Origin of the sequence: Pedobacter sp. (genome assembly GCF_041645105.1) — a bacterium.
In the GTDB taxonomy this organism is placed as follows: Bacteria; Bacteroidota; Bacteroidia; order Sphingobacteriales; family Sphingobacteriaceae; genus Pedobacter.
Genome location: NZ_JBAZQQ010000001.1, coordinates 1,152,407 through 1,267,749, shown reverse-complemented (window position 1 = coordinate 1,267,749; position 115,343 = coordinate 1,152,407). Strand labels below are relative to the sequence as shown.

101 protein-coding genes and 5 tRNA genes (2 of these 106 running past the window's edge) are annotated in these 115,343 nt (G+C 37.5%); 35 read left to right on the top strand and 71 right to left on the bottom strand.

Annotated elements, in window-relative coordinates:
- From WC623_RS05415 to WC623_RS05395, 5 genes are all read right to left on the bottom strand, one after another.
- A protein-coding gene (locus WC623_RS05415; RefSeq protein ID WP_372848716.1) for an RNA polymerase sigma-70 factor crosses the window boundary here: on the bottom strand, positions 1 to 13 show its start. The gene continues 611 nt to the left of window position 1, outside the view; the window shows 13 of its 624 coding nt (coding positions 1-13); it begins with the start codon at positions 11 to 13; its stop codon lies off the left edge, out of view.
- A 144-nt stretch (positions 14 to 157) separates the two neighbouring features.
- Positions 158 to 231 (bottom strand) — tRNA-Asp (locus tag WC623_RS05410).
- A 78-nt stretch (positions 232 to 309) separates the two neighbouring features.
- Positions 310 to 383: transfer RNA gene (locus WC623_RS05405), tRNA-Asp, on the bottom strand.
- A gap of 96 nt (positions 384 to 479) precedes the next feature.
- On the bottom strand, positions 480 to 1,553 hold the full coding sequence (prfA, locus tag WC623_RS05400) for a peptide chain release factor 1 (RefSeq protein ID WP_372848714.1): 1,074 nt from the start codon (positions 1,551 to 1,553) through the stop codon (positions 480 to 482).
- A gap of 123 nt (positions 1,554 to 1,676) precedes the next feature.
- Positions 1,677 to 2,423: a UDP-2,3-diacylglucosamine diphosphatase gene (locus tag WC623_RS05395; RefSeq protein ID WP_372848712.1), complete on the bottom strand. Its 747-nt coding sequence runs from the start codon at positions 2,421 to 2,423 to the stop codon at positions 1,677 to 1,679.
- 128 nt (positions 2,424 to 2,551) lie between these two features.
- Here WC623_RS05395 and WC623_RS05390 point away from each other — a divergent pair, with 128 nt between their 5' ends.
- Both WC623_RS05390 and WC623_RS05385 read left to right on the top strand, forming a co-directional pair.
- Positions 2,552 to 3,562 carry an NAD(P)/FAD-dependent oxidoreductase gene (locus WC623_RS05390; protein WP_372848710.1) on the top strand — a complete coding sequence of 337 codons (1,011 nt, stop codon included), beginning with the start codon at positions 2,552 to 2,554 and terminating at the stop codon, positions 3,560 to 3,562.
- A gap of 2 nt (positions 3,563 to 3,564) precedes the next feature.
- Complete coding sequence (locus WC623_RS05385; protein WP_084290761.1) at positions 3,565 to 3,894, top strand: 2Fe-2S iron-sulfur cluster-binding protein; 330 nt, start codon at positions 3,565 to 3,567, stop codon at positions 3,892 to 3,894.
- A 7-nt stretch (positions 3,895 to 3,901) separates the two neighbouring features.
- Here WC623_RS05385 and WC623_RS05380 read toward each other — a convergent pair whose 3' ends face one another.
- The 8 genes from WC623_RS05380 to WC623_RS05345 all read right to left on the bottom strand — a co-directional run bounded on the left by WC623_RS05380 (position 3,902) and on the right by WC623_RS05345 (position 14,655).
- Positions 3,902 to 5,605 (bottom strand): S41 family peptidase, encoded by a 1,704-nt coding sequence (locus tag WC623_RS05380; RefSeq protein WP_372848708.1) that lies wholly within the window; start codon positions 5,603 to 5,605, stop codon positions 3,902 to 3,904.
- 63 nt (positions 5,606 to 5,668) lie between these two features.
- Positions 5,669 to 5,884 (bottom strand): hypothetical protein, encoded by a 216-nt coding sequence (locus WC623_RS05375; protein WP_372848706.1) that lies wholly within the window; start codon positions 5,882 to 5,884, stop codon positions 5,669 to 5,671.
- A 36-nt stretch (positions 5,885 to 5,920) separates the two neighbouring features.
- Positions 5,921 to 6,598 (bottom strand): N-acetylmuramoyl-L-alanine amidase, encoded by a 678-nt coding sequence (locus tag WC623_RS05370; protein ID WP_372848704.1) that lies wholly within the window; start codon positions 6,596 to 6,598, stop codon positions 5,921 to 5,923.
- A 16-nt stretch (positions 6,599 to 6,614) separates the two neighbouring features.
- Entirely contained in the window at positions 6,615 to 7,652 is a 1,038-nt protein-coding gene (locus WC623_RS05365; protein WP_372848702.1) for a glycosyl hydrolase family 18 protein, read from the bottom strand.
- Positions 7,653 to 7,676: 24 nt separating this feature from the next.
- On the bottom strand, positions 7,677 to 9,236 hold the full coding sequence (locus tag WC623_RS05360; protein ID WP_372848700.1) for a PKD domain-containing protein: 1,560 nt from the start codon (positions 9,234 to 9,236) through the stop codon (positions 7,677 to 7,679).
- A 36-nt stretch (positions 9,237 to 9,272) separates the two neighbouring features.
- Positions 9,273 to 10,058, bottom strand: coding sequence for a hypothetical protein (locus WC623_RS05355; RefSeq protein WP_372848698.1), 786 nt, complete (start codon positions 10,056 to 10,058; stop codon positions 9,273 to 9,275).
- 5 nt (positions 10,059 to 10,063) lie between these two features.
- Positions 10,064 to 11,605: a SusD/RagB family nutrient-binding outer membrane lipoprotein gene (locus tag WC623_RS05350; protein WP_372848696.1), complete on the bottom strand. Its 1,542-nt coding sequence runs from the start codon at positions 11,603 to 11,605 to the stop codon at positions 10,064 to 10,066.
- Positions 11,606 to 11,622: 17 nt separating this feature from the next.
- Positions 11,623 to 14,655 carry a SusC/RagA family TonB-linked outer membrane protein gene (locus WC623_RS05345; protein ID WP_372848694.1) on the bottom strand — a complete coding sequence of 1,011 codons (3,033 nt, stop codon included), beginning with the start codon at positions 14,653 to 14,655 and terminating at the stop codon, positions 11,623 to 11,625.
- 260 nt (positions 14,656 to 14,915) lie between these two features.
- Between WC623_RS05345 and WC623_RS05340 the strand changes: the two genes are divergently transcribed.
- Positions 14,916 to 15,662 (top strand): DeoR/GlpR family DNA-binding transcription regulator, encoded by a 747-nt coding sequence (locus WC623_RS05340; RefSeq protein ID WP_372848692.1) that lies wholly within the window; start codon positions 14,916 to 14,918, stop codon positions 15,660 to 15,662.
- A 115-nt stretch (positions 15,663 to 15,777) separates the two neighbouring features.
- Here WC623_RS05340 and WC623_RS05335 read toward each other — a convergent pair whose 3' ends face one another.
- From WC623_RS05335 to WC623_RS05325, 3 genes are read right to left on the bottom strand one after another with little or no spacing between them, the layout of a single operon-like run.
- Positions 15,778 to 16,566 (bottom strand): DUF4397 domain-containing protein, encoded by a 789-nt coding sequence (locus WC623_RS05335; RefSeq protein ID WP_372848690.1) that lies wholly within the window; start codon positions 16,564 to 16,566, stop codon positions 15,778 to 15,780.
- Position 16,567: 1 nt separating this feature from the next.
- Positions 16,568 to 18,139, bottom strand: coding sequence for a SusD/RagB family nutrient-binding outer membrane lipoprotein (locus WC623_RS05330; protein ID WP_372848688.1), 1,572 nt, complete (start codon positions 18,137 to 18,139; stop codon positions 16,568 to 16,570).
- 12 nt (positions 18,140 to 18,151) lie between these two features.
- Positions 18,152 to 21,247 (bottom strand): SusC/RagA family TonB-linked outer membrane protein, encoded by a 3,096-nt coding sequence (locus WC623_RS05325; RefSeq protein WP_372848686.1) that lies wholly within the window; start codon positions 21,245 to 21,247, stop codon positions 18,152 to 18,154.
- Positions 21,248 to 21,484: 237 nt separating this feature from the next.
- Between WC623_RS05325 and WC623_RS05320 the strand changes: the two genes are divergently transcribed.
- Positions 21,485 to 22,231 carry a DeoR/GlpR family DNA-binding transcription regulator gene (locus WC623_RS05320; RefSeq protein ID WP_372848684.1) on the top strand — a complete coding sequence of 249 codons (747 nt, stop codon included), beginning with the start codon at positions 21,485 to 21,487 and terminating at the stop codon, positions 22,229 to 22,231.
- 9 nt (positions 22,232 to 22,240) lie between these two features.
- On the opposite strand, the gene WC623_RS05315 is transcribed toward WC623_RS05320, so the two are convergent.
- Complete coding sequence (locus WC623_RS05315; protein ID WP_372848983.1) at positions 22,241 to 23,440, bottom strand: anhydro-N-acetylmuramic acid kinase; 1,200 nt, start codon at positions 23,438 to 23,440, stop codon at positions 22,241 to 22,243.
- A 294-nt stretch (positions 23,441 to 23,734) separates the two neighbouring features.
- On the opposite strand from WC623_RS05315, the gene nagB reads away from it, so the two are divergent.
- From nagB to WC623_RS05300, 3 genes are all read left to right on the top strand, one after another.
- The gene (nagB, locus tag WC623_RS05310; protein WP_372848682.1) at positions 23,735 to 25,657 is read left to right on the top strand and encodes a glucosamine-6-phosphate deaminase; all 1,923 of its coding nucleotides are present in this window, start codon (positions 23,735 to 23,737) and stop codon (positions 25,655 to 25,657) included.
- A gap of 73 nt (positions 25,658 to 25,730) precedes the next feature.
- Positions 25,731 to 26,888: an acyltransferase family protein gene (locus WC623_RS05305; protein WP_372848680.1), complete on the top strand. Its 1,158-nt coding sequence runs from the start codon at positions 25,731 to 25,733 to the stop codon at positions 26,886 to 26,888.
- A 96-nt stretch (positions 26,889 to 26,984) separates the two neighbouring features.
- Positions 26,985 to 29,849 carry a M16 family metallopeptidase gene (locus tag WC623_RS05300; protein WP_372848678.1) on the top strand — a complete coding sequence of 955 codons (2,865 nt, stop codon included), beginning with the start codon at positions 26,985 to 26,987 and terminating at the stop codon, positions 29,847 to 29,849.
- Between the two features lie 96 nt (positions 29,850 to 29,945).
- On the opposite strand, the gene WC623_RS05295 is transcribed toward WC623_RS05300, so the two are convergent.
- Positions 29,946 to 31,547, bottom strand: a complete 1,602-nt coding sequence (locus WC623_RS05295) for a glycoside hydrolase family 10 protein (protein ID WP_372848676.1) — start codon at positions 31,545 to 31,547, stop codon at positions 29,946 to 29,948.
- Positions 31,548 to 31,723: 176 nt separating this feature from the next.
- Between WC623_RS05295 and WC623_RS05290 the strand changes: the two genes are divergently transcribed.
- The gene (locus tag WC623_RS05290) at positions 31,724 to 32,632 is read left to right on the top strand and encodes a hypothetical protein (protein ID WP_372848674.1); all 909 of its coding nucleotides are present in this window, start codon (positions 31,724 to 31,726) and stop codon (positions 32,630 to 32,632) included.
- Here WC623_RS05290 and WC623_RS05285 read toward each other — a convergent pair.
- Genes WC623_RS05285 through WC623_RS05270 form a run of 4 tightly spaced genes read right to left on the bottom strand, consistent with a single transcriptional unit; the run spans position 32,624 to position 38,343 of the window.
- Complete coding sequence (locus WC623_RS05285; protein WP_372848672.1) at positions 32,624 to 36,346, bottom strand: ATP-binding protein; 3,723 nt, start codon at positions 36,344 to 36,346, stop codon at positions 32,624 to 32,626. The genes WC623_RS05290 and WC623_RS05285 overlap by 9 nt on opposite strands.
- Before the next feature lie 31 nt (positions 36,347 to 36,377).
- Positions 36,378 to 37,259, bottom strand: a complete 882-nt coding sequence (fabD, locus tag WC623_RS05280; protein ID WP_372848670.1) for an ACP S-malonyltransferase — start codon at positions 37,257 to 37,259, stop codon at positions 36,378 to 36,380.
- Between the two features lie 28 nt (positions 37,260 to 37,287).
- The gene (gene folE, locus WC623_RS05275) at positions 37,288 to 37,920 is read right to left on the bottom strand and encodes a GTP cyclohydrolase I FolE (protein WP_372848668.1); all 633 of its coding nucleotides are present in this window, start codon (positions 37,918 to 37,920) and stop codon (positions 37,288 to 37,290) included.
- 9 nt (positions 37,921 to 37,929) lie between these two features.
- Positions 37,930 to 38,343, bottom strand: a complete 414-nt coding sequence (locus tag WC623_RS05270) for a 6-pyruvoyl tetrahydropterin synthase family protein (protein ID WP_372848666.1) — start codon at positions 38,341 to 38,343, stop codon at positions 37,930 to 37,932.
- 89 nt (positions 38,344 to 38,432) lie between these two features.
- Between WC623_RS05270 and mqnB the strand changes: the two genes are divergently transcribed.
- Both mqnB and WC623_RS05260 read left to right on the top strand, forming a co-directional pair.
- Positions 38,433 to 39,065, top strand: coding sequence for a futalosine hydrolase (gene mqnB / locus WC623_RS05265; protein WP_372848664.1), 633 nt, complete (start codon positions 38,433 to 38,435; stop codon positions 39,063 to 39,065).
- Positions 39,066 to 39,099: 34 nt separating this feature from the next.
- Complete coding sequence (locus tag WC623_RS05260) at positions 39,100 to 39,945, top strand: menaquinone biosynthesis family protein (protein WP_372848662.1); 846 nt, start codon at positions 39,100 to 39,102, stop codon at positions 39,943 to 39,945.
- On the opposite strand, the gene WC623_RS05255 is transcribed toward WC623_RS05260, so the two are convergent.
- The 8 genes from WC623_RS05255 to WC623_RS05220 form a co-directional block, all read right to left on the bottom strand.
- Positions 39,942 to 40,319, bottom strand: a complete 378-nt coding sequence (locus tag WC623_RS05255; RefSeq protein ID WP_372848660.1) for a hypothetical protein — start codon at positions 40,317 to 40,319, stop codon at positions 39,942 to 39,944. The genes WC623_RS05260 and WC623_RS05255 overlap by 4 nt on opposite strands.
- A gap of 4 nt (positions 40,320 to 40,323) precedes the next feature.
- Complete coding sequence (locus WC623_RS05250) at positions 40,324 to 41,559, bottom strand: ABC transporter permease (RefSeq protein WP_372848658.1); 1,236 nt, start codon at positions 41,557 to 41,559, stop codon at positions 40,324 to 40,326.
- Positions 41,560 to 41,577: 18 nt separating this feature from the next.
- On the bottom strand, positions 41,578 to 42,216 hold the full coding sequence (locus WC623_RS05245) for an MBL fold metallo-hydrolase (protein WP_372848656.1): 639 nt from the start codon (positions 42,214 to 42,216) through the stop codon (positions 41,578 to 41,580).
- Between the two features lie 21 nt (positions 42,217 to 42,237).
- Complete coding sequence (gene gldD / locus WC623_RS05240; RefSeq protein ID WP_372848654.1) at positions 42,238 to 42,822, bottom strand: gliding motility lipoprotein GldD; 585 nt, start codon at positions 42,820 to 42,822, stop codon at positions 42,238 to 42,240.
- Between the two features lies 1 nt (position 42,823).
- On the bottom strand, positions 42,824 to 43,567 hold the full coding sequence (locus WC623_RS05235) for a shikimate dehydrogenase (RefSeq protein ID WP_372848652.1): 744 nt from the start codon (positions 43,565 to 43,567) through the stop codon (positions 42,824 to 42,826).
- 17 nt (positions 43,568 to 43,584) lie between these two features.
- A complete protein-coding gene (locus WC623_RS05230; protein WP_372848650.1) occupies positions 43,585 to 44,352 on the bottom strand; it encodes a phosphosulfolactate synthase in 768 nt (255 codons plus the stop codon).
- Between the two features lie 66 nt (positions 44,353 to 44,418).
- Positions 44,419 to 45,822 (bottom strand): tetratricopeptide repeat protein, encoded by a 1,404-nt coding sequence (locus WC623_RS05225; RefSeq protein WP_372848648.1) that lies wholly within the window; start codon positions 45,820 to 45,822, stop codon positions 44,419 to 44,421.
- Positions 45,823 to 46,081: 259 nt separating this feature from the next.
- On the bottom strand, positions 46,082 to 46,720 hold the full coding sequence (locus WC623_RS05220; RefSeq protein WP_372848646.1) for a GIN domain-containing protein: 639 nt from the start codon (positions 46,718 to 46,720) through the stop codon (positions 46,082 to 46,084).
- A gap of 314 nt (positions 46,721 to 47,034) precedes the next feature.
- Here WC623_RS05220 and WC623_RS05215 point away from each other — a divergent pair, with 314 nt between their 5' ends.
- Positions 47,035 to 49,929 (top strand): DEAD/DEAH box helicase, encoded by a 2,895-nt coding sequence (locus WC623_RS05215; protein WP_372848644.1) that lies wholly within the window; start codon positions 47,035 to 47,037, stop codon positions 49,927 to 49,929.
- On the opposite strand, the gene aat is transcribed toward WC623_RS05215, so the two are convergent.
- Together aat and WC623_RS05205 are read right to left on the bottom strand one after the other, a co-directional pair.
- Positions 49,922 to 50,557, bottom strand: coding sequence for a leucyl/phenylalanyl-tRNA--protein transferase (gene aat / locus WC623_RS05210; RefSeq protein ID WP_372848642.1), 636 nt, complete (start codon positions 50,555 to 50,557; stop codon positions 49,922 to 49,924). The two genes, WC623_RS05215 and aat, sit on opposite strands and share 8 nt — an antisense overlap.
- A gap of 37 nt (positions 50,558 to 50,594) precedes the next feature.
- The gene (locus WC623_RS05205) at positions 50,595 to 51,575 is read right to left on the bottom strand and encodes an App1 family protein (RefSeq protein WP_372848640.1); all 981 of its coding nucleotides are present in this window, start codon (positions 51,573 to 51,575) and stop codon (positions 50,595 to 50,597) included.
- Positions 51,576 to 51,620: 45 nt separating this feature from the next.
- On the opposite strand from WC623_RS05205, the gene WC623_RS05200 reads away from it, so the two are divergent.
- The gene (locus tag WC623_RS05200) at positions 51,621 to 52,499 is read left to right on the top strand and encodes a diacylglycerol kinase family protein (protein WP_372848638.1); all 879 of its coding nucleotides are present in this window, start codon (positions 51,621 to 51,623) and stop codon (positions 52,497 to 52,499) included.
- 3 nt (positions 52,500 to 52,502) lie between these two features.
- On the opposite strand, the gene WC623_RS05195 is transcribed toward WC623_RS05200, so the two are convergent.
- The 7 genes from WC623_RS05195 to WC623_RS05165 all read right to left on the bottom strand — a co-directional run bounded on the left by WC623_RS05195 (position 52,503) and on the right by WC623_RS05165 (position 58,310).
- The gene (locus tag WC623_RS05195) at positions 52,503 to 53,153 is read right to left on the bottom strand and encodes a TonB family protein (RefSeq protein WP_372848636.1); all 651 of its coding nucleotides are present in this window, start codon (positions 53,151 to 53,153) and stop codon (positions 52,503 to 52,505) included.
- 41 nt (positions 53,154 to 53,194) lie between these two features.
- Complete coding sequence (gene rbfA, locus WC623_RS05190) at positions 53,195 to 53,572, bottom strand: 30S ribosome-binding factor RbfA (RefSeq protein ID WP_372848634.1); 378 nt, start codon at positions 53,570 to 53,572, stop codon at positions 53,195 to 53,197.
- Positions 53,573 to 53,591: 19 nt separating this feature from the next.
- Positions 53,592 to 54,782: a GTPase HflX gene (gene hflX, locus WC623_RS05185; RefSeq protein ID WP_372848632.1), complete on the bottom strand. Its 1,191-nt coding sequence runs from the start codon at positions 54,780 to 54,782 to the stop codon at positions 53,592 to 53,594.
- Positions 54,783 to 54,804: 22 nt separating this feature from the next.
- A complete protein-coding gene (gene trpC / locus WC623_RS05180; protein ID WP_372848630.1) occupies positions 54,805 to 55,596 on the bottom strand; it encodes an indole-3-glycerol phosphate synthase TrpC in 792 nt (263 codons plus the stop codon).
- 2 nt (positions 55,597 to 55,598) lie between these two features.
- Complete coding sequence (locus tag WC623_RS05175) at positions 55,599 to 56,183, bottom strand: aminodeoxychorismate/anthranilate synthase component II (RefSeq protein WP_372848628.1); 585 nt, start codon at positions 56,181 to 56,183, stop codon at positions 55,599 to 55,601.
- Positions 56,184 to 56,188: 5 nt separating this feature from the next.
- Positions 56,189 to 57,595 carry an anthranilate synthase component I family protein gene (locus WC623_RS05170; RefSeq protein ID WP_372848626.1) on the bottom strand — a complete coding sequence of 469 codons (1,407 nt, stop codon included), beginning with the start codon at positions 57,593 to 57,595 and terminating at the stop codon, positions 56,189 to 56,191.
- A 271-nt stretch (positions 57,596 to 57,866) separates the two neighbouring features.
- The gene (locus tag WC623_RS05165; protein ID WP_372848624.1) at positions 57,867 to 58,310 is read right to left on the bottom strand and encodes a cytochrome B; all 444 of its coding nucleotides are present in this window, start codon (positions 58,308 to 58,310) and stop codon (positions 57,867 to 57,869) included.
- A gap of 159 nt (positions 58,311 to 58,469) precedes the next feature.
- Here WC623_RS05165 and WC623_RS05160 point away from each other — a divergent pair, with 159 nt between their 5' ends.
- Together WC623_RS05160 and WC623_RS05155 are read left to right on the top strand one after the other, a co-directional pair.
- A complete protein-coding gene (locus tag WC623_RS05160; protein WP_372848622.1) occupies positions 58,470 to 58,970 on the top strand; it encodes a hypothetical protein in 501 nt (166 codons plus the stop codon).
- Between the two features lie 50 nt (positions 58,971 to 59,020).
- Entirely contained in the window at positions 59,021 to 60,613 is a 1,593-nt protein-coding gene (locus tag WC623_RS05155) for a TPM domain-containing protein (protein ID WP_372848620.1), read from the top strand.
- An 81-nt stretch (positions 60,614 to 60,694) separates the two neighbouring features.
- Here WC623_RS05155 and WC623_RS05150 read toward each other — a convergent pair.
- A tRNA-Asp gene (locus WC623_RS05150) sits at positions 60,695 to 60,839 on the bottom strand.
- A 79-nt stretch (positions 60,840 to 60,918) separates the two neighbouring features.
- A tRNA-Asp gene (locus tag WC623_RS05145) sits at positions 60,919 to 61,026 on the bottom strand.
- 155 nt (positions 61,027 to 61,181) lie between these two features.
- Between WC623_RS05145 and WC623_RS05140 the strand changes: the two genes are divergently transcribed.
- Complete coding sequence (locus WC623_RS05140; protein ID WP_349788229.1) at positions 61,182 to 61,655, top strand: Lrp/AsnC ligand binding domain-containing protein; 474 nt, start codon at positions 61,182 to 61,184, stop codon at positions 61,653 to 61,655.
- Between the two features lie 21 nt (positions 61,656 to 61,676).
- On the opposite strand, the gene WC623_RS05135 is transcribed toward WC623_RS05140, so the two are convergent.
- Complete coding sequence (locus tag WC623_RS05135; RefSeq protein ID WP_372848618.1) at positions 61,677 to 62,909, bottom strand: ATP-binding protein; 1,233 nt, start codon at positions 62,907 to 62,909, stop codon at positions 61,677 to 61,679.
- Between the two features lie 524 nt (positions 62,910 to 63,433).
- Between WC623_RS05135 and WC623_RS05130 the strand changes: the two genes are divergently transcribed.
- Positions 63,434 to 63,736, top strand: coding sequence for a SymE family type I addiction module toxin (locus WC623_RS05130; RefSeq protein WP_372848616.1), 303 nt, complete (start codon positions 63,434 to 63,436; stop codon positions 63,734 to 63,736).
- A 120-nt stretch (positions 63,737 to 63,856) separates the two neighbouring features.
- On the opposite strand, the gene WC623_RS05125 is transcribed toward WC623_RS05130, so the two are convergent.
- The 4 genes from WC623_RS05125 to WC623_RS05110 all read right to left on the bottom strand — a co-directional run bounded on the left by WC623_RS05125 (position 63,857) and on the right by WC623_RS05110 (position 73,563).
- Entirely contained in the window at positions 63,857 to 66,178 is a 2,322-nt protein-coding gene (locus WC623_RS05125; RefSeq protein WP_372848614.1) for a Tex family protein, read from the bottom strand.
- Positions 66,179 to 66,319: 141 nt separating this feature from the next.
- On the bottom strand, positions 66,320 to 67,306 hold the full coding sequence (locus WC623_RS05120) for a pyruvate dehydrogenase complex E1 component subunit beta (RefSeq protein ID WP_372848612.1): 987 nt from the start codon (positions 67,304 to 67,306) through the stop codon (positions 66,320 to 66,322).
- A 109-nt stretch (positions 67,307 to 67,415) separates the two neighbouring features.
- Positions 67,416 to 70,334, bottom strand: coding sequence for a PD-(D/E)XK nuclease family protein (locus WC623_RS05115; RefSeq protein WP_372848610.1), 2,919 nt, complete (start codon positions 70,332 to 70,334; stop codon positions 67,416 to 67,418).
- Position 70,335: 1 nt separating this feature from the next.
- Positions 70,336 to 73,563: a UvrD-helicase domain-containing protein gene (locus WC623_RS05110; RefSeq protein ID WP_372848608.1), complete on the bottom strand. Its 3,228-nt coding sequence runs from the start codon at positions 73,561 to 73,563 to the stop codon at positions 70,336 to 70,338.
- 83 nt (positions 73,564 to 73,646) lie between these two features.
- Here WC623_RS05110 and WC623_RS05105 point away from each other — a divergent pair, with 83 nt between their 5' ends.
- Positions 73,647 to 74,156 (top strand): thioredoxin family protein, encoded by a 510-nt coding sequence (locus WC623_RS05105; RefSeq protein ID WP_372848606.1) that lies wholly within the window; start codon positions 73,647 to 73,649, stop codon positions 74,154 to 74,156.
- Between the two features lie 6 nt (positions 74,157 to 74,162).
- On the opposite strand, the gene WC623_RS05100 is transcribed toward WC623_RS05105, so the two are convergent.
- Genes WC623_RS05100 through WC623_RS05090 form a run of 3 tightly spaced genes read right to left on the bottom strand, consistent with a single transcriptional unit; the run spans position 74,163 to position 77,316 of the window.
- Positions 74,163 to 74,942: a ThiF family adenylyltransferase gene (locus WC623_RS05100; RefSeq protein WP_372848604.1), complete on the bottom strand. Its 780-nt coding sequence runs from the start codon at positions 74,940 to 74,942 to the stop codon at positions 74,163 to 74,165.
- 1 nt (position 74,943) lies between these two features.
- Positions 74,944 to 75,600, bottom strand: coding sequence for a TatD family hydrolase (locus WC623_RS05095; RefSeq protein ID WP_372848602.1), 657 nt, complete (start codon positions 75,598 to 75,600; stop codon positions 74,944 to 74,946).
- Between the two features lie 9 nt (positions 75,601 to 75,609).
- On the bottom strand, positions 75,610 to 77,316 hold the full coding sequence (locus tag WC623_RS05090) for a glycoside hydrolase family 3 protein (RefSeq protein ID WP_372848600.1): 1,707 nt from the start codon (positions 77,314 to 77,316) through the stop codon (positions 75,610 to 75,612).
- A gap of 290 nt (positions 77,317 to 77,606) precedes the next feature.
- On the opposite strand from WC623_RS05090, the gene WC623_RS05085 reads away from it, so the two are divergent.
- From WC623_RS05085 to WC623_RS05075, 3 genes are all read left to right on the top strand, one after another.
- Positions 77,607 to 78,221, top strand: a complete 615-nt coding sequence (locus tag WC623_RS05085) for a porin family protein (RefSeq protein WP_372848598.1) — start codon at positions 77,607 to 77,609, stop codon at positions 78,219 to 78,221.
- A 152-nt stretch (positions 78,222 to 78,373) separates the two neighbouring features.
- Entirely contained in the window at positions 78,374 to 79,864 is a 1,491-nt protein-coding gene (glpK, locus tag WC623_RS05080; RefSeq protein WP_372848596.1) for a glycerol kinase GlpK, read from the top strand.
- A gap of 29 nt (positions 79,865 to 79,893) precedes the next feature.
- Entirely contained in the window at positions 79,894 to 80,625 is a 732-nt protein-coding gene (locus WC623_RS05075) for an MIP/aquaporin family protein (protein WP_372848594.1), read from the top strand.
- Between the two features lie 66 nt (positions 80,626 to 80,691).
- On the opposite strand, the gene WC623_RS05070 is transcribed toward WC623_RS05075, so the two are convergent.
- From WC623_RS05070 to WC623_RS05050, 5 genes are all read right to left on the bottom strand, one after another.
- Positions 80,692 to 81,387, bottom strand: coding sequence for a LytR/AlgR family response regulator transcription factor (locus tag WC623_RS05070; RefSeq protein WP_372848592.1), 696 nt, complete (start codon positions 81,385 to 81,387; stop codon positions 80,692 to 80,694).
- Positions 81,388 to 81,506: 119 nt separating this feature from the next.
- Positions 81,507 to 81,890 (bottom strand): DoxX family protein, encoded by a 384-nt coding sequence (locus WC623_RS05065; RefSeq protein ID WP_372848590.1) that lies wholly within the window; start codon positions 81,888 to 81,890, stop codon positions 81,507 to 81,509.
- Positions 81,891 to 82,038: 148 nt separating this feature from the next.
- Positions 82,039 to 82,126: transfer RNA gene (locus WC623_RS05060), tRNA-Ser, on the bottom strand.
- Positions 82,127 to 82,173: 47 nt separating this feature from the next.
- Positions 82,174 to 83,604 carry a pyruvate kinase gene (gene pyk / locus WC623_RS05055; RefSeq protein WP_372848588.1) on the bottom strand — a complete coding sequence of 477 codons (1,431 nt, stop codon included), beginning with the start codon at positions 83,602 to 83,604 and terminating at the stop codon, positions 82,174 to 82,176.
- Between the two features lie 142 nt (positions 83,605 to 83,746).
- Positions 83,747 to 84,166 carry an IPExxxVDY family protein gene (locus WC623_RS05050; RefSeq protein WP_372848586.1) on the bottom strand — a complete coding sequence of 140 codons (420 nt, stop codon included), beginning with the start codon at positions 84,164 to 84,166 and terminating at the stop codon, positions 83,747 to 83,749.
- Positions 84,167 to 84,323: 157 nt separating this feature from the next.
- Here WC623_RS05050 and WC623_RS05045 point away from each other — a divergent pair, with 157 nt between their 5' ends.
- From WC623_RS05045 to rnc, 3 genes are read left to right on the top strand one after another with little or no spacing between them, the layout of a single operon-like run.
- On the top strand, positions 84,324 to 84,560 hold the full coding sequence (locus tag WC623_RS05045; RefSeq protein ID WP_008241990.1) for an acyl carrier protein: 237 nt from the start codon (positions 84,324 to 84,326) through the stop codon (positions 84,558 to 84,560).
- A gap of 28 nt (positions 84,561 to 84,588) precedes the next feature.
- Complete coding sequence (fabF, locus tag WC623_RS05040; protein WP_372848584.1) at positions 84,589 to 85,842, top strand: beta-ketoacyl-ACP synthase II; 1,254 nt, start codon at positions 84,589 to 84,591, stop codon at positions 85,840 to 85,842.
- A 55-nt stretch (positions 85,843 to 85,897) separates the two neighbouring features.
- On the top strand, positions 85,898 to 86,626 hold the full coding sequence (rnc, locus tag WC623_RS05035) for a ribonuclease III (RefSeq protein WP_372848582.1): 729 nt from the start codon (positions 85,898 to 85,900) through the stop codon (positions 86,624 to 86,626).
- Here the strand turns inward: rnc and WC623_RS05030 are convergent.
- The gene (locus tag WC623_RS05030; RefSeq protein WP_372848580.1) at positions 86,623 to 87,342 is read right to left on the bottom strand and encodes a hypothetical protein; all 720 of its coding nucleotides are present in this window, start codon (positions 87,340 to 87,342) and stop codon (positions 86,623 to 86,625) included. The genes rnc and WC623_RS05030 overlap by 4 nt on opposite strands.
- A gap of 100 nt (positions 87,343 to 87,442) precedes the next feature.
- Between WC623_RS05030 and WC623_RS05025 the strand changes: the two genes are divergently transcribed.
- From WC623_RS05025 to nadD, 3 genes are read left to right on the top strand one after another with little or no spacing between them, the layout of a single operon-like run.
- Complete coding sequence (locus WC623_RS05025) at positions 87,443 to 88,306, top strand: YicC/YloC family endoribonuclease (RefSeq protein WP_372848981.1); 864 nt, start codon at positions 87,443 to 87,445, stop codon at positions 88,304 to 88,306.
- Positions 88,307 to 88,312: 6 nt separating this feature from the next.
- Positions 88,313 to 88,882, top strand: a complete 570-nt coding sequence (gene gmk, locus WC623_RS05020) for a guanylate kinase (RefSeq protein WP_372848578.1) — start codon at positions 88,313 to 88,315, stop codon at positions 88,880 to 88,882.
- A gap of 15 nt (positions 88,883 to 88,897) precedes the next feature.
- Positions 88,898 to 89,470 (top strand): nicotinate (nicotinamide) nucleotide adenylyltransferase, encoded by a 573-nt coding sequence (gene nadD, locus WC623_RS05015; protein WP_372848576.1) that lies wholly within the window; start codon positions 88,898 to 88,900, stop codon positions 89,468 to 89,470.
- Here nadD and WC623_RS05010 read toward each other — a convergent pair.
- On the bottom strand, positions 89,467 to 90,177 hold the full coding sequence (locus WC623_RS05010) for an SAM-dependent methyltransferase (protein ID WP_372848574.1): 711 nt from the start codon (positions 90,175 to 90,177) through the stop codon (positions 89,467 to 89,469). The two genes, nadD and WC623_RS05010, sit on opposite strands and share 4 nt — an antisense overlap.
- A 304-nt stretch (positions 90,178 to 90,481) precedes the next feature.
- Between WC623_RS05010 and WC623_RS05005 the strand changes: the two genes are divergently transcribed.
- On the top strand, positions 90,482 to 91,837 hold the full coding sequence (locus WC623_RS05005; RefSeq protein WP_372848572.1) for a DUF6600 domain-containing protein: 1,356 nt from the start codon (positions 90,482 to 90,484) through the stop codon (positions 91,835 to 91,837).
- Positions 91,838 to 91,942: 105 nt separating this feature from the next.
- The gene (locus WC623_RS05000; RefSeq protein WP_372848570.1) at positions 91,943 to 93,520 is read left to right on the top strand and encodes a peptide chain release factor 3; all 1,578 of its coding nucleotides are present in this window, start codon (positions 91,943 to 91,945) and stop codon (positions 93,518 to 93,520) included.
- Positions 93,521 to 93,588: 68 nt separating this feature from the next.
- Here WC623_RS05000 and argH read toward each other — a convergent pair whose 3' ends face one another.
- The 10 genes from argH to WC623_RS04950 all read right to left on the bottom strand — a co-directional run bounded on the left by argH (position 93,589) and on the right by WC623_RS04950 (position 104,284).
- A complete protein-coding gene (gene argH, locus WC623_RS04995; protein ID WP_372848568.1) occupies positions 93,589 to 94,920 on the bottom strand; it encodes an argininosuccinate lyase in 1,332 nt (443 codons plus the stop codon).
- 24 nt (positions 94,921 to 94,944) lie between these two features.
- Positions 94,945 to 96,015: a M20 family metallo-hydrolase gene (locus WC623_RS04990; RefSeq protein ID WP_372848566.1), complete on the bottom strand. Its 1,071-nt coding sequence runs from the start codon at positions 96,013 to 96,015 to the stop codon at positions 94,945 to 94,947.
- A 2-nt stretch (positions 96,016 to 96,017) separates the two neighbouring features.
- A complete protein-coding gene (gene proC / locus WC623_RS04985; RefSeq protein ID WP_372848564.1) occupies positions 96,018 to 96,836 on the bottom strand; it encodes a pyrroline-5-carboxylate reductase in 819 nt (272 codons plus the stop codon).
- Between the two features lie 2 nt (positions 96,837 to 96,838).
- On the bottom strand, positions 96,839 to 97,627 hold the full coding sequence (argB, locus tag WC623_RS04980; protein WP_372848562.1) for an acetylglutamate kinase: 789 nt from the start codon (positions 97,625 to 97,627) through the stop codon (positions 96,839 to 96,841).
- Position 97,628: 1 nt separating this feature from the next.
- Positions 97,629 to 98,591: an acetylornithine carbamoyltransferase gene (locus WC623_RS04975; RefSeq protein ID WP_372848560.1), complete on the bottom strand. Its 963-nt coding sequence runs from the start codon at positions 98,589 to 98,591 to the stop codon at positions 97,629 to 97,631.
- Entirely contained in the window at positions 98,588 to 99,721 is a 1,134-nt protein-coding gene (locus WC623_RS04970; RefSeq protein ID WP_372848558.1) for an aspartate aminotransferase family protein, read from the bottom strand. Before WC623_RS04970 ends, WC623_RS04975 begins: the two co-directional genes overlap by 4 nt.
- A gap of 85 nt (positions 99,722 to 99,806) precedes the next feature.
- Positions 99,807 to 100,778, bottom strand: coding sequence for an N-acetyl-gamma-glutamyl-phosphate reductase (argC, locus tag WC623_RS04965; protein ID WP_372848556.1), 972 nt, complete (start codon positions 100,776 to 100,778; stop codon positions 99,807 to 99,809).
- On the bottom strand, positions 100,768 to 101,961 hold the full coding sequence (gene argG, locus WC623_RS04960) for an argininosuccinate synthase (RefSeq protein WP_372848554.1): 1,194 nt from the start codon (positions 101,959 to 101,961) through the stop codon (positions 100,768 to 100,770). The genes argC and argG overlap by 11 nt, the downstream gene beginning before the upstream one ends.
- 12 nt (positions 101,962 to 101,973) lie before the next feature.
- On the bottom strand, positions 101,974 to 102,678 hold the full coding sequence (locus WC623_RS04955) for a GNAT family N-acetyltransferase (RefSeq protein WP_372848552.1): 705 nt from the start codon (positions 102,676 to 102,678) through the stop codon (positions 101,974 to 101,976).
- Positions 102,679 to 103,081: 403 nt separating this feature from the next.
- Positions 103,082 to 104,284: an NAD(P)/FAD-dependent oxidoreductase gene (locus tag WC623_RS04950; protein WP_372848550.1), complete on the bottom strand. Its 1,203-nt coding sequence runs from the start codon at positions 104,282 to 104,284 to the stop codon at positions 103,082 to 103,084.
- A gap of 93 nt (positions 104,285 to 104,377) precedes the next feature.
- Between WC623_RS04950 and WC623_RS04945 the strand changes: the two genes are divergently transcribed.
- From WC623_RS04945 to WC623_RS04935, 3 genes are all read left to right on the top strand, one after another.
- Positions 104,378 to 105,520: a M28 family metallopeptidase gene (locus WC623_RS04945; RefSeq protein WP_372848548.1), complete on the top strand. Its 1,143-nt coding sequence runs from the start codon at positions 104,378 to 104,380 to the stop codon at positions 105,518 to 105,520.
- Between the two features lie 97 nt (positions 105,521 to 105,617).
- Positions 105,618 to 105,923, top strand: a complete 306-nt coding sequence (locus WC623_RS04940; RefSeq protein WP_372848546.1) for a YbaB/EbfC family nucleoid-associated protein — start codon at positions 105,618 to 105,620, stop codon at positions 105,921 to 105,923.
- A gap of 42 nt (positions 105,924 to 105,965) precedes the next feature.
- Entirely contained in the window at positions 105,966 to 106,643 is a 678-nt protein-coding gene (locus WC623_RS04935; protein WP_372848544.1) for a metal-dependent hydrolase, read from the top strand.
- Positions 106,644 to 106,905: 262 nt separating this feature from the next.
- Here the strand turns inward: WC623_RS04935 and polA are convergent, their stop codons facing one another.
- Positions 106,906 to 109,719: a DNA polymerase I gene (gene polA / locus WC623_RS04930; RefSeq protein WP_372848542.1), complete on the bottom strand. Its 2,814-nt coding sequence runs from the start codon at positions 109,717 to 109,719 to the stop codon at positions 106,906 to 106,908.
- Between the two features lie 217 nt (positions 109,720 to 109,936).
- Between polA and WC623_RS04925 the strand changes: the two genes are divergently transcribed.
- Both WC623_RS04925 and WC623_RS04920 read left to right on the top strand, forming a co-directional pair.
- A complete protein-coding gene (locus WC623_RS04925) occupies positions 109,937 to 110,710 on the top strand; it encodes a hypothetical protein (RefSeq protein WP_372848540.1) in 774 nt (257 codons plus the stop codon).
- A gap of 102 nt (positions 110,711 to 110,812) precedes the next feature.
- On the top strand, positions 110,813 to 111,502 hold the full coding sequence (locus WC623_RS04920) for a hypothetical protein (RefSeq protein ID WP_372848539.1): 690 nt from the start codon (positions 110,813 to 110,815) through the stop codon (positions 111,500 to 111,502).
- Positions 111,503 to 111,512: 10 nt separating this feature from the next.
- Here WC623_RS04920 and WC623_RS04915 read toward each other — a convergent pair whose 3' ends face one another.
- From WC623_RS04915 to trmB, 3 genes are read right to left on the bottom strand one after another with little or no spacing between them, the layout of a single operon-like run.
- Positions 111,513 to 112,073, bottom strand: coding sequence for a DNA-3-methyladenine glycosylase I (locus WC623_RS04915; protein WP_372848537.1), 561 nt, complete (start codon positions 112,071 to 112,073; stop codon positions 111,513 to 111,515).
- Between the two features lie 50 nt (positions 112,074 to 112,123).
- Positions 112,124 to 112,450 (bottom strand): MGMT family protein, encoded by a 327-nt coding sequence (locus tag WC623_RS04910; protein ID WP_372848535.1) that lies wholly within the window; start codon positions 112,448 to 112,450, stop codon positions 112,124 to 112,126.
- Positions 112,451 to 112,464: 14 nt separating this feature from the next.
- Complete coding sequence (gene trmB, locus WC623_RS04905) at positions 112,465 to 113,115, bottom strand: tRNA (guanosine(46)-N7)-methyltransferase TrmB (protein ID WP_372848533.1); 651 nt, start codon at positions 113,113 to 113,115, stop codon at positions 112,465 to 112,467.
- Between the two features lie 194 nt (positions 113,116 to 113,309).
- Between trmB and WC623_RS04900 the strand changes: the two genes are divergently transcribed.
- Positions 113,310 to 114,239, top strand: coding sequence for a GDP-L-fucose synthase family protein (locus WC623_RS04900; RefSeq protein WP_372848531.1), 930 nt, complete (start codon positions 113,310 to 113,312; stop codon positions 114,237 to 114,239).
- A 39-nt stretch (positions 114,240 to 114,278) separates the two neighbouring features.
- Positions 114,279 to 115,211 carry a LysR substrate-binding domain-containing protein gene (locus WC623_RS04895; protein ID WP_372848529.1) on the top strand — a complete coding sequence of 311 codons (933 nt, stop codon included), beginning with the start codon at positions 114,279 to 114,281 and terminating at the stop codon, positions 115,209 to 115,211.
- Between the two features lie 72 nt (positions 115,212 to 115,283).
- Here the strand turns inward: WC623_RS04895 and WC623_RS04890 are convergent, their stop codons facing one another.
- Positions 115,284 to 115,343: the end of a superoxide dismutase gene (locus WC623_RS04890; RefSeq protein ID WP_372848527.1), read on the bottom strand. The gene runs 546 nt beyond the window's last position; 60 of the gene's 606 nt are visible here — the last part of the coding sequence; the start codon falls outside the window, past its right edge; the stop codon is at positions 115,284 to 115,286.

Here is a 115,343-nt window from a genome sequence, read left to right as displayed (position 1 = left end):
TCTCTTCCGGCATTAACTTTAGCTTTTATGAACCAAGTATTGTGGTGTTATTGATAATGACACCAAAGCTTGAAGATATACTTATTCTTGGATAAAATTTATGTGGACTATTAAATTCTATGAAATAAAAAAGCCACTTGATGAAGTGGCTTTTTTGCGGACCGGACGGGACTCGAACCCGCGACCTCCGCCGTGACAGGGCGGCATTCTAACCAGCTGAACTACCGGTCCGTTTTCCTTTCGGATAGCCTTTTATAGTAGGGCCTCTACTTTTTAAATTAAAAAGCCACTTGTGTGAGTGGCTTTTTGCGGACCGGACGGGACTCGAACCCGCGACCTCCGCCGTGACAGGGCGGCATTCTAACCAGCTGAACTACCGGTCCGTTTTCCTTTAACATTCAGTTACGTCCGTTTCGGGATTGCAAATATAGAGTCTTTATTTATATTTACAAACTATTTTTTAAAATGTATTTAACTCCTTATATCCCAGAGCCTTCTTTTAGCTTTTCTGCATTCTCAGCAAACTGTAGTGCATCGATTAGCTCTTGAACACCTCCGTCCATAATATTATTTAGGTTATAAAGTGTCAATCCAATACGGTGATCTGTAACCCTACCTTGTGGATAATTATAAGTACGAATCTTCGCAGAACGATCTCCAGTCGACACCATAGTCTTACGTCTTGCTGCAATATCACCATTTTTCTTTTGCAGCTCTATGTCGTACAATTTACTGCGCAACATCTCCATAGCAATAATTCTGTTTCCTAATTGCGAGCGTTCCTGCTGACAAACCACAACAAGACCTGAAGGTCTGTGAGTCAACTGAACTTTAGTCTCTACCTTATTCACATTCTGACCTCCGGCACCTCCTGAACGGGAAGTCTGTAAGTCAATATCAGCTGGATTTATATAAAGGTCAATTTCTTCTGCTTCAGGTAAAACTGCTACAGATGCTGCTGAAGTATGGACACGCCCCTGAGTTTCAGTATCTGGAACCCTTTGTACACGATGAACACCTGATTCATATTTCAACTGCCCATAGACATCTTCGCCACTAACTTTTAAGACAACCTCTTTATAGCCACCTGCTGTACCCTCTGTAACATCAACGGTTTCAACTTTCCAACCTTTCTGTTCAAAGAAACGACTATACATTCTATATAAATCACCAGCAAATAAAGCTGCTTCATCACCACCCGTACCTCCTCTAATCTCAAAAACAGCATTTTTAGCATCTTCAGGATCAACAGGAATCAGCATTAAGCGAACTTTTTCTTCAAGTTCCTCTTGTTCCTTCAATAAAATGTCGAGTTCTTCTTTAGCCATCTCGCGCATTTCAGCATCCTTCTCCGTACTTAAGATCTCTTTATTTGCTTCAATATTACTCATCACATTTTTGTAGATTTTATAGGTATCTACAATCTTGCCTAAGTCTTTATATTCTTTATTTAAAGCCGCAAAACGCTTCATATCCTGAACGGTGTCAGGATTACTTAACTGCTCCTCAACATCTTCCCAACGCAGTTTAATTGCTTCTAATTTATCTAACATATTCTTTTTCGAAACTTATAATATATCGCCTAACCGATTTTTTATTCGGGGAGCAAAAATACAGCTTTTTTTTCTTAACAGCAGGAAAAATTATACAAGCCAGTCTGTTGTCATATATAACTTTTAATCTTTTTCAAAATATTTAAGGCTTAAATCATTGCCATCAAATACAGCGTACGAATTATAATTCATCCATTCCCCAAGGTTTACATACCTACACTTATCATTTAATGTAAGATCTAAAGGGAGGTGCCTATGTCCAAAAACAAAATAATCATAATGGTCCTTTAACAAGATTTGATTGGCATAAACAGCCAGCCACTCATTATCCATTCCTTCAAAAACTTCATCTTTATGATTTGCAGCCCTACTACTCCCAGACCACCAATTAGCAATTCCCAAACCAATTCTGGGTGGAACAATTGAGAACAACCACTGACAAACGGGATTTCTAAATATTTTCCTCAGCATTTTATACTTTCTATCGCCAGGACCTAAACCGTCACCATGATGTAAAAAGAAGCGTTTACCTGATCTCTCTATTACCTTTTCATCACTCACTATCTCTATTCCCATTTCATCGCTGAAATAGTTTTTGACCCACATATCATGATTACCCTTAAAAAAATAAATCTTTATTCCGGCGTCAGTCATAGCGGCTAGTTTACCTTGAAGTCTAATAAATCCTTTAGGGATAACCGTGTCGTATTCAAACCAGAAATCGAAAATATCACCCATCAAAAACAACTCACTACAGTCTGATTCTATGGAACTTAGCCATCTTACAACGCGATCTTCACGTTCCCGGCTCTCCGCATAATTAGGAGAGCCTAGATGGAAGTCAGACGCAAAATATATGTTCTTTTTCATTAATGTAAACAAAGATATAGAAAATATTGACTACCTTAATTTCATAAGTTCTACAGATTATGTAGAATATTAGTAAATAGAATCGTTATTAATTACAAAAGTTCGTAAATTCGCACAAATTTTAAACTATGATTTCTACTGATATAGCCATCATTGGCGCCGGACCTGTAGGTTTATTCGCGATTTTTGAAGCAGGTTTATTAAAAATGCGTTGTCATTTAATAGATTACCTTCCTCAAGTTGGCGGGCAACTTTCTGAGATATATCCTAAAAAACCGATATACGATATCCCTGGCTATCCTACTGTATTGGCTCAGGAGCTGATCGACAACCTGATGGAACAGGCCAAACCTTTTCATCCGGGATTTACCCTAGGTGAACGTATTGAAGGGTTAGAAAAAAGAGGCGAAGGTGACTTTGTACTAACTACCAATATGGGAACCATCATAGAATCTAAAGTCGTAGTTATTGCAGGTGGATTAGGCTGTTTTGAGCCTCGTAAACCAGCCGTAGCTGGACTAGAGCAATTTGAGAATGGACGAGGCGTAAATTATATGATCCTGGACCCTGAAAAATACCGTGGTCAAAAAATGGTAATCGCTGGTGGTGGTGACTCTGCCTTGGACTGGACCATATTTTTAGCGGATATTGTTGATGAACTAACGCTTGTTCACCGTAGCGAAAGCTTCCGTGGAGCACCAGATTCTGTAAATAAGGTTATGGAACTTGCCGAAAGTGGTAAGATTAACCTGGTACTTAACAGTAACCTGAATGCTGTTAATGGTAATGGGAAATTGGAGAGTGTAGAGCTTATTCATAACAAAACACTTGAAACGAATACAGTTGCAGCGGATCACCTGATTCCTTTGTTTGGATTAAGTCCTAAATTAGGCCCTATCGAACAATGGAACCTAAACATCAGCAAAAGCGCAATAGAAGTAAATACAGACGATTATTCAACAAATATACCAGGTATATATGCAATTGGTGACATTAACACTTACACCAATAAACTTAAACTTATACTTTGTGGATTCCACGAAGCGGCTTTAATGAGCCATAGCGCATACCAGTACATGAACCCAGGTGTTAAATACACCATGAAATACACCACAGTAAACGGCGTATCAGAATTTTAAACATGGAAGACAATAACATTACCCTACACGTAGAAAATCCAGACGGAAGTAGAACAACTCTTGAGGCACCTGTAGATATGGGCTTAAGCCTGATGGAATATTTAAAAGCTTGTGAATATGATATTCTTGCAACTTGCGGAGGTATGGCTTTATGTGCCACCTGCTGTGTAGATGTGCTGGAAGGCGAAGATAAATTAAATGAGATGAGTGATGATGAGTATGCAATGCTCGATACGCTTCCTGACGTACTTCCAAATTCCAGACTAGCATGTCAGCTACAATTAAATCCTGCAATGGACGGACTTGTAGTTAAATTACACCACGCAGAATAATATTTTTCTAATCATTTTCAACAGCGGCAGCCATTGTTTTTACAGGGCTGCCGATTGTTTTATATTCGCCATCTCCTTTTAATATAGCCAACATTTTATGATTATCATTAAGCAGGGACTTTGCAGCATTTAATTCTGCATCGTACTGAAATGCCTGGGTTACTTTCCCCTTCTCATAATAGTACCGGCTAACAATTTGCGTTTCTAATATTCTCTTAATTTCAGGTTTATATGCGTTAAGTTCACTTTTCTTTGCGCCAATCATCTTACTCTTCAAGTCATCCAAATCAGCTTTTACAAGGGCTAATTTATTTTCTTTTTCAGCCTCTGTTCGTAAGTCAGACAACAATCGCTCGGTACGAGATAAATAAGAATAATCCTTTCCGGCCAAAGAACTTACAAACTGAGCATACTCATTATCCGTAAGCTGAAAAGCTGCAGCAGGTGCAATCGTCTTGTTACTCTTTTTATAATTATTAGCATAATCAAAAAACAAATACTTATTGGCTAATGAAATTGTAATTGGACTTAGCTTAGCACTCTTAACTATGATGTCTGGATAAATCCCATTTCCATCGTATACATTCCTACCAATCTTGGTATTGAACTTATTCATTAAAGAATCTGCAAACTTTGGCGTTTTACCACTTGCATCTTTATGTGCATAATCCAGGGCCTGTATACATCTTCCTGATGGTGTGAAGTACTTTGCTACAGTAACCTTTACCAAGCTATTATAAGGTAGATTAAACGTTTGTTGTACCAGCCCTTTTCCATAACTCCGCTGTCCCACCACCACTGCTCTATCCAGATCTTGTAAAGCCCCGGCAACAATTTCAGATGCGGAAGCTGATGAACCACTAATCAAAACTACCAACGGAATATTCTGGAATAATGGCGAATTAAGCGTTCTATAAGAAATGGTTTTTTGGGGATTTCTGCCCTTTTGAGTAACAATCAGCACATCCTTTTCTACAAATAGATTTACAATTTTTACAGCTTCTTGTAATATTCCTCCACCATTATACCTTAAATCAAGAATCATTCCTTTTGGATGGAGTTTGTTAAGTGTTACCGCAGCATCCTTAACTTCCTGCGCTGCACTTTCAAGAAATTTATCTAAACGGATATAAGCGATATTATCATCGGTCATGCCTGAATAAGAAACATTAGGTTGTTTTATAGCATCCCTTACTAGGGTCTTAGTCAGTAATGCACCATCTCTAATCATCAATAATTCAACAGGAGTTCCTTTTGGCCCACGCAAAAGTTGACTAACCTGAATTCTCTCCTTCCCCTTAACTTCATTACCATTAATTTTAACCAACTGATCCCCAGGCCTCACCCCTTGTTTATCTGCCGGATATCCCTCATTAACTTCATTTACAAATAGCTTACCCTCAATAAAAATAGTACTAGCTCCAATACCTCCATATTGTGTACTTACATATTTTAATTTATAGTCTTCAACTTCCGACTCAGGAACGTATTCTGTGTAAGGATCAAGATTATCCAGCATTGCATCAATACTGGTACGCATTAAATTTGAGGGATTAGTTTCCTCTACGTAGTTGATATTTATTTCTTTGTAAAGGGAGGCAAAAATATCAAGATTTTTAGACACCTGGAACAAATCTTCTTTAAAAGACCAGGTTAATCCGGCAAAAGAAATGAGGAGGGCGGCGGCTACAATTTTATATGTTTTCATCATAAAGAGGATGTTATCATCAGTCTGTTGATGGTAAATTTACAAAAAAGCGCGCAACAAATGCAATTAAAGTCTGTTGCCTTCAGGATCGGCTAAAGCCTTCTGAATAGTGAATTCTACATAGCTCCGATCTCTTTTTACCAAGTCCATTAATTGAGTAACCAACTGGTCTTCCTGACCAGGAACAAAAGCAAGATCAACCTGTGCCAGATCACGGTATTTTCTCAGAAATTTTATTTTAACCTTTTTCCAGGTTTCAGGAGTTAATGTAAAGTTTGCCATACTGCAAAAATAGAAATAATTATAATACTGTACCGCTTAATTGTAACTAGGTACGCCTTTTAAATTCAAATCCTTTATTTGTGCTCTAAGCCTCTTCATAAAATCGATACCTGGATCTGTTTTGTGTGTAATATAGGCTGGATCTGTCTCTTTCCACAAAGAAGTATTCTTAAATAAAGTGTATTCGTAATGGCCAATCACATATTCAATAGGATACCTACTTTTAAGATATCTTATGAGTTGTTCATTCGCAACAAGCTGTGCTGGCGTTAAAGGATTCTTATCACTACCAATATTCTCAACCCCAATTGCACAGTAATTCAATCCTATTACATGCCGGGCGAAAACAGTATCAGGCAATAACCTAAAAATCGTCCCATCCCTATCTATAAGAAACTGCGAAGAAACGTTTAATGCACTTGCAGTAGCAATTTCTTTACGTGCACCAGGCAATTTTGATTTATTAAACGCATTAAATGTTTGTTCGACTGAAGGGATAACTGTCCAATGTAAAACCACCATAACCGGCTTAATTGTCGGTTGCGTTTGTTTTAATCCATGGCGCTTTTCCAAATATTCCAAAGAAAGTTGTTTCCGCTCTTCATCAAAAATAATCGGCTTATCGAATATTCTAAAAGTAGCCTGCGCCCTTAAATTAAGGGCGGCAGAGCTACATAATATAATCAGCAAAAGTTGTTTTATAGTATATTTCATTATTTCAAATTAATTTCTAATATTTTCTACCAAGAGCATCATTCGCTGCCTTAAGTAGCGAGTTTCCACCATTAGTATCCTGATAAAACTCCCACATCATCATCCCATTAGCTCTTGTTTTAGCAAGAGTTGCTTTACTTTTAACAAGCGGAACACCGTTATAGTAATACAAAACGCCATCCACGGTAAAAGAGTTCTGATCAGAGCTTGCCCCTTTGATCAACAAATTCCTGTAAGTCATAGACTTTGCTGGACTCCCTGTATCTTTACCATATGCAGGGAAACCCAAAACTGCTTTTTCTTTAGGCAAACCTTTTTCATTCAGCCAGACATTCAATACGTCCTCAGCTAATTTATACGACGAATGATTTGAATCGCCCGACCAACCAGCACCATCATAAGCCATTAAATTAACAAAATCAGTCGCATCTATAGCAGCTTTATTTATTCCGTCTTTAACACCCCCTGCATAAACTCCAGCAGTGACAGCAGAACTTAAATATTTATGATATTTATGCAAGCCAACGGACAACTCTTTCATAAAAGCCTCATAGGTAATGTCATTGGATAAGTTAGAACGTGGGTATTCCCAATCGATGTCAATACCATCCAAATCATTTTCTAATGCCATTTTTATGATGTTTTTAACCAACTTAGAACGAAGTATAGGATCCGCTGCTATTGCCGAATAGATTGTCTCAGTCCCAGCAAATGAAACTGCTCTTTTCACTCCATTTTCCTTTGCTTTTTTCATCACCTTAGTAAAATTAGCAGGTTTAGTTAAAGCTTTTATTGTACCATCAGCATTCGGATAGGCAAAAGCATAATGCAAATGAGTGATCATTTTATATTTTTCATCTGCAATTGAATCGGGTTCGTTAGCTTCAGCATAATAGGCTACAATTTTAAAATTGTTATCTGCCACATACGCTCCAGAAGGCACTTCATAACTGACACCCGGGGTTTTATAATCATCAGCCACCCAATTCACACTCTTTTTACAAGACTGTAATCCTGCAATCAGAGTAAGTGACATGTATATAATTTTTTTCATAATGTTTTAATTACAATAATTAATTTATCGTTTTACATGGTCTATCGCAATCCCATAAGGAATAAATCCTTTCAGAAAAAATGTTGGCTGACTGCCACCGCTTATAGCATAACGCTTAATACCTGAATTTGCTCCAGTGCCCGCTAGTACTCCTGTGCTACTAACCTCCGTCATGTCTCTATAACCATAATAAACATAACCTGCAGTACCATCATCTGGTGCGTTGTCTACCACAATGGCAGTCACATAAGTCTGTTCGTTCGGATTTCCCTCTTCGGAGAAACTAGCTAAGGCATCGATCAATTGTGGGTTCGTACCATCAATATTACTCACGTACAAACCCTTAGAAAATCCTGTACTAGCAAAGTTTACTGAAAAATAGATTTTACTGTTTTTAGTATCTACCGCGAAACTTCTGATTTTAACATCTTTTAGCGCTGCAATACTTTCAATAAATACTCCCTTGTCTGTAAGCTTGAACATTCCTTTTCCGGCAGACCCTTGTTTTGTATACCAAATATTTCCATTGACATTTTGAATATCTCCATCAAGCCACCCGTAAACACTGGTAGCTCCTGCCTGGGCAGCTGTTAACACAAACTTAGTTGCTGGATACGCAACATCTTCTGCTGTCAGAGGCAACGTTCTTATTCCCGGCGTATTCGCATTTCTAGACATCCACCATACAGTTCCGCTATTATCTACAGTACTTGCAAAAGGGTCGTCATTACCTGTTCCCACACCACGAGTGATCGTTTTTTCATTTCCTCCGTTCAAATCCACAGAGTAAATTCTACCATCAGCTGCCGCCCCAGTAAAATAGGCATTAGCGCCTGTAGCGGAGATTACTAGACGTTCGCCGGCCACCGTTATAGACCAGGGATGCAAGCCCGTATTTAATGGCAATTGTATTGGATTAGATTGCTGCAACACAGTAAAACGCTTCTTATAAAGCTTACCAGTTTTTGCATCCGTAAAATACAGCGTTTTAACCAGCTCTCCTTTTACAACGACATCAACAGTAGCAGTCAAACTTTCTTGCCCATCATTAATCGTAAGCTTAACCGTATGTATTCCTTCATTTTGAAAAATAACCTTCGGATTTGCTTCTGTTGAAGTTAAGCCTGCCTCTCCAAAATCCCATGAGTAGCTTACATCAACACCAGGATATTTAAACACTTTGGCACTAAATTGAACTTCTCCCATTATACCAATACTAACAGGCGGTACAATCTGCGGTTGCATTTTCACTACAGTAACAGATTTTGTAATTGAATCTACCTTACCCCCCTGCCAAGCAAGTAAAGTAACGTTATATTCTCCCGGCAAGCTATAAAATACTGTATCTGGCACCAAACTCTCGCTAGTAGATCTATCCGTTAACCCTTCTTTGGTTAACGCTACTCCTTTGGGAAATTTCCAAAGATATTTTTCGGAGTATTTCGACCTATTGGTGAGAACAAGTTTCGCCGGGGCTGTAACCACACCTTCTGGTAATGTAAAATTCACGGCAAAATCACCTTCCGGTGCAATCCTGCCAACCTCATCTTCTTTACAACCTGCAAAAAACAGAAGTAAGGACATTATATATAAAAACCTATATTTTTTCATGACTAAAACTTAGTAAATGGATTCAATGCTGTTACTTATAGTGGTTTGGGCAGCGTCTGCGGTAGTTACCTTAACTATTATCAATGCAGTTAGGGCTCCATGCTTCTTAATTTCCTTTAAGCCATTGCTAATTAATAGTTCTCGGGTCAAGTTATCTCTAAGATAAGTTTTACCAATAGCGGAAACTGCTGTTTTTACCCCGCCTGTAATTACAAAATTAGCATCAGGTGCAGTAGGAAATAATTTCACATAATCTGCGACCCCGATTACAAAGGTTAGCTGACTCTTAACAATCTCAAATGCTTCATTAGGAAGCTTGCGCAATAATTCAGGTCCATTAGATGGATACTTGCCATCCGTTTGAATGAAACGATCGTATGTAACAGGCACAACATAGTTGTTCGAAAGCGTAACAAAATAATTATCCAACTCATTATTAGTACTACTTATCGTTTTCCAAACTACATCTCTTACCATGGTATCTCTTACTACCATAATGGGTTTTTCAGCATCCCACGTTTTGATCACTGTATTCGCCAAAGATAACTCCACACCAAAACGCTCTGACAGAGTATGAGAAAATTCTACTTTAGCAATCTTGTCTTTTCGTTGGGAAGTCGTTGCAGTAACCACTGTTACCTCACCAACCAAAGGTGTCTTGTTACTTAAGGAAACGCTTAACTGTGGGTTATAACCTCCACTTTGTTTCCCTAGTAAATCCATTGAACTATTCTTCTTGCAGGAGGCCGAAAAAAGCGATAACCCTGCCATCAAGAACATTATATATCTTTTCATAGCCGTTAATTTTTAAGTGTAGATTTATCTGCCCACCAAACAGGCGTAAATACCCAGTTTCTAGCTGTAGCACCTAGCCTTGCCATTTCTTGAGGATTGTAAATGTATTCTGTTTGATTGTCATACGGCAATCTTTGTATCCATTTACCAGCCCATTCACTTGAAGCTTTAGCAGGATAATATATCCCTGGGTAAGCTTTAGCGTTATAACCATATCTTCTAAGATCTACCCATGTTTCAGCTTGTAGGTACAATGCAATATATTTCTGAACCATAATATCACTAATCTCAAGCGATGCCGCATCTTGTTTTATCTTTGAAGAAGCCAAGTAAGCCGTAATCTCCGACTCTGCTACACCTAACCTTTGCATATTCAGTTTTACCCCTTCTTTATAGGCATCAAAAGCAGTGGCAAAATCGGCTTTATAAAATGCAGCCTCCGCTTTAATAAAATACAACTCTTCTTTTAAAATGTATGGGAATGGTGAGTTATCAGCAGTCCAGTGTCCATTGTATAAATTAGCAAAATCATCCATAACAGGAGGTACGGGCTCTGCTGGAGGTATTGGCACAGGCCAATTAGGCACTACTAATCCTTCTGACGCTTTCGCACCATAATAAGTATTTTTCACACCTGGTGTTGTTAACTTAAATAGCCTTGGATCAAACTTCAAACCAGGCTCTCCTACCGTCATATAATTCATAAACAGATCTGTACTAACAGAATTGTTCAACATATTTACAATCTCAGCAAAATTCCATTCCGGCCTAGCAATAGAAGCCCCCCACATGTTCCGCTCCCAATCCTTTGTAGGTGTAGTCGGATACTTAAAAACCGCATCCGAAAACCCACTTAAAGATGTATTTACAGTCGAAAGCACTGCGTCATATCCATTCTGAAAATTCGCAGTATGCAACAATAACCGGGCTTTCACTGCTTCAGCAAAAGCTTTCCATTTACTCAAATCTCCCTGATAAATCAAATCTGCAGTTCCATTCATGGTAGGATCGGATGCATTTGACTTATTCAAATCAGCAATTCCATCGTTAAGTAACTTAGCTATTTCAGCATATACAACTTCTTGAGTATCGTACTTAGGGTAATAAATACCTTTATACGCTTCTTTATAAGGCATATCACCAAAAGAATCAGTTGCTGTTAAATAAGAAAAGGCTAGCATAATTTTACCTACACCTCTGTAATTATAAGTCCCATCCACCTCAGCACGTTCAATCATACCCAAACAATTACTACCTACGTCGAAATAATGCCAACGCCAAGCACCCAAACGAGTTACATCATTATAATTCCACAACGCCTCAATCTTGCTTGTGTTGTATCGACTGGTTATATAAAAGGAATGATAAGAAGAAAATCTAGCATGGGAATATAAATGATAAGCCATATTACCTAATATCGCAGGCAATCTCAAATTTGGCGCAGTCGTTACCGGTTGCTTTGGATCTATATTGATGTCCAGATTTTTACTGCAGGAAGTCAAAATGACGATAAGCAGTACTGGTATTAATTTAAATATATTTTTCATAATCTTAACTGATAATATTAAAACCCAACGGATATACCTATTGAATAAGATCTTGATAGCGGTATAGCACCATAATCTACCCCCATAGTACTACCTCCGCCACCGCCTGCATTTGGTCCAGCACTATTTACTTCAGGATCACCACCTGAATAGTTTGTAATCAGAATAGGGTTCTGTGCAGATAGTTCAATTCCTACCCTAGCTAGTTTTAACCTATCTGTATATTTTTTTGGAAGCGAATAAGCCAAAGTGATGTATCTTACCCTTGCCCAATTAACTGTTTCGATAAAATTAGTCCCTGTAACAGCATAATTTTCAACGAAGTACTTGTAGTCAAGTGGAACCTGTTTGGTGTTTTTAACATAAGAACCATCATCCTGTAAAACCACTCCATTAAAAGTAAAGGATTGGTCCCTCCAGTCGCCAACCTCCTTAGAAATACCTCTCGAAGTCATTCCTAAACGTGTAGCATTATACACGTCTCCCCCGAAACGGAAGTCCCATAAAAACGAAAGGGAGAAATCCTTATAATTAAATCTATTCAACAAGCCAAAGTTTAGCTTAGGCTCACGATTGCCTATATATTGTGCTGAATTTACACTATTAATTACCGGATATCCATCACTACCAATCACAGTATAACCATCCTCATTCTTCAAGTAATCCGTTCCTACAATGCCCAATACGGGCATATTTAGCATAGATGCGGCTTTTGCAGCATTGTAAGGGTTTCCAAAAGTATAAGGGAACACTTCAATCTGCCCCGGAAATTCTAGCATTTTAGATCTATTGATCCAGGTGTTCAATGTTGCAGACCAAGTAAAGTCTTTAGTTTTCACTGGAACTCCAGTTAAGGATAATTCGAAACCTCTATTTCTTAGTTTACCTGCATTAAAAGTCTGGTTAACAAATCCAGTTGGAAGCGGAACCCTCGCCGTTACGATCTGATCATGACTTTCCTTGTCATAATATGCAGCCTCTATATTTAAACGGCTTTTAAATAACCTAAATTCAACACCAAATTCCTTTTCTCTCGTTGTCTCAGCCACCAGGTTTGTGTTACCACCAATAGTAGGGTTATTCTGATACCCCCCACCAATACCATAATATGGAGATAAGGTTGTATAAGTAGCATAAATTGGCGCATCCTTACCAACTTTAGCATAGCTGGCTCTAAGCTTACCAAACCAACTGTCTTTATTTTCAAACAGTTCAGAAAAAGTAAAACTACCCGAGAATGAAGGCGAATAAAATGATCTGGCATTTATCGGTAGTGTAGACGACCAGTCATTACGACCTGTTATTCCAAAACTCAGCATATTCTTATAGTCTAACTTAAAGTCACCATATATAGCATATCGCTGTCTCTTTCTGAGGCCTTCAGCCGTTATTAAGTTAGTCGCTGGAATATTATTTACACTATAGATATCAGGCACAATAAAACCTGTACCTGTAAAAGAATTTGTGCTTGCTTCAAAATACTCTGAACTGGCCCCTAAAATTAAAGTAGCTCTTAAGTCTTTAATGATATTTCTATCAAAAGTACTGTTAAAAATATTTGTTTGATACTTATAATTTCCTTTGGTTTGATATAAACGACCCTCTTTCATATAACTCCCAGGTGTACCTGGAACAGTAATATTTGAAAACTCCTGATTGTAATAATCCTGTCCTGATCTGAATGACAAATTGATCCACTCATTGGCTTTATAAGCAAGTTCACCATTAACAACAATACGCTGAGTACCTGTATTTCTAGGGTTTCTCATTACCCCCCACATCGGCGAAATCCTAGCCGTTTCTTCAGAGCCACTATTTTCATAGTATTCATAGAAAGGATTTCCATTTTCATACTGGTACCTGTTGATGTCATAACGAAGTGGATACATATAAATACCATTGGCATAACCACCAGAGCTCCCTCCAACAATTCCTTCTTTGATATTATTCTTAATATAGTTAGCGGATGCATTTAACTCAAGGTTTTTAGCCAACTGAGCTGACCCCTTTATCAACATCGAAAACTTATCTGTTTCAGTATTAGGAATAATAGAAGATCCATTATTGTAATTACCAGACATATAGTAATTAAATTTTTCTGCTCCACCAGAGGCATTAAAATTAACATCATGAACCATTCCTGTTTTAAAGAAGCGGTCAATATTATCATAGATTAATTCATCACTTCTATATTTTCTTCCCCACGATGAAATCGAACTTTCATCAAAACCACTTCCTGTACCAGAAGTATACAATCTTTGCTGTTGAGGCGTACGACCAACGGTTTCTATAAAAGATTTATAACCTAGGTTTGCCTGAATATTTCCAGACTTTCCTTTCTTGGTGGTAATGATAATTGCACCAGAAGCTGCATCAATACCATATAGCGCAGCAGCAGCAGCCCCTTTTAATATTGAAATATTTTCGATATCATCTGGATTAAAATCTGATAGTCTGTTAATTGTACCATCTGAAGATGCATTACTAACTCTTATGCCATCTACAATCATTAAAGGCTGATTGTCGCCAGTTAAAGAAGAAACACCTCTTAAGATAATTTCAGAAGGCAAGCCTGGTGAGCCTCCAGAAGAAGTAATCTGGGCACCAGCAATCTGCCCCTGCAAACCGTTTATGATATTGGACTGATTTGCATCACGAAGATCATCACCTTTAACAGTCTGAACAGAATAAGCAAGAGTACGTTTATCCCGTTTTATTCCTAAAGCCGTTACTACTACTTCACTTAATGATTTGGCATCTGGTTTTAAAACAACATCAATGGTTGTAGCAGCACCAATAGTTTTCTCCTGAGTTTCAAAGCCAATGTAAGAGAACTGTAATACATCACCGGCTTTAGTTTTGATGGAGTACACTCCACCCATGTTCGACTGTACTGCTGTAGATGTACCTTTGATTCTGACAGAGGCTCCAGGAACCCCTAGCTTGTCTTCGGCAGATGACACCTTTCCTGTCACTGTAATTTGCTGTGCCATTGCATAAACAGTCAGCAAAAACATACTCAAGAACAGCATGAGTAATTTTTTTTTCATAAAAGCTTATTTGGTTAATAGTTCAAATTCTGTTTTGTTTAGCATCCCTGACAAAAAGGCCAAATCACGCAAATACCTGCACAAAAACTAAACATTAGTAAATATCAATAATATTTTCCAGCTTTTACCTGCAAAACCTAATCTTAGTTTCTTAATTTGTAAAATTAATGTTGCACAAACCTGCATAAATAAACCATAAATTGCTTTGACATTTTTAATTACATTCGCACTCCATTCACCTGGAATTAAGTTTTTTAAACATGCTAAAAAAAGAACGACACGGTTTCATAATGCGCCAGATAAACTTGCACAACCGCGTACTTAGCTCTGATCTTATCGATCTACTTGATGTATCAGAAGATACCATTCGCCGTGACCTGCAAGAATTATCAGAAAAAGGACAGCTATCAAAGGTACATGGTGGTGCGCTTTCAAAATCTTACCAATCTTCTTTTAACAACAGTGAAGTATATGCCAAGGATGCAAAGATCATCATCGGCAAAAAAACCATCCCATTAATTAAAGATGGAATGGTTATTTTAACTGGAGGAGGCACATCAATAATTGAACTTGTAAAACGCCTACCCGAAAGCTTAAATGCCACATTTTTTACGATCAGCCCCTTTGTTGCTATAGAACTGGCTAAATATCCTAAAGTCGAGGTCATACTTATTGGCGGTATTTTCTCTAAGAACTCTTTAGCAACTTATGGCGGACATGTTATTAATCAGCTTGCTGAAATCAATGCAGATCTATGTTTAATAGGAACCAGTGCAATACATCCTCACGATGGGTTAACAGATACAGACTGGGAGATTAACCAACTCAAAAAGGCTATGCTAAACTCTTGTAAGAAAACAGGCATACTTTGTATTTCAGAAAAATTAGATACTTCGTTAAGGTTAAAAGTTGCCTCTTTAGAAAACATTGATTACTTAATCACTGAACTTAATCCTCAAACACCTGAATTAGATGCATACAGAGGAAACAGCCTAAAAATCCTTTAATAGCATATAACAGGGACCGAATCCGGAAGCCATTGTATACAAAAGAGCGACAAATCATGAAATGTGCCGCTCTTAATTTTATAGGTAATTACCATGCTTAGCGCACATAAAAATACTATCGATTCGGTGTATTATCAATGAATCTTCTTTTGGCATCAGTGGTACCCCCAATTGTTATATCACCTCTCAAACTAAAAGTATAAACATTTGATTTAAGTGCAGAAACGTCATCTCTTATAACTACATCACCAGCGGTATTTACATAACGGGCAATCAATGAATAAACACCCTGAGGGACTTTAATAAATGCTGAGCCTGACTTAAAGGCAATATTCTTTGCTACTGAGATTTCCGTACCCGGCGCTTCTTTCAGCCTCATATAAAAATCTATAGGATTTGCATTAGGCGAAACATGCACAAATCTAACATACGCGAAACCAGTATCTATTGGAGGCAAAACATCCTCCATCAAAAACGCATCAGTAGTTTTTGCAGTAGAATTGTAGAAGCCACACATATACAAGGAATAAGTCCTACCCTCCACTACATTTGCCGTAAGTTTATTGAGTACAATATTCCTATCTGCTGCAACGGCAGTTGAAGGACGAGTGGCTTTAAAATCGTACAAACCAGGATCTATTGTTGCATAAGCATTATTAGCTGGGTAAACTGTGCCATAAGTTAAGCCAGCTGTTCCACTTTCCACTCCTGTAGTTGACACAGCTGAGGAAACCTTTATATCGTTTGCGAAATAATTTACTACAGGACTATTGACAGCAAAATTAAAAAATTTGATCCCGGTAGCTTTTACCGGACCATCTATAGTTTGAATATCCGTCTTGTCGCATGAGTAAATTATTGTAGACAGCAGAAGTACTGCTGATATTAGACATTTTCTTTTCATATTACTGAGGTAAAGTGATCCACATTTCTTTTGTATGATAATCTGTTGCCAGTCCACCAATTTTTTCCAACGCCTCCTTATTCCAAACATATTCCGAATTGTAGCGCGGACGAATCCGATAAACCAACTTCCCTCCATTATCAGGGTACAAACTTGTTGGTGGTACAAAGCCAGCAAACACTTGTGCCCCTGTTACAGGATCAAGATCCAAATAATGGTACCTTCTCAAATCCATCCACTGTTCGATATGCCCATAACCCCATTGCGCTATATATTTTTGGAGCATAATGTGGGTAAGTGTTAAATCGTTACCACTAAGTGGCACAACAGCAGTAGAAGCCATGTAAGCATCCTTTTCAGATGATAAAATTTGTGTAGGCGTCTGACCATCATCAGAATTTCGTGCATTTACAAAATTGAAATGAGCAGAAATGCCGTTTTTATAAGCTTGCAATGCAACTGTTTTATCTCCTTTTCTATAAGCCGCTTCTGCCTTTACAAATTGAAGCTGCGAATAAGTAAATGCAGGCATTTTACTTTTATTAGAAAAAATGTATCTGGCAGGCGTCCTTATAGACAAAGCTAACGTAGTATATCCCCAAAAGTTATTAGGTTGCTGAGCCGTTGTCAATGCACCAACACCAGCACCAATGGTCAGCCCTCGATATTGACCGTCAGGAGAAGGAGACAACATCCTACTCATTCTAGGATCTACCACTCCAGAAAAATGGGTACCGTCCATGAGCCTAAGAATAAAACTAGTCTGACGATAATTAGTGAGATTATCTCTGGCACCTGCAAAGAAATTAATATCATCATTTGCAGTACCTGTATAAGCAAGTAAAGGCTGCTCTATATCAGCATCACTGATAGATGCATCTACTGCAGCTATTATTTCGTCGGCTTTGTATAATGTTGGTTTATTTGAATAATGATTAAGCGTAATTGCTTTCAAACCATTTGCAAATTTCACCCACATTAGAGCTTTCCCTTTATAAATGACATCTGTTTTTGCGAGATACCCTTCATTAACAGCGCCATCAGTTCTTTTGAGATTAGCAATCGCTAAATCCAACAAACGAAGAACTTCCTGATAAGCAAACTCCTGCGTATCGTAATCGAATGCAGTTCTATTCTCAAAGGCCTGTTTAATTGGGACTTCACCATGCAGATCTGTTACAGCCAACCATCCCCAGGCTTTTAAAATCTGTCCTACGCCTAATAAATCCCAACGTTGTTGCTTTTCAGCAAGATTATTCATATCCACCAAATTCTGCCCTAGGCTCCAATAAACATCCCTAAATACTTGCCCTCCATTATCAGAAGCAGGATCATAGCCTTGCCGATCCCATGTATTTGCCGTAGTAATAATAGTCCAGTTTTGAGTATAACGCCCTACGAAACGTGCATCATAAGTTGGTGATGTTACCATCCAATGAAGCATGGGCGATAGGTATAAATTTGCTTCCACTACCTGCGGAGCATTTGGATTCTCATTAACATCCAAGAACTTCTTGCAGCCTCCGAGAGCTACAAACGCCATCATTATCAATATTACATATATCTTTTTCATATGAATGTCCTTTTAAAAACCAACCTTGATACCAAAATTAAATCCTTTAGGCATTGGAAAATTACCATAATCAATACCTTGAGCACCTGATCCCCCTACGGCAGCAGAGTTACCATTTACGACAGGATCCAGACCTGTATAATTTGTGATCAAGAACAAATCCGTTCCGGTAAAAAACACGCTTGCATTTTTAACAAAACCTTGCTTTTTTAAGAATGACGCTGGCAGTTTATATTGCAGTGTGACATCTTTTAAACGTATCCAATTAATATCTTTTTCAATGAACAGCTCTTCACTCATTTCCTGATAATATAAATTTTGATAAAATGGTACAATGGAAATATTATTTGGAGTAGGATTTGCTGTATTTTCCAAACCATCCCTCATCACCCCCTTAACAATTCTTGGCTCTAGACGATCCAGCGTCATCGGTGACAATCCTAACTGTGTGAGCAGACTTTGCGTAGCATTTAAAATATCTCCACCTTTTCTGATGTCTAACAGAAAAGATAACGAAAGATCTTTATACCTCAAAGTATTAGTAATCCCTAAGGAAAAATCAGGCTGACGGTCATATCCTCTTTCTATAAAAATAGTAGAGCGAACGGGCAGTCCGGACGAAGGATTAATCAGGATATCCCCCTTATCGTTCCGCAGATAGTAAAGTCCGGTAAGCGACCGGGTAGAATAACCAACAGTCACACCATTCCGCACGTTACCGTACAACCAGGTATCAGAAACATATGACTCAGGCAAACCATTTGGCAAACTCAGCACTTCACTTCTTGCAGCCTCAAAATTGGCCATAATATCCCATGAAAAATTTGTGTTTCTAACAGGTGTCCCTCTCAAGCTTATCTCTAAACCTTCATTCTTTGTTTTGGCTCCATTCAAATTAAATAAAATATAGCCTGTAGCATAACTACCTCTGATGTCATTCACAATCTGATCTTTCGTTTCTTTGCGGTACACTGTTAAATCAAGTCCTAAACGATCATTAAAGAATGCCAATTCTGTACCTAACTCATAAGAACTAGCAAACTCAGGAACAAGATTAGGGTTAGGTCCAGTAAATCCATAGCCATAGCCACCGCCCACTGTTGTTTTACTTTCTAACGCAGGTTTATAAGCATATGGACGAGCGTCTTTACCAACGTTTGCATAAGCAGCCCTCAACTTACCTGAAGTAAATATTTTACTTAAACTTTCTTTAATAGCCGGAATTTCCGTAAACACAAAACTTCCCGAAACTGAAGGATAGAAAAATGAATTCGCTCCTACAGGAATAGTAGATGTCCAGTCATTTCTTCCTGTAAGCGTTACATATAAATAATCTTTGTAACCAAGTGTCGTTCTGGCAAATAAGCTCACTACCCTTTGTCTGCCGATTGAAGATTTTGCATTTCTAAGAGTAGTAGTCGTATTGTTTATTGAAATGAAGTTAGGATCGAGAAAATTCTCACCGTACAAACTTTCAATATTTGAATTCAATGCTTTTATGGCATTACCTACTGTAGCGTCAATGGTGAGGTCTTTAGTAATATTCTGCTTCGTCAAGTTAACTAAGGTCTGAGAATTTATATTTCTGGTATTGTCATTGGCAATATCCATGATTCCCGATTTAAGAACACCTCTTCTACTCTCTGGATGACTTAAAACCAAAGCATTATTATTATAGGCATCAATACCAACATTAGTTTTTATGAACAACCATTTAACTGGTGTAATGACGAATCCCAAATTCGAAATTATACGGTTATTTTTTGTAGTTGATTTATTTTTATTGACATTGAAATAAGGATTCTCAATTTCAAGGGTTTGATTAGCCCCATCAATCAATCTTCTTCTGGTACCTGCAGGCGTTAGGTAATCCTTCGCATTATCATTTTGTGGCCAGGTAAGCAATCCAATCAATGGCCCGCCATCTCCTTTGAATGCCTGATTATTCGTAGCATAGGAATAATTCATGGATAGATCTACATTCAACCATTTATTGATCCTTCCTCCCGTTGAGCCCATCAAAGTAAAACGATTGTAATCTGATCCGGGAACCACTCCCTGTTGCGCAGTATAAGAAGTAGAAACACGATAATTAACGACATCACTGCCACCTTCTACAGCCAAATTATGTTTTTGAGTAAATGCCGTTAGAAAAAAGCCTTCTATGTTATCATAGAATTTAGTCCCTTCCAGATACCTGGGACCAAAATACCTCAATCGATCTGTAGTTGGCGAGCCAAATGACCCTAAGTTAAATTCCCTTTGTAATTCAGGCACTGTAGATGTCTTTTCGACACGAAAACTATTGTTATAAGTAATCGCCCCTGCACCAGCTTTACCTCTCTTGGTTGTAATCACAATTGCCCCGTTGGCAGCATCAATACCATATAACGCCGCAGCCTCGGGGCCCTTTAAGACAACCAAGCTTTCAATATCTTCCGGATTGATATCCGCTGCCCTATTCGTAAAATCCACGCCTCTGTTAGCAAAACTGGTAGTTGAACTGTTTTCAGAATAAAAAGCAGAGGTATTTAAGGTTTTGTTGTCTACCGGTAAACCATCCACGATAAACAGAGGCTGGTTGCTTCCACTTATAGAGCTGATCCCCCTGATTGTAATCGAAGCTGAAGCCCCCGGAACCCCTGAAGTACTTGTTACCTCAACTCCTGCGACACGCCCCTGTAATGCATTAATAAAATTCTCTCTTTGTGTTTCAGCAATAACAGCCCCACTTACCTGTTGTTGGGCAGTACCAATAGAGCGCTTAGTAGATTTTTGACCCAGTGCGGTAACCACAATTTCATTTAGAGACTGATTATCTTCTTGAAGTGTCACATTTAAAATAGAAGAACTTCCTACTGTTTTATCTTGCGAAATCATGCCGATATAAGTAAAAGATAATACATCTCCTGGTTTCGCTTGAATGCTGTAGATACCATTTGAAGCAGTTTGGGTAACAGCGGGAGTAGTTTTAGACTTTACGGAAACACCTGGTATCGGTAATCCATCTGCTGACGAGATGACTTTACCTGTAATTGTCTTTTGCTGCGCAAAAACATGTGCGAAGAACAAAAAGCAACCTAAAGTTAGGAGTAGTTTTTTTTTCATAAACGCCGATTTTAATAAAGGTTTAGAACTATACTTGGCAATAATCCGAGAATTGCAAAAACGCTCTAACCCGCATAAAATGCAACGCTCTTAGTAAATATAAAAAAGAATTTTCATAAAAAACAATAAATTTTTACTAATTTTCTGTTAAATCAAAGCAAACCCAGCAAAAACACGCATAATACTGCACGAACTTAATTGATATAATTTTTTTTACATTCGCTAAAAATTTCATTTATGCTCAAAAAAGAAAGACACGGTTTTATAATGCGGCAGATTAACTTGCACAACCGTGTGCTTAGTTCAGATCTCATTGACTTACTAAATGTATCAGAAGATACTATTCGTCGCGACTTACAGGAATTATCAGAAAAAGGGCAATTATCAAAAGTACATGGTGGTGCTCTTTCAAAATCTTATCAATCTTCTTTTGACGACAGTGAGGTATATGCCAAAGAGGCAAAAATCATTATTGGCAGAAAAACAATCTCCTTAATTAAAGACGGGATGGTTGTTTTGACTGGCGGGGGAACTTCTATTATTGAGCTTGTAAAACAACTTCCTGAAACCTTAAATGCTACTTTTTTTACAATCAGTCCTTTTGTAGCCATAGAACTTGCAAAATATCCCAAAGTAGAAGTTATACTGATAGGAGGTATTTTTTCCAAAAATTCACAAGTTACTTATGGCGGACACGTCATTAATCAGCTTTCTGAAATCAATGCTGACCTATGCTTATTAGGAACAAGTGCAATTCACCCCCAAGATGGCTTAACAGATACTGATTGGGAGATCAACCAGTTAAAAAAGGCTATGCTAAATTCCTGCAAAAAAACAGGCATTCTCTGCATTTCAGAGAAACTAGGAATTTCATTAAGATTAAAGGTAGCAGCTTTAGAAAACATCGATTATCTAATCACAGAGCTTGACCCTCAATCACCTGAACTTAGTGCATATAATGTAAATACACTTCAAATCCTTTAACAAATTCAATTAAGACGGCAAACATATCTTTCCCATTGTAACAGATGGGACACCCTGTCTATTTCCAAAATTTGTATCTCCACCCACGAGAGTTTCGTTAGCTAAAATGGCAAATAATACCGCTTCTTTAGCATCAGGATTAATCTCCAACTGACCCGTTGTATAAAATGAAGCATTATAAAGTCCTTTTTTAAGCTGACCCAAAAGCATCGGATTATGGATTCCACCCCCACTTATATAAATAGAAGGCCGGGCAGTTTTTCCAAAACATTTTTCAATAGCATTAACAATTACAATAGCAGAAAAATGGCACAATGTGGCCATCACATCTTCTTTCTTGATAGCCAGCGTGCCTGATGACTCCTGAGCCTTCTTAAGATATCCCAAATTAAATAGTTCAGGACCCGTTGTTTTAGGAAACCCTGCGCCCAAAAACTCCGATAGCATCAACTCATTTAAAAGTGACTGATTGACTACTCCAGAACCAGCGATAGCAGCATCTTTATCGAAATAAACTCCAATATAATGTTTTTGGATATATTGGTCCATTAATGTATTTCCTGGCCCAACATCAGTTGAGAAAACCTTAGCAGCATCATTATCCGCAGGGAGATAAGTAAAATTGGCAATCCCCCCAATATTGAGCATTATCCGATCTTCACCTTTTTTAGAAAAAAGGAGGTAATCTCCATAAACAGCTAATGGAGCTCCCTCGCCGCCAGCTGCGATATGCTTTTGCCTAAAATCGGCTATAGTTACAATTCCTGTTTTAACAGCAATATGATCACCATCTCCTATTTGCAAAGTCCCGTTTGGATAATCATTCATACCATGCAATGATTTAGGAGCGTGAAAAATAGTTTGTCCGTGACTCGCTATGACATCTATTTCATCAGATTTGTAGCCCCAGGAACCAATTGCCTCTAAAATCATTCCTGCATGTACCAATGCAATCTTTTCATTCATTAGACATACCATTTGCAAATCTGCATCATGCCTGGAAAAAATAGACTTAATTTCTGCTTTAAATTCTTCAGCATAATCAACAGTCTTAAACTCTATTAGTCTAACTTTAGTTTCAGATCCACTTCCAGATATGCCGCACAAAGCAATATCCAATCCGTCCATTGATGTACCTGACATCAATCCTACAATAATCCGTTCTGGTTTTTGAATAATATTGAAGATTTTCTTCCAATTTAAATTCATACCATCGGTACAACTCATTGCTAACTTACTCTCCATAACACTCTTAATCTTATTTCAGGAAACCCTGTTTCCAATAATTCAAATTTAAATATACCTGATTAAAATCTTTTGAATTAAATACTTTTTCCTCAATCTGCCCTTATTCATATTGATCAACCGTTTGCACAAATGCCTAATTCTCATTTCTGATTAAGCTAATGGGAAATTAAGTCAGATATACTTCTTAAAAAATTTGATAAAGTCCAAAGAGTGCCTATATTTACTGCTCCGTACAAAATTTAAGAACAAAATTAAATGGCTAGATTAAATCTTCTAGAAGAAACTCGCTTTGAAAAACTGCCTGTTTCTGTCTTTGAAAACCCCCAAGCAGCTTCACTTAGTGTCGCTCATCGTATCGGGAATCTCATTAGGGAAAAACAAAAAAACAACGCTCCGGCTGTATTAGGTTTAGCAACAGGAGCTACACCGACCGCCGTTTATGCTGAACTTGTTAGAATGCATAAAGAGGAAGGTTTGAGTTTTAAAAATGTGATTACCTTTAACTTGGATGAATATTACCCTATGCAGCCTAATGCGGCACAGAGTTATGTTACTTTCATGAATGAAAACCTGTTCGATCATATCGATATCGACAGAAATAATGTAAACATTCCTGATGGAACCTTGAGTTTAGAGGAAATTCCTGCATTTTGCCTTAATTATGAGAAAAAGATTGGAGACCTGGGAGGATTAGATATTCAAATCCTCGGTATCGGACGTACAGGTCACATCGGATTCAATGAGCCAGGTTCTGCACCAAATTCAGGAACACGTTTGGTTACACTTGATGATCTGACAAGAAGAGATGCTGCCAGAGACTTCGGTGGAAAGTCTTTTGTTCCTACAAAAGCCATTACAATGGGTGTTGGTACTATTTTCAAAGCCAGGGAAATTATCCTTATGGCATGGAATAGAAAAAAAGCATCTATTATCAAGAAAACTGTAGAGGGCGAACTTTCAAGTGAAACTCCTGCTACTTACCTGCAGTTATCAGATAATGTTGAGTTTATTTTAGATCAGGATGCTGCATCTATGCTTACACGCTTTGATACGCCTTGGCTGGTTAAAGATTGCTCATGGGATGATAAAGCATTAACTAAAAAAGCTGTAATCTGGTTAGCCAATACACTAAAAAAACCTATCCTGAAACTTACTGAAGATGATTATAACAATCATGGTATGGCTCAGCTAGCTGTTGAAAAAGGCCCGGTATACAACATCAACATTGATATATTTAACAAATTACAACATACAATTACAGGCTGGCCAGGTGGCAAACCTAATGCAGATGATTCACAAAGACCAGAAAGAGCAGAGCCTGCTAAAAAGCGCTCTATCATTTTCTCTCCGCATCCAGACGATGATGTAATCTCTATGGGCGGTACCTTCCTTCGCCTTGCTGATCAAAAACAAGATGTTCATGTAGCTTACCAAACTTCAGGTAATACTGCTGTTTGGGATGATGACGCCTTGCGTTTTGTTGAATTCAACATAGATTTTTCTGAAAAAATGGGACTTGATACTGCAGAATTGAAAACGCTGTATCAAAACATGCGTTCTTTCATGGCTACGAAGCAACCTAATCAGATTGACACACCTGAAATTCAAACTGTAAAAGGCCTGATCAGAAAAGGAGAGGCAATTGCCGGAGCTAGATATTGCGGATTAGATGATGATCATATTCACTTTATGGCATTACCTTTCTACGAAAGCGGTAAGGTTAAGAAAAACCCTGTAACTGAAGCAGATGTTGTTTTAACAATGGAATTATTGCAAAAAGTAAAACCGCATCAGGTATTTGCTGCAGGCGATTTTGAAGATCCACATGGTACACATATCGTTTGTTTCAACATCATTTTAGAAGCTTTAAAACGCTTAAGGAAAACTGAGGATTGGGTTAAAGATTGCTGGTTATGGATGTACCGTGGTGCATGGCAAGAATTTGAAACTCATGAAATTGAGATGGCTGTACCACTTAGTCCACAAGAAGTGGAACGCAAGAAAATGGCTATCTTCAAACATCAGTCGCAAAAAGACACTGCTGTTTTCCCTGGTGATGACCCAAGAGAATTCTGGCAACGTGCTGAAGACAGAAATAGAGAAACAGCACAGGCCTATGACAGCCTGGGTCTGGCTGAATATGAAGCTATGGAAGCCTTTGTTCGTTATAAATTTTAGTATAGTTTTTTTATTATATTTAATCCCGCTATCGCAGTAAGCAATAGCGGGATTATTTTTTTTAAACCAAACCATGGCTCAACCTCAGCTTATGCAGGAAGCACCTGCAAGACTATTATCACTCGATTTCTTTAGGGGTGCAACTGTTGCCGCTATGATACTTGTTAATAATCCAGGCGACTGGGGTAATATTTACGCCCCATTAAAACACGCTAGCTGGAATGGTTGTACGCCTACAGATCTCATCTTCCCCTTTTTTCTATTCATTGTTGGGGTTTCTATTGCTTATGCGATGGGGAGCAGGAAATCAGATCCCACTACACATCATAAAACCATTGTAAAAGCGCTAAAAAGAACGCTGATCTTATTTGGCCTCGGTTTATTTCTCTCTCTTTATCCCAAAGTTTTCACGAATCCAATTGAGGCTATTCAAAATGTAAGGATACCTGGAGTATTGCAGCGCATTGCTGTAGTTTTCTTTATCTCTGCTATTATTTTTTTAAAAAGCAGTGAGAAAAATATATTCAAAATTCTCATTGGGCTTCTTGCCGTTTATTGGGCACTAATGACTTTTGTACCCGTACCTGGTGTTGGTTATGCGAATCTTGAAAAAGAAACAAACCTTGGCGCATGGTTAGACCGTAGCATACTTAGTGAAGCACATTTATGGAAAGCCTCTAAAACCTGGGATCCTGAGGGTATATTAAGTACCATGCCAGCCATTGCAACAGGACTATTTGGTATTTTGGTGGGAGTTTATCTGAAACGCAAAGACATCGACGCCGCAACAAAAATAGTCTGGCTATTTTGCACAGGATTAGCAGCGGTAGCGCTGGGCTTAATTTGGGATTTACAATTCCCTATTAACAAAGCCTTATGGACAAGTTCATTTGTACTTTACACCGGTGGTCTTGCCACTTTGATTTTAGCATTCTGTTACTGGATTATTGACGTTCAAAACTATAACCGTTTTACCAAACCCTTTGTCGTTTATGGCGTCAACGCGATTACGGTCTTCTTTTTATCGGGCCTGATTCCAAGAACACTTCAAATGTTCTCCGTAAAAGGGGCCGATGGTACTGAAATGAATCTCCAAGCCTGGCTATATTCAGGATTAACGGCACACTTTTCACCCATAAACGCCTCCCTCACATGGGCTGTTTCGGTGATTGTATTCTGGTTGGTGATCCTATGGATTATGTACAATAAAAAAATCTTTATAAAGGTTTAAGGCTAGCAACCCTGATTTGTACAGTACTGTTAAATTATGTTAAATTTTACCTAACTATTTTTCGTCCTTCGTAGGTTTGACTATAAACTTAAATTCATGAAAAAATACCTTAGCGTCCTTAGTATTGGACTCTCAGTACTTTTTGTGGCGCATACAACTGCATATGCCCAAAAAAAGACTGTAACAGTTAAAAAACAAGCTGGAAGCAGTGCGACAAAGATTCCATCAACCCTTATACCAAATGATCCAAATGTTAAAATAGGCAAACTATCAAATGGGCTTACTTATTATATCCGAAAAAATTCTGAACCCAAAAACAGAGCTGAATTATACCTGGCGACGCGTATTGGATCGTTAATGGAAGATGATAATCAGCAAGGATTAGCCCATTTCACTGAGCACATGGCTTTTAATGGGACAAAAGATTTTCCGAAAAATGAGATGATTAACTACCTTCAGAAAGCAGGTGTACGTTTTGGCGCTGACTTAAATGCTTATACCAGTTTTGATCAAACCGTTTATCAATTACCTATCCCGACAGATAGTGCTGCTCTTTTTAAAACCGGATTTAAAATTCTGGCCAACTGGGCGGGTAAAATCATTATGGAAGGTAGTGAAATTGATAAAGAGCGCGGAGTAATTGTTGAGGAAGATCGTCAGCGTGGGAAAAATGCGCAAGATCGCATGAGCAAGCAGTTGCTACCTGTATTATTGAAAGGCTCTCGCTATGCTGATCGTCTGCCTATCGGAAAAGTGGACATCCTTAATAGTTTTACGCACGATAAAATCAGAAACTTTTACAAAGACTGGTACAGACCAAACCTACAGGCTGTAATTGCAGTGGGTGATTTTGATGTAAATGAAGTTGAAAAGTTAATTAAAGAAAATTTCTCTGGCCTTACGAATCCTGCAAATCCACGCCAGCGGCTAAGCTATGATTTACCAGATAACGTTGAACCTCTTGTAAAAATCATTACAGATCCTGAGCAGCAATACAATGTGGCTCAAATCATGTATAAACAACGCGGCAATGTAGTAAAAAGTACTGCAGATTATAAAAAGAGCATGATTCATGGTATGATCAACAGTATGTTAGGAGCAAGAATTCAAGAGATTATGCAAAAAGGCAATGCACCTTTTATACAAGCACAAAGTGCGTTCGGCGCTTATCAAGGTGGCTTAGTTCCAAACCTTAATGCATTTCAATCTGTTGCTGTCTCTTCTTCAGGGGCTACTTTAGAAAAAGCATTCACTGCTGTTCTTGCAGAGAATGAACGTATGAATAAATATGGCTTCACTCAATCTGAATTAGATGTTGCTAAGAAAAACATCGCTGCAGGAAATGAAATGAGACTAAAAGAAAAAGACAAAACTGCTTCAGCTTCCCTGGTTAAAAGATATCTTAGTCACTTCCTTTCCGGAACCAGCATCCCATCAACGGAATATTCTTATGAATTAACAAACAAGTTATTGTCTGAAATCACGCTTAATGAAATAAATGCAATAGCGAAAACATTGATTACGAAAGACAACCAGATCATTCTTGTTCAAGCACCTGAAAAGGAAAAAGCAAATCTCCCAACCGAAGCTCAATTGCTAGCTGCGTTAAAAAATGCGTCGAACAATGTAACAGCTTATGTTGACAATTCTGTTAACAAACCATTGTTAGATAAAAAGCCAACTGCCGGCAAGATTATTTCAGAACAAAAAAATGATAGAGTAGGCGTTACTACCCTTAATTTAAGCAATGGCATTAAGGTTTTACTTAAACCAACTGATTTCAAAAATGATCAGATTATTTTTAACTCATTCTCTAAAGGTGGAACTTCTCTGGCTACAGATGCCAACTTACAGTCAGCAAGTGCAGTCAGCCTGATTCCTGCCAGTGGTGTTGGGGATTTCAATCCTACTCAATTGAATAAACTTCTTGCAGGAAATACTGGAAGAGCCGGAGCTTATGTAAATAGTCTTTACCAGGGTTACAACGGGAGTGCAGCACCTAAAGACATTGAGACAGCCTTTCAAATGGTTTATGCTTATGCAACAAATCCAAGGAAAGATGCGGAACTCTTCAGCAAAAATATTAGTGATTTTAGGGTAACTCTTGAAAACAAAAGCGCTAATCCAGAAAGTGTTTTTAGTGATACCGTACAGGCTGTACTCTCTTCTTATCATAAACGTGCAATGCCTACTACAATTGCAGACTTGAATAAGATCTCTTTGGATGAGGCTTATAGCTTTTACAAAGATCGTTTTGCAGACAATAGTGAGCAAATATTTGTAATTGTAGGCTCTTTCAACATTGAAACTATTAAGCCACTTATAGAAACATATATTGCCAGTTTACCTGCATTAAACAAGAAACAAAATTTTGTTGACAATGGAATATATCCTCCAGAAGGGAAAGTTAGTAAAACAGTTTACAAGGGACTTGAAGACAAGGCTTCTGTGCAACTATACATCCATAACGACTATGACTACAGTGTTGACGCTAATATGCAACTAGACGCCTTAAAATCCGCCTTAGAGAACAAAATCTTGGAACGCTTACGTGAAAAGGAAAGTGGAGTTTACAGCCCTAGTGTTGGATTAAGCGTTAGCAAATATCCAAAAGCGCATTATTACTTTACTATTTCTTTCAGTTGTGCAACAGCGAATGTTGAAAAATTAATTGCAGCAGCTCTTGATGAAGTACAACATATTAAAGACAATGGTGCCACTACCGATGACATTATGAAGTTTAAATCTGAGGAGCAACGTCAGCAAGAACTTAGCTTACGTAACAACAGCTTCTGGTTAAATTACCTTAGCAATCGTGAAAAGCACGGAGATGATATAAACCAAATTTTAAGTACTAAAGAGAGACTGGATAAAGTTACTGTTGAAACATCCAAAGTAGCTGCCCAAAAATTCTTAAGTGATGATAACTACATCAGATTGGTATTAATGCCACAGAAATAAGGGAATTAAATAATAAGGGGATAAAGATTAAGGATTTGTTAGGTGCTGTACCTAACAAATCCTTAATCTTTACCCCTTTTTTCTTGGTTCGATCCCCTACTCCTTGCTCTCTATTTCTTGTTTTAAAATCATCCCAACACCTTCTGTACTGGCTAAATCCTGCGCTTCAATTCCTACAGGCCCAGATGGTTCACTTTCATTTTTAAGTCTATCCAATGCGGTAACCAGATAGTTATAACGCTTCCCTTTCTCCACATTTGTATCAATAAACTGATGAAAATCTTCAAAGCTAATTTTAATAATATTCCTTGCATCTAAAACCTCTATCTTCTCCCCTTCAATAAAACGGTAGATCACATAACCAGAAGCTGTCTCTCCATCAGATGCCTTTAATGGTCTTTCCCATTTCAGATGAACACCATCCTTTTTTGCTTCAGCAGAAAGGTCCTGAGGTTGATTAGGAACAATATCATCTAACCAAGGCATTTGAGGGGGCAAAGCAGGGTATTTATATAAATTATTCCTTAAAGAGTCACTCAACCCTCTTGCAACATTTGTGAAAGACTTAGAACTAAAGAATACACTCCCCTGTATCCGGTTACTGTTCCTGATATATTTGATCTGATTTGGGATCTGATTAGGAAATGCCCATGCAGCTTCTTTTCTGGTAGTTCCATTATGCATCAGATAAGCACCATGTCCAACATATACATGTCTATTAAAACTATTATGACTCCACCAATCAACTAAAGTTCCAAATGGTGCGGCTTTACGCGTAAAACTAAAATAAATCTGCGGGTTGATATAATCTACCCAGCCCTCCTTTACCCACTTTCGGGAGTCGGCATATAACTCTGAGTAATTTGACAAACCATTTGTTGCAGAACCCAAGCTATCTTCAGAAATATTCTTCCAGATACCGAAAGGGCTTATTCCAAACTTTACATGTTTCTTATAATGATGAATACTATCGTCTAATTGTTTAATCAGCAGATCAACATTATTTCTGCGCCAATCTGAAATATCGGTAAAACCATTTGAATATTTTCGAAATGTTGCCGCATCATTAATCGTTTGTCCGGCAATTTTATAAGGATAGAAATAATCATCAAAATGAATACCATCGACATCATAGCCCTTTACCACATCAAGGATCACTTGTACAATGTATTCTCTTACTTCTGGAATTCCAGGATCAAATTGCTTTTTACCTCCATATACGAAAAATAAGTCAGGCCTTTTCCTGGTCATATGATCCGGACTAACGACTGTATTTGCACTCATGGTCGCTCTGTAAGGATTAAACCATGCATGTAGCTCCATACCCCTGGAATGAGCTTCCTTAATAGCAAATGCAAGTGGATCATAACCTGCTGATGGAGCCAAACCTTGCTTACCCATTAGCCATTGACTCCAAGGCTCTCTTGATTTTGAATAAAATGCATCTGCAGCAGGCCTTACCTGAAGTACAATAGCATTCATACCATTGGCCTTATGCATCTCCATTAAACCAATTAACTCCTGTTTTTGCTGATCAACACTAAGTCCTGGCTTTGAGGGCCAGTCAATATTAGCAACCGTTGCCACCCAAACTCCTCTAAATTCTCTTTTTGGAGCAATTTTTGATGGTGTCTGTGCTAATAGGGAAATAGGGGTTATTGTTATTGATAATAGTGCATAGATTATTATTTTAAACATTTTTAATGATTAGATGTGACATAAAATAGGTTTCTTTTTGTTGTGTTCAGTATACAGTTAGATAACTGATCTAAGCAATTAAACGATTTTTTTTTATCTGTCATACAAATTGAGTGTTTTTTTACCTAACTCTGCTTATAAGCTATTCCTTTTTTACTAAGCATTAAAACTAAAGAATGTCAGACAAAAATGATATTGTAAATAAAGGCGACCGTAACAAAATCTATTTTTTGATTATTGTAATTGCAACTTTACTAGGCATCAATGCGTATTTATATATAAAAGATGAGCGGCAAAATGAGCGTTTTGTCTCTATAAATACAGAAAAAGACAGGTTAAAACTTGAAGTAGAAAAAATCGAATTTGAATTAGACAAGTCAAATAATCTGAACATGGTATTGACGGAAAAGCTTCAAAATGAGCAATCCTCTGCAAGGAAAAAAATTGCAGAACTCAAACTTTCACTGGAAAAGGGTTCAATTAACAAAAAAAATTTAGATAATGCACAAAGAGAGATTCGTGAACTGCGGCAATTTGTTAAAATGCATAATGAACAGATTGCTCATTTAAAAAAGGAAAATTTATCGCTTAAAACACAACGCGATAATCTACAGGAATTTGCCAATTCAGAAAGCAGCAAGGCCAATAAACTAGCTAAGAAAAATGCTGAACTCGCAGCCAAAGTTAAAACAAGTGCATCCTTAAAAGCTGGGAACGTACAGATTTTTGCTTACAGAGTAAAAAGTAATGGAAAAAACATTGAAGTAACGCGTGCAAGCACTGCAAAGAAATTAAGTGTTAAATTCAATATTGTTCCGAACCTTCTGGCCGAAAAAAACTACCATAAAATATATCTACGCATTTTTGATCCCGCTGGCAATCTAATAGCAAATGAGAACAACATGTTTGAAGCCGATGGCCAGGAAATGCAGTATACTTCTTCGACTACAATTTTATATAATGAAGATAATTTAACCTATACCATGGACTGGGTAAACCCTAATCCCTTCATAAGTGGCGATTATTCAATTATTCTTTATGCTGATGGGTTTACAATGGGTAAAGCATCAACTACCTTAAGATAAAGGAAAACTAAGGTAAAACGTAGTCCCTTTAGCAGACACAGATCTAAAGTCTACACTACCACCTGCATTTTCAACAGCTTGTTTCACAAAGGCAAGACCCAATCCAGTTCCAGACGACTTGGTTGTAAAATTAGGAACAAATATCTTATCCTGCAGTTGAGGGTCTATACCATTACCGTTGTCTTGAACTTCAATAAAAACATGTGATTCATCATTAAAAACCTGGATTTTTATTACACACTTTCCATTGACAGAACCAGCTTCAATCCCATTTTTAAGAAGATTATTAAAGGTCCTAAGTAGTTGATCTTTATCTCCAAGAACAAACGCATCTACATTAGTATTGTTGGAAACAGTAATTTCAGCATCCTCAGTATTTGTAAAGATATTTCTCGCCTGCTCTATAATAGGTAATAGTCTGAGTTTTTCAAGCTTTGTATCTGGCATCTTTGCGAAGTTTGAAAACTCAGACGCTATTGTTGACAAACTATCAATCTGTTCAATAAATGACTTATTAAACCTTTCAAACTTCTTTTCAAAATTAACATCCTTTTCTTTCCAGGATTTTTCCAACAGTTGAACCCCAAGCTTTAACGGTGTTAATGGATTTTTAATTTCATGGGCTACCTGTTTCGCCATCTCCCGCCATGCACTTTCTCTTTCAGAACGAGCCAGTTTAACTGCACTTTCTTCAAGGGCAGCAATCATTTTGTTGTACTCCTTAATTAAGGAGCCAATTTCATCATGCCTTGACCACTGAATAGGTTTATTTATTTGTCCAAGTTTAGTCTTACGGATACTATCTTGTATAAATGTAAGCGGACTTGTAATCTGATTAGCAAGAAAAACAGCCAATATCCCAATGGCTACAAATACCAATGCATAAATATTAATCAGTGTATTGATAAATAATCCAATTTTAGCATTATAGTCAGCCTCATTACCATAATATGGTAATCCAATATAAGCAATTGTCTTATTTTGAGCATCTCTTATTGGCGCATAAGCAGATGCGTATTTAAAATCTCCAATCTGTTCATTTGGATTAATAAACTCCGAAACTTGCCGTAACTTCAGATAGATGTATGCACTGGCCTCCATTTTTCTTCCAATGATATTAAAATCATATATCTTAGGAAGCGAAGTAAAACGTAAATTCCCATTCGTATCAAACAGATTTAAAAATGTTGCATTTATATTAGCAAACTGATTAAAATCAGCGTTACTCTGGACTGTTACCTCCGGGATTCCTCCTGTACTAAAGACTTGCTTTTCATACGAAAGCTGTACTTTTCTGATCTTTTCCTTAATAAAGTTTTCCTGCTGTCTCCTATACTCATCTCTAATATAGAAATAGGTTGTCCACCCCACAATGAGTAATGTTGCGACCACAGAAAGTACAATAGAGAATTGAATCCTTGTTTTATAAAGAATTTTATTTGCATTGATCATAAGTGACCGGTTGATATTAAACCAACCTCCCCAGCTTTGATCTATATTTTTAACAAGCCATATCAGAGTATATAGTAACACTGAAAAAATAATAAAAACCAGGAAAAAGAAAGATAACGTAGCCAGTCTAACTACATAAGAAACCCGCTCCTTACTAATTACAATAACTTTTGAACTAGCTGGCATATATACCAGATGTGTATAATTCAGTGTATCATAAACAATAATACTTTTACCAACCTGACTATTAAATTCAGTGTTTGTAAGTTTGTAAGTATATTTTCCAGATTGGTTGATCAACTTACCTGAATTATAAAAAGCAAAGGAATAATTACTATAATCTTCTTCAACCTTTACTTTGCCATCGACCAGAATTTCTGGCAGTTGACTATTGTAATTGTATTGCGGGGATTTAAGATCTATAACGAGTGTACCAAGTATACGATTATCAACAAAAATGGGAATCATTCCAAAATAGTTCTGATAACCAAAAGTATAATTGAGTCTATAAAAAGATTTAGATTCAGGAACCTTAACAGAGCCAGATCTTACCAAGCTTTTGTAATAGCTTAATGGAATTGCACCCTTACTAGATATCGCAGAGTCCTGCCCGTTGTATTCATAAAGATTATATTCATATTGAGTCAAATAGCTATCAAGTAGAATTCTATTAACATGCTTTTCTAAGTCAAATGTCCCATTTAATACCGGTCTCTTAAAGTATTCAGCTATAAAAGCATCTGTTGAAACCGCCTTTTCAAGATTCTGAATGGAATTGATAATTTTAGGGTCATCTGCAGAACTTAATTTTTGGGCAATTGTATACCTTTTACTCTTTTCCTTAACCTCAGTAAATCTGAGGTATTTAATCGATGTGATAAAAGCCAGACAGAAAAACAGAGCCGCAAATATCCCTATCGAAAACTTATTATTCCTGATATAGATATTCCAGCCCATTATGAATATAAGCAAAGCGTATGCAATAAAGAAAATACTGAAACCGGTTGTCAGACGGTATACTAAGTATATAAAAAAAGCAGAAAGGAATAATACTAAGCGTTCTTTGTTGGAAACCTTAGTCTGAAGCGTTTGCTCCATCATAATATTTCCGACCAAATAAACATTAAACCATACCAGGCATAAAATTATAATACATACCCAACTGATTAAGCTGAGGTTGATGATATTGGTAATGTTAAAATTAATTTTCGAATTGATAATCAATCCCAAAAACACCTGATCAAATAAAAAGGCTAGTGCTGAAAAAGCAATCAGCAATAACAGATGAAAAGCAAGTCCCGCAATTTTACTTATTGTTAGCCATTTTGGCACCTGATATTTGTCCTTATAGGTATAAACAAATAATACCACCCAGGTTAGGCAAATCACATTAAGTAAAAAATCCCCTAAAGAAGGAAGAAAAAAGCTCTCACCAAAGATCGTCGGACTAAATATCTGAAGATTAAATTGATTGTTAAACCAACCATATTCAAGGTCAGTAATCCTAACCGCCAAAAAGAATATCATCAACAGAAAAGTCCCTGCTACTAAATTCCCTCTTCTTACCAGCCAGGCACAAAGAGAATTGACAAATAAACAGACGCTAAAAAGTCCGACTACCCAAAGCCAGACCTCTATTGTACTGTAAATATTCTTTGTATATCCTTGTTTTAATTTAACCTCAAAAAGAGGCTCCCCCTTAATACTTTTAATGCCATAAACTTCAAGGTCTGAATACGTTGCAAGCAAAAGAGAGTTTGAAGTAGAAAGAAATGGCGAAAAGTTATTTTCGAGATAATGATTCTGAATATCAAACCTTCTTTTTACTTCAATCAGAAAGACAAAGGTATAATTATCAGAAGTTTTCTTAATCAGTTCATAATATCCATTACGTAGTTCAATAAAAGAAGCTCCCTCGTTGACTGATTCCAGATCATTAGGAAATGTATTAAATGAACTCCAAAATTTAAGTTCATCAGCTTTATAAACCAGAATATTTATACCTTGACTGGAATATTTCTTTATGAAATTTGCACTTCCCTGCTCACTCTGGGCAAAATTTTTAGCTTGCTCTACCTGTAGGCTATCTGCAAGGAAATCGTAAATAGCTTGTTCCTTAACATTAAGATTTTTCTGAAGCGTAATCGCATCGTACCTTAGCAGTTCCTTTTTTGTTATGGAGTGTTTTAACGATAATGCTGTAATGATACAACAAGCGCCCAGTACTAATAAAAGAAATCTTATTTTACCTCTTATACTCACGCTTGTTCTATCATTAAATATTTATTATAATTTATACAATTGTTGCAGAACTAGTTTGGATAGCTCTGTTAACTTTCTTCACTAATCCTTGTAATACATTTCCCGGGCCAACTTCAACAAATTCATCAGCACCATCTGCAATCATTTGCTCTATGGTCTGTGTCCACTTCACTGCACCTGTTAACTGGGTAATTAAGTTTGCTTTAATTTTTTCAGGATCAGTATTTGGTATAGGATCAACATTCTGATAAATTGGACATACTGGAGGCAATACTACAACTTTTTCAATCGCTTCTTGTAATTCTAATCTTGCTGGTTCCATTAATGGCGAATGAAAAGCGCCACCTACATTTAATTTCAATGCACGTTTTGCACCTGCTTCAGTTAGTTTCTGACAGGCAATATCTACCCCTTCAATGGTGCCAGAAATTACAATTTGTCCAGGGCAATTATAATTAGCAGCCACGACCACCTCATCAATACCAGCACAAATATTCTCTACCACATCATTAGCAAGTCCAAGAATTGCTGCCATTGTCGATGGCTGCAGTTCACATGCACGTTGCATTGCATTAGCGCGAGTTATTACTAATTTCAATCCATCTTCAAAAGACAAAGCTGAAGCTGCTACTAATGCAGAAAACTCGCCTAAGGAGTGACCAGCAACCATATCAGGATTAAAATCTGCACCCAATGTTTTAGCTAAAATTACTGAATGTAAAAATATAGCAGGTTGTGTAACTTTTGTTTCTTTCAATTCTTCATCGGTACCGGCGAACATGATATCGCTGATGCGAAAACCAATAATCTCATTGGCTTGCTCAAACAAGAGTTTTGCTTCTTCATTTTCATAAAGTTCTTTCCCCATGCCCGAGAATTGCGCACCTTGTCCTGGAAATATATATGCTTTCATTTTATTTATGATTTTATCCTGATTGTTATTAATGCAAGTTTGCTGTTATTAGTCTTAAAAACTCAGCTCTGGTTTTATCTTTTGCAAACTCGCCTGTAAAAGCTGAGGTTGTTGTAACCGAATTTTGTTTTTGTATCCCCCTCATTGCCATGCACAAATGCTTACATTCAATAACGACTGCAACACCAGCGGGCAATAAAGTATCCTGGATACAATCCCTGATCTCATTGGTTAAACGTTCCTGAACCTGTAATCTGCGAGCAAAAGCATCAACAATACGAGGTATTTTACTTAATCCAACGATATGGCCATTCGGAATATAGGCAATATGTGCCTTTCCAAAAAAAGGCAGCATATGATGCTCACACATAGAGAAAACTTCTATATCCTTAACCACTACCATTTGACTATAATCTTCCTTAAACATTGCAGAACGCAATATTTCTGCAGGATTAAGATCATATCCATGTGTAAGATATTGTAATGCTTTAGCAACGCGCTCAGGAGTTTTTATCAAACCTTCACGACTTGGATCTTCTCCCAGTTGCCCTAAAATATCTTTATAATGGTCTGCTACAGCAGCTATTTTACCCTCATTATAACGGTCTATTTTAATGTATCCGTTATCTTCTTCCTCATCTAAATGATTTGTATGATTCATTATGTATAGTTATTGACCGAAATATTCAACAAAATTATTTTCAGTCTCGTAAATCTTTATGCTATGTAATTGTGCTCCCGCAGCTGCAATCAAATCAACCAATTGTTCCCAAATGGCGATAGCCAGGTTTTCTGTTGAGGCCAATTTACCCTGCATAAAATCAACGTCAAGATTCAGGTTTCTATGATCAATCTTATCAACCACATAAGTATTAGTGATATCTTTAAGCCATTTTAAATCAACTAAAAATCCTGTCTCAGGGTTAATTTCACCCTTAACTGTCACATAAAGCTGGTAATTGTGACCATGCCAGTTTGGATTGGCACATTTACCAAAAACCTCCGTGTTCTTATCTTCGGTCCAGTCTGGTCTGGACAATTTATGTGCTGCGTTAAATGATGCTTTTCTGGTTATATAAATCATTGTCTCTTATATTATTGACAAATATACGCAGAAAGGTTAAAGTAGAAAGGTTAATTCTCTAACTTAGCTTTCATGAAATTTGTATCCTAATGAAAATTCTTTTAGTTGCCGCAACAAGGGCAGAAATAGCTTTACTGGCCACACACTTCCAGTTACCCGAACAAGACTTTGTAAGGACAAAAGAGTTCGATCTGTTGATTACAGGAGTTGGGATGACAGCTACCGCATATGCCTTAGGCAAGTATTTATCCACTAGCTACAAACTTGTTCTTAATCTAGGTATTGCAGGTTCTTTTGATACAAAAATGCCATTATCAACTGTTGTAAATGTTACATCTGATGAATTTTCGGAACTAGGTGCAGAAAATGGCGAGACCTTTTTAAGTATCGATCAGCTCGGTTTCGGAAAGGCCAAATTTAATGCAAGAAACAACCTGCTAAATAACGACATAGCTAAACTGCCTAAAGTGCACGGGATAACTATAAACCGTGTACATGGAGATAAAAATAGTATTTCTAAGGTCATTGAGCAATGCAATCCAACCGTTGAAAGCATGGAAGGAGCTGCTGTTCTTTATTGTTGTGAAAAAGAGTCATTGCCCTGCTTACAAGTTCGAAGCATCTCTAATTATGTAGAACCACGAAATAAAGAGCGTTGGCAAATAGGTCCCGCAATAAAAAGTCTTAATGAGTGGGCCATCAGATTTTTGACAAATACATAACCAAGCATCTTTGCTTAGTCCGTAACTTTACAGCATGAAACTTAGTCTCGGCTTTTCTCCCTGCCCTAATGATACTTTTATCTTTGATGCATTAATACATCATAAAATTGATACTGAAGATTTAGAATTTGAGGTTTTCTTCGATGATGTGGAAACACTTAATCAGAAAGCCATGCGGGGAACGCTTGACATCACCAAGCTTAGCTTTCATGCGTTTGCTTATGTATGTGAGCAATATGCACTATTAGATTCAGGAAGTGCATTAGGCTTTGGCGTTGGTCCATTATTAATTTGCCACAACGAAAACTTAGTTAAAAGTAAAGAAAGTTTAGACGCATCTTTAAAAGTTGGAATACCTGGACGTTATACAACAGCCAATTTCTTGATGGGAATAGCATTCCCCCATTTGACTAATAAGCAGGAAATGATTTTCTCGGAAATAGAAAGTGCTTTACTGGAAGACAGGATAGACCTTGGATTAATTATTCATGAAAATAGGTTTACTTATTCGGATAAAGGTCTGCATAAAATCATAGACCTGGGTAATTATTGGGAGCAGGAAACCGGATGTGCTATACCTTTAGGTGGTATCGTGATCAACAGAAGTCTTGATCAAACAACTAAGGAAAAGGTAAACCGACTCATTAAAAAATCTGTAGAATATGCTTTTGCTGATCCGAAATCAAGTCTTGAATTTATCAAACAACATGCTCAGGAAATGAGTGAGGAAGTGATGTATAAACACATAGAACTGTATGTTAATCAATACAGCATCGAATTAGGCCCTGAGGGTAGAAAAGCTATAGATGTAATGTTTAAAATGGCCCAGGAAAAAGGAATAATTTCCCCTATTACACAAAACATTTATCTTATTCCTTAATTACAAGGCCCATCAGGAATCTCCTTTGTAATTTTTAATAATTTGGTCACTACCAGAGTTGAATCAAAATCAGCGGACATACTCAAGCTATCAGATTTCAAGGCATGACATTCCACTTCTATATAAACCGGCTCATACGGTTTCTCAAAATTGAGGTTATTATAAGCAAGCTCAAGTGTCTTGGCACTATCAGCAACCCAATACTCATTACCTTCTTCGCACTCTGTAAAAGACTTAAGTTCCGGTCCGTAACTATATAAGCCTTTCATTATTCTCGTACCCCCGTCTTTTACCTCTGCAGGTTTACGATTACAAGCAAAAACGACAATAAGAATTGCTATTATTAGAAATAATTGACTTTTAAATATATTCATGATTTTAGAGATCTTGATTTAAATGATTTATCTTCTTTACGCTCAAATTAGATGACAAAGCTGATGCCATAAAAGAGAAAATACTTACGGTTAAAAATACGAGTAGGAAATCTTTCCATTTTAGTGCAACAGGATAAGCATTGGTGATGACAAGATTATCTTGTGACATCTTTATCCAACCAAATTTTTGCTGCAACAAACAAAAGATAAAACCTACGATTAAGCCAGATATACATCCGGCCATGGTAATCATCATTCCTTCGAAAAGGAAAATACGCTTAATAAGTGCTTTTCCTGCACCCAAACTACTTAATATAGCAATATCCTTAAGCTTATCAATAACAAGCATTGTAAGAGAGCCTATGATATTAAAAATAGCAATGATAAGAATGAAGGTCAGTATAATATATACAGCCCATTTCTCACTCCCTAAAATATTATAGAGCACTTTATTTTGCTGAATCCTGTCTTTAATTTCAAATTCATTCCCAATCTGCTCTTCAATAGCAGCTTTAAATTTATCCACATCGACCCCTCTATTCAGATTGATCTCGATAGAAGAAATCTTTACCGGCTCTTCTAAAAGCTTACGAGCAAATCTTAGCGGAACTACAGCTACGTTATCAAAGTCTTGCTGAACTTCAAAAACACCCGAAACTGGTATAGACAGGACTGTAAAGTCATCAGCCGGATTAATAGAACCGCCGTGGTTACTCTTCTTTTTGGGAGAGAAAAACTGCAGAGGATTAAAAGGATCAGTAGTATTCACCATTAAAAAAGTTTGAATAGCAGATCCAATCACCACATAGTTCTGACTTCGATTCTCAAGTTTAAATTCACCATCAATAGTGATACTATCCAGACTTGTGTTCTTTAAATAATCGGTGCTTACGCCTTTAACTAACCCAACCGACTGCTTATCATTATACCTTAACAAAGCATTTTCGGAGAGAACTTCCGTAAAAGAATGAACCTCCTTACTCTTTCTCAATTCATTAAAGTAAGCTGTATTGGGATCAAAAGTTTTCCCTTGTATTGGAGATATAGCAATTTCTGGAGTAATGGTATTAAACATTTTTAACACCACTTCCTCAAAGCCATTGAAAACCGACAAAATTATAATTAAAGCAGCGCTACCAACAAATACACCTATTGCAGAAATTGCAGAGATGATATTTATGGCATTGGTAGATTTCTTTGCAAAAAGATACCTGCGTGCTATATAAAATGGTGTATTCAATACTTTGTGATTTATTACTTATTGCAAATAAGGATTGTGCTCTTTTTCAAACCCTATAGTGGTGAACTGACCATGACCGGGATAAACCTTGCAATCATCAGGCAATATAAACAAGTTATTTTTGATACTATTGATTAATTGTGAATAGCTACCTCCAGGAAGGTCTGTGCGCCCTATGCTTCCGTAAAATAAGACATCACCGCCGATTAAGAAATTATCTGCCGCAGCATAGAAACACAAATGCGCAGGTGAATGCCCTGGTGCAAAAATCAACTCAAGTTCGCTATTGCCAAAATGAACCTTACCAGTCTCAGCTAAAAAAACTTCCGGCTCAGGAGAGAGCTCGTAATGAAGCCCCATTTGAGGAACATATCCCGGTATTGCTTGCAACACATACAACTCTCCTTTATGAAACTGCGGTTTTAAGCCCCATTGATCATACACAAACTTATTTCCAAACACATGATCATAATGACAATGTGTATTTAATAGGAGTACAGGCTTTAAGCCATTCTCTTTTATAAAACTGACAACAGCATTCTGCTCATCAGCGTCATACATTCCCGGATCAATAATTACACATTCAGCGGTTTCATCAAACAAGATGTAAGTGTTTTCCCTTACCGGATTAAAAGTGAACTGTTTAATACTTATCATAAAATGTATTGGTATTTAATATTAGTTTTTCCATTTAAAGGTACTGATCATCCGGTCAAGGTCCTTCTTAATAAAGTTTACCACCGGTTGAATCGAATCGTACTGAGGCTTTTCATTAAAATACAATGCAGCTCTAAAATAATGCTTCGTACTATCTGTCAAAAAGAACTGCACTGATGACGCTGTATTCCCTTCAATTGCATAATAAACGCCATATACTTTCTTTTCAGGGTAATTGATCAGCTTTTGATCAATAGCATTTGCTTTCACTGTATGTTTAAAAGCAAATGTTCTGGCATCTTCAATCAAATTCTCATACTCCTTTTTAGAGGATATATCATAATAGGTTAAATGAAGACGTCCGTTAAACTGAGGAAATGCAAGATTATACCAACAAGGCTGTGTATCTAAACTATTGTCGGCAACCAAATTCGCATATTTTGGATATTCAAATGAAAACTCACAATCCTGATCAAAAGTCTGATAGGTCTTGGCCGGAAAATCGATCTTAAAATATCCTCTAGGCTTAGGTGTATAACTATTGTTAGTACAAGCTGACAACACCAATAACTGTGCAAATAAAAAAAGAAAGAAATACTTTTTCATTTTATGCATTCCAAATTTCCCAGGAACGTATGGCTTGTAAATGTAACATCTCCAATCCATTTTTTACTTTCCCGCCCCTATCTTCTATTTGTTTCAAAAAGTACGTTCTGTCAGGATTGTAAACCAAATCATATCCAACATGTTTTTCAGTTAAATATTGATAAGGTATATCTGGGTAAGTATCTATATGGGGTGACATACCCAATGGAGTAGTATTCACCAATATTGTATATTCCAGAAGCAAGGCTTCATCAACAGCATCATACAAAATGCTATCTGATGTTGGTTTTCTGGTTACTACTAAGTAAGAGATTCCCAGCTTATTTAATACATACTTAATCGCTTTTGCCGCACCACCATCACCAAAAATCAAGGCCCTACGATGATGCGTTTCCAACAATGGCTTAAGTGACTCCTCAAATCCATAAGCATCGGTATTATATCCTATAAGTTTCCTTTCGCTACCGTTTTTCTGAATTGAAATACAGTTTACTGCACCTATTTCTTTGGCTGCCTCATCCATTTCATCTAAAAATGGTAATACCTGAACTTTATAGGGTATCGTTACATTGATTCCTCTCAACTTCTGATCATTAGCTAGCAGGTCTGCAAAAAGATCTATATTTTCAATTGGATAAAGCTCATATTCACATCCGTCGATCTGTTCATCTCTGAATTTTTCAGTAAAGAACTTCTTTGAAAAAGAGTGTGATAAAGGATAACCGATTAAGCCGAATTTTCTCATTATTTATAAGAATGCGATTATTTCTCCAGATTCAAAAAGTGATCAAAAGTATCACCTCTTAATCCAAGACGTATAGTTTCCAAAGGAATTACTTCTGCAGGAGCAATATTTCCCATATTTACATTGGCACCTAAAAGTTTTATAAACCACACTTGCTGCTCTTTTTGTGGGGCTTCCCAGATAATTGTCTCTTCAGGGATTTGTGTTAATATCTCATCTACTAAACCTTCACGAACTTCTCCTGAACCTCTGTAAATACCCACATTACCCCCTTCACGTGCTTCGGCAATCACTTTCCAAGAACCTGCTTCAATTTCAGCATTCATCAACTTAATCCATTTATAAGGTGCAAATATTTTCGTTGCATCTTTAGATCCCACTTCAGAAATTACAGTTACCTGCTTAGCGAGTTGTTGAATATATTCACACTTTAAATCATGCTCGATGCTAATAGAACCATCAGACACTTCGGCAAATTCCATTCCGTATTGATCAAGTACCTTGCGGTAGTCGTCAAACTGGTTACGGATTACAAAAGCTTCAAAAAGCGTCCCTCCAAAATAAGTGGGAATTCCTGCATCTCTGTAGATCTGTAGTTTCTCTTTTAAGTTTGGCGTCACAAAAGATGTGGACCAGCCTAATTTTACAATATCAGTATGTATTCCGGCAACTTCTATAAAGTCTTCTGTTTGTCTTAAACTTAATCCTTTATCCATAACCATAGTAATTCCTTTATTACGTGGTTTTACTGGACGTTCCGGTATATTATTCAATGGGTAATTCATATAGGTCACAAAGGTGAAAAAAAATAGACAGTTTTCATCAATACTATCTAATAAAAAGGCACAATACTATTTTATATACCTGCTAATAACCTCAATAATTGAGCTGTTCTCTTGCAATTGAGGTAAATACTCAAACAAAATATAATGCTTTTCCGGATCAGTCACCAATGCAGTTTCAAGATATAAAAGAGCTTCATTTTTCCTGCCAAGAGCAAATAAATAAGCTACCATACGGTAATAAAGTTCGGCAGCATCTGGGTTATTCTTAATAGCTTCAGCCATTGTTTCTGACGCTTCAATTAACTTCCCCTGCTCATATAATACTGTTGAAAAGTCAAGCCAGGCTTCTACATCAACCGGATTATACTCCAACACTTTATTGTAAGCCTCCACAGATTCATCGATCTGCCCTAACTTATAATAAGCGTCTGCCATAGCAAACCAGAAGTCCGGATTTTCTCCATCCAACTCCAAGGCTTTTCTATAAAAATGTAAAGATTCAAAGTAGCGTTCTTCAAAGTTTAAAGTAACGCCAATCCCAAACCAGGCATCAGCCATTTTTGAGTCCATTTTTACCGACTTTTTATAGTAAGAACGGGCTTCGTCCATCTTTTCAAGCTTCTCGTAACATTCTCCTATAGCACAATAAGTATCTGCATTTGGCGGTTCATACTCAAAAGTTTGTTTATAGACTTCAATAGCCTCCATATAACGATCCAGCTGAACCAAAGCATTGCCTTTGTTATAATAAGCTGAAGCAAAATTATCTTTTATCAGGATTGCATAATCATAAGCATCAATAGCTTTTTCAAACAGATCCAATTTATGATAAGAATTAGCCAGGTTATACCAGGCGGCGTAAGAATAAGGATCATTATCTATATACTCCTGGTAAAACTTAATGCTTTCCTCCTGTTTATCTAAAATATCGTAACAAAATGCAAGCTCATACAAGCCGTCTTTATTTTCCATATTCTGCTCCAGACTTTGCTTAATATATACAATAGCATTTTCATAATCCAGCATATTCTGGTACACATAGGCTATCTGCAGCAAAATTTCGTCAGTAGTCTCTGCAAACTCAAGCGCCTTCTGAAAATTATCCAGTGCCTCTGAATATCTTTCGAGACTATTATAGATGTTCCCTCTTAATATATATATTTCAGCTTCAGAGGCTTCCAGCATTTCAGCCTTTTGCAAAGCTAAAAATGCGCGCTCAGTCTGATCAGTTATAAAAAGTAACTGTGCTTGTTTTACCAAAAAAACCGCAGCATAGGGATGTTGATTCACCGCGTATTCTATAACTTGAAGAGCCTTCACCGGATCACTCTTCTCGATATAATAATCAATAATATTTTCAAAAGCCTGGGCATCAAAAAAATACTGATCTTGATTGCGTATCATCTCTTCGTAGCGCTCCACAGATCGTTGCGCATCATCACTAAAATCAAAGTAAAATTCCTCTTCCATGTATCGAATAATTAATGAACAGATCCCCGTTTGTTAAATACATCCTAAGTTTACAAAATTAAGCTTGGTATGCGGTAAATAATTTTCAACATTCACACAACTTATTGGATAAGTAACTGATTTATATTATGAATGTCCCGGGTTCATGATCAGAATTATTTTACAAAGAAATGCAACATTATCTGAAATCACGTAAAATTCAAGTCATGAAAAAGCCGGAACACAAGTATTCCGGCTTTTTCATATTAATATGTAAAATTTACCTGTTCATACTTTTTGCTATAACTGAGTCCTTTGTAACAGTCAGGGCATACTCTTGAACCGTTTCCTCACCATCAACTGTACCTGTTGTTTTTAATGAAGCGAATTGTACCGTATTTAATTTAGCTACTTTACTTTTAACAGATACATGATCTTTTGATGTTCCTTTTAATTTAAGTTGCGAACGATCTTTTACCAATGTATACAAGCTACCAATATCACCACTTACATAAGCTTTTGCATTATCTTGAAGAAACACTTGCAATACATTTGATGCAAAACGGCCTCTTGTTATAACAGACACACGGTTACTTGCATCTATTCTTTGTAAATCTTTAACATAAACAGTAATATGGATCGGCTCATCTTCTTTAGAGTTAATAAATAATTTATCTCCCTTTTGTGTTACTGTAGTTAGATTCTTATTATAAGCTTCATAGATAACAACCCTTTGTTTTTCTGATTGAATAAGCTCCACATTTACATTTCCTGTGATTACTACTTTGTTAAAATCAATAGTAGTAGATAATTCTGAGAAAATTTCACTTTGGTTTGCAGCTACTGAAGTAAATGCTGAAGTTGATAAAACGATTACTGTTAATGCTGAGGCGAATAATGTTTTTACTGAAGTTTTCATATTTTCTAGTTTTTAAGTTTTTTAAATTGTTTACATATAAGTCGTTCAAAAGCCGAAAACGTTACAGCTATTTTTTTCCTTTTAGGCAACATCAATGTAATACCCGACCAACTGCCCAATTTTTTCGACGAACCAGCAACAGAAAAATGTCATCATTTGTAACAGATGTTCTCTTTCATAAAAAACAAGTGTTATTAAAGAACAAATGCCCCTAAAATTTAAAAACAAAACAATTTTATTTGAAAGCATCTCAATTTGGCGTATGTTTAAAGATTTTTAATTGCTTATCCTCTGATTGTTTTAACCTTTTGCCAATGTTACGTGTAGATAGCTCCAAACCCTGCAAAATTGTATACTCAATATGTAAACACGCGTATTTTGGCTATTTAATTGAACCACATATTGTTCAGCTGAACCCACAGGGAGATTTTTCCTTAACATATCAGCGTTTATTTTCACATACAGCCGGAGAATTTGCAAAGCACTTAACAGATAAAGATCTAAAGCTGATCAAAATACTTGATGAAACAGAACAAGATTATATCATCAAGAAATACCATAAAAAGGCAATCAGGCCTGTCGAATTCTTCAGTAAATTTTTCAATGAAAAGTTTTACGAAAATGTACGGCCAAAGATTGAAAAAAAATTATCAGAAGTCCTTGAATCGTTGAAGGAAGAAGGTCGCTTATACCTTATGGATAAAGATGGCTGGCCTGCAGAAAGAAAGATAGAAATAGCCACTGAACCCTCGACTGTTCTGTTTCACTTCAGAAGAAGTGAAACAGAAACCAGGTATTTTCCAACTATAAAATACCAGGGATTACGCATCGACTTCATGTTCAAAGACGCCCAGATAATCAGCAATCAACCTTCATGGTTATTACTCAACGACATGCTTTATTTCTTTGAGCAAGATATTGAAGGTAAAAAATTAATGCCTTTTTTAAATAAGCGATTTATTACTATACCAAAGGCTACTGAAGAGGCATACTTCAGAAAATTTGTAGCTCCTTTGATTGAAAAATATCATGTATATGCTGAAGGCTTCGATATAAAAACGGAAAAACACGATCCAACTCCCGTTATTAAGGTAATCTATGTTGATGCTGGTATATCACAACTGCAACTATACTTTAACTATAGTGAACATGCCTTTGCCATGGGTAATGAAAAAAAAATAACTGTTCACGTTCATAAAGAAGAGGACAATTATATTTTTACCCGCATTAAACGCAATGCTGTTTGGGAGAAAGAGAAGTTTAATTTCCTGATTGGACTTGGTTTAAAAAAAACAAGTGCACTTTATCATCATTTAGAAGTACCAGCAGATCAGGAAGTAGATCAATCTTATGCAGTTATAAATTGGGTAAATGAACATTTAGAGCAGTTAAAAGAAGAAGGTTTTGAAATAGAACAGCACAGGGGAACTAAGAAATTCCTATTTGCCACTAATAAAATAGACTTTGAAATTAAGGAAGACAATGATTGGTTCGACATTAATGCCATTGTTTATTTTGGCAGTCACCCAGTTCCATTTATCTCTTTAAAACAGCATATTCTTCATAAAAAAAGAGAATTTTCACTCCCCGATGGATCAATTGCGATTATACCAGATAAATGGTTTACTCAATACGGCAGTTTATTTAGTCTTTCTGATGGTGGGAAGGTACTTAAACTAAAAAAACATCATATAGGTCTTATTAATGAACTTGCGGAAGATGGTATTGCAAACATTACATTAAGCAGAAAGCTTCAAAAGCTGACCGACTTTGAGAATATAGCAGACACAAAAATGCCTGTACATTTTAAGGGCGATCTGCGTAGTTATCAAAAAGCCGGGTACAACTGGTTTAGCTTTTTAAGAGAATACAATTTTGGTGGATGCCTGGCCGACGACATGGGATTGGGTAAAACCATCCAGACCTTGGCTATGCTACAAAAGCTTAAGGAAGAAGATCAGGAAAATAACACACATAGCACTTCGCTGATAGTGATGCCTACTTCACTGATCTATAATTGGCTAAATGAAGCAAAAAAATTCACTCCAAAGCTTAAAATTCATGCACATACCGGGACATCAAGAAATAAAGATGTAGCCCGTTTCTCCAATTATGATATCATAATTACCACTTATGGCATAACAAGAGTCGACATAGATGTACTTAAAGAATTCTATTTCAGCTACATCATCCTGGACGAGAGTCAGAATATAAAAAACCCTTCATCTAAATCATTCAAAGCAGTTAAAGCGCTTAAATCAAGGCATAAACTGGTATTAAGTGGTACTCCGGTTGAAAATTCTGTAGGCGACCTATGGACTCAGCTTACTTTCTTAAATCCAGGCCTATTGGGAACCCAAGCATTCTTCAATGAAGAATATGTGCAAGCCATTGAAAAACGAAAGGATGAAGATAAAGCCAGGAAGCTACAGGCTATAATAAAACCATTCGTATTGCGCAGGACCAAAGAACAAGTAGCGGCTGAATTGCCAGCTAAAACAGAACAAATCTTTTATTGCAACATGAGTGAAGATCAGGCAGCTTACTACGAAAAAACTAAGTCAGCCTACCGGAATGACCTCCTCAGTAGCATGGACGATGGTACATACGCTAAGAAACAAGTACAGCTTTTACAGGGCTTAACTGCATTACGTCAACTTGCCAATCATCCTGTTATGATTGATGACAAATATGAATCTGACTCCGGTAAATTTGAAAACGTTATTCATACTCTAGATAATGTGCTAAAAGGCGGGCATAAGGTTCTTATCTTTTCACAATTTGTAAAGCACCTAAGTATATTCAGACAGTACCTTAACGAGGAAAAAATTCCTTTTACATACCTGGACGGCGCGACTAAAAACCGCGGAGAAATAGTTGCTGAGTTCCAACAAAATACAGAGCTAAAAGTCTTTTTGATATCAATAAAAGCAGGTGGGGTAGGCTTAAACTTGACTCAGGCCGATTATGTATTTATCCTCGATCCATGGTGGAACCCTGCTGTAGAACAGCAAGCGATAGATCGTACACATAGAATAGGTCAGGACAAAAAGGTATTTATTTATAAATTCATAGCCAAAGACACTGTAGAGGAAAAGATCTTGGCCCTTCAAAACCGCAAAAAGAAACTGGCCAGCTCTCTGATTACAACTGAGGAAAGCTTCTTTAAATCTTTAAGTAAAGAAGATATTAGTGAACTACTTAAATAGCCTTTAAGTAGCCTAAGTATTCATCTCTACTGATCATCTCAGCTCCAAGGCTCATGAGATGATCATTTGGGAGCTGGCAATCTATCATCTTAAAATTCTTATGTGTACAAAGCCAGATCAAAGCATATTTAGAGGCATTACTGACCTTACTAAACATACTTTCACCACAAAATACCTGATTGATATGAATCCCATAAAGACCTCCTACTAATTGATCTTCTTGCCAAACCTCTACACTATGAGCATAACCAAGTTCATGTAATTTTAAATAAGCACTTTGCATTTCCCGAGTTATCCATGTCCCGTTTTGGTCCTTTCTAGCAATTTTAGCACAGTTTCCTATTACTTCATTAAATGCTAAATCATAAGTAACCCTAAAAGCATTTACTTTAAAAAGCTTAGCCATGCTTTTACTAATCATTAAGCATTGAGGAAAGATCACACAACGTTCAATCGGAGCATACCAACATATTGGATCTCCTTCACTAAACCAGGGAAAAATACCATTTTCGTATGCTAAGATCAGTCTTTCTGCTCTTAGATCACCCCCTATCGCCAACAAACCATCCGGATTGGCTAATTCCGGATTCGGAAAAACGATTCTATCATCGTCTAACTTAAAAACCATTTACAATATTACATACTTAAACATTACGTACATAACCTCATCTTAGAATTAATCCTATCTTCTTAGAGTGGAGTATAGCCTCTTCACTATTATCGTATAAACAGGTTTTCACCTTTTGAGTCGATTCGACTTCATTTAGTAGTGCCAGAGCTTCTGCTTTATTTTCTTTTCGGACATTGCGGATATATATCGCAGCAATATTTTTAGGATACTTTTTAGCAATGGTGGTATAAATTGTTGGGTCTTGTTGACTGTTATCGCCAAAAAATACAAAGCGTTGATTAGGGAAGGCATCTAAAATCCGCATAACCCTCATTAACTTCCCTTCATGGCCTGTTCTACCTGTTTTAATCAGATCTTTCCATCTTTTAATCTGATTAAGCAAAAAAGCACCTTCAGGAAGACTGTTAAACCTAAATGTTTCCACTAAATAATCATATAAATTCCATTCACTACTGGACACATAGAAAAATGGATTGGGTTGTTCTACTTCTGTGTGAGATAAAGCCAGTAAACTATAATGTTCCTGTGCTTCAGAAAATGTTTTACGGGTTCGTGGATTTTTAATCAACAACTCCCTCAATCTTCGCAAAAAAGTCGCAGAATGAGAAACCATTATGGTATCATCAATATCAGAGATAAAAGCATATTGGGTAATATGAGGTACATAAACCAAACCATTGTTAGCGGCTAAGACTACATCATTTTTCCCTAAAGCTTCCACTACAACTTTGTGCCAGCCAGCAGCAACATTTTTTTCAGCCTTCCATTCTAACTTAAAAAAGCCATCATACTCGGTATGTCCATATACTGTCTGCTCATAAAAGCGCAATCTAACCTTTACATAAGGGTATGGCTTTAGCACAAAAAGCTTTAAAACATATAGCATATTAACAAACAAATTGTTACTGTAATACTGATTATTTTTAGCCCTGAAACGAAATACATGTCCATACACGACCAGATTTTGTGTATGTCCGTATCCATGATATACTTTAACACTAACAGATTTATTCATTACTAATTAAAACAGAGTTACACTATAGTTGTTTTGCTATTACCCATGAAAACAGAAACAACAGCTGAACTAAAACTATTATTTATTGTAAATCCCGGATCCGGAAACGGGGAAATAAACTATAGTAAAATAATAACTGACTATTTTGAACAACACCCAAGTAGCTTTGAAATATATGAGTTATCTTCTGGATGTACGATTGACGAGCTTAAAAAGGCCATCAAACTGTCTAAAGCCTCAAGAGTAATTGCTGTAGGTGGTGATGGAACACTAAAGCTAGTTGCAGAATGTCTGTTGGAAACAGACACCCCTATTGGAGTCATCCCCGCCGGTTCAGCAAATGGAATGGCAAAAGAACTTGGTATACCTGTCGACATTCAGCAGGCATTAAATATAGCCGTAAATGGAATTCCTAAAAAAATACATGCAGTTACAGTAAATGGAGAGCTGTGCATACACCTGGCCGACATCGGTTTTAACGCTTACATTGTTAAGAAATTCGACGATCTTCCTGAACGTGGCATGCTTGGATACGCAAAAGCAGCTTGGAAAGCACTATGGAGTCACAGCAAGATGGATGTTGAAATTAAGATAAAAGACAACCTGATCAAATCACAGGCTGCAATGGTAGTTATTGCTAATGCAACTATGTATGGAACAGGTGTAAAAATTAATCCTGAAGGAAAGCTTGACGATGACCTTTTTGAAGTTATCCTCGTAAAGGAGTACTCCGTAATGGAAATTCTAAAAATCAGATTTACCAATTTACCTTTTAATCCAAAAAACATACAATCTTTTCAAACGAATAATCTGAATATTAAAACCAAACGTAAAGCACACTTTCAGGTAGATGGAGAATATATTGGAAAAGTAAATACAGTAAAGGCACACCTCATTGCTGGAGCGATTAACATCATCGTTTAATACTTACCTACAGTATTTTTCCAGCATTTCATCAGCAAGATCGGACCCCATATGCTTCACAAAAAGAAAATCTTCACACGCTCCCTGTTTATCTTTTTGTTTCAACTTTTTAAGTCCGTCTTTAATACGTGCTCTAAAATATTCATCATCGTATCCCAACTCTTTTTTAAGTGCCACAAATCTAGGCTCTTCTGCTTCTATCGCAGTCCCTTTTTCTTTGTTTCTATAAAAATTCTGAATAGAATTCACCAGCTCTTCATTGGCTTTATAAGCAGTAATTGCTCTTTGAATATCCTGAGGATTTCTGTCACGACAATTATAAGTAGCCAGGCTAAATTTTATAGGCGCAATTAATGAAACAGCAGAATCATGGTTTTTAGGAACAGTCCATTTCCCACTGCTAAGCCTGATTAGGCGCAATGCTTCATCATCCAGATCAGTACCTATTCCTGAACTTATTTTTGAATAGTACACTTCACCTGCTGAATTTAATTTAAAGCTGATCGTTACAGTCCCTTCAATGCAATTACTTAGAGAGTATCGAGGGTATACACTGTTGCTCGTCGCAAAGTTCTCCAGCCCCCCCTTTATTATAGGCTGAGCCTTTAATGTAAAGGTGAAGCATAGAAAAAATGCAAAGAGAATCTTGATCATATACTAATTTACGCAAAAATTAACAGATCAAAGATTTATCTTTAACCCTCTTCCGTCCCGTTTTCTTCACGATCTTTAGAGATCTTATCAAACAATTTATCCATGCGCTCCACATATTCATTTGTATCATCGACAAAGAAAGTCAACGTTGGAATCACACGAGCTTGATGACGGATTCTAGCCCCTAATTTATATCTGATCTCACCAGCATGTGAATTTACTTCAGCTACCGACAAGCTGGTATTATTTGTATTTAAAAAGCTTAAATAAACCTTTGCAACGGCAAGGTCAGGAGATACTCTAACTTTTGTAATGGTAACCAATGTATTCGGCAAATACGCCGCCCCTTCACGCTGAAAAATCGCAGCTAACTCTTCTTGTAATAACCCGGCAAATTTCTGTTGACGTTTACTTTCCATAATGGTTCCTTTTCTTCAATTAATATAACAACTTATCGTAAGGATAGCGCTCAGTGTGCAAAGCAACAACTTTATCGTACAATAACTGTCTAAATTCTTCTAAATTCTCTTTGTGCAGGGCAGAAATAAATATTGCAGGAGCATTTTCCGATCCCATCCAGCTCTTTTTAAAATCCTCAAGTGTAAGTACTAAAGGCTCTTCTTCCTCATGGTCAGGCTCAGGACTCACATAAGCATCAATTTTATTAAATACCATTATGGTTTCCTTATCTCTTGCTCCCAGATCCTTTAATGTTTCATTTACCACATTAATCTGATCCTCAAAATTGGGATGAGAAACATCCACCACATGAACCAATATATCAGCTTCCCGGACTTCGTCCAATGTAGATTTAAAACACTCTACCAAATGGTGAGGTAGCTTTCTAATAAAACCAACTGTATCAGATAATAAGAATGGAAGGTTTTCAATGACTACTTTACGAACGGTTGTATCAAGCGTAGCAAATAGCTTGTTTTCAGCAAACACTTCAGACTTTGACAACATATTCATAATAGTAGATTTACCAACATTCGTATATCCTACCAATGCAACACGAATGAGTTGTCCACGGTTTTTGCGTTGTGTTTCATTCTGCCTATCAATCAGCTTCAAGCGATCTTTCAAAAGAGATATCTTTTCAAGAATCATCCTTCTATCACTCTCGATCTGCGTCTCACCCGGCCCACGCATTCCAATACCACCCTTTTGGCGTTCAAGGTGAGTCCATAAACGCGTTAAACGTGGCAATAAGTATTGTAACTGTGCTAGCTCTACCTGTGTTTTAGCTTGTGCTGTTTGAGCCCTTCCAGCAAAGATGTCAAGAATCAAATTACTACGGTCTAAAACCTTTACTTGTAACTCTCTTTCAATATTTCTAAGCTGCGACGGTGAAAGTTCATCGTCAAAAACTACAATATCAATTTCTTCCGACTTCACATATGCCTGAATCTCTTCAAGTTTTCCCGTTCCAACGAAAGTTGCACGATCCGGTTTAAGCATTTTCTGGGTAAATTCACGCTCTACCAATCCCCCTGCAGTATCTACTAAAAAAGCAAGCTCATCAAGATACTCCCTGGTTTCCTCAGGCTTTTCACCAGGCCTGATCACTCCAACAAGTACTGCTCGCTCCTTTTTAACTGCTGTATCGAAATATTTCTGTTTTCCCATGTAAAATACAAAGATACAAAAGTTATACCGAGATCAATTTTCCGGCAAAGTCACGCATTGCTTGCCCCGGATTGACTGTTTTCATGAAATTCTCTCCGATTAAAAACCCATTAAAGCCTGCAACTTTAAGGTCTAAAATGGTCTGAGGCGCACTTATGGCACTTTCTGAAATCTTTAAAAACTCATCAGGAATTTGATTAACCAGATCAAATGAAGTTTGAATATTAACCGTAAAATCGGCCAAATTTCGATTATTAACGCCTATAGCATCTAAATCTTTACAAATACTCCGTTCCAATTCTTCCAGGTTATGCACCTCAAGCAGTACGTTTAACCCTAGGCTTTTTGCCAATGCAGATAGATTTTTAATCTCATCAGGTGTCAAAATTGCAGCAATCAATAAAATAATGTCAGCTCCAAGGGCTTTCGCTTCTAAAATCTGGTATTCATCAATCATGAATTCCTTTCTTAAAATAGGGACTTTATTAGCCGCCCTTGCTGCCAACAAATCATTGGTATGACCACCAAAGAAATCAATGTCTGTCAATACAGAAAGCGCAGAAGCTCCAGCAGCTGCATAAGCCTGTGTTACTTCTTCTACACTTACCCGATCATTAATCACACCCTTTGACGGGGACCTACGTTTAAATTCTGCGATTATGCCTGTTCTTTTATCATCCAGCAAAAAATCCTTAAACACATAAGGGTTACGGTTAAAGTGTAAGCCTGCTTCCAAATCCTTAACAGATACCAATTGCTTTGCCTGGGCTATCTCTTCTTTTTTCCGTATTACAATTTTATCTAAAATAGTCATATCTAATTCTCTAACCAGTTTTTCATCATTTGTTTCCCAAACTCAGTAAGCACACTTTCTGGATGAAACTGTACACCCCTGACATCAAAATCATTATGCCTTAAGGCCATTATTTCAGCATCAGCATCTGTTGCAGTTACAGTAAGACAATCAGGAAGTCCCTCTGTGGCCACCACCCATGAATGATACCTTCCTACGTTTATAGTTTCCGGACAATCCTTAAAAAGCAACTCCTCTTTATCCAATACAGTAATAGGTGTTGCAATGCCATGCATCGGACGGCCAAGATTCAATAAAGTTCCACCAAAAGCTTCAGCAATTGCTTGTTGCCCCAAACACACACCAAATATACTTTTTGTTGCCGCATACGTCTTGATCACCTCAAGTAGCAAGCCCGCTTCCTCAGGTATACCAGGGCCGGGCGACAAAATAATTTTATCAAACTGATCAACATCGGCCAGGTCAAACTTATCATTTCTCCAAACCTCCACTTCTCGGCCTAATTCATTTACCAGATGTACTAAATTATAAGTAAAGGAGTCATAATTATCAATCACCAATACTTTCTTTTGAATGCTCTTATCCATTTCTATTAAATATCTGTAGCCATTTGTATTGCCTTACGTAAAGCAGCAATTTTATTATTTACTTCATTCAGTTCGTTTACAGCTACTGAATCAGCCACTATGCCTGCTCCCGCTCTGTAATGCAACTGATTATTTTTACTCATAAAAGTTCTGATCATGATCGCATGATTAAACTGATCATTAAAGCCCATATAACCTATTGCGCCAGCGTAAAAGTTACGTCCTAAGCCTTCATATTCATCAATCAGCTGCATCGCTCTATATTTTGGCGCTCCACTTAATGTTCCTGCCGGATAAGTATCTGCAACAACTTTAAAGGCTGACACATTTGGTTGTAGATTACCACTTACTTTTGATACCAGGTGAATCAAGTGCGAATAGTACTGCACTTCTTTAAAAGATTTTACCTCAACACCACTACAGTGTCTGCTCAAATCATTCCTCGCCAAATCAACAAGCATCACATGTTCCGCACTTTCCTTAGGATCCTGCTCTAATTTACGAGCCAGCTCTGCATCTTCTTCATCGTTACCGGTACGTTTAAAAGTCCCTGCTATTGGAAAAATATTAGCAATATTATCATTTATAGTAATCTGAGCCTCTGGAGAAGAACCAAAGAGTTTAAAACTACCATAGTCAAAATAAAACAAATAAGGAGAAGGGTTTATAGAACGTAAACAACGATAAACATTAAATTCATCTCCTAAGAAACCCTGATTATATGCTCTTGAAGGAACAATCTGGAATACATCACCACGTAAAATGTGTTTCTTCATTTTCTCGACAATATCCATGAACCCTTCATTGCTCATGTTAGATTCTTCCTCCCCGTCTATTTTGAAGCTATATTCAGGGAAGTTTTTATTCTGAATGATGTATTCAATCTTTTCAAGCTCCTCATTGTCATCTCCATTAAAAGTATTTTTAAACAGCGTAATCTCATTCTTAAAGTGATCAATAGCAATAATATACCTGTAAATATGATATTGCATCGTTGGAATCTCCTGATCCTTTGGAGTAACAGAACTAAACTTAATATCTTCAAAATGTTGTACTGCATTCCAGGTAAAATATCCAAATAGACCACTCGAAATGTATCTGGTATCTTCCACTCCACCTGGTTTAAATTTTGCTTTAAAAGCATCAATTTCCTCGGCCAATACAAAGTCTCTTTTTTCCCCATTTTGTCCATCCGGGAAATAGGTTGACAATACTCCATCCTGCAATACAATACCTGCAACAGGCTCCGCACAAACATAACTTACCGAATTTGAACGACTATGATAGTCAGAACTTTCCAGTAAGATTGTATTTGGAAATACGTCCCTAAGCCTCAGGTAAATACTCACAGGCGTTGTGGTATCTGCAAGTCGCTTTTTGCAGGTAGTTTTAATTACATAATTAGTTTCCATATTTAACTAGCTTCTTTAATATCTTTTATTCTTTTTTCCACTGCCTCTTTAAAATTCTCTCTATTCCGAAAAAAAACCAACAAAAAACCCGACGTGTGGTCTACGTCGGGTTTTTAATGTGGTTTGGTTTAGGTTGATAAACTATAAGGTACACAAGACTACGACTAGACTCTTTTTGGGAGTGCTACGCCATTGCCATGTATGAATGTTGTTAATCATAGGTCACAAAAATATAAATAAATCTTACAATGCAAAATTATATTTGTAATTTTTATGAAACACCAAAAAATGAACGAGATGGATCAGCACCCACCATTGCAAAAATTGAAGCTATAATAAGAATCAACGCCAGGCCAAAATAAAGCGAAACAGAACGATGTTTTACTGCTGCATCAGTACCCTTCTTAGATCTGGCATTTCCTACAGTTATCAGAATTACAGCCAACACCATCATTCCGATATGCTCCATTTTCCAATAGCGCCCCAAAGCAACTGAGCTATCAATCTTATACCATCCATTCATAAAATAGAGAATTAAACCCATTAAAAGCTGAATGTGTGCAGAAATCAATGTGAAAAGGTTTACTTTCCTATTTCCTTCTGTATAAGTCTTTTTACCCAGCCAGCCAGATAGTGCCTGAATAAGGGCAACTATAAGCAAAACTAAAACTATGTAACGCCAACCCGAATGTGCGCTTTTTAAAATCTGATCCATAACTGTTTTTCTTTCAAACTTAAGTATTTCCTTTATTATTCGTAAAAAAGCCATTTACTAATTCATATTTAAAATGATTATGAATTAGCAATTCATTTCTTTATTATTGGCTATATTATTGCAGCAGTCAGATAAATCCCTTAAAAAAATTAACGCTCGATGATGCAAGAGGTCGTTCCCTTTAAAAAATTTAAAACTGAAACCGAGCAAACAGGAGCCGCTCTGGTCACCATTTTAACCGCAGAACATGAAATTTCTGTTAGAGAACAGATTGAAACAGCAGCGGGTACACTCATTGCCTTCTATTTTTATAATAGCCGCGGACTGTATAAATTAATATATACTATTGTAGCGAAAAATGGAACAGTACAGGCTTACGCAGAACCTGATGGTATTCTGTCTACCCTTTTAAAAGGTCCCGACCAACAACCCTGGGTTTCTATCATTCCCTATCATCCGGATAAGGAACTGGAAATTTCTGTACCCTTGTTCCAGCCCGGATTAACTGAGATACCGAAAGGCAAACGTCCATTTCCCGGCCAATTCATTTGCCAGGTTAATCAAAGTGCTGTTTTTTACGATGTCGACATTTGGTCGGATTTGAAACCAGACCGGTTGTTAAACATCGAATTATGCTGTCGTATTCTATCCTATGCCTGATGAACACAAAGAAACAAAACAGATGATTATAAACAAGAAAATAAAATCTTATGATCAGGAAGTATAAACTCCATATCTTATTTTTTATCCCAGTACTCGTTTTATCTCTGCTTTTGTCGGGGTGTGAGTACAAGAAAGAACAGGAACCGGCCTGGACTAAAATACCTGATCCCAAGACACTGAATGAAAGTTATGTAAGTAATCCCGACAAGATCCTTTCGGAAGAAACGGTAACCTGGCTCAATGCCAAGCTCAGACCTCTCGATCAGGCCGGCACAGCGCATATCGACGTTGTCTTTGTCAACAGCATCGGCGAAGCCATTCCTAAAGATATTGCACATGAACTTTTCAATACCTGGAAAATCGGCAGCAAAGAAACAAACAATGGTCTGCTGATTTTGATGGTGAAAGACCAGCGCAGGATAGAGTTTGAAACCGGATATGGCCTTGAAGGTATACTTCCCGACATGATTTGTCAGCGGATACAGCAAGAGCACATGGTACCGCAAGCCAAGGAAAATAATTATGATGCAGCAGTGACGGCTGGCGTAACTGCCGTAATTAACCGCCTGACAGGCACAGAAACTCCGGCTCCTTTAGAAGCTGTACTCCCTGACACGATACCAGCTGAAACTGTACCCACTGACACTAAACCTGCAATGACTGAGGGGATCAGAGAAATGCCCGTTGATATTACCCCGGCACCACCCAGCTCTACAGAGCCCAGAAGTCATTTTGCAGATGTTTCATATCCTAGCCCGAAAGGCCCTATTGGCAGTTTGTTTACCCTTGTTATCCTATTCTTTTATTTTAAAATAGCCAAAGCAATTGGTAACAGGGTGAAGTTATACTCTGGAGATCCGCCCTTTCTCAATCCAACGGTTCTCATCATTTTTGGAGTTCCGGTTGCTATTATCATTTTATTGAACCTTTACTTTCCTATTGACTGGATCAGTATCCGGGCAATTGTCATTCTATATGTTTTTATTGCCCTGTATATTCACCTGCATTTTTATCTAAAAACCCGCAAGCTGAAGGTAGATGGAGAAGGTAAAAGCAACCACGAACAATTCCTTGCCTGGCGTGACAGTTATGAACCTTTAAGATGGGCAACGAAAGTAATTCCTGGCCTGTCTTCCTATTGGCAAAAATACACACTGCAGCAAGAGCAACTGCGTAATGCACCGGTAAACTGTGAAAAATGCGGAAAAACGATGGTCTTACTGGATGAAGATGAGGACAATAAGCATTTACAGAAAGGCCAGGTAGCAGAAGAAAAAATTGATGCTGTGGACTACGATGTATGGCAATGTAATTCCTGTAAACACAGTCAGACACTGGATTATCAAAACCTAAAATCAACCGCAACGATCTGCCCGAAATGTAATTACAGGACTTTGCAATTCACCAGAAGCAGGATTATTGAGCAGGCGACTACCAGCAGTTCTGGTAAGGGCTGTTCAGACTATACTTGCTATCATTGCAAATTTGTGGAAAGGATTGAATACAAAATTGCCCGGATTTCGACTGGTTCATCAGGAGGTTCTTCTTCATCTGGATCTTCCCGCTCCTCATCATCCAGCAGTTCCTCATCATCCAGCGGTGGCTCTTCCGGAGGGGGCGGATCAGGCAGCAGCTGGTAAAAAGGAATTTTGCTTCAAAAAAAAAGAGTAATCCCATCCAAGATTACTCGTTTTTAACTAACTTATTATTCATAAAAAAACTGGCTGTTGGGGAAGGAGTCGAACCTTCAAGGGGTAGTTAGCTACAGTTCAAAAATTAATTTGTGGTCAACCCATAAACTGCGTTTATCCATTTATCCCCACCACCGAGACAAGAAGGCGTGTCTGCCAATTTCACCACCCAACATTACTTAAAAGTACTAAATTGTTTAAGTAGTAAGATTTTTGGTTCAGGTTGATTTTTTTCTGATCTTACTACTTAATTGCTGTAGGGGAAGGAGTCGAACCTTCAAGGAGTAGTTAGCCCTTACGGGTTTTCCATATTCTCCACCACCGAGACAAGGAGGTGCGTCTGCCAATTTCACCACCCTACAGAGTATAAGCAAATGTTTAAAGAACAATGTTTTTTTTGTTTTGCTTGATACAAATGTAACAACAACCCCAATACGTTGCAAATATTTTAATCATTTAATTTTATTTTTACCAATTTTATAATTATATTTGATTATCGTTAACAAATATCAAAATCATGCTTAGAAAAGAAAGCCAAAATTTAGAAATTGATAACCTGGATATCGACATCCTGAAACAATTGATGCATGACGCCACCAAACCTTATACGGAAATCGCTAAAGATCTAATAGTTTCTGGTGGCACGATCCATGTCAGGATGAAAAAATTGCAGGAAATGGGCATTATTAAGGGTTCTCACTTAATAATTGATCCACAAAAAGCGGGATATGATGTAACTGCCTTCTTGGGTATATACCTGGAAAAAGGAATTCAATATAAAGATGCTGTAGCACAGCTTAGTAAAATCAAAGAAGTTGTAGAGCTACATTATACCACTGGAGCTTATAGTATGTTTGCCAAAATCATTTGTAGAGATACGAGTCACCTTAGGCACGTATTGAATGAGGAGATCCAGGCAGTTGAAGGCATACAGCGTACAGAAACACTTATCTCACTAGAGGAAAGTATCAGAAGACAGATTGAGCTGTAGTAGTTCAATCTGTCTCTTCTTTTACAACCTTATTACTTCAGCACCAATTGCCATGGTGATTTCTTTTGCGACACACTGTAAACTAAAATGAGGATAGCCTCCTATAAATTTCTTGTATTTACTGATTTTAAACTGTCCATCATTGTATTTTACCTCGTAGGCTAAACCTTGTTTAATCCCTTGTTCAACAATAAAGTCAACTTCATTACCATCGGAAGTACGCCAGTAATGTAAGTTATCATCATGATAAAGATATCTAAGACGGGTGTAAACATAGTTTTCCAGCAACTCACCTTTATCTGCACGCTCATTAATCTTGCTAAAATTATTTAGCAGCGCATTGCGCAATCCATTATCACTAAAATACACTTTTGGCATTTTAGTTAATTCCTTACGTAAACTTCCATAAAAAGGGCTCAATAGATTGACAATGAAACTTTTTCGCATAATGTAAATGTAGTTATCTACAGTTACACCTGTCATTTGTAAAGTATTTCCTAATTCATGGCTATTCACTAAACTCCCAATCTGATCAGCCAGCAATCTCAATAAGTGAAAAAACTTTTGCTCTTCTCTTACCCCTGCCTCTAAAGCATCCTTTTTAATATAGCTACTCACCAACTCTTTTAAAAGAGTATGCTTTTCTTCACTTGTTTCTGCAAGTACAACCTCAGGATAACCACCATATACGAGGTATTCATCGAACAACAAGTTGATCTTAGTATGATTTGGTCCTTTATATTTATCACGTCTTTGCATTTCATACCATTCTTTAACAAGATCATCTTCCTTTTTGAAATGCAAAAATTCATCAAATGAAAGCGGAAAGAGCTCAAAAACCTTTTTCCTTCCTGCTAAACTATCTTTAAAATTTTTATCGATATAAAAAGCACTACTTCCCGTTGCTACTACTTTAATCTGCTCTTTATACTTATCATAAAGCAGTTTTAAAAAGTTACTCGGATTTTTTGCGTACTGCACCTCATCAATGATCAAATAAAGCTTTTTACCCACTCGTAAATCTGATGGAAGCATAGTATAATTGAAAACATTCTCTGGATGCTCATTTATTGCCTCCAGAATATGGGGGTCTTCAAAAGTTAGAAAAGCGCACTGTTCCCCATCTTGCTCCAAAATATTTGCAAGTTGTTTTACAAGTGTAGTTTTTCCAACTTGTCTGGGCCCAATTAAAATACTATGCTGCGGATTTGACAGATGGCCTTGCAAAGTTTTTAACATTTCAAATCTTTTCATGATGTCAAAATACACATTTTCCGATAAAATTAAAATACTAATTCAAAAATATCGGATAATATTAAAGTACTAATGTGAAAATATCGGATAATATTAAAATTATTCGTATTTCCTCTACTCTATTTACTGAATAACAACAGGATAATTACAGTATAACTACAGGGTTGCGCTACCCTTGAGCTACCCTTGAAGTACCGTTGCGCTACCGTTGAAATACCTCTAAGGTAGTTCAACCCTATTGCAAGGGTAGCTCAAGGGTAGTGCAACCTAGTTTTCAGACTGTGATTAAGCACTAATCAGACCGTAATCAGATGCTTATTATACGGTCTGATACTTTATAAATTATTCTAGATTAATTTCGATTGGGATAATACAACAGCTTTTCCTTATCTTTATAGTGCGAATACAGTTGGGCAATCCAGCAATTAATTTTTTAACAATAATCCAGGCAAACCGGTGAAAGTCCGGCAACTTTTCGGTACTCCGACTGTGTTCGCAGTGACCTGGACTTTATTTTTTCTATTATGCGAACACAGAAAATTAAAAAAGAAACGACTACCACCTTATCAAAACTGCCCAAGCAAACTACAAAAAAATGCACTTGTAAAGCATCTGAACCGCCAAAACCAAAACTACCTGAAGGTATACACAGATTAAAAGTTTATGGCAAATGGACATACGAAGGAGCAAAACATGAACCTGTAATCTTGCTAAAAGGCGAATGGCTACGCAATGCAGGTTTCGAAAAAGGATCTGAAATACTTGTCACTGTAAATAAAAAACAGCTCATTATTAACTTTGAAAGTGATAAAACTAGTATCTCCTAAAACAAACAAAGGCAGGAATACTACTCCTGCCTTTGTTTGTTTTAAAGAAAAAATTACCTTCTCTGAAGAGCATTGGAACTTTTTCCCTTCAGAAAAAGATTCCCGCGATAAAGAGAACGGTTATTTTTTAAACATATTCTTCAATGCTTCCAGCTTCAATTGTAAATCTCCTTCAGGCTGCGCCTTCTCTCTTTGTCCACCTTTATTATTTTGCTGAGGTTTAGCGCCTCTATGCAGCTGCTCTGAACGCCCAGGTCCTACCGGTTTTTTAGACTTAGCAGGACCACCCTTCTGTTCTCTTTTAGGCTTAACACTTACTTCTGTTTTCATAGATAAAGAAATACGCTTTCTTGCAACATCAACCTCAACAACAGTAACTTCAACCTTTTGATGTACTTTAACCACCTCATTGGCATTCGCAACAAACTTATCAGCTAGCTGACTTGTATGAACTAACCCATCCTGATGTACTCCTATATCAACAAAAGCACCAAAATTGGTAATATTCGTTACAATCCCTGGCAACTTCATGCCAATCCTCAAATCAGCAATCTCATTTACCCCATCAGTAAAACTAAAGACCTCGAACTGCTCACGAGGATCTCTCCCCGGTTTAGCTAGTTCCGCCAGAATATCATTCAGGGTCGGCAAACCAATATCTTCATTCACATATTGTTGTGGCTTAATTTGTTTTTGCAATGAAGGGTCATTAACCAACTGATTTATGCTGCAATTTAGGTCCCTGGCCATTTTATGTACCAAAGCGTAACGCTCCGGATGTACACCACTTGCATCTAAAGCAACTTCAGCATCCCTTATTCTTAAGAAACCAGCAGCTTGCTCAAATGCTTTGTCGCCCAAACGAGGCACTTTCCTTAAACTTTCACGGTTTTTAAAGGCACCATGTTCATTTCTATAATTTACAATATTCTGAGCCAGCTGAGGTCCTAATCCAGACACATAAGCAAGTACCTGCTTAGATGCTGTGTTTAACTCCACACCCACCGCATTTACGCAACTCATTACCGTATCATCCAACGAGGCCTGCAATTTACTCTGATCCACGTCGTGTTGATATTGCCCTACACCAATTGATTTAGGATCGATCTTAACCAGCTCAGCTAAGGGATCCATTAACCGGCGACCAATAGACACGGCACCTCTAACCGTAATATCCTGAGTTGGAAATTCTTCTCTTGCGACATCAGATGCTGAATAAATAGACGCCCCATTCTCACTCACCATCACCACTATAACATCAGGGATGTTTAAACTGCGTACAAATACTTCAGTTTCACGACCAGCTGTACCGTTGCCGATAGCAATAGCTTCAACCTCATATTTAGTGCAAAGCTCTATGATTTTATCGCCCGCCTTTTTAACCTGTCCTTGACCTGTATGCGGATAAATCGTAGTATTCTCTAACAGTTTACCTTGTTTATCCAAACAAACCACCTTACATCCAGTTCTAAAACCTGGATCAATGGCCAATACATTTTTCTGTCCCATTGGAGCTGCAAGCAAAAGCTGGCGTGCATTTTCAGCAAATACGCGGATTGCTTCTTCATCTGCCTTTTCCTTAGAAATACTACGGATTTCAGTTTCCATTGCTGGACCAAGCAAACGTTTGTAACTATCTTGTACCGCAAGCTTAACCTGCTGCGCACAATCATTATTTCCTTTAACAAACAGACGTTCTAATAAATCAATAGCCCCCTCTTCCGCAGGCATAGCCTCCAGTTTTAAGACCCCTTCATTTTCCCCACGTCTTATCGCCAACACTCGGTGTGATGGTGCATTTTTAAGCGGCTCTTCCCAGTTAAAGTAATCCTTATATTTAACTCCTTCTTCTTCCTTACCTTTAACAACTACGGATTTAAAAGCTGCTTTCTGCTGATAATAATTTCGCATAGAAGTTCTTGCTTCTACATTCTCATTTACCATCTCGGCAATAATGTCTCTCGCTCCTGCCAAAGCATCAGCTAAAGATCCCACTCCAAGCTCGTCGTTTAAAAACTTACCAGCTTCAGTTTCGGGCGATACCCTGCCTTGTTCCAACAGAAATAAAGCCAGTGGCTCTAATCCCTTTTTTCTTGCTTCAGAAGCCCTGGTTTTGCGTTTGGGTTTGTAAGGAAGATAAATATCTTCAATCGTTGCGATATTTTCCGCAGCATTGATTTGTGCTTCAAGTTCGGGACTTAGCTTATCTAAGGCAGCAAGCGCTTTTAAAATTGCTTCTCTACGCTTATCCAGCTCTCTTAATTGCTGAAACCTATCGCGGATTGCAGCTACCTGCACCTCATCTAAACTTCCTGTAGCCTCTTTCCGGTAACGGGAAATAAAAGGAACAGTTGCCCCTTCATCCAATAATTCAATAGTAGCGATAACCTGCTTTTCCGTTACTGCCAGTTCAGCAGCAATGATTTTAGAATGATTGCTCATTATTTTTTGTTTGATCTTCTAACGTACAATTGCCGGCAAAATTAACCCTAACAATTGACATCTCAAATAAATATATTGTTAACAAAAAGGCCTGTATTCATTTATCATGAAACAGGCCTCAATTATTTTAATGAACAGTTCTTACTTGTTCACGTACATTACTTCTTTAACAGCTTTAACAACACGCTCTGCGTTTGGTAAGCTAGCTGCGATCAATGTTGGTGCATATGGTAACGGTACGTCTGCACATGTGATACGCAGTACTGGAGCATCCAGGTAATCAAAAGCATTTTTCTGAACATTAAACGCAATTTCAGATGAAATTGAAGCTAATGGCCATGCCTCTTCAACAACTACCAGACGGTTAGTTTTCTTAACAGACTCGATGATGGTAGCGTAATCAATAGGACGTACAGTACGTAAGTCGATCACCTCAACGCTAATTCCTTCTTTAGTCAACTCTTCAACTGCAGGGTTTACTACACGAGAAAGCATTTTACCGAAAGTTACGATAGTTACATCAGTACCTTCTTTAACTATATTAGCTTTACCAATTTCCAGGTAATATTCTTCTTCTGGAACTTCACCTTTATCGCCATACATTACTTCCGACTCCATGAAAATTACTGGATCTGGATCTAAGATAGCTTGTTTAAGCAAACCTTTAGCATCATAAGGAGTAGCAGGTATAACAACCTTTAATCCCGGGCAGTTTGCATACCAGTTCTCAAAGTTTTGAGAGTGCTGAGCACCTAGCTGACCAGCATTACCAGTTGGACCACGGAATACGATTGGTACAGAGAACTGACCACCGCTCATAGACAACATTTTAGCTGCACCGTTAATAATCTGATCTATAGCAACTAAAGAGAAGTTAAAGGTCATAAATTCAACAACCGGAATTAATCCGTTCATTGCAGAACCTATAGCAATACCGGCAAAGCCTAACTCAGCAATTGGTGTATCGATCACACGTTTCTCGCCAAATTCATCAAGCATACCCTGACTAACTTTATAAGCACCATTATACTGCGCAACTTCCTCACCCATAAGGAAAACGTTTTCATTTTTACGCATTTCCTCGCTTAGGGCCTCACGCAAAGCTTCTCTAAATTGAATCTCTCTCATTGTATATTCAAATATTAACTGGCACAAATATAAGTATTGTAATGCAATTATAAAGTAGTGTTTTAATTACACTTTCGAACCTGCAAAACGGCTAAAATAATTTGGCATTTCACATCCCGCACAGAGTTAAATATGGAGAATATGCAAAACCAGCTTCATTCTCTGTTGACACAAAAGGAATATCTGCATCAAATAACTCCGAAAGTTTAGCTTGCAGGAAACCTATAAACTCAGATTTTACACTTTCCAGTTGCTCTCCATTCAATTTTACTTTTTCCCTACCCTCTGTAAAATAAAAATAAGTACCCTCCTTACGCATATTGCGAATACTATACAGATTTGGCTCTACCCATTCAACAGCATTTGCCTTTTCAAAGACATAGGTATAAAATAATGTCTGTATTAATGCTTTGTTCTGTTTGTTTCCATTTGTATCAAAAACATCTGTCAGATTGGTGTATCTTAAGACATCACTTCCTGTTTTATAGTCTACAATCCGTGTAATACCGTTTTTACGATCTATACGGTCTATAATCCCATGCAATGTTATACTACGGTCCTTCCCCTTAACCTTAAAACTAAATTCAACCTTATCTTTCTTTTCAAGGGCCAAAACTTCAAATGGAGCTTCGTTCTCATCGTAATCCAAAATCAGGTTCGCATATTCTTCTACAATAGCCAATACCACCTTTTGCATTCCGTTATGGTTCACTTGAAGATCTGATTTTTCAAACATGACTTGTGCAAAAGCTTGTACTGCAAGTTCAGGTACTTTTTTACGATAGTCGGCAATGCGTTGCTTTGTGATCATGGCATCTTGCATCATAAGATCTCCATAAAAAGTCTCCAACACATAATGAAGCATAGAGCCTATATAGTTTGCTTCCAGATTTTCAGATATCTCTTTAGGCTCTTCAACTTTAGCCACATAACGATAAAAGAATTGAAGTGGACAATTCACATAAGAAGTTAATGCTGATGCCGACAATGGAATTTCTCCGTTAAGATACTTATTGAGTACCTCCATCACCTTTTCATCTTTATTGATAATAACAGGCACTTTTTTCTCAGTTGTAATACGCTGTTTATGCTCCAGATAATTGAAGTTATAACCACTTTCGTACTCCAGTTGCCTTAAAAACCGAGTTGGCTCACCCGTATTGGTATCATCTGCCTGCGCATTATACACTAAACTAACATCGAGGGAACGTTGCAATAATCGATAAAACATATAAGCCGAAATCGCATCCTGATTTTCCAATACAGGAAGTCCATAAGCTCTTCGGATGCTATCTGGAATAAAGCTTGGTGACACGCTTGATTGCGGCAACAAACCTTCGTTAACCCCTAAAATATACACTTTCTCAAAATCAAGACTTCTACTCTCCAATAGACCCATAACCTGAATACCTTGTAACGGTTCACCTGTCAATGGAACTGCAATTCCCTGAACCGCTCTTTGGATAAGCGATAAAATAAAGGATAGTTCTTTAGAGCTGGTTAAAGCAGGCAGATATAATTCTAACGCATCATGCAACCGGTTTAATTCCTTTATTGTAGCCACAAACAGATCAGCTTCGGTTTGTCGCAATGTTTTATGCGCAAGCTGCTGCTCTAAAATGTGTTTAAAGATTGTTTGCAAAGTATTAGTTGCTTCAGCACTGCTTTTAATGCGGGTAAAAAATGTAGCCAACAAGCCCTTTTGTGCCTGCAACCTTAGCAGCGGCACTTCTGCCAGCTGTTCTGCTAATAGTTTCTGCTGTATTTTACTACGCATCTGCTCCGAAATTCCAGTCAACGGATGCGATAAAAAAGCCTCTACTTCACGGTGATAAACTGTCTCTTTGTCGCCCTGGATTAATTGCGCCTGAACACTTAACCATAAATCAGCCAATCCAAAAATAGAAGATGCTACTAATGGATATCCCATTGTGACATTTATACTTACCGGACGTTTTTCCTCTCCATGATTATAATGTGTAGGGATGGTTTGCAATACCGGAAGTAATAAGCTCTCATCAGCCAGAATAAGTGCTATTTTCCCTGCATTATCTTCAGCACTAAGTAAAGGATAATCATCCTCTAATGCCCTGCTCAATATTTTAGCCTGGGCCACCTGACCCTGAGTTTTATAAACATTTATTGTTTTTGGGTTCACTTTAATAAATGACCTACTCGCTCCTAAAGCATTTACTAACCCTGTGCTTTCAAGATTTTTTCTTAAAAACAGACCTGCTTCCTGCAAAGGATCACTCAGATAGTAGTCATCCGTATCAAAGTAAAACAATGCTTTATCTTGCTCCTGCCAATGTTTAAATACAACAGCTTCAGCTCTGCTTAAGGCATTAAAGCCCACAAATACCAATTTACCAAAGGTCGAGGTAAAATCAGGCTGAGTTGCTTTTCCCTCGGCAAGACAGCGGTAGATATGTCCCATAGTTGTTACCCCCTGCTCTTTAAGTGCCTGATGATAATCAGCATACAACTCCGGCATCCGCTGCCACATTTTAATAAACTGTACTTGTTGCTTCTTATGCTTTCCTTCCGAATAGGAACTCCAGAAATTCTTTAAGAACTCCTGTTGCTCTTCAGTCAGGTAATCAAACTGATAATCAACCTCGGCAAACTCCTCCATTTGCTCAAATAACTTGTCCGCATTTACCAGATCATTATCTATTTGTGCAAAATCGCTCAAAATGATTCGCGCAATTGGGTAAAATTTGGCGGGTTCAATCTTGTTTTCTCCATTTCGCATGATCAGTTTGTTATACTGCTGATAAAGCGTAAAAAACTGTGTAAATGTATCCGCTACTTTCAATTCGGACGACAATGCAAAGAACTCCTGAATGGTTAGGAAAGACGGACTCCAGAATGGTTTATTGATAATTTTTGCCAGGTGATCCTGCAAATAGGCAACTGGACGTTTATTGTTAAAAACAATAGCTGCATGTTGTAAATTATCACCTAGTTTTAAAACCAGGTCTTCGGCTACTTCTCTTAAAAAAGGCTTCATATTTATTTCTCCCATCTTACACCAATTTCAATTGTCCACTCACGGCATAGAACAAATAAGTTTTTACATCTGTATAACCCATTGCCATCAACAAAGCCTTATAATGTGCAACCTGTTCAATATGTTTGTCACTCTCCTGTTGGGTAAATTTATAATCTATAATGATTAGCTCATTCCCGTTTACCAATACCTTATCAGGACGATAACTTTTACCTTTAGTATCGATGATACTTCTTTCATTTAAGCTCTGTTTACTTTTCCCCAGAATTTCCTGCAAGCCAGTATGCTGTAATACTGCCAAGGCCTGAGCTTTTAAAAAAGGAAGTTCTTCTGCTTTAAAAACACCATCCAGCAATAATGTACGCAAAGCATCATCAATATCGTCAGCACTACTTGCCATAGCCAATACCTCATGTAGTATTGTCCCGGTACGTCCGGCACTTTCACCCGTGATAAGATCTATTTCTCTGCGTTTTAAATTTGCATCAAACACCTGGCTTAATCGATCTGAAACCGGATAGGATTCCATTTCAATCTCTTTAACAGCAGAACTTTTTTCTGATTGATCAGGCACATCTCCCTCAATTAAATATTGTCCATCTTCAGACAACTGATCTTCATAAACCATATTCAATAAATCGCCAATATTGGTAATGGTTTTAGTCTTTTTACCTTGAGTATTAATATAGAGGTATTCCTTTGAACGGGTTGTAGCTACATAAAGCATGTTTAAAGCATCCATATTGTTATACAACAATTCTTCAAAATAAGGTTTTGCTACACTAGATCGGCCTAATTCCTTATTGTATTTTAATGGGATGCTATGCAGATGATGGTATGGCGTATCTGTTGCAGGAACCCAAAATATACCATTCGGCTTGCCATTAATATCCCAATTACAGAATGGCAACATCACAGCTCTAAAAGCTAATCCTTTAGATTTATGAATAGTGATTACCTGAACAGCATCAGTATTTTCAGATGATGGTAAAGTTTTTCTTGCCCCTTCTTCATCCCAAAAAGTAAGGAAAGCGGCAATACCTCGCTCGCCATGTAAAGCAAAACTGCCCATTAAATCCCTTAGGGCAAATAGGTATGGCAAATTAGTTATATGTTGAGGTCGATGTAACCCGTAGGATGTTATAATTTTTTCTAGTAATGCCGGTAACGGCTGCTGCATCCATCCCTGCCAGTTTTCACATAGATCAGCAGGCAACAAGTCCGACAGCTGAGTCAAAGTCTTGAACTTGAGCGAGAAGTAATGATGAGGAACAACCTCTGTTCCCAGTAAACGCGCATACAAATTGATGCAATTTGCTTTAAATAAGGCTGTATTCTCTGACAGCCCTCCCATTACCTGCAAGGTATTGATGATTAACTTTACAGCGTTGTTGTTATTTAACAGCAAGGCCTCTCCCGAAATCACATCAATGCCATGACTCATTAACGTTTCAACCGCAGCCACCGCTTCTGAATTTGAACGCACAAGCACACAGATATCCTTAGGTTTATAATTCTTAACATGAATAAGAGTGTTCAGCTCTTCAATCATTTTGGCCAGCGACAAATCTCTGAATGTAACCTTAGTTAAAGGATTCCCCTCTTCATCCGTTTTGAGCACATTAAAATTAATAGTGCCACCTTCCAAAGTATAAGGTGTTGTCTTTTGCTTTACTTCTCCATAAACATCAGTAACAATCCGGTCAAACCTTCGGGCCTGCCACCAAGTTACTACATCAGCCACCTCCTGCTCCTCGATAGCACCATTTAAGTTGGTCTGCATGAGTTGTGGCAGCTGTTTAAACAAATCATTATTGAATTGAATGATGTTTTGTGTACTCCGATAGTTCTCTTCCAGACTATCATCCAATACATTTTCAGCCTTTACATCTTGTTTCGCTTGTTGGTGCAGGATATTCCAATCGCCATTACGCCATCGGTAAATAGACTGCTTTGTGTCTCCAACAATTAAATGATCGATATGTTTCCCGCTAGGCGATGCAATGGAGTTACTTAATAGTGATCTAAAACTCCCCCATTGGTTAGACGATGTGTCCTGAAATTCATCAAAAAGAAAATTCCGGTACCTGTTACCCATCTTTTCCCAAATGAATGAGGGATTATCATCGGCGTCATCTGTAATTCCTTTTAATAAGGTCTGTGCATCACTAATTAACAAGTTCGGACTCTCCTCTCTATAATCTTTTAATAGCACAGCCATTTCCTGCATTAAGCGCAGATAGTACAAATTTTTATTGAATGCATGAGCCAGAATATAACCAGCTAATCCTTCCTGATAAGCATGGACAAGTTTTGACAATAGTGGATTCAACTCTGAGTATGCTCCACTTTCCTGACCTTTCTGAAACCATTCTTCAGGTTGATCTATTAGTTTTACCAGACCAGAAATCTTAGTCAGATCACCTCCTGCTATCTTTGAAAGATTATTTAATGGTGATTTAGATTTTCCTTTCAGACTTGAAACTTCAACTCCTTCCACTTCAAATATCTGTTGTGCCTGATCTGCAAGTTCTTTAAGTGTATTTTCAAAAGTTTCAATTCCCAATCGGGTAACTTTATTATAATCCTTAAATAGCATATCAAGGTCGACCGACTCCCCCAATAGCTTAATTGCATTTTCGAAAGGCTGATAACGCTCTTTAAAAATTTCATTGGTCAGATCAATAAGCTCCCTGCGATAATTCCAACTTTTATCATTGTTAATACGGTCGAGCGCAAGGTCAATAATCCATTGTAAAAGAACAGGATTCTTATCCAGTGCTTTATCTAACCTTTCTGCCAGTTCATTCTTTACCTTATCATAATTCATTTCCAGGCCATAACCGGCATCAAGACCCAATTCAAAGGCAAATCCTCTGATTACTTTTTGCACAAATCCATCAATGGTACTTACCGAGAATCGGCTGTAGTCATGCAATATTTTACGATATATTTTATCAGATCTATATTTTAAAAGATCGGCATTCAAATCCGGATGGGCCTTTAAAACAATCTCCCTGTAATCATTAATTTTCTTGGAAGGATCCCCTTCAGCAAAGCCTTTCAACACCTCCATGATCCTTGATTTCATTTCCTCTGTAGCTTTATTTGTAAAAGTTACAGCAAGGATTTCCCGGTATTTGGTTTCAGCAGATAATAATAACGTGAGATAATGGGCTGTTAAACTGAATGTTTTACCTGATCCGGCAGAGGCTTGTAATATTTTTAATGGCTTTTGAGGCATTAGGTAAAGCTATAATATTTTATTATAATCTCATTACCATATTTGACTGACAAATCTTTAAAATTGTATATTATTTCACAGAGATGAAGACATTCCTATTCATAATTTGTTTGGCATTTTCGAGTGTTGCTTTTGCACAAGAAAACAATGATGTTAAAGCCCCATCAAAAAAAGTATCGATATACAATCCTAAAGCTAATGCCAGAGCGGATATTGATGCAGCCGTAGCCAAAGCAAATAAAGCAGGAAAACATGTATTTATACAGGTTGGCGGCAATTGGTGTGTTTGGTGCATTGCATTCCATAAATTGGTTGATGCAACTCCTGAATTAAAAGACTACTTAAACAGCAATTATGAAACCGTTCTGGTAAACTATAGTCCTGAAAACAAAAATGCTGATGTAATGGCTAGTTTGGGTTATCCGGGCCGTTTTGGTTATCCTGTTTTTGTAATTCTAGATGGTAATGGAAAAGTATTGCACATACAGAACTCCGCATACCTTGAAGAAGGGAAAGGTCATAGTGTAAAAGAAGTAATGGGCTTCCTGAAAGGTTGGACTGCTGCTGCAGTTAAACCCGAGAACAACAAGTAGAGCTTATTAAACTTTCTTCTTCTTTTTAGCTGCAATTCTTGGAGGGCGCTCAGTCATTGTAATGGTTTGCCCTAACATATCTCGGATGGCCACCGAAGCACAAACCCCACCAAAAGCAGCAGGCAAATAAGACGCCGTTCCATATGCAGAACGCTTAAAGTTACTACCGTCGGTCATTAACAGTGAATCTTTCATGATTTCCTCTGTAGAAAATACCGCTTTAATCTGACTGTAATTTTCAAGTCTTTTTAATCTCTTACGTACATATTGAGCAAAAACACATTGATAGGTATCAGGTAACCATGTTACACGCACTTGCGTAGGATCTAACTTACCACCAGCCCCCATAGAGCTTACAATTGGTACATTTTTCTCCAATGCTTTAGACAATAATATTACTTTAGGTGTAAGACTATCTATACAATCCATCACATAATCAAAATGATTCTCCATTAACTCCCTGCATTTTTCTGGTGTTAAAAAATCATTGATAACATGTAATTTAAGTTCTGGATTTATTGCGAGCAACCGCTCCTTCATGATTTCAGCTTTACTGATTCCATGATTAGTAAATAAAGCTGGTAATTGCCGATTCCTGTTACTTGGATCTACCACATCGCCATCAACGATAGTCATTTCACCAACGCCTGAGCGACAAATAAATTCAGCCGCAAATGACCCTACACCTCCAAGTCCCACCACTAACACATGTTTTTGCTGTAGTGTATTGATACCCTCATCCCCAATTAGTAAAGCAGAACGAGATAACCAGTTTAAATCAGACATATTAAATAAGCATTATTTTTTTCCAGTTCGCGAAAATAAGGGCTTTTAATTCATTAACAGTACAGTTTTTTAAATTTGCTGCTGCTTCATAGATTTCTGCTATGTTACAATCTGCATCGTCCGTCTCCAGAAAGAAAATATCTACATCCTTTAATATTGCCGCAGCACCTGAATCAGCATTCAGTATTGCCTTTCCGAATGACAGAAAAAAACCTTTATTAAGCAACTGTCTGCCGAGTTTTTCATGTTTATTAAAGCCATGAAGTATATAAGGAATATCAAGATTCATTTCTTTTTTCACCGCCATTAACTCATCAAAACACTTCACACAATGTAATATTACCGGCTTATTAATTTCAGCAGCAAGACGCAACTGCTTTTTCAAAATGAGCCGTTGGTTTTCCATGCTTTCCCCTTTAAGCCTATCCAATCCACATTCACCAATCAACTTAACGTGTGGACTTCGTGCAATTTCAGTCAAACGAAAAAAATCTCTATCCAAATACTGCAAAGTAGAAAACCAAGGATGCAAACCAACAGAAAAATCTTGATTTTCAGGCAACGCGATAGCTTGACCTCCGGTTAGAGAGAGACTCAATATGCTTCTAACTCCCGGTTGTTCCCCTTCCTGATGCGTATGAATATCTAAAAATTGCAAACCTTAGAATTAAAGTCCGTCGCCATATTTAAAAAAGCTGTTCACCGTTACAGGTAGTTTTCCTGTTGCAATTACTTGATTCTTAATTACTGATGCTGCCGCTTTCTGCATGAAATCTTCCTTTTGATAAGCAACAACTAAACCTTGGCTTTTCTCTAAACCGGGCAATGCTGCCAGGTTATACGGGTTGGCAAATAATGCAAAAACAGCATTGCTTAGGGACATATCTTTAATAAACATTTTAAGATCATCACTCAGCACTATTCCATTTCCAGGACGTGTACGAGTATCATGTATTCCTATAATAATCTGATCAAAAGCTTTAATTTCTCTTAATACCTTTGCAATATAATTTGCAGTTGCATTTTTATCCAAAGTATAAAATACGGCATTTTTATAAAAGGCACCTAATTCACGTTGAAACAGGGTTACTTGCGGAGCACCGATGCTAATAATTATGGTACGTTTTTCTGGATTTAGCTGCTTTATATTTTCCTTTCCTGTTAACAAAGTCATAGCGCTTTCTGCGAGTTGCTGTACCAATGCCACACTTTCAGGCCGGTTAACTTCAGCAAATACGTTATTTTCATCAATAGATTTTTTAACATTTAAACCTGCCCAATATTTAGCAGTAAGGATCTTTTTAACACTCTGATCGATCTGATCCATGCTTATCCTGTCCTCTCTTACAGCATTACGAACCAATTTAATTGCTCTGGCACTATTTTCAGAAAGCTCTAAAATATCATTACCTGCTATGATTCCCATTACATCCGCTTCACCATCTTTAAAATTCTTAACTACTCCCTTCATTTCCATAGCATCAGAGATTACAATTCCCTTAAAGCCAAGCTCTTCTTTTAAAAGGCCTGTGACTATTGGTTTTGATAATGTAGATGGCATATTCGGAGTATTATCCAACGATGGGATATTCATATGTGCAATCATCACCCCAGCAGCACCACCTTTAATCAGCTCTTTAAAAGGATAAAGTTCCAGGCTATCCAGACGCTCTTTTGTAAACTTTAACTGAGGAAGATCATAATGTGAATCCACATCAGTATCACCGTGACCAGGAAAATGTTTAATACTTACAAGCAAACCACCGTCCTGCATTCCGTTCATATATGCTGCAGCTTTAGTTGCCACATTGTATTTATTTTCGCCAAAAGAACGAAAGTTAATTACCGGATTTTTTGGATTGTTATTTACGTCAACATCTGGAGCGAGGTTCATATGCATACCGATACGTTTATAATCCTTTGCCACTTCCAGGCCCATTTTATAAATCAGGTCTTTATTCTGCACCGCACCAAGTGCCATTTGATATGGGTAAGAAATCGTACTGTCTAAACGCATTCCCAAACCCCATTCCCCATCGGAGGTAACCAATAATGGCACCTTGGCCAGGGTTTGATACTTATTGGTTAGGATAGCTTGTCGCCCTGGCCCTCCCTGAAAGAATACCAATCCACCAATCCGTTGTCTTCTGATTACTTTTCCTACAGAATCTTGATAGGCTTTACTAAAATTAGTATTAGCTCTTACAAAAAACATTTGAGCAATTTTTTGTCGCTTACTTAAGCGTTTAAATACAGAGTCTACCCATTGATTAGGTTCTTCAAGCGTTTGTAGATATGTTTTCTTTTGTGCAAAGGCAGCGAAAGTACTTGATATTGAGAATAATCCGATTATTAGAAAGTGCCTGATGTTCATTCGTATTACTAATTATATAAAGTTTCAAAGTTAAACAAAAATCCAGCGATTAGATTTAAAGCACCACTTATGCCAACTCAAAAGAACAAGGAGTTACCTCCATCCAATTGTATCAAATTTGATACAATTGGATGGAGGTAACTTTAACTTGTCCTTAAAAATAAAGAATCAGAAGTTTTTAATCATCAGTTATATAAGCACACTTAAACCTGTTTTTAATGTAAAATTTTATTTACAGATCAAATTGGCACATTTCTTTCACTTATGATGACAACAAAAAACATACAAAGATGAAAAAAGTAATTATTTTGGCCCTAGGCCTATTTGCCGCTAGTGCTACTTACGCACAGAGTCCAATTAGATTGGGAGTTAAAGCGGGTGTAAATTTACCAAACATCATAAAAGATGACGGAAACAATGATTTTAAAACTAAAGTTAATACAGGATTTAATGCCGGTGTAACTTTAGATATTAATTTGATTAAAGGACTTGCTTTTACACCAGAGTTGCTTTACTCTACTAAAGGTTATAAAGCAGAAACTGTATTTGGTGATTTCACACAAACCACTAGTTTCATTGATATTCCGATTCTGGCAAGTATTAATCTTGGTGGAAGTGGTTTAAACCTTGTTGTTGGACCCCAGGTTTCATTCTTGTTATCGACAAAAAATAAATATGAAAATGGTTTTGGATCTGCAGAACAGGAAATTATTGAAGACAAATCGGACAGATTTAAAAAGAGTTTAGTTGGTGGTCTGATTGGCTTTAGATACGACCTAAATGAAAAATTTGATATACATGGTCGTTATGCTTTAGATTTCCAGAAAAATAATGAAGATGGATCAAGAGAAACCCCAGAGTTTAAAAATCAGGTTTTCTCAGTTGGTGTGGGAATAAAATTCTAGAGATTCAACTCAGAGTCTGAACGGGTTGTGCTTATAAGGCACAACCCGTTTTTTTTATAAAAATTAAGCCCTAATTTCACATTGCATCTTTTACTTTCGATAATGATTGTTTATACTTACGTTTTATTACACATTATTGCCAATTATAAACTATGAGCAAATTTATTTTATCCTTTGATCAGGGAACAACCAGTTCAAGAGCGATTGTATTTAATAAGGAAGGTGGAATTGTATCTATTGCACAAAAGGAGTTTGAGCAGATTTATCCTCAACCGGGATGGGTAGAACACAATGCCAATGAAATATGGACTACTCAAATATCTGTTGCTACTGAAGCAATTGTAAAGGCTGGTATAACCCCTACTGACATTGCAGCAATTGGAATAACCAATCAACGTGAGACTACAGTTTTATGGGATAAGAAGACCGGAGAGCCTTTATGCAATGCTATTGTATGGCAAGACAGACGAACCTCAGCCTATTGTGATGAACTTAAAGCGAAAGGCCTTGCTACAAAAATACAAGAAAAAACAGGGCTTATCTTAGACGCCTATTTTTCGGCTACTAAAATAAAATGGATTCTTGACAATGTAGCCGGTGCCCGTGAAAAGGCTGCTGCTGGTGAATTGGCTTTTGGAACTATCGATTCCTGGCTAATATGGAATTTAACAGATGGAAGGGTACACATTACTGACGTAAGTAATGCTTCCAGAACAATGATATATAACATCCATACTTTAAGCTGGGACCAGGAGCTACTTGATCTTTTCGATATTCCTGCAAGCATTCTTCCTGAAGTTAAATCTTCGAGTGAGATATACGGGGAAACGACAGGTAATGTCCTTGCTGCAAGGATCCCTATTGCAGGAATTGCTGGCGACCAACAGGCTGCTTTGTTTGGACAAATGTGTACTCAGGTCGGCATGGTAAAAAACACTTATGGTACAGGCTGTTTTATGCTGATGAATATTGGCGATAAACCAATTGTATCAAAAAACAATCTGGTTACAACAATTGGATGGAAAATCAATGGCAAAGTACAATATGCGCTTGAGGGCAGTATATTTATTGGTGGCGCTGTTGTACAATGGTTAAGGGATGGACTGGGTATCATTAAAAATTCAGCAGAAGTTGAACAGCTGGCACTAAAAGTTAAAGATACTGGAGGGGTATATCTGGTGCCTGCATTTGCTGGCCTTGGAGCTCCTCACTGGAACCAGGATGCTCGCGGAACCATCACCGGTATCACTCGTGGTACAACCTCATCACATATAGCCAGAGCGGCTGTAGAAAGTATTGCCTTCCAAACAATGGAAGTTCTTAAAGCCATGGAAGCAGATTCTGGACATAGCATTAAGGAATTAAGAGTTGATGGCGGGGCGACTGCTAATGATATGTTAATGCAATTTCAAGCGGATCTATTAGATACAACGGTAATTCGTCCTAAAGTGACCGAAGTGACAGCCTTGGGGGCCGCATATCTTGCTGGCCTGGCTGTGGGCTATTGGAGCAGTATGGATGATATTAGCGGGCAGTGGAAAATTGATAAGAATTTTAATGCTGGAGAAGCTGAAAACATCCCTGAGCGAATCAAAGGATGGAATAGAGCTGTTAAAGCTGCTAAGGCAGCCGCAGAGAACTAGTATATTTATAAAAATTAAACTTAGAACACATGTCTCCTTTTTTAGCTGAAATACTCGGCACAATGTTTATGATTTTACTAGGTAACAGCGTTGTTGCCAATATGGTTTTAAAGGGAACCAAAGGGAATGGTGGTGGCTGGATAGTGATTACTACCGCATGGGCATTTGCCGTTTTTGTGGGGGTGGTTATTGCTGGGCCTTATAGCGGTGCACACCTTAATCCTGCCGTAACTATTGGCCTTGCCATTGCAGGGAAGTTCAGCTGGGCACTCGCACCTACCTATATTGCAGCCCAATTTATTGGCGCCATGTTAGGTGCCTTTTTGGTATGGCTCCTTTTTAAGGATTTTTATGCAGGAACAGAAGATCAAGGTGCGAAACAAGCGACTTTTTGTACAGCCCCTGCTATCCCAAATACAGTTTCAAACCTCATCAGTGAAATCATTGGAACCTTTGTCCTGATATTCGTAATATTTCATTTTACGAATGCTGATATGGGTGTAGACAAGAATCCTATTGGACTTGGCTCCATTGGTGCATTACCGGTTACATTATTAGTATGGGCAATTGGCTTATCCCTTGGAGGTACAACTGGTTATGCTATTAACCCGGCAAGAGATTTGGGACCTCGTATTATGCACGCTATATTACCAATAGCCGGCAAAGGGAACAGCAACTGGGGTTATGCGTGGATTCCGGTAATTGGCCCGATTATAGGCTGTGCAATCGCTGCTGCGCTTTATATTTGTATCAATAGCTAGTTTTAACATAAGAAAGGGGCACAGATTGATGATTTGTGCCCCTTTCTCATATCTTAATATCTTAGGCTAAAGAATTTGCATTCTTTTGTACAGTAAAGATCTATAAGCATCTGAAACAGGAACAATCTTGCGATTAACGATAAGTGTTCCTCCTTCTATAGTATCAATTTTACTTACATTAACGATAAACGAACGATGTACTCTAATAAAGATATTCTTAGACAACTTCTCTTCTACTGATTTTAATGAAGAATGTATAGAATACTCCCCATCAGCAACGTTAATGCGAACATAGTCGCCCTGTGCCTCCATATACAAAATATCATTAACCTTAAGTCTTCGTACGATATTTGAGTCTCTGATAAACACGAATTCGTCATCTTTATCGGCCTGGTTCAAGCTTTTGGTCAACAACATTCTTTTTGCTTTCTCTACGGCTATCAAAAAACGCGCAGGAGTAACTGGTTTGATCAGGAAATCTACTACATTTAAATCGAATGCCTCTGCGGCATAATCTGTTGCTGAAGTTGTAAAAATAACCATCGGCCTTTTATCTCCTAAGCTTTTAATCAGATCAATGCCGCTCATATCTGGCATCTCAATATCCAGAAATAAGACATCTACATTATTTGTTTGCAATTGCTCATACGCGATTAAGGCATCGGCACATTCGCCTACCACAGCCAGACCAGAGGCCATGCTAATCAGTTTTTTCATAACCGTAAGCGCTATAATATTATCATCAACTACTAAGCAATTCATTTGGATTTGGGAATGATTACTCTAAAATAGCCATTATAGCGATAACATTAAATAGAACAACTGCACTGAATGAATTGAACAGAGAACCTTACTATACTGCTAAAACATCAGTAATAGCCTTATAAAGCGCTATAATCTTGATTCCTATTCAGCTTATGATAGTAAATATAAGACACGGCAAGTATTGCGAAAACAACAAGTGGGAAGATCGCCTGTCCACCGAAGCCGTCCACAGCCCAATGACTGATAGAGGCAAAAATAAAGTCGAATCCAAAACCTGCATACACCCATTCTTTTACTCGTCCTTTAATTTTAGGAATAACAAGTGCAATTGAGCCTGCTACTTTAAAAACAACAAGTGCAACACCAAAGTACTCTGGATATCCGAGATGTCTGATACCCTCCTTAGCCATTTCTGTTTGCGATGTTAATGCTGGCATTACGCCTTCAAATAAAAAAATAAGTATCGTGGCTGCCCAGAAGATGATTTTTTCTTTTTTCATTATAGTATGGTTTTAAGTGTTTAATTATAACATAAAATTATAGTCTATATCTGAATATGAAAAGAAGAAAAACGACAACTTAAGGGGGGACATGCGACATCACTTAAACAAATAAAGCCCAACAATGTTGGGCTTTAAATCTATCCTGCGGAGAGTGAGAGATTCGAACTCTCGATACCCTTTTGGAGTATACACACTTTCCAGGCGTGCTCCTTCGACCACTCGGACAACTCTCCGTTTTGCGGATTGCAAAAGTAGAAAAAATATTGAATGCTAAGGAATATTAATCGATAACAGTAACTTTCAACATATTTGTCTTCCCTTTACGTTCCATTGGAATGGCCGCAGTGTTAATGATTACATCACCACTTTTAACTAGTTTCTTAGCTTTAAGCAAGTTATTTACATCCTGAATTGTTTCGTCAGTACTCTCAAACTTATCATAATAGAAGCCCTGAACACCCCATAGCAAGCTTAAGCTATTTAATAAACTTTTATTACTTGTAAAGATATATGTATGTGCTTTTGGTCTATGACTAGAAATTTCAAATGCAGTATAGCCACTTACAGTCATAGATACGATACCTGCTGCATTCGTTTGTTTAGATAAGAAACATGCTGTATCACATACTGCATCACTTAAGAAACTTTCAGCTTTTGGCTTTAAGAATTTCTCTGGATGGAATGGATAATTATTCTGCTCTATATTCTGGATAATTTTTTGCATAGTCTCAATAACGATCAATGGAAACTCTCCAACAGAAGTTTCTCCACTAAGCATTACAGCATCAGCACCATCAAGAACTGAATTCGCAACATCATTCACCTCAGCGCGTGTAGGTCTAGGCGTAGTAATCATGCTTTCCAACATTTGAGTAGCAACAATTACAGGTTTAGAAGCTGCACGACATTTCTGAACGATCATTTTTTGCAACAAGGGAACTTCTTCCATTGGCATTTCCACTCCAAGGTCACCACGGGCAACCATAATACCGTCTGAAACTGCAATGATTTCATCAATATTTGCAATCGCCTCAGGTTTCTCAATCTTAGCAATTACACGGGCACTTTTACCTCTTTGTTTGATAATATCTTTTAATTCAATGATATCTTCTGCATTACGTACAAAAGAAAGACCGATCCATTCTACATCGTTTTCGAGAACAAATTCAAGGTTTTTACGATCTTCAATGGTAAGAGAAGGAATAGAAACTTTTGTATTTGGTAGGTTTACACCTTTTCTTGAAGTCAGGATCCCACCATGAACAACCTCACATAACACCTCGTCTTCAAGATTCGTTTCAATTACACGCATTTGCAGTTTACCGTCATCCAAAAGGATAATTTCACCTGCTTTAACATCTTTGGGAAATGATTCATATGTGATATAAATCCGCTCTTCATTACCCACACATTCCTTAGTCGTAATTACCGTTCTAGCCCCATTAACAAGCTGTATACCACCGTCTTTAACTATGCCAATTCTAATTTTAGGCCCCTGCAAATCGGCAAGAATTCCTACATTGTAATTGTGCTTTTCATTAAGGGTCCTAATGGTATCCAGAACTTCCTGGTGATCTGCCTGTGAACCGTGAGAAAAATTCAAACGGCAAACATCCAGTCCGGCATTGAACATACTATATAAAACATCTGGTTTTGCTGAGGCGGGGCCTAAAGTGGCTACGATTTTTGTTCTTGAATGAAATGGTTTCATTGAGTTATTTTAATTTTATTACAGACCAACAAAATAAGCATCTATAAATAAAAAAAACCGATGCCAGTCTAATTTATTAATCTATCTGTTTGGTTACGTAAATTCAAATATAGTGTATTTTATACACCTTTAAATATAAATTTTACATTACTAAATTCTCTTTCGATTTCAATTTAGATGGATCTATTTGCGCAGCCACCTGAATATCAGGCAGTTTATTAAGACCCGCCAAAATATAATTTAAATCTTCCTTATCAATATACTGATGAATAACCATAAAAAAATCGACCTTATTCATCTCTGGAATTAAAAATCCTTCAGCATTTCGGTTGTTAATTATGTAATATTCGATCTCTCCTTGCTCAACAAAAAAATAATATTTTGAAAAAGAAAGAGGCTCTTCATCAATATTAAAATAAACTTCGTGGTCATCAATCTTTTCAAAATCAAAGTTTAATCTTGTATTAATTTGATGACACAGCACATAATCCTTTAAGGATGCAGTAATAGCAATTAACACAAAGTCTAGATCTAAGGAAAGTTTTAGGTAAGTTTTGTTCAAAACAGAATATTTTACGGAAATACGAAATTATAAAACTAATTTTACATTGATGTTCAAAATAAAAACATTAAAATTGGCAGAGAAATAAAAACATTTGAAATGTGTAAATATTTATTTTTCTTTGCACTGAATTATTTAACCATTAAATTATAACATTATGTCTGATATTGCTTCAAGAGTTAAGGCTATTATCGTTGAAAAATTAGGTGTGGATGAAAACGAAGTTACACCAGAAGCTTCTTTCACTAACGACTTGGGTGCGGATTCTTTGGATACAGTAGAACTTATTATGGAGTTTGAAAAAGAATTCAATGTAGCAATCCCTGATGATCAGGCTGAGACCATTGGTACAGTTGGTCAAGCAATTGCTTACTTAGAGAAAAACGTTAAGTAAAAATACGGTTTCCGTATAATCCGTATAAATGGAATTAAAAAGAGTAGTAGTTACAGGGTTAGGTGCGCTCACTCCAATCGGCAATACCATTCCAGAGTTCTGGGATGGATTGGTTAATGGGGTGAGTGGTGCCGGCCCTATTACCGGTTTTGACACTTCAAAATTCAAGACAAAATTTGCATGCGAGCTTAAAAACTTCAATGCTGAAGATTTTTTAGATAGAAAAGAGGCTCGCAAATTAGACCCATTTGTTCAATATGCGATCGTTTCGACTGATGAGGCTGTAAAAGACGGTAATTTCGACTTTTCCCAATTAGATACCAATCGTATTGGTGTAATCTGGGGTTCTGGTATTGGCGGTTTTAAAACGTTTCAGGATGAAATGAAGAACTTCTTTTTAGGTGATGGTACGCCACGCATAAATCCGTTCTTTATTCCAAAAGTAATTATTGACATTGTTCCTGGGCATATTTCCATAAAATATGGACTTAGAGGCCCTAATTTCGCTACAGTTTCTGCCTGTGCTTCATCTACAAATGCAATGATTGATGCTTACAACTATATTCGTTTGAATATGTGTGATGTTATCATCAGTGGTGGTTCAGAAGCGATCATTAATGAAGCTGGTATTGGCGGATTCAATGCAATGCATGCCCTTTCAACAAGAAATGATGATCCTAAAACTGCTTCCAGACCGTTTGATAAAGACCGTGATGGTTTTGTTGCCGGTGAAGGAGCTGGGACAATCATTTTGGAAGAGCTAGAGCATGCTAAAAAACGTGGTGCAAAAATCTATGCTGAATTAGTTGGCGGGGGAATGAGTGCTGATGCAAATCATATTACGGCTCCACATCCTCAGGGACTTGGCGCCAGAATGGTAATGCAAAATGCATTAAACGATGCCGGAATGACAACAGCAGACATTGATTACATTAACGTTCATGGTACCTCAACTCCCCTTGGAGACATCTCTGAAAGCAGGGCAATTGTGGACCTTTTTGGCGAAGATGCTTACAAGCTGAACATTAGTTCAACAAAATCAATGACAGGTCACTTATTGGGTGCTGCAGGTGCAATAGAAGCTATTGCTGCAATTCTTGCAGTTAAGAACGATATTGTTCCACCTACAATTAATCATTTCAATGATGACCCTGAATGTGATCCGAAATTAAATTTCACGTTTAACAAGGCGCAAAAACGTACCATCCGTGCTGCTCAAAGTAATACCTTTGGCTTTGGTGGTCATAATGCGTCTGTGATTTTCAAGAAATACGAAGAATAAGTCGCTTTATGTAGGAAGCTCCAGTATGTTGCTTCCTTTAATTTTTTAATATTTAATGCCATTATTTGATCTGTATAAGCTCTATCTGTCACCAGATAAAGTCTTTATAAGAAAATTGAAAAACATTTTAGGCTTCGTGCCTGGAAATGCTATTTTGTACAAAATGGCATTCAGGCACAGGTCTGTGGCAAAGATTTTAAAGAATGGAACCAGGAGCAGCAATGAACGTCTTGAGTTTTTAGGTGATGCAGTATTGGGTTCTGTAATTGCTGAATTGCTATTCAAAAACTACCCATACAAAGAAGAAGGATTTCTTACAGAGATGCGCTCAAAAATTGTAAATCGTGCAAATCTAAATCAACTGGCCCGTAAAATGGGTTTCGATCAACTGATTGTGTTTGATCAAAAAGCTGTAAATGTTCAAACTAAACATCACTCTATGCTTGGTGATGCATTTGAAGCACTCATCGGTGCAATCTATCTTGACAAAGGGTATAACTTTACCAAAGATTTCCTTCACAAAAGAATTGTTAAGCCATATATTGATATTAATACTCTTGAACAGACTGAAACCAATTTTAAGAGTAAACTCATAGAATGGTGTCAACGTCATGGTAAAGATATTACTTTTGATATGGTTGAAAATGGAGAGGGAGAAAGTAGCAAGTTATTCACCATTCAAGCTGTTATCGAGGGAGAGAGCTATGGTATAGGTAGAGATTACAATAAGAAAAATGCTGAGAAGTTAGCTGCAGAAAAAACCTGCGAAGCGCTTTCAATTTAATTTTTCTTATCTTTTCTAAGCGTATCTGTATAATTCTTATAGGAATCCCTGATATACTTTATAGCATCATACTGTGCCCAGTTTTTGGCCTTTTCATATTCTGGACGGTAATCTAACATGAATTTCTCCAGATCTTCGCCTTTCAAATCTGTATTATTTTGGATTAAATACTCATTAAAAAATCCATCTATCTTAGTTTGCTGTAATTCAGTCTCATAGTATCGTCCAAACCTTCTGGCATTCTTTGGCGTTCTTCCAACCAATTCATATACTGCTGTTAAAGGCTTAAACAAAAAAGCCAGAAAGGGAGGTTTACCTTGATAGAATGAACCTTTATTCTTATAATCTCTTTTAAGTTCCTGTAATTCCTGTTTTTTAGACTGCCCACTAATATCGACTTGCCGTAACATTCTACCTCTTTCCAGATAAACAAGCTGATCTTTACTACCGGCAACAATAATCTCTGCATCGGAATAATCTCTTTTAATTACTAAAATTGTATCGCCTGTAAGGGCTTTAATCTGATATATGCCCAAATCATTACTGAGCACTTTAAATCCTGATCGCTTATTTGTGAGCTCTGCACCTGCCACCCGATTTAGTGTGCCTTTCTCAAATACAGCCCCTCCTAATAGAAACTCCTGGCCCATAGCTGCAGGGGTAGCAAACAGGATAAACATCCAAAACAATAAAATATTTAAAGGATTAAACTTCATTTCATGTAAAACTAACCATTGTTTGGCAATTACCTTAGTTAAAAAAAGTTAAATGACCAGAAAAAGCCAATAAATTATATCTTTGCACATGATAAAATCAATGACAGGATATGGCCTGGCCTCTACAGATCATCAAAATGTAAAATTTTCGGTAGAGATAAAATCCCTAAACAGTAAGTTTTTAGAACTGAATCTAAAATTACCTAAAGCCTTTTCAGATAAGGAATTACTGTTACGCAACATTTGCAGTAAAGAAATAGAACGCGGAAAAGCAAGTGTTTCTATAAATATTGAACGTGGAGAAGAGGCTTTAAAAGGAGCAACTATCAATGCAGCATTGTTGAGTAAGTATTATAAAGAACTGGAAGAAATCAACATCAGTTTAGGTGCGAATTCGACTAATCTATTACAAGCTGTTCTTAATTTTCCGGACGTAATTAGTTATGTTGAAGATGAGATAAGTGAAAATGATTGGGTTATTTTAAACAGCGCTTTCACTAAAGCGCTTGAAAATTTCAATAATTTCAGAGAGACAGAAGGAAATGTTTTAAAAGCAGATCTTGAGCTTAGAATTAAAAATATCCTTAGCTTTTTTAGTCAGATTGAAGTGTTGGAACCTCTAAGGATCCCACAAATTAAAAATCGACTGAACCAGTTTTTAGAAGATAATGTTGGCAAAATCAACGTTGATCAGAACCGTTTAGAGCAGGAATTGATCTATTATATAGATAAATTAGATATTACTGAAGAAAAGATCCGCTTAAGAAGTCATTGTGATTATTTTATTGATACTTTAAAAAGTAAAGATGCCAATGGTAAAAAACTTGGTTTCATTTCTCAGGAAATAGGACGTGAGATCAATACAATGGGAGCAAAAGCAAATGATGCACAAATTCAGCAGCTTGTTGTAGGCATGAAAGAAGAACTTGAAAAGATTAAAGAACAACTATTAAACGTTTTGTAAGTACCAATGAAACAAGGTAAACTAATTATATTTTCTGCACCTTCTGGAGCAGGTAAAACTACTATCGTTAAACACTTACTTACGAAGTTCCCTTCATTAAGCTTCTCTATATCAGCTACTACTCGTGAATCCCGTGGGGATGAAAAAAATGAAAAAGACTATTATTTCATTTCTAAAGAAGACTTTCTGCATAGGGTTGCACTTCATGAATTTGTGGAATTTGAAGAAGTATACAGCGGTACATTCTATGGCACTCTAAGGTCTGAAATTCAACGTATATGGGACAACGACCAACATGTTATATTTGATATTGATGTAGAAGGCGGTTTGCGTTTAAAACGTAAATACGAAGAAGAAGCGTTAGCTATATTTGTACAACCACCATCTTTAGAGGTACTGAAAGAGCGTTTAACTGGTAGAGGTACTGACAGTAAAGAAAAGCTTCAGGAACGCTTTATAAAGGCTGAAAAAGAATTGGCTTATGCTGATAAATTTGATGTAATCCTGAAAAATTTTGATTTGCAAACGGCTTGTCTTGAGGCAGAGAAATTAGTAGGAGACTTCTTAAAAAAATAAAACCCATATTGAGTGATGAAAACCGGACTTTTCTTTGGCTCCTTTAATCCCATACATATTGGCCATTTAATTATAGCAAATTATATGGCTGGTTTTTCGGGTTTAAAGGAAGTCTGGCTTGTTGTTTCTCCACATAATCCGTTAAAAAATAAGAACAGCCTCTCAAACATGTACGACAGGCTGGAAATGGCCAGATTGGCGACTGAAACATCTGAACAGATTAAAATCAGCGATATTGAGTTTAATCTACCTCAACCCTCCTTTACCATCGATACTTTAGCTTATTTACAGGAAAAATACCCTGGTAAAGAATTCGCATTGATTATGGGGGCAGATAACCTGGCTTCCTTTAAGAAATGGAAAAATTACGAAGTCATTTTAAAAAATTACCAAATCTACGTATATCCAAGACCTGGTGCTGACATATCGGAATGGGTTAACCATCCTTCTGTTATCATTACAGAAACACCTCAGATGGACATTTCTTCAACATTCATTCGTAAAGGAATTGCTGCAGGCAAAAATGTACAATACTTTGTTCCCGATAATGTTCTGTCATTTATTGACAGCAAAAACATGTACCGTTAAGTTCTATAAATCAGAAATATGGTTGGCTTCTTATGTAGGTCGATACGTTCCTGACGCCACTGTCCAATAGACATCGTTTTTACAAATTCATCCTCTCCAGTTAAGTTACAGGCAATGCAAAGCAATGTTTGTGCAGCGGTATTTTTTAGAATATCTTCAAAAAGGTGATTATTACGGAAAGGAGTTTCAATAAACATTTGTGTCTGCTTATTCTTTTGAGCCAACTGTTCTAATTCCTTAATTCTCCTACCTCTTTCTGCTTTATCAATAGGCAAATAACCATTAAAGGTAAAGCTCTGTCCATTAAATCCTGAAGCCATTAATGCCAGCAAAATAGAACTTGGCCCCACCAATGGTACCACTTTAATTCCACGTTTATGAGCTTCAAGGATAACTTCTGCTCCAGGGTCAGCTATTCCCGGACAACCCGCCTCACTCATCAATCCTACATCTTTTCCCGTCATCAGTTCCTTAAAATAAGGCACCATAGACTCATTACGCTTATGTTTCCCATAATCATGAATAACAAGCTCACTTTGAGGTATTTTTATTCCCGCCTCCTTAAGAAACTTCCTTGCTGTTTTCTCATTTTCAACAATATATGTGCTTAAAGAATTAATGGTATCACCCAAAAAAGCAGTAAAAGATTTTTGAGCTGCATTGTCTGCCAGTGGAACAGGGATTAGAAATAGTGTACCTTTTGTCATTCTGAATTATGATTTTAAATACAAAAATAGCAGAATTATTTGCGCTAAAGCATATAATCCTGGATATAAATAGTGTTATGCTTATGCCATCTTAACAAATTATTACGTTATTACCATTAAAAAAAAGGTAAATTGTATATCAGAATTTTAATTAAAATGGCCAGACAAAGCCATTAAACAAATTTTATTGGGAGATCGCGCAACATCACATTGTAATATTTTAGCAGACATATTAAACTTTATACAAGTTTTGGAACTCAAATTGATAGAATAAAAACGTTAGGTAAATTTAACACACACACAAATGAAAAACATGATCAAATTACCGGCTATTGTGCTTGGGCTAATGCTCATGCTAACCGGAAGCACACAAAAGGCTATGGCTCAAGATGATGACATATCATTACAGTCGTTTTACGACGAGCTTTCTCCTTATGGAACCTGGATTCAGGATCCTCAATATGGTTACGTATGGAGACCAGATGTGGAACAAAGCGACTTCAGGCCTTATTACACAAATGGCCGTTGGGCTATGACTGAATATGGAAATACATGGGTATCTAATTATGATTGGGGTTGGGCACCTTTCCATTATGGAAGATGGGTCTATAACCGCTACAGTCAATGGGTTTGGATTCCAGATACCACATGGGGACCAGCATGGGTAAGCTGGAGAACTGGCGGTGGATATTATGGCTGGGCACCAATGGGCCCTGGAATGAATGTAAATATTAACTTTAGCATTCCGGACCTATGGTGGGTATTTGTTCCTCAAAGGAATATTTATTATGATAGTTTCCCAAGATATTACTCCCGTAGGAATGTGACCATCATTCATAATACGACTATCATTAACAATACCTATGTAAATAATAGGCGTTCATATTATACAGGTCCTAGAGCAGATGATATCAGACGTGCAACAAGGCAAGATGTAAGAGTTTACAATGTAAACAATACAACCAGACCAAGTAGAAGCAATATTAGTGGCAATAATTTAAACATCTATAGTCCAAGACCAAGCAGAGGTAATACGAATGCTAATGCAAGACCTAGAGAAGCAATAAGAGGTGAAGGTTATACGACTGCGAGACCTGATAGAAATTCAAATGGGAACTCCAACTCTCGTCCTTCAAGAGGAGATAATCAGGGAAATAATAATCCTGGGAACATGAGACCTTCAAGAGAAAACAGGCCTAATGTTAACTCTGGATCAGAATCAGGAAGACCAACATTTGATAACAATTCAAGGCCTTCAAGAACAGAATCTCGTGATCGTAATGAAAACCAATCTGGAAGACCTGAAAGAGTAAGTCCACCGAGAGAAATGCCTGCTCAAAGGCCTGAACAAAATCAAACATTCCCTCAGCAACAACCTGAGCGTAGAGAGCGAGTAGACCGCAGCAACGGAGGAACAACACGTCCTGAACGTACCCAACGTCCTGCTCCTGTGCAAAGAGAAATGCCAACACAGCAGCAGTCAAGGCCAATGCAGCCTCAACGTCAGGAAAGCAGACCAGCCCCTACTCAAAGGCCAGAAATGCAAAGACCTGAGCGTGCGCCTCAAAGTGTACAACCTTCAAGAAGTAGTGAAGGCAGAGGTCACCAAGGCGGAGGAAGGTCAGAAAGTTCAAGACCTAGTCGTGGCGAAAGAGGTTAATAAACCATGCTAATTCTGAAAAACCGGCGATTATAATCGCCGGTTTTTCTTTTATATATTATAATTATCTTTGCAGCCGCATCAAGCGAACAGGCTTAATTCTTTATGATTCATCCAGAAATAGAAAAACGAAAAACATTCGCCATCATCAGTCACCCCGATGCCGGCAAAACAACCTTAACAGAGAAGTTCCTGCTATTTGGAGGCGCCATCAATACTGCCGGAGCAGTAAAACGGAATAAGGCAAACCAAAGCAATACTTCCGATTTTATGGAAATAGAAAAACAGCGTGGGATTTCTGTGGCAACTTCTGTGATGGGTTTTGAATATGGCGACAAGCGCATTAATATATTAGACACCCCCGGTCACAAGGATTTTGCTGAAGACACCTACCGTACTTTATCTGCTGTAGACAGTGTTATCCTTGTCGTAGACTGTGTAAAAGGAGTTGAGGAACAAACGGAAAAACTAATGTCCGTTTGTAGAATGCGAAATACCCCTGTCATCATTTTTATCAATAAAATGGATCGTGAGGGTAAAGATGCATTCGATCTGCTTGAAGAAATAGAAAGTAAGTTAAATATTAGTCTTTGTCCTTTATCCTGGCCAATTGGTCAAGGACACACTTTTAAAGGCGTATACAGTATATATAACAAACACTTAAACCTGTTTAAATCTGACAAATCTAAAATCACAGAGCCCGTTATTGAGGTGAATGACCTAAATGATGAAAACCTAACTAATTTCTTAAAGCCTAAAGAACTTGATGGTTTAAAAGGCGATTTAGAACTGGTAGAGGGGGTTTATGGAGAATTAGATAAAAACATGTATACAGAAGGTTTATTAGCCCCTGTATTTTTTGGAAGTGCGATCAACAACTTCGGAATCAAGGAACTGCTGGATACATTTATCAATATTGCTCCAAGTCCCAGAGGACGTGAGGCTGAAGAGCGTGAAGTTGCTGCCGAAGAAAAGAATTTCTCAGGTTTTGTATTTAAAATTCATGCAAACCTGGACCCAAAACATCGTGATAGGATTGCTTTTATGAGAGTTTGTTCAGGTAAATTTGAACGTAATAAATTCTATTATCACACCCGTCAGGAAAAGAAATTAAAATTCTCCAACCCGATGGATTTTATGGCCAATGAAAAGAGTATTGTTGAAGAAGCATGGCCAGGGGATGTTGTAGGACTTTACGACAGTGGAAACTTTAAAATAGGTGACACCTTAACTGAAGGAGAAAAACTTCAATTTAAAGGCATTCCCAGCTTCTCTCCTGAAATATTTAAGGAATTAGAGAACAGGGACCCTCTAAAGACCAAACAGCTGGAAAAAGGCATACAGCAACTTACAGAAGAAGGTGTGGCCCAATTGTTCATCATGCAACCCGGAAACCGAAAAGTTGTAGGAGCTGTTGGGGATCTTCAGTTTGAGGTAATTGCTTTTCGGCTAGAGCATGAATATGGCGCAAAAGCAGCATTTAGAATGCTTAGTTATACCCGTTCAAATTGGATAACCGCAAAAGATAAAACCAAACTTGCAGAATTTCTCAAAAGAAAACAGGCTCACATTGGGACAGATAAAGATGGTAACCCGGTTTACCTTGCAGATAATGAGTTTATGATTAATATGACTATGCGGGATTATCCCGATATTGAGTTTCATAAAACCTCAGAGTTTTAATACAAAATTGCCCTGTATCAGTTGATACAGGGCAATTTTGTATAATATTTAGCTTTTTTTTAAGATACTTATTTCAACAATGATGCTATTGCCTCATGTGTTTTTTCAAACTTAAATTGAGACAACACTTCGGCCATCATACCTTCAATTTCATCATTACAAAGGTTACCGATACTGCCTTCATGAGTATGGTTTACTGATTTCCCTGGCTTAAATGTCCCATTATCAATAGATTCTCCAACTATTTTATAAGCCTCTCTAAAAGGAGTCCCCTTAAGTGCAAGTTCATTCACTACCTCTACACTAAATAAATAAGCATACTTTTTATCGTCAAGAATAGCATCTTTAATGCTGATATTCTGCAGCATGAAAGTCGTCATTTCCAGGCATTCATTTAAAGAGGTGATAGCAGGAAAAAGGTTTTCTTTTAGCAACTGTAAATCACGATGATACCCTGAAGGAAGGTTCGTAGTCATTAATGCAATCTCATTTGGCAAAGCCTGTATCTTATTACAACGTGAACGAATCAGCTCAAATACATCTGGGTTCTTTTTATGCGGCATTATGCTGGACCCTGTAGTTAATTCGTCAGGGAAGCTGATAAATCCGAAATTTTGATTGATAAACAGACAGACATCCATTGCCATTTTTGCTAACGATGCAGCAACGGAAGACATTGCCTGTGCCAGTGTTCTCTCTGTTTTACCTCTTCCCATTTGTGCATATACAACATTGTAATTCAATCGCTCAAATCCAAGTAATTGTGTAGTCATTGTCCTGTTTAAGGGGAAGGAAGAGCCATAACCCGCAGCAGAGCCTAATGGGTTCTTATTGCAAATCTTCCATGCAGCCAGCATCATCTCCATATCGTCAACCAAGCTTTCGGCATAAGCCCCAAACCATAATCCGAAAGATGATGGCATAGCAATTTGCAAGTGAGTATAGCCTGGCAATAACTTATCTTTATGGGTATTACTTAACGAAATGAGCTGTCCGAATAAAACATTGGTATTACCTACCATTTCTTCAATACAACTTCTGAAATACAGTTTCAGATCAACCAAAACCTGGTCATTGCGTGAGCGTCCGCTGTGTATTTTTTTACCGGCTTCACCAATCCGTTGTGTCAACAGCCATTCTACCTGAGAATGGACATCTTCAACTGTATCTTCAATAACAAACTTCCCAGCTGCTATCTCTTCATATATATTTTTTAATTCCTTTTGAATCTCGGCAAGTTCAGCAGCAGTAAGCAAGCCAATACTTTCCAACATCTCTACGTGAGCCAATGACCCTAAAACATCAAAAGCTGCCATCTGCAAGTCCAGTTCCCTGTCTTTACCCACCGTAAAGGTTTCTATATCCTTATTTACATCAATGTTTTTTTGCCAGATTTTCATGTATCAATTTATCTTAAAATAATTCTATTTACCCTGAACTACAGGTTTTAGCATTGCTATATAAAGCTCAATGCCTTCTTCAATCTCCTGGGTATAAACATACTCATCAGCCATGTGCGACCGTGCAGAATCTCCAGGGCCAACTTTTAGCGAAGGAATACTCAGTAAAGCCTGATCAGAAGTAGTTGGAGAACCATAAGTAGTCCGTCCTAAACCAAGCCCCGACTGTACAATGGGATGCTCTTTATCAATAGATGAAGGTTTTAGCCTTATTGAACGGGGTTTTACATCACAGTCAACATTAGTCCTGATAATTTTCAATACTTCTTCATTTGTATACGCATCCGTTACGCGGACATCAACTGTAAAAGTGCAGGTAGCAGGAACAACATTATGTTGAGAACCAGCATTGATGATGGTTACGGACATCTTTAAAGGGCCAAACATTTCTGACACTTTTGAAAAACGATAACTTCTGAACCATTCAATATCTTTCAGTGCCTTATAAATGGCATTGCCCCCCTCTTCACGTGCAGCATGTCCCGCTTTTCCATGAACAGTACAATCAAGCACCAGCAATCCTCTTTCAGCAATAGCCAGGTTCATTAGTGTTGGTTCACCTACAATGGCAAATTCCAGTTCACCCAAATCAGGAAGCACATACTCCAAACCATTGTTCCCGGATATCTCCTCCTCTGCGGTAGTAGCCAAACAGATGTTATAACTTAATCCTTCTTCCTCATAATAGTAAAGAAACGTCGCTATTAGTGAAACAAGGCATCCTCCTGCATCATTACTGCCTAATCCATATAACTTTCCATCTTCCACTGCAGCGTCGTAAGGATCGCGTGTATAGCCCGAATTTGGCTTCACTGTGTCATGATGAGAATTTAGCAATAAAGTAGGCTTAGCCGCATCAAAGTGTTTATTGTAAGCCCATACATTATTCAGCTTACGGCTTGTTATAATATTCCGCTCCTGTAAAAAATACTCAATGGCATCAGCGGTCTTATCTTCTTCTTTGCTAAAGGACTGAATGCTGATCAATTGTTTCAACAATTCCAGACTATCCTTTTGCAGTTGATCGATTGTCATAGTTATTCGTTTGTGTACAAAGCTCCTGCTTTAGTTGCCGAAAGCTTAATCCCTTTTATTAAAGAAGAGCTAAATCCATTATGTTCCATTTCATTCAATCCTGCAATAGTACATCCTTTTGGAGATGTTACTTTATCGATTTCCTGTTCCGGATGCGATTGCATCAACAACAATAAATCTGCAGCACCTTTAGCTGTTTGTACGGCCATTTTTAAAGCTTCATCAGCATGAAAACCAATTTCAACCCCACCTTGAGAGGCAGCCCTGATTGCTCTTAAAAAAAATGCAATTCCACAAGCACATAATGCCGTTGCAGAAGTCATCAGATCTTCATTGATCTTAACTACAGATCCCACAGTTTCAAACATGCGAATTACCTCTTCCACATTTTCTGTTGTCGCATTATCCGTAGCTACACAAGTCATGGATTGCCCAATGGCTATTGCTGTATTTGGCATAGCGCGAATTACCTGTACCTCTTCTCCCAGTTTACTGCGAATATCTAAACAGCTTACACCAGAAGCAACAGAAATAAATACATGCTTATTCGCATCAACAACCTGTTCTATTTGCGAAAGTAAACTATTCAATTGTTGCGGCAATACGGCTAATACCACAATATCAGCACCAGCAACTACTGCTGCATTATCATTACTTACTATAAATCCCTCTTCAGCAAGATTACTCAGGCCAGAAATATTTCTTCTTGTTAAACTGATCTGTCCCGGTTCAGCATAGTTAGATTTTACCAATCCTTTGGCTAAAGAAATACCTATGTTTCCACTTCCCAAAATGGCTATCTTGCCCTTAAACTTGTTCATATTTACTTGATTAATCTGGTTCCGAAATTATTTCCGCTAATTTGAGGTAATTCATCTGCTTTACCTATATATACTGTCGATACGCCGCTTTTAATCGCCTCAAAAGCATTGTGCAATTTAGGGATCATTCCACCCGAAACCACACCTTCATCTTTTAATGTTTCAAATTGCTCCATTCTGATCTCAGTTACCAATGAATTATCATCATCCACATTACGCATTACCCCTCTTTTTTCAAAACAATAAATCAATGAAGTATCATAAGTGGAAGACATTGCCACAGCCACTGCAGAAGCAATTGTATCCGCATTTGTATTTAATAGTTGAGTATCCCCATCATGTGTTATAGCACAAAATACAGGTACCAAACCAGCATTCAACAAACTACTTAAAGTTTCTGAGGAAACAGAAGAAGCATCCAGATCACCGACAAAGCCATAATCAATGTCTTTAACCGGTCTTTTAACAGCTTTAATCACATTCCCATCAGCTCCAGTAAGGCCAATAGCATTACAGCCCTTAGCCTGTAATTGAGCCACCATATTCTTATTGATCAGGCCGGCATAAACCATAGTTACCACCCGAAGTGTATCAATATCAGTTATCCTTCTACCATCAACCATTTTTGCTTCAATACCGAGCGAGGCACCCAGTTCAGTAGCAATCTTTCCACCACCGTGTATTAAAATCTTATCTCCAGGGATTGCAGTAAAGTCCAGTAAAAACTGATGCAGCTTTTCCGAGTTATCAATAACATTTCCCCCAATTTTAATTACACTTAGCTTCTTCATATTATAATTTTTCTAGTAGTTGCTTCAATACAGCTTGTGCTGCCCATAAACGGTTTCCTGCCTCATGAATAACAAGTGAATTTGGACCATCCAATATTTCCGAAGAAAGCTCCAGATCACGACGTACCGGCAAGCAATGCATTACTTTTGCATCATTTGTCTCTTTTAACTTATCATTGTTCAGCATCCATCCTTCTGGAAAAGGAAGTACTTTACCATATTCCTTATAGCTCGACCAATTTTTTACATATATGTAATCGGCTCCCGCCAAAGCTTCATCCAGATTATGCGTAATGTTGGCTCCTGGTGTAAAATCCTCATTCAATTCGTAACCTTCAGGCTGTGCAATGGTAAAATCAAGCATCCCCTCTTCTTGTGCTTTACACATCCATTCTGCAAAAGAATTCGGCACAGCTTGTGGTAATGCCTTAATATGAGGAGCCCAGGCTAAAACAACCTTAGGTTTAGCCATTCCCTTCCATGTTTCCTTGATAGTTATCAAGTCAGCTAAACTTTGCAAAGGATGTCGTGTAGCACTTTCAAGACTCACTACTGGTACTTTACAGAATTCTATGAACTTATTGAAGAAATCTTCGTTATAATCTTCATCCCTATCTACTAGTTTTGGAAATGAACGTAAGCCAAGAATATCACAATACTGCCCCATTACAGCAGCAGCCTCCCGGATATGCTCTACAGTTGAGCCATTCATAACCACTCCGTCCTGAGTTTCAAGTGCCCAACCTTCTTTGTCCATGTTCATTACCATCACATTCATCCCCAAATTTAGGGCTGCTTTTTGGGTGCTTAAACGGGTGCGTAAACTTGGGTTTAAAAAAACAAGGCCTATTGTCTTATTCTTTCCCAGGTGCTGATGAGCATATGGGCTTTCTTTAAGTGCCAATGCGTCTTTTACCAATTGGCTGATGTCTTGCACATCATTTACTGAAGTGAATTGGTTCATGCTTTTAAAGCGGTTTTAAAGTCGTTTAAAAATTGATCTGCCTGATCTTTAGTTAAATTTAAAGCAGGCAGTAGTCTGATTACGTTAGGTTTTGCCTCTCCTGTAAATATTTTATATTTAAAAAGAAGGTCTTTTTTTACGTTGGATTGATTTTCAGAAAGATCAATACCAATCATCAAACCACGCCCACGTACTTCATTGATTCCTTCTATCTTTTTAAGCTCATCAATCAGATAGGTTCCTATCTCTTCTGCATTTTTGAGCAAATTATCCTGTTCTATGACTTCCAATACTGCCAATGCTGCTGCACAAGCCAAGTGATTCCCTCCAAAAGTGGTCCCTAACATACCATGCCAAGGCTTAAGTTTAGGAGCTATTGAAATACCTGCTATTGGAAAGCCGTTACCCATTCCCTTTGCCATGGTATAAATATCAGCTTCAACACCTGCATAATCATGCGAGTAAAACAAGCCTGTTCTACCATAACCACATTGCACACTGTCAGCAATATATACAGCATTGTATTGATCACAAAGTGAACGGATTTTTTGCAAGAAGCTAATCGAAGCTTCCTGAATTCCCCCGACACCTTGTATACCTTCAATAATTACCGCAGTAATTTCATTTCCGTATGCAGCAAAGGCATCTGCTAAAGCAGCCTCATCATTGTGTGGGAGAAAAATAATATTTTCTGTTTCATTTACTGGTGCAATGATTTTAGGATTATCAGTTGCAGCAACTGCTAAAGATGTTCTGCCATGAAAAGCACCTTTAAATGCAATGACTTTCTTTCTTCCATTGTAAAAAGAAGCTAATTTCAGTGCATTTTCATTTGCCTCTGCACCAGAATTACATAGAAAAAGTTGATAATCTGTTTTACCAGATACTTCCCCTAATTTTTTTGCAAGCTCAACTTGTAAAGGAATTTTAATGGAATTTGAGTAAAATCCAACTTTGTTTAACTGATCAGTTAAACGAGCAACATAATGTGGGTGAGTATGACCTATAGAGATTACGGCATGACCGCCATATAAGTCTAAATATTCCTGTCCATTTGCATCCCATACTTTACTTCCGGATGCTTTGGTAATTTCTATATCATTGAGTGGATAAACGTCGAATAAATTCATTTTTTTAATTTTTAAATGGTATTGTGAATAAAGGATAAGCACTGATTTACATCAGCAATATGAAGCAATAGCGCACCGGGTTTAATTAAAACGCCGATGCTTTAAGCCGCAGTCCTGTACCCTCTTCTAATCCAAAAATTAAATTCATATTCTGCACAGCTTGTCCGCTCGCACCTTTCAAAAGGTTATCTATAACACTTACAATAAACAGCCTAGTACCATGTTTCTCTACATGAATCAATGCCTTATTGGTATTAACAACCTGTTTTAAATCAATATTCTTTTTGCTTACATGCGTAAAAACATGTGATTCATAATAATCCTGATAAATCTTTTGCGCTTCCTCAGCAGTCAAATCACTTTCAAGGTACATTGCAGCTAGAATTCCTCTTGTAAAATCACCACGTTGAGGAATAAAGTTTAGCACCTCATCAAAAGTAGGATCAAGCTGCTTAAGGCTTTCTCCAATTTCATTCAAATGCTGATGATCAAAGACCTTATACACAGAAAGGTTATTGTTACGCCAGCTAAAATGTGAAGTAGCTGATAAGCCTTGCCCCGCTCCAGTAGAGCCTGTAGTAGCATTCAGATGTACTTCGCTTTTTAGTAGGCCTTTTGCCGCTAATGGAAGTAGACCTAATTGAATACAAGTCGCGAAACAGCCAGGGTTAGCAATGTAACTTGCAGCTTTAATTTTTTCACGATTCAATTCAGGCAATCCGTAAACCCAACTGTTACCCGAATTAGCTTTTAATCTGAAATCCTGGCTTAAGTCAATAATTTTAATTGCCCCATCAATCTTATTTTCTTCCAGAAATTTCTTTGCATTTCCATGTCCAACACATAAAAACAACACGTCAACATCATTAGAAAGCTCATCAGTAAAACGAAGGTCAGTATCACCAAACAAATCTTCATGTACAGAAGAGATTAGATTACCCGCGTTACTGTTGCTATGTACAAACTTAATTTCTACTGATGGGTGGTTAATCAAGATGCGAATCATTTCGCCCCCTGTGTAACCTGCACCACCAATTATACCTGCTTTAATGTTCATTATCATTCACTTTATGCCAGATCATCACCTGGTTGCCAAAAATCTTTGAAAAACCTTTTACATCATCGCCACTCCATGAATTGTTCATTTCTCCATAGCTACCAAACTTATTGCTCATTAAGTCGTGTTCAGACTCAATACCAATGATATTGAAACGATAAGGTAATAACTCTACAAATACTTTTCCACTTACCATTTTTTGAGTGTCGGTTAAAAAGGCTTCAATATTACGCATGATGGGATCATGAAACTGTCCTTCATGCAGCCAGTTTCCATAAAAAGTAGACAATTGCTCTTTCCATGAAAGCTGCCATTTGGTTAATGTATGTTTTTCAAGCGTATGATGCGCTTTGATAATCACAATTGGAGCTGCAGCTTCGAAACCTACACGTCCTTTGATACCAATAATAGTATCACCAACGTGAATGTCTCTACCAATACCGTAAGGTTGAGCAATAGCCTGTAGTTTCTGAATAGCAGTAACCGGATCTAAGATCTCGCCGTCAATACCTACAATTTCACCTTTCTCAAAAGTAAGTTCCAATTTACGTGGACTTGTTTCCGTTACTTGTGTTGGCCATGCCTCTTCAGGTAAAGTTTCATGAGAAGTTAAGGTTTCTTTTCCACCAACTGAAGTTCCCCATAAGCCTTTATTGATTGAATATCTTGCTTTTTCTGCACTATACTCCACACCATGAGCATTTAAATATTCTATTTCCGCTTCGCGGGATAGTTTCATATCTCTTATCGGTGTAATGATCTCCACATTAGGAATGATAGTATTGAAAATCATATCAAAACGCACCTGATCATTACCAGCACCAGTACTACCATGAGCAACATAGTCTGCACCAATCTTTTTCACATAATTGGCGATAGCTGTTGCCTGGCTTACACGTTCTGCACTCACAGAGAGTGGATAAGTTGCATTTTTCAATACGTTACCAAACACCAGATATTTAATACAGCCGTTATAATAATTAGTAGTTTCATCAACTACAGCATGAGAAGCTACACCAAGGGCATAAGCACGCTTTTCTATTTCTTGAAGCTCTTCGTCAGAAAAGCCTCCTGTATTTACAATTACAGAATGTACTTCAAGTCCGCGGTCCTGAGCCAGGTAAATACAACAAAACGAGGTATCTAAACCTCCGCTAAACGCTAAAACAACTTTCTTCTTCATCTTATATAACAGCTATTTAAATAAAACACTAAACATTAAAAACAGGGCTTTCAATCCCTTTTTATTTTGTGGCTTTGACTTGAGTACCAACCTTTGCTTTATACGCATAAAACGTTCATATAGCTTTGGTTTTTTATGCAATTCTTCAGCAAACTTCTTTGCTACTTCATGTTTTTGCTGAACCGGATCATACAGCATCGCTGTACACATACAGTTTTTACGTTCCTTCATTTTTAAGATTTCGAAGTTCACGCAGCTTTGACAGCCTTTCCAGAATTCTTCATCCTGGGTAAGCTCTGAATAGGTAACCGGCTCATAACCAAGATCAGAATTAATCTTCATGACAGCTAAGCCTGTTGTTAAACCAAATATCTTGGCTTTTGGATATTTCTGTCGAGAAAGGTCAAAGATTTTGTGCTTAATGGCATTTGCCAGGCCTGCTTTGCGATACTTAGGACTAACGATTAGCCCTGAATTGGCAACAAACTGACCATGACTCCAGGTTTCAATGTAGCAAAATCCAGCCCATGAGCCATCCTTATGGAAAGCAATAACAGCTTTCCCATCGACCATTTTATTTGCTACATACTCCGGAGAGCGTTTAGCGATACCCGTACCTCGTGCTTTGGCTGATTCAGCCATTTCTTCACAGATTTCTTCTGCAAAGACACGATGTTCAGGAAGTGCAACTTGCACTATAAAATCGTTTATATTCATTAATATGATAACGAAAAAATATAAATGTTCTGATTAATTGTTTTTTGAGAGGCAATCCTCTTCGTAAATGACCTGGTAAAAGGAATTTACTCAGATCCGCGGCGTATAGGTTTGCCGGTTCGTAGTCACAAAAAACACGGGTTGTAAACGTTCAATAAACAGACTCCTTGAAGCAATATTCTTTGCTTCAACAATAGAAAGTTTATGCGTTGCGTGCTTGATCATTTTCTGTGTATAATAATTATTTGAATGAGTTGAGGCGCAAAGGTTTAAATAAATATTGAGTTGTGCAATACGTTTTTCATTTTTTTACATTTTTCAGTTGATTTTTATGATAAAAAAGCCATTGACAGTCATTTAAAAAACACACTTTATATTTTGATAATAAAAAACCGGTTTTAATTTAACGTCCAAACCTGAAATAATGTGATAACAGTTCGGGTTTTCCTTCCATCAGCCCAATAATTATATCGGCCCCTGCGACCGAGAAAGTAATCCCATTCCCTCCAAAACCCAGAAGGAAATAACTATCTGGAAATTTCGGATGAGCGCCAATATAAGGCAGCCCATCTTTTGTTTCTCCAAAAGTCCCACACCAGCAGAAATCTTCAATAAATGCAACATCAGGAAGATATTTTTTTAGTGTTTTTACCAGTCTGTCTTTCTTTTTTCCCAGCAATAAATCGCGCCTCACTGCATTTTTGAAGTCAACATCCTCCCCACCCACAAGTAGTCGTCCATCCTCAGTAGTACGCATATATAGATAAGGTTCATCAGTATTCCAGAACAATGTTTTTTCGCAAATAGCAGGATGCCTGTCCTCCTTTTCACTAATCATCGCATAAGTACTTTTCAAATTCACAATTTTATCAGGCAACATCCCCTGACTTTCATAGCCCGTACAATAAATGATCTTTTTAGCGGAAACTTCTGCTCCTGTTTGCATCAATACGCGAACACCACCCTTTTCATATTTAACTTTCTTCAACTCAGTCTTATCAAATATCCTTAAACCCCGTTCCATATTGTAATGCAACAGATCATGAGTCAGACAAAAAGCATCCACACTTCCCCCATCTGCCGATAATATACCTCCTTCTCCTTGTAGCCCATAGGCACTAGCCAATAGATCCTTATCTAACCACTTCACTTCAAAGCCTGCAGACATCCGAGCTTCGTATTCAGTTTTTAGCCATTTTACATCTTTACGGTTCCCGGCAAAATAAACAGACTCCTTTTTCTCGAATCCACAAGTGGACCCAATCTCCGCCACCAAATCTTCCAATTGATAAATGGCATCCCGGCAAGCGATATAACTCGCAATTGCCCCCTGCTCACCAATCAATTGTTTCAGCTTATAAAGGGGGACATCTATTTCATATTGTAACATCGAAGTCGTTGCGGATGTACTCCCGTTTGCAATTTCTCTTTTATCAATCAATATTGTCCTGTAACCGTTCTTTATTGCTGCATGGGCCATTAAGGCCCCTGTTATACCAGCTCCAACGATTAACAAATCTGCGTCCAAATCTTCCCTTAAAGAAGGATAAGAATGTTTTATTCCATTTTTAACTAACCAGAAAGGTTCATTCGAACGTACGTCCATAATTTTCAATTTTGCCTTTACAACAGTTAACAACTCAATCTGTTTGCATATATTTACCTAACACAATGAAATCTATACCCGACACCCTTTAATATGAAGAAGTGCCTGATCATTCTATGTCTGATTATTCCGCGACTGGTTTTCTCGCAAGACATTAATCTTGCCCGATCTATTGTAGATACACTTACCTCCAAAACAATGTGGGGTAGAGGTTATACCAATGATGGACTTAAAAATGCGGCTAATTATATCAATGCTCAATTTGAAACTTATGGTCTTAGTCCTATGAACGGGCAAATGTTCAAACAATCATTTTCTATACCTGTAAACACCTTTCCCGGTAGCATGGAACTGAGCATAAATGGCAAATCTTTTATCGCAGGAAAGGACTTCATTGTTATGCCGGAAAGCATAGGACGTAAGGCCAGTGGGAAACTAGAACAAAAAGACAGCAGCGTATTTATTTCTTCTGCTAATAGAATTGTAATGGTGCTGAAAGATAAACTGACCTGGTCTGTAAGCAACAAACAAGCAGATTATACAGGTATTGAGGTGATCCGAAAGTTAGTCGAAAAACCTGAAACCATCTATATAAATATTGAAAATCAATTCATTCCTGATTTTAAAGCTGAAAACATTGCAGGAATGGTTAAAGGCACAAAAGAGCCTGACTCCTTCATTGTGTTTACAGCACACTATGATCATTTAGGAGGAATGGGCAGTCAAACCTATTTCCCTGGTGCAAATGACAATGCAAGCGGTGTATCTCTTTTACTAAATATGGCCCGTCATTATGCTGCGAATCCAGCTCCTTATAGTATGGTATTTATTTGCTTTGCTGCTGAAGAAGCGGGATTGTTAGGCTCTAAATACTTTACAGAACAACCTCTTATTGATCTTAAAAAGATTCGCTTCCTTGTTAACCTGGACATGATTGGAACTGGAGATACAGGAATCACAGTGGTTAATGCGGAATACTATCCAAAAGAATTCACTTTGCTCAACGAAATTAATGACCAGCACAAATATCTATCGAAGATAAACCCAAGGGGGAGAACAGCAAACAGTGACCACTATTTCTTTTCTGAAAAAGGGGTTCCCGCTTTTTTTATTTATACCAACGGTGGAATAAGAGCTTATCATGACGTGAATGACTTACCCGGAACATTACCTTTCACGGAGTATGACGACCTCTTTAACCTTTTTCTAAATTTCAACAAGAAACTCACAGAGTAAAACCTTATAGCAAACAAATGATTGCTATTTTTCACTAAAAAAATCTAGTTTAAACCAATTTCCCTTAATTTCGTTGTTATTATAAAACAACCTGATTATGTTCGATAAATTGATGGCGGCCCAACAAAAAGCCGATGAAATAAAAAAACGTCTGGATACCATTTCCGTTTTTGGTGAAGTTGAAGGTGGAGCAATCCGTGTAACTGCAACTGCAAATAAAGCCATTACAGCTGTAGAAATTAATGATGATTTTTACCAACAGGCTGATAAAGAAGAGCTGGAAGAACTATTGCTTACTGCAATAAATAAAGCTTTAACGCAGGCAGAGCAGGTAAGTGCTACTGAAATGCAAGCTGCAACAAAAGATATGCTTGGTGGCCTTGGTGGTATGTTTGGACAATAGTCTTTTAAAAACCTGATGCTTTAATCTCTTATACAAACAAAAATGAAGTATACTTATTATGGCCAGTCTTGCTTCCTTCTGGAGGCCGATGGTAAGAAGTTTCTTTTTGATCCATTCATTACACATAACCCTTTAGCTAAAGATATTGACATCAATAGCATTGAGGCAGATTATATTTTGGTAAGTCATGGACACGCAGATCATATTGCAGATCTACCCGAAATTGCGAAACGCACCAATGCTCAGGTCATTGCACTGGTAGAAGTAGCAGAATGGATAAAGAAACATGATGTAAAAAATGTAACTGATATCAATTTTGGCAAGGCAAAATTTGATTTTGGGACCTTAAGAACGGTTTGGGCTGTACATTCAAGTAGCAATCCTGATGGCAGCTACGGAGGTAATCCTGCAGGCTTTGTATTAGAATTAGAGGGCAAATCTATCTATTACGCAGGAGATACGGCCTTAACTATAGAGATGAAAATCCTGGCCGATTTATATAACCTTGATTATGCAATTCTTCCTATCGGGGGGCATTACACCATGGATGTTGACGATGCATTGGTTGCGACAAAATATCTCGAATGCAGTAAAGTAATCGGTGTACACTACAATACTTTCCCTCCTATACAAATTGATACAAAAGAAGCACAAGCCAAATTCAATAGAGAAAATAAAACATTGCTATTACCCGCTATTGGAGAAAGCATAGAGCTTTAAATGCAACGAGTTTAAATTTAACCATAAAAAAGGGCTGTATTATTCGCCTCCTCATATCTTTGGCCCTGAAAAAGGGCAAAGCTATGCATGTCGTCTCACAACACAAGCCCTTTTTTATTAGCGCAGAAAAAAAGCAAGGTTACTAGGAAAGACCTAGAAAATTTTGCCCATTTAGCGAAGCGGGCAAAAGATTTCAGTCTTAAATAGTATCTTGCTTTTTTAGTTTCTTCAGAAGTTAATAAGCGGTGATTTGCAAAATAGACTAATGCGCTGCTAACCAATTATTCCCTTCGCCAATCTCTACTTCAATTGGTACATCAGTTTTAATTGCAGTCTTCATTCTATGAGAAATGATCTTCTTCATGGCCTCAACTTCAGTTTTTAGCACATCAAACACCAACTCATCATGTACCTGCATGGTCATTTTAGATTGAAGGCCTTGCTCTTTCATATCCTTATGGATGTTTATCATCGCCACTTTAATCATATCCGCAGCAGAGCCCTGAATAGGCGCATTAATAGCATTTCGCTCAGCAAAACCACGAACAGTCTGATTTGCAGAGTTTATATCGCGTAAATATCTTCTTCTACCTAAAATTGTTTCTACGAAGCCGTTTTCTCGGGCGAAATTCATCGTGTCAGACATATACCGTTTTATTCCTGGATATTGTACAAAGTATTGTTCAATAATTGCTGCAGCTTCCTTTCTAGGTATCCCTAAGTTTTGAGATAGCCCAAAAGCTGATTGTCCATAGATAATACCAAAGTTTACTGCTTTTGCATTACGGCGCTGTGTGGAGTCTACATCCTCTATAGCAACACCATATACTTTAGCCGCAGTGGCCGTGTGAATATCAATACCTTGATTAAAAGCTTCAAGCATATTTTCCTCTTTACTGATTTCTGCAATAATCCTAAGCTCTATTTGAGAATAATCCGCAGAGAGTAATACGTGATTTTCATCCCTTGGAATAAAGGCTTTACGCACCTCCCTACCACGTTCTGTACGGATAGGAATATTTTGCAGGTTGGGATTATTGGAACTTAATCGACCTGTTGCGGCTACTGCCTGGTTATAGCTGGTATGTACACGTCCTGTTTTCGGATTTAATAGTAGCGGCAAAGCATCTACATAAGTTGATTTAAGCTTTTGTAGTTGGCGGAAATCGAGGATATCCTGGACAATGTCGCTTTTACTTGCAAGTGCCAGCAATACATCCTCTCCTGTCTGATATTGCCCCGTTTTAGTTTTTTTAGCCTTTGGATCTAATTGCAATTTATCAAAAAGTACTTCTCCAAGTTGCTTTGGTGACGCCAGGTTAAACTGAACACCACATTTCTCATACACATTCTGTTCAAACCTTTTGATATCAGTTTCCAGTTCCTTCGAGTAATTAATTAAAGTATCGATATCAATTCTTACACCCTCAATTTCAATATCAGCCAACACGTATATTAAAGGGTTTTCAACCTCTGTAGCCAATTTCTCAGCATTCAGATCCTTTAACATCGGGATAAATACATCTGCAAGCTGTAAAGTAACATCAGCATCCTCTCCTGCATAATCTACCACCTTTTCTACAGGCACATCCCTCATATTTCCCTGATTCTTACCTTTGGCACCAATCAGTGTGGTAATAGATATTGGGGAATAATTAAGATAGTTCTCTGAAAGAACATCCATATTATGTCGGGTATCCGGATCAATAAGGTAATGGGCAAGCATTGTATCAAACAACCTTCCCTTAACTGATACGCCGTACCATTTTAATATCAGCATATCATATTTAATATTCTGACCTATTTTAAGAATGTTCTCATCTTCAAGTACCGTTCTGAACTCCTCAACAATCTTTAAAGCTTCTTCACGATCTGCAGGTACAGGAATATAATATCCTTCCCCAGCCTTAATACTAAAAGAAAGGCCTACCAGATCAGCAAGATTTGCATCTGTTCCCGTTGTTTCAGTATCAAAAGAAATACGCTCTTGCTTTTTCAACAACTCAATCAGCGACTTTCTTAACTCCACCGTATCTGCCAACATATAATTATGCGGGGTATTTTCTATAGTATTTAATACTTTTACTTCAGGCAATTCCAACACTTGTTCAGGAGGTGTAATGACTTCAGTGTAAGTAATGGTTTCACTGACCACATTGCCAAAAAGATCGGTTTGCTGAGAAATAACAGCTGTTCCTTTATTGAACCCTTCACCAAAAACTCTTTTACCTATGGTTCTGAACTCCAATTCCGCAAATAAAGGCTCCAATAGTTCCCGACTTGGTTCCTCAAGTTCCAACTCCTTTTCATTAAATTCTACTGGAACATCTAAAATAATTGTAGCTAATTTTTTAGAGATCAATCCCTGCTCAGCATAGGTTTCTACATTCTCACGCTGCTTTCCCTTTAATTCATGTGAATTTGCAATGATGTTTTCTACAGAACCATATTGTTTGATAAGGGATTTCGCTGTTTTTTCTCCTATTCCTGGAATACCAGGGATATTATCTACCGCATCCCCCCAAAGTCCTAAGATATCTATTACCTGAGTTACATTTTCAATCTCCCATTTTGCCAAAACTTCTGGCACACCCATTATCTCCATTTCATTACCCATCCGTGCGGGTTTGTAAATGAAAATATTATCTGATACCAACTGAGCAAAATCCTTATCAGGCGTCATACAATATACCATAAAGCCTTCTTTCTCGGCTTCTTTTGCTAATGTCCCAATAATATCATCTGCTTCATAGCCATCCTTAGTGATTACCGGAATCTTGAACCCTTCTATTAATTTAAAAATATAAGGTAGGGCTGCCGACAAATCTTCCGGCATAGCTTGTCTATGTGCCTTATATGCTTCAAAATCGATATGTCTTTCAGTAGGCGCATCGGTATCAAAAACTACCGCAATATGAGTAGGACTTTCTTTTTTTAGTACCTCCATTAAAGTGTTTGCAAACCCCATCACCGCAGAGGTATTGATTCCCGTTGAAGTAAACCTTGGGTTTTTACTTAATGCAAAATGCGCTCTGTAAATCAGCGCCATACCGTCAAGAAGAAAAAGTTTTTTCATCAATTTATCGTTTGATTTTTATCAGTAATGAACCTGTTATGAGCAACATTCCAGTTATAATAATACTGACGGCTTTATAATCGATTCATATACCTGTTTAATAATATCAGGATAAAGGTACTAATACTCCAGGGATCAAATTATAACCTTTAAATATTTTTTCTGATCTGTTATGAAATCTATCTATTATAGTCATCCTAATAATAAACCGAATGATATGAAGAAATTTCTTACGCTAATCCTGATATTCCTGAGCATTGGCTCCAGGGCACAAACTCCATCAAAAGAATTATTGAAAGCAACTACTTTTAACGGGCTTGAAGACAAAGTTAAACCAGGTTACGGAACTAAGACTGATCCCATACCTTCCGGGGCTTTTAAATACATTTCTGAAAGTCCAAAAATGCACACAAGGATGTTAAAACTCAAAAACAGTTACAGATGGCCCAATGGAGAAAAAATAGATTTTTCAAAAAGATTTAGCACGCGAAACGAAGCTGGAACGGGTATAGTAGATTGCTATTCTTTGATTAAGCCGGGAACGACAGATACCATCTTCCTATTTGTAGATCCATATAAGGAAGAAACTACTTATTTTGTGCCAGAAGGCCTAACAGCGGTCACTTTGCCCGTTATTAAAGATGAACTTCAACCTCTTATTAAACAAATTGACGAGAGCAAAGTTGCGACAGACGTCTTCCCTTCTAAAGAGATAACAATGGAACTGTTAGGTTATATGTATAACCACTTTGGCGTATCATTATTTATGGATCCCGACAAACTTAGCGCAGTAGTAGCTGATAAGGAGGCAGATAAAGAATTGACTTCAAATCTATCGCGCTATTATATGATCAGCAAGTTTTATGCATACGCTAAAGACATCCAAGACCCTAAGCAATATGCTTTCGATCAGATGAAAGTCGCTTTTCAGAAATATATCCAACTCCATCCTGAAGTCAAAATTGGAGATTTACATCTAGCTTTCCAGTAATTGTTGCATCGAGAAACAACAAACAGAGAATAATTCCCGTTATTTGATTATTTTAATTATGTCAGGCCCTTTTATAGAATAGGAGCTATTAAAAAACAAACAATGAAACGAATTAAAACACTCGCTTTGCTCTTATCGCTTTTGATGATCGTATTTGCCGCACAAGCACAAGATGCGGTAGTAATTTCTGATGGGAATTTTGTGCGTGGCACCATTCAAGGTACTGATTTTTCAACAGTTATTCTTAAAAATGAGGATGAAACACTTTCACAATTTAAAGCCAAAGACATTAAAGAATTTTTGTGGAATGGGGAAACTTATATTAGTAAGCCTATTGTGGTAAAGAAACGGATGGAACACCGCTTTTTTCAAGTGATTGAACGTGGCACTGTAAACCTATACAGCATTGGTGGCAGTGCAGCTGTTGATGCGCCACAACCTAAAAGAGCGCGCATCAGACCCAGTGTTGGTATTGGTGGTGGTACAGGGGGATTCGGTGGAATTGGTGGAGGCGTTGGCATCAGCTTAGGTGGGGGCAGGAACAGAGAGGATAATCAGCCACGACAAGCGGGCCCAACAGCCTATTTTTTAGAAAGATTTGGTACAGGACCTATGGTTGAAATACCTGTAAATAGCGGAAACTCTGACAATAAAAATCAATTGATTAAAAATGCATTATTGCAAAAGCTAACGAATGATGAAGATTTGACCGAGCGCATAAAAGCCACAGAAACTTTTGATGCGAAACTGATCAAAGCTTTTGTGGCAGCTTATAACGAAATGCACAAATAAGCTTATTGGACTATCGGCAGATACAATCTGCCACATGATCATTTACCATCCCTGTCGCCTGCATATGTGCGTAGCAAATCGTAGTACCAAAGAATTTAAAACCCCGCTTCTTCATATCCTTACTAATGGCATCAGACAATTCAGTTCGTGCAGGAACATCTTTTAAAGTGAGCACTTTATTCTGAATTGGTTTCTGATCAGGGATAAACCCCCATATATAATCAGAGAAAGAACCAAACTCCTTTTGTATCTCTATAAAATGCCTGGCATTACCAATAGCCGCTTTCACTTTTAGCTTATTCCTGATAATACCCGAATCATTCATCAGACGTTCTTCATCAGCTTCAGTAAACGCTGCGACCTTTTTTACATCAAAATCAGCAAACGCTTTTCTGTAACCATCTCTTCTTTTTAAAATGGTAATCCAGCTTAAACCAGCTTGAGCACCTTCAAGAATTAAGAATTCAAATAAAGTTTTATCATCATAAACCGGCTTGCCCCATTCTTCATCATGATATTTGATATACATTGGGTCTGTTCCGCACCAGCCACATCTAATTTCCTGCCTCATATTCTTTACAATTTCTAGTCCTAATTAATGCATGATCTCTCTTCGCTTGTTTATATCTCAATCAACGGATCCCAGAAATACTTTTTAAAATTCTGTATTTTATCGCCTTTTACCACAATCCCCTCTTTTTCCAATAGCTCTTGCATCAGGTCAGGGGTTTTGAAATGGAACTTACCAGTAAGCAATCCAGCGCTATTTACAACTCTGTGGGCCGGGATTGGCGGATGAGCCAGTGGAGCATTACTCATAGCATAACCAACCATACGGGCTGAGCCCCCTGCACCCAGGCTTTTAGCGATAGCTCCATACGACGTTACCCTCCCTTTGGGGATTAGCCTTACTACCTCAAAAACCTGGTCATAAAACGATTGTTCCATTTCTTTTATGATTATTAATCTAAAGAGAACTGTATATAATTGATGCTTTTATCATGTTTTAAATAAATCCGTTCATAATGCGTCTTAATGGAAAGAACCGAATCGTAAAACTCTGAATGATACAATTGATCTGTTTTCTTATGGCATTTTAAACCCAATTCTTCAACTTTCTCTACTGTATAAAGATACAATCCGTCATTATCAGTTTTCAAATTTATTTTACCACCAGGCTTTAAAAAAGTCTTATACTTATCTAAAAATCCAGGGAAAGTTAAACGCTTCTTTTCACGGCTCTCCTGAGGTTGAGGATCAGGAAAGGTTATCCAGATCTCATCCACTTCATTTTCACTGAAATAATCCACAATATCTTCTATCTGAATTCTTAAAAAAGCCAAATTGGCAATTCCTTCATCCACACCTGTTTTAGCACCCCTCCAAATCCGGTTCCCTTTCAGGTCCACACCGATAAAGTTTTTCTCAGGGAACATCTTTGCAAGATTAACAGAATATTCTCCCTTACCACATGCCAGTTCCAACACAATTGGATGGTCATTTTTAAAATGTTGTGATGCCCATTTACCCTTTAACTCTTTACCAGCCTCCAACTGGTAAACATTAGGGAAAGTATCTATTTCGGCAAACTTTCTTAATTTGTCTTTACCCACTACTATAATTTTTATACAAACTTAGACAATAACTCTTTTATACACCTCGTCATCCTTAATTATTCATTAATTTATTTCATTATGAACCTCTCTTGTTGATTTTTAAGACAAATAAGTCGCTAATATGTATTTTTAATGTTCAGATCATAGGATGACGTGGGGATTTAGTATTTTTGTATATTATTAAGGCATACGTGGAAAAAAACGCAAAAATTTATATCGCAGGACACCGTGGAATGGTTGGGTCTGCAATTTACAGAAAGCTGCAAAAAGAAGGATATAATAACCTTATAGTAAAAACTTCAGCAGAGCTTGATTTACGCGATCAACAGGCGGTTACCGATTTTTTTAATAGGGAATTTCCTGAATATGTGTTTCTGGCAGCGGCAAAAGTTGGAGGAATTATAGCAAATAATACCTACCGTGCCGACTTTCTATATGAAAACGTGTGTATCCAAAACAATGTAATTCACGAAGCTTATAAAACCGGTGTTAAAAAGCTAATGTTTCTTGGCTCCAGTTGTATTTATCCTAAGCTGGCTCCTCAGCCTTTAAAAGAAGAATATTTACTTACTGGTCCTTTAGAAGAAACCAATGAGCCTTATGCCATCGCTAAAATTGCAGGCATTAAAATGGCCGATGCCTATCGTGCTCAATACAATTGTAACTTCATTTCCGTAATGCCGACTAACCTATATGGTTACAATGACAATTATCATCCACAAAATTCACATGTATTGCCAGCATTGATTCGCAAATTTCATGAAGCCAAGGTAAACAGCAGCAGTGAGGTCAACATATGGGGATCAGGAACGCCAATGCGTGAGTTTTTATTCGCAGATGATCTTGCTGAAGCTTGTTATTTCTTAATGCAGAACTATAGCGAAGCGGGCTTAATCAATATTGGAACCGGAGAAGATTTAACCATTAAAGACCTTGCGCTTTTGATCAAAAAAGTTGTAGGATTTGAAGGTGAATTAACTTTCGACAGCAGTAAACCAGATGGTACTCCTCGTAAATTAATGGATGTATCTAAGCTACATGCGCTGGGCTGGAAACACAAAGTGGAACTGGAAGAAGGAATTAAACTAGCTTACGCAGATTTTCTGGCTAAACATAGTTAAAATTGATACATTTGCTAAAGATAAATAAACTTTAGCTATATGACATTAGTTCAACTAGAATATATTGTGGCAGTAGATACCTATCGTAGTTTTGTAGGTGCGGCAGAAAAGTGTTTTGTTACCCAGCCGACCCTGAGCATGCAGGTACAAAAACTAGAGGAAATGTTGAATGTCAAAATCTTTGACCGCAGCAAACAACCTGTGATTCCAACCGAAATTGGTAGCCAGATTATAGAACAGGCACGTATTGTACTTCAAGAAAGTCAGAAGATAAAAGAAATTATTAGTGACCAACAGCAGGAGGTTACAGGCGAACTTAAGGTTGGAATTATCCCTACCGTCGCTCCTTACTTATTGCCAAAGGTCATCGCTGCCATGATGGAGAAATATCCTGATTTAAAACTCGACATTTGGGAATATACGACTGAAGACATTATTCATCATTTAAAAACAGGAGTTCTGGACTGTGGGATTATGGCAACACCGTTGGGCGACAATGCGCTTAATGAACAGCCTCTTTATTATGAAAACTTTGTTACTTACATCAGCAAAATCAGCAAATTATATAAAAAGAAGACTATTGATGCTGATGATCTGGAAAGTGAAAATATCTGGCTGCTAAATGAAGGTCATTGTATGCGATCGCAAGTCTTAAATATTTGCCGTTCTACTAAGCAAAATCGACTTCAAGGCCTAACCTACAATACAGGCAGTGTAGAAACACTGATCAGAATGGTCGATGTGAACAATGGTGCTACATTATTACCTGAATTAGCATTAGAGGAACTAAGCAGCAAACAATTGAGCAAGGTAAGACACTTTAAAGCCCCTGAACCCGTTAGGGAGATTAGCCTGGCAACTCACAAAAACTTCATTAAGAAAAGAATGTTAAATGCTTTAAAAGAGGAAATCCTGGCTGTTATTCCAAAAGCCATGAAGCAGAAAAAGAAAAAAGATATAGTGGGCATATAAAACAAGAAGGCGGATATAAAATTACATCCGCCTTCTTCATATATATTGTTCCTGTAGTATACAGGTAATAAATTAAGCTTTTTTGAAACGCTCAGCTACAGCATCCCAGTTTACAACGCTCCAGAAAGCAGC

Excerpts from the sequence above, each read along its gene's own strand:
- WC623_RS05380 (WP_372848708.1), bottom strand. The coding sequence starts at position 5,605 with ATGATGAAAACATATAAAATTGTAGCCGCCGCCCTCCTCATTTCTTTT.
- WC623_RS05125 (WP_372848614.1), bottom strand. The coding sequence starts at position 66,178 with ATGAGCAATCATTCTAAAATCATTGCTGCTGAACTGGCAGTAACGGAA.
- WC623_RS05365 (WP_372848702.1), bottom strand. The coding sequence starts at position 7,652 with ATGAAAAAAATTATATACATGTCACTTACTCTGATTGCAGGATTACAG.
- WC623_RS04910 (WP_372848535.1), bottom strand. The coding sequence starts at position 112,450 with ATGGAACAATCGTTTTATGACCAGGTTTTTGAGGTAGTAAGGCTAATC.
- WC623_RS05030 (WP_372848580.1), bottom strand. The coding sequence starts at position 87,342 with ATGAAGTTTAATCCTTTAAATATTTTATTGTTTTGGATGTTTATCCTG.
- WC623_RS04925 (WP_372848540.1), top strand. The coding sequence starts at position 109,937 with ATGAAGAAATTTCTTACGCTAATCCTGATATTCCTGAGCATTGGCTCC.
- WC623_RS05045 (WP_008241990.1), top strand. The coding sequence starts at position 84,324 with ATGTCTGATATTGCTTCAAGAGTTAAGGCTATTATCGTTGAAAAATTA.
- WC623_RS05235 (WP_372848652.1), bottom strand. The coding sequence starts at position 43,567 with ATGAGAAAATTCGGCTTAATCGGTTATCCTTTATCACACTCTTTTTCA.
- WC623_RS05260 (WP_372848662.1), top strand. The coding sequence starts at position 39,100 with ATGAAACTTAGTCTCGGCTTTTCTCCCTGCCCTAATGATACTTTTATC.
- WC623_RS05090 (WP_372848600.1), bottom strand. The coding sequence starts at position 77,316 with ATGAACATCAGGCACTTTCTAATAATCGGATTATTCTCAATATCAAGT.
- WC623_RS04975 (WP_372848560.1), bottom strand. The coding sequence starts at position 98,591 with ATGAACCAATTCACTTCAGTAAATGATGTGCAAGACATCAGCCAATTG.
- proC (WP_372848564.1), bottom strand. The coding sequence starts at position 96,836 with ATGAACAAGTTTAAGGGCAAGATAGCCATTTTGGGAAGTGGAAACATA.
- WC623_RS05120 (WP_372848612.1), bottom strand. The coding sequence starts at position 67,306 with ATGAGAGAGATTCAATTTAGAGAAGCTTTGCGTGAGGCCCTAAGCGAG.
- WC623_RS05140 (WP_349788229.1), top strand. The coding sequence starts at position 61,182 with ATGCTTAGAAAAGAAAGCCAAAATTTAGAAATTGATAACCTGGATATC.
- hflX (WP_372848632.1), bottom strand. The coding sequence starts at position 54,782 with ATGGGAAAACAGAAATATTTCGATACAGCAGTTAAAAAGGAGCGAGCA.
- WC623_RS05340 (WP_372848692.1), top strand. The coding sequence starts at position 14,916 with ATGCTAAAAAAAGAACGACACGGTTTCATAATGCGCCAGATAAACTTG.
- WC623_RS05375 (WP_372848706.1), bottom strand. The coding sequence starts at position 5,884 with ATGGCAAACTTTACATTAACTCCTGAAACCTGGAAAAAGGTTAAAATA.
- WC623_RS05215 (WP_372848644.1), top strand. The coding sequence starts at position 47,035 with ATGTTACGTGTAGATAGCTCCAAACCCTGCAAAATTGTATACTCAATA.
- WC623_RS05105 (WP_372848606.1), top strand. The coding sequence starts at position 73,647 with ATGAAGACATTCCTATTCATAATTTGTTTGGCATTTTCGAGTGTTGCT.
- nadD (WP_372848576.1), top strand. The coding sequence starts at position 88,898 with ATGAAAACCGGACTTTTCTTTGGCTCCTTTAATCCCATACATATTGGC.
- WC623_RS05070 (WP_372848592.1), bottom strand. The coding sequence starts at position 81,387 with ATGAATTGCTTAGTAGTTGATGATAATATTATAGCGCTTACGGTTATG.
- WC623_RS04935 (WP_372848544.1), top strand. The coding sequence starts at position 105,966 with ATGAAGTATACTTATTATGGCCAGTCTTGCTTCCTTCTGGAGGCCGAT.
- fabF (WP_372848584.1), top strand. The coding sequence starts at position 84,589 with ATGGAATTAAAAAGAGTAGTAGTTACAGGGTTAGGTGCGCTCACTCCA.
- pyk (WP_372848588.1), bottom strand. The coding sequence starts at position 83,604 with ATGAAACCATTTCATTCAAGAACAAAAATCGTAGCCACTTTAGGCCCC.
- WC623_RS05245 (WP_372848656.1), bottom strand. The coding sequence starts at position 42,216 with ATGATAAGTATTAAACAGTTCACTTTTAATCCGGTAAGGGAAAACACT.
- aat (WP_372848642.1), bottom strand. The coding sequence starts at position 50,557 with ATGGTTTTTAAGTTAGACGATGATAGAATCGTTTTTCCGAATCCGGAA.
- glpK (WP_372848596.1), top strand. The coding sequence starts at position 78,374 with ATGAGCAAATTTATTTTATCCTTTGATCAGGGAACAACCAGTTCAAGA.
- WC623_RS04970 (WP_372848558.1), bottom strand. The coding sequence starts at position 99,721 with ATGAATTTATTCGACGTTTATCCACTCAATGATATAGAAATTACCAAA.
- WC623_RS05155 (WP_372848620.1), top strand. The coding sequence starts at position 59,021 with ATGATCAGGAAGTATAAACTCCATATCTTATTTTTTATCCCAGTACTC.
- WC623_RS05010 (WP_372848574.1), bottom strand. The coding sequence starts at position 90,177 with ATGACAAAAGGTACACTATTTCTAATCCCTGTTCCACTGGCAGACAAT.
- WC623_RS05335 (WP_372848690.1), bottom strand. The coding sequence starts at position 16,566 with ATGAAAAGAAAATGTCTAATATCAGCAGTACTTCTGCTGTCTACAATA.
- WC623_RS04895 (WP_372848529.1), top strand. The coding sequence starts at position 114,279 with ATGACATTAGTTCAACTAGAATATATTGTGGCAGTAGATACCTATCGT.
- mqnB (WP_372848664.1), top strand. The coding sequence starts at position 38,433 with ATGAAAATTCTTTTAGTTGCCGCAACAAGGGCAGAAATAGCTTTACTG.
- WC623_RS05290 (WP_372848674.1), top strand. The coding sequence starts at position 31,724 with ATGTCAGACAAAAATGATATTGTAAATAAAGGCGACCGTAACAAAATC.
- WC623_RS04990 (WP_372848566.1), bottom strand. The coding sequence starts at position 96,015 with ATGACAATCGATCAACTGCAAAAGGATAGTCTGGAATTGTTGAAACAA.
- WC623_RS05255 (WP_372848660.1), bottom strand. The coding sequence starts at position 40,319 with ATGAATATATTTAAAAGTCAATTATTTCTAATAATAGCAATTCTTATT.
- WC623_RS05065 (WP_372848590.1), bottom strand. The coding sequence starts at position 81,890 with ATGAAAAAAGAAAAAATCATCTTCTGGGCAGCCACGATACTTATTTTT.
- polA (WP_372848542.1), bottom strand. The coding sequence starts at position 109,719 with ATGAAAAAACTTTTTCTTCTTGACGGTATGGCGCTGATTTACAGAGCG.
- fabD (WP_372848670.1), bottom strand. The coding sequence starts at position 37,259 with ATGAAAGCATATATATTTCCAGGACAAGGTGCGCAATTCTCGGGCATG.
- prfA (WP_372848714.1), bottom strand. The coding sequence starts at position 1,553 with ATGTTAGATAAATTAGAAGCAATTAAACTGCGTTGGGAAGATGTTGAG.
- WC623_RS05320 (WP_372848684.1), top strand. The coding sequence starts at position 21,485 with ATGCTCAAAAAAGAAAGACACGGTTTTATAATGCGGCAGATTAACTTG.
- WC623_RS05395 (WP_372848712.1), bottom strand. The coding sequence starts at position 2,423 with ATGAAAAAGAACATATATTTTGCGTCTGACTTCCATCTAGGCTCTCCT.
- WC623_RS05085 (WP_372848598.1), top strand. The coding sequence starts at position 77,607 with ATGAAAAAAGTAATTATTTTGGCCCTAGGCCTATTTGCCGCTAGTGCT.
- WC623_RS05385 (WP_084290761.1), top strand. The coding sequence starts at position 3,565 with ATGGAAGACAATAACATTACCCTACACGTAGAAAATCCAGACGGAAGT.
- WC623_RS04940 (WP_372848546.1), top strand. The coding sequence starts at position 105,618 with ATGTTCGATAAATTGATGGCGGCCCAACAAAAAGCCGATGAAATAAAA.
- WC623_RS05225 (WP_372848648.1), bottom strand. The coding sequence starts at position 45,822 with ATGGAAGAGGAATTTTACTTTGATTTTAGTGATGATGCGCAACGATCT.
- gldD (WP_372848654.1), bottom strand. The coding sequence starts at position 42,822 with ATGAAAAAGTATTTCTTTCTTTTTTTATTTGCACAGTTATTGGTGTTG.
- WC623_RS05295 (WP_372848676.1), bottom strand. The coding sequence starts at position 31,547 with ATGTTTAAAATAATAATCTATGCACTATTATCAATAACAATAACCCCT.
- WC623_RS05355 (WP_372848698.1), bottom strand. The coding sequence starts at position 10,058 with ATGAAAAGATATATAATGTTCTTGATGGCAGGGTTATCGCTTTTTTCG.
- WC623_RS05270 (WP_372848666.1), bottom strand. The coding sequence starts at position 38,343 with ATGATTTATATAACCAGAAAAGCATCATTTAACGCAGCACATAAATTG.
- WC623_RS04950 (WP_372848550.1), bottom strand. The coding sequence starts at position 104,284 with ATGGACGTACGTTCGAATGAACCTTTCTGGTTAGTTAAAAATGGAATA.
- WC623_RS05345 (WP_372848694.1), bottom strand. The coding sequence starts at position 14,655 with ATGAAAAAAAAATTACTCATGCTGTTCTTGAGTATGTTTTTGCTGACT.
- WC623_RS05170 (WP_372848626.1), bottom strand. The coding sequence starts at position 57,595 with ATGGAAACTAATTATGTAATTAAAACTACCTGCAAAAAGCGACTTGCA.
- WC623_RS05230 (WP_372848650.1), bottom strand. The coding sequence starts at position 44,352 with ATGAATTACCCATTGAATAATATACCGGAACGTCCAGTAAAACCACGT.
- WC623_RS05360 (WP_372848700.1), bottom strand. The coding sequence starts at position 9,236 with ATGTCCTTACTTCTGTTTTTTGCAGGTTGTAAAGAAGATGAGGTTGGC.
- WC623_RS05160 (WP_372848622.1), top strand. The coding sequence starts at position 58,470 with ATGATGCAAGAGGTCGTTCCCTTTAAAAAATTTAAAACTGAAACCGAG.
- WC623_RS04945 (WP_372848548.1), top strand. The coding sequence starts at position 104,378 with ATGAAGAAGTGCCTGATCATTCTATGTCTGATTATTCCGCGACTGGTT.
- WC623_RS05325 (WP_372848686.1), bottom strand. The coding sequence starts at position 21,247 with ATGAAAAAAAAACTACTCCTAACTTTAGGTTGCTTTTTGTTCTTCGCA.
- WC623_RS05110 (WP_372848608.1), bottom strand. The coding sequence starts at position 73,563 with ATGCCTCAAAAGCCATTAAAAATATTACAAGCCTCTGCCGGATCAGGT.
- WC623_RS05305 (WP_372848680.1), top strand. The coding sequence starts at position 25,731 with ATGGCTCAACCTCAGCTTATGCAGGAAGCACCTGCAAGACTATTATCA.
- argB (WP_372848562.1), bottom strand. The coding sequence starts at position 97,627 with ATGAAGAAGCTAAGTGTAATTAAAATTGGGGGAAATGTTATTGATAAC.
- WC623_RS05165 (WP_372848624.1), bottom strand. The coding sequence starts at position 58,310 with ATGGATCAGATTTTAAAAAGCGCACATTCGGGTTGGCGTTACATAGTT.
- WC623_RS05200 (WP_372848638.1), top strand. The coding sequence starts at position 51,621 with ATGAAAACAGAAACAACAGCTGAACTAAAACTATTATTTATTGTAAAT.
- WC623_RS05220 (WP_372848646.1), bottom strand. The coding sequence starts at position 46,720 with ATGAAAACTTCAGTAAAAACATTATTCGCCTCAGCATTAACAGTAATC.
- WC623_RS05350 (WP_372848696.1), bottom strand. The coding sequence starts at position 11,605 with ATGAAAAATATATTTAAATTAATACCAGTACTGCTTATCGTCATTTTG.
- WC623_RS05000 (WP_372848570.1), top strand. The coding sequence starts at position 91,943 with ATGATTCATCCAGAAATAGAAAAACGAAAAACATTCGCCATCATCAGT.
- WC623_RS05130 (WP_372848616.1), top strand. The coding sequence starts at position 63,434 with ATGCGAACACAGAAAATTAAAAAAGAAACGACTACCACCTTATCAAAA.
- WC623_RS05025 (WP_372848981.1), top strand. The coding sequence starts at position 87,443 with ATGACAGGATATGGCCTGGCCTCTACAGATCATCAAAATGTAAAATTT.
- WC623_RS04955 (WP_372848552.1), bottom strand. The coding sequence starts at position 102,678 with ATGAATATAAACGATTTTATAGTGCAAGTTGCACTTCCTGAACATCGT.
- WC623_RS05115 (WP_372848610.1), bottom strand. The coding sequence starts at position 70,334 with ATGGGAGAAATAAATATGAAGCCTTTTTTAAGAGAAGTAGCCGAAGAC.
- WC623_RS05315 (WP_372848983.1), bottom strand. The coding sequence starts at position 23,440 with ATGAATTTAAATTGGAAGAAAATCTTCAATATTATTCAAAAACCAGAA.
- WC623_RS05330 (WP_372848688.1), bottom strand. The coding sequence starts at position 18,139 with ATGAAAAAGATATATGTAATATTGATAATGATGGCGTTTGTAGCTCTC.
- WC623_RS05390 (WP_372848710.1), top strand. The coding sequence starts at position 2,552 with ATGATTTCTACTGATATAGCCATCATTGGCGCCGGACCTGTAGGTTTA.
- rbfA (WP_372848634.1), bottom strand. The coding sequence starts at position 53,572 with ATGGAAAGTAAACGTCAACAGAAATTTGCCGGGTTATTACAAGAAGAG.
- WC623_RS05100 (WP_372848604.1), bottom strand. The coding sequence starts at position 74,942 with ATGTCTGATTTAAACTGGTTATCTCGTTCTGCTTTACTAATTGGGGAT.
- WC623_RS05075 (WP_372848594.1), top strand. The coding sequence starts at position 79,894 with ATGTCTCCTTTTTTAGCTGAAATACTCGGCACAATGTTTATGATTTTA.
- WC623_RS05175 (WP_372848628.1), bottom strand. The coding sequence starts at position 56,183 with ATGGATAAGAGCATTCAAAAGAAAGTATTGGTGATTGATAATTATGAC.
- gmk (WP_372848578.1), top strand. The coding sequence starts at position 88,313 with ATGAAACAAGGTAAACTAATTATATTTTCTGCACCTTCTGGAGCAGGT.
- WC623_RS05300 (WP_372848678.1), top strand. The coding sequence starts at position 26,985 with ATGAAAAAATACCTTAGCGTCCTTAGTATTGGACTCTCAGTACTTTTT.
- WC623_RS05370 (WP_372848704.1), bottom strand. The coding sequence starts at position 6,598 with ATGAAATATACTATAAAACAACTTTTGCTGATTATATTATGTAGCTCT.
- folE (WP_372848668.1), bottom strand. The coding sequence starts at position 37,920 with ATGAATCATACAAATCATTTAGATGAGGAAGAAGATAACGGATACATT.
- trpC (WP_372848630.1), bottom strand. The coding sequence starts at position 55,596 with ATGACTATTTTAGATAAAATTGTAATACGGAAAAAAGAAGAGATAGCC.
- WC623_RS05135 (WP_372848618.1), bottom strand. The coding sequence starts at position 62,909 with ATGAAAAGATTTGAAATGTTAAAAACTTTGCAAGGCCATCTGTCAAAT.
- argG (WP_372848554.1), bottom strand. The coding sequence starts at position 101,961 with ATGAAGAAGAAAGTTGTTTTAGCGTTTAGCGGAGGTTTAGATACCTCG.
- argC (WP_372848556.1), bottom strand. The coding sequence starts at position 100,778 with ATGAACATTAAAGCAGGTATAATTGGTGGTGCAGGTTACACAGGGGGC.
- WC623_RS05195 (WP_372848636.1), bottom strand. The coding sequence starts at position 53,153 with ATGATCAAGATTCTCTTTGCATTTTTTCTATGCTTCACCTTTACATTA.
- WC623_RS05005 (WP_372848572.1), top strand. The coding sequence starts at position 90,482 with ATGAAAAACATGATCAAATTACCGGCTATTGTGCTTGGGCTAATGCTC.
- WC623_RS05205 (WP_372848640.1), bottom strand. The coding sequence starts at position 51,575 with ATGAATAAATCTGTTAGTGTTAAAGTATATCATGGATACGGACATACA.
- nagB (WP_372848682.1), top strand. The coding sequence starts at position 23,735 with ATGGCTAGATTAAATCTTCTAGAAGAAACTCGCTTTGAAAAACTGCCT.
- WC623_RS04920 (WP_372848539.1), top strand. The coding sequence starts at position 110,813 with ATGAAACGAATTAAAACACTCGCTTTGCTCTTATCGCTTTTGATGATC.
- rnc (WP_372848582.1), top strand. The coding sequence starts at position 85,898 with ATGCCATTATTTGATCTGTATAAGCTCTATCTGTCACCAGATAAAGTC.
- argH (WP_372848568.1), bottom strand. The coding sequence starts at position 94,920 with ATGAAAATCTGGCAAAAAAACATTGATGTAAATAAGGATATAGAAACC.
- WC623_RS04915 (WP_372848537.1), bottom strand. The coding sequence starts at position 112,073 with ATGAGGCAGGAAATTAGATGTGGCTGGTGCGGAACAGACCCAATGTAT.